The following is a 110,286-nucleotide window of genomic DNA, read 5'->3' as shown; positions in this document are numbered from 1 at the left end:
CGAAAACTGCTTGAAGGTATCAAGCAAGTCATCGATCCGGACAATATCATGAATCCGGGCTGCCAGCTTTCTCTTGACTCTTCAAAAGGCTGACGACACACCGCTTGAACGGGCAATCAGGGAGACTTCATCAATTTGTTTGGCGAAATCAGGCGTAACGAGCAGCTTCCGGGACGTATTGCTTCGGAAATTACGCGGCAGATCAGTGAAGGTAGTCTTCTGCCGGGACAAAAGTTGCCGACAGAACATAATCTTGCACAAAGCTTCGGTGTCAGCCGGTCGGTCGTACGTGAAGCGATTGCCCAGTTGCGTAACGAGGGCCTGGTTGAAACCCGACAGGGTGTAGGTGCATTTGTAACGGAACCCGACAGGCGGCATGCTCTCCGCATAGAACCTGAAACACTTGCCAATCGTGACAGTTTCCGCAGCCTGTTCCAGTTGCGAATGGCGTTGGAGATAGAAGCGGCGGGGCTAGCTGCGGTGCATCATGATGAACAAGACATGATGCAACTGAATGAAGCACTCGCAGAGATGAGCGGTTCGAAAAAATGGACGGATACCGGTATTGCTGCTGATCTGACATTTCACCGTGCGCTCGCTTCCGCAACACATAACGAATATTTTCCGCTGGTTCTGGGTTTCATTGCCGAACGCATCAATCAGGCAATCAATGCGGCGCGTGCGCGGGCGGTACTAGAGCAGATTGTCGAGATTACAATCAATGAACACACCGCAATCAGGGATGCGATTCGTTCACGTGATCCGTTGCGAGCGCGCGAAGTGATGCGCCAACACATTATGCAGGCGGCAAGCCGCGTCGGTCTCAAACTGGAAACTTTCTGATGGCTCCTTCTTTCGAACTATTCAGTCTGGAAGGGCGCATAGGTCTGATTACCGGCTCAAGCCAGGGTATCGGCTTTGCATTGGCTCAGGGGCTTGCAGAACATGGAGCAACGGTAATCATCAATGGCCGTGATCAAAACAAGGTGGATAAGGCCGTTACGCTACTGGAAAACGAGGGCCATACGGTCTTTGCGTCGGTGTTCGATGTGACGGTTGCTGAAGAAGTTCGTGCAGCTATTGATGCGATTGAAGAGGAAATCGGTGCGCTCGATATTCTGGTCAATAATGCCGGGATGCAATATCGCGCGCCGCTTGAAGATTTTCCGATCGAGAAGTGGCAGCAGCTTCTGGAAACCAACATTTCCAGCGCATTTTATGCTGGGCAGGCAGCTGCGCGCCATATGATCCCACGAGGACACGGCAAGATAATCAACATTGCTTCGGTTCAAAGTGAACTGGCACGACCTTCCATTGCACCTTATACGGCAACAAAGGGAGCTATCCGTAACCTGACGCGCGGCATGGCCACCGATTGGGCCCGACATGGTTTGCAGATCAATGCGGTCGCTCCCGGCTATTTCAAGACTCCGCTGAATCAGGCATTGGTTGATAACCACGAATTTACGGCATGGCTGGAGAAAAGGACGCCGGCGGGGCGTTGGGGTGACGTGGAAGAGTTGGTCGGCGCTGCAGTATTCCTGAGCAGCGATGCCTCCTCTTTCGTCAATGGACAGGTTTTGCACGTCGATGGCGGCATGACCGCGAGTGTATGAGGAATTGATGCTGCGTATTATCGTTATGGGTGTTTCGGGTTCCGGAAAATCAACCGTAGGCGAGAAGATTGCCGATGAACTGGCGCTCCCGTTTCTTGAGGGCGACTCTCTTCATCCGAAGTCCAATGTCGATAAGATGTCAGCGGGCATCCCCTTGCAGGATGAGGATCGTTGGCCCTGGCTCGACAAAATCGGTGAACGTCTTGCGGCTTCGACCGACGGAATCGTTGTTTCCTGTTCCGCACTGAAGAAGAGCTATCGTGAACGTCTCCGCTCTGCTGCTGGTACACCGGTGCTGTTTGTTTTTCTGGATGGCAGTTTTGAAGTGTTGCACGAGCACATGGGGCATCGCACTGGGCATTTCATGCCGGTCACTATGCTGGAAAGCCAGATCGCCACGCTCGAAAGCCCTGTTGGAGAGCCGCTGGTCTTCCGTGCAGATATCGCCGAGACCGTGGAAAAAATTGTTTCCGACAGTCTCGAATGGATACGCTCAGTTCAGTTCTAGGACTATTTCAGGGGCCAGAAGAACATCAGTGTTGGGACTGTTACAATCGCTATAATGATTGATAGCGGTAATCCCAGACGTGGATAATCGCTGAATTTATAACCACCTGGCCCCATGACCAGCGTATTGCATTGATGGCCGATTGGCGTGAGGAAGTCACACCCTGCGCCGATCGCAACCGCCATCAAAAAGGCCTCCGGCTTGAAACCAAGTCCGGAAGCAAAACTTGTGGCGATGGGAGCCATGACGAGCACTGTCGCAGCATTGTTAAGAAATGGCGTCACCATCATCGCTGCTACAAGAATGAGCGCCAACGCACCTGCTGGCGGCAACTGATGGCCGATTGTGGCGAGCCCTTCTGCGATGAGGTCCGTGCCACCGGTTGTTCGGAGCGCATCCGAAACCGGGATGAGTGCCGCAAGCATCACTAGAATTGGACCGTCGATTTCGTCATAGACCTCGTTGAGAGGTATCACCTTGAACAGCAGCATAGCGACAGCGGCGGCAAAGAAAGCCACCGCCACTGGTACAAGGCTTAACGCGGTTGCCCCGATGGCAGCGATCAGAATGGCGAGCGGGATCAACCCGCGCCGAACGCTGCCAAGCATAAGCTTGCGACGGGCAAGCGGCAGCAATTCGAACTCCGGCAGGAAGGTGGACAGATTTGCTTGTCTGCCTTGCAGTACGACCACGTCACCGAAACGGAGGATGACTTCACTGAGACGCTCAGTAATACGTTCGCCTGGCCGGCTGACCGCCAGAAGGTTCAGATCGTACCGCGCAAAAAGGGCAAGTCTCTGGGCCGTTAGGCCGATTAGGCGCGAGTTCTTGCCGATAACAGCTTCCACAACCTCGATGTCGGTGGAACCGCTTGTCTCGGACGGATTGCGGTTCTCGGACAGGGTAAGCTTTCCGGCACTTATGACAGCATCGAGCGCTTTTGGATCGCCTTCAAGAAGAACGACATCGCCTTCGTTCAGGATCGTATCTGGAAGTGGCGTCAATCGCTGGTCGTTGCGTATGATGGAAGTCACCATCGCTTCACCTTCTGCTGCCTTGATGAGATCGGTCACGCGCTTGCCGGTCATCGTCGAAGTCTTGGTGATACGCGCTTCGGAAGCATAATTCTTGATCTTGATTGCCTCATCCAGCGATACGTTTTCGCGAGTGCGCTGGGGAACGAGCCAGTAGAAGAGTACCAGATAGACGAGTCCTACGACTGACAGTACAGCGCCGACGGGCGTAAAATCGAACATTGTGAAGGGCTCACCAACCATTTCGCCGCGAATGCGAGAAACAACGATGTTGGGCGAAGTGCCCACTTGGGTCATCAAACCACCGAGCAACGCACCGAAGGCCATAGGCATGAGAAAGGTCGATGGAGAAACATTGGAACGACGCGCGAATTGAAAAGCAACCGGTATCATGATTGCCAGTGCGCCGACATTCTTGACAAAAGCGGAGAGAACGGTGACGACTGCCACCAGCACGGCAAGTTGGAGCCGAACGCTATTCATTTCTGGCAGAAAACGCTGCACCGCCGCCTGCATAAGGCCGGAACGTGCGACACCCGCACTGACCACCAACGCACTGCCAACGATGATAACGATGTCGTCGCTGAAACCCGAAAATGCGTGATCGAAGGGCACAACCCCAACTGCTATTGCCAGGAGAAGTGCACAAAGTGCGACCACATCATAACGGAACTTGCCCCAGATAAACGCTCCCATCATGAGTATGATTACCGCGAAGGAGAGTATCTGCTGATGCGTCATCTATCGGGATTTCCTCACAGGCGGAAAAATATTCCACTTCTCTGTAACCGATAAATTCTAAAACAGAAATCGATTATTATAGCGGGTTGCGCTCCGTCGAAGGGCGCAACCCGTTTCATGTCAATCATTTACACGCTGGCCATCATTGCTGAAAACATGCACGTTTCCAGAGGAAGCGCCAACTCTGACAGTCTCATCAATGTTATGTGCCGACCGTCCGGCAACGCGGAAGATAAGCGGCTTGCCATCTGACAACGCAGCGTGGATGTAGCTTTCTGCACCGACGAGTTCGACAGCTTCAATACGAATGGTTGCATTAAATCCGTCAGCGTCCGGCTCGCCATCTTCCAGAATACGGATATCCTCTGGGCGAACACCGATGGTGAAACTCCCGTCAGGTTTTTGTACCGCGCTGCCTGTCGCCCAACCGGTGCTTTCTGTGCTTTGCAGCAGGTTCATTGATGGGGAACCGATAAATGTCGCGACGAAGGTGGAGGCAGGTTTTTCGTAAAGCTCGATCGGCGTGCCAACCTGTTCGATATGGCCGGCATTCAGCACGACAAGACGATCAGCCATGGTCATGGCCTCCATCTGGTCGTGTGTCACGTAAACGCTGGTGGTGCCAAGCGAGCGCTGTAGGCGCTTGATCTCGACACGCATCTGCACGCGCAGTTTTGCGTCCAGATTGGACAACGGTTCATCAAAGAGGAAAGCTGCCGGTTCGCGCACAATGGCACGCCCCATGGCGACACGCTGGCGTTGACCACCAGAAAGCTGACGGGGCTTGCGCTCAAGGAACGGCTCGATTTCAAGCGCCTTCGCAGCCTTGGCGATGCGGCGCTCGATCTCGTCCTTTGGTGTTTTGCGGTTCTTCAGGCCATAGGCGAGGTTCTCGCGCACCGACATATGCGGATAGAGCGCATAGTTCTGAAACACCATGGCTATATCGCGCTCTGCGGGTTCCACTTCGTTGACCACGCGATCGCCAATGGAGATTGTGCCGGATGTAATACCTTCAAGACCCGCTATCATGCGCAGGAGAGTGGATTTACCGCAGCCTGAAGGGCCTACCAGCACCACAAATTCACCGTCGTGAATCTCCAGCGATACGCCTTTGATGACTTCAACATTGCCGCCATAGCTCTTGCGGACGTTATCAAGAACGATTTTGCTCATTACTTTTCCGTTTCAACGAGACCTTTAACGAACCAGCGCTGCATCAACACCACAACGAGGATCGGCGGGATGATGGCCAGAATGGCTGTTACCATGACGTAATTCCACGGCGTGGACGCGTCAGCCCAATCGACCATGCGGCGCAGGCCGATGATGATCGTGTTCATCTTGGCATCATTGGTAACCAGCAGTGGCCAGAGATACTGGGTCCATCCGTAAATGAAGAGAATGACGAAAAGCGCTGCAATATTCGTCTTCGAAAGGGGGAGCAGGATATCCCGCATGAAACGGAATGGCCCGGCATTGTCGATACGCGCTGCTTCAACCAATTCCCCCGGAATGGTGAGGAAGAACTGACGGAAGAGGAATGTCGCTGTCGCGGATGCCATCAATGGCAGCGTAAGCCCGGCATAGGTATCGATCATGCCGAGATCCACGATCACTTTGTAGGTTGGCAGGATACGAACCTCCACAGGCAGCATCAACGTTATGAAGATCATCCAGAAGAAGAACATGCGCATTGGAAAGCGGAAAAACACAATCGCGAAAGCCGACATGAACGAAATGATGATCTTGCCGACGGCGATTGCCATTGCGACCACGAACGAGTTCCAGAGAAGTCGTTCAAGACTTACACCAACAACACGCTCCACACCGCCAAAGATGGCTTCGCCGTAGTTTTCGACGAAATGGTCGCCGGGCAACAGCGAGATTGGCGGGCGAATGATCTGCGTTGACGTCATCGTTGAAGCGACGAAGGTGTAGTAGATCGGAAAGGCAACAATAATGATGCCAAGGATCAGGATCAGATGGCCGATCAGGCTGGAGATTGGGCGTTTTTCTATCATTGTCGCCTCACTCACGAATAATGCACGCGCTTCTCAACGAAGCGGAACTGGAATGCGGTCAAGGCAATTACGATTGCCATCAAAATAACAGACTGTGCCGAGGAAGAGCCCAGATTCAGATTGACGAAGCCATCGTTGTAAACTTTGTAGACTAGCGTTTCGGTGGCTTTGGCAGGGCCGCCGCCGGTCACGGCATGGATGATGCCGAACGTGTCAAAGAAGGCGTAAACCGTATTCACGACCAGCAAGAAGAAGGAGGTCGGTGCAAGAAGTGGAAATACGATAGACCAGAATCGCCGCGCTCCGCGTGCGCCATCGATGGCTGCTGCTTCGATCAACGATTTAGGAATTGCTTGTAAGCCTGCGACAAAGAACAGGAAATTATAGGAAATCTGCTTCCAGGCCGCGGCAACGACGACGAGGCCCATAGCCTGATTGCCGTCAAGCAGCGGATCCCATGCAATGCCATTACGGCGCAGAATATACGCAAAAGTACCCATCGCTGGGTTGAACATGAAGAGCCACAACATGCCGGCTACAGCAGGAGCTACGGCATAGGGCCAGATCAGGAGCGTACGATAAAATGTCTTGCCACGGATGACGCGATCTGCCGCCGTTGCAAGCAACAACGCTGCGCCCATGGCAAGCAGCGCGGTCAGAACGTTAAAGACAATCGTTACTCTGAATGAATGTAGATAGTTCGGGTCGGCCAGAACGGTTGTGAAGTTCGCAAGGCCTACAAAAGCAGACTTCAGCCCGAATGCGTCTTCACGCATGAAAGACTGATAAATTGCCTGACTGGCTGGCCAGAAGAAAAACACCACAGTCAGAACGATCTGCGGGGCCAGCAGGAAGTAGGGCAAGATTTTATTTGGAAAGGTAACTTTCTGCACGGGGAGCTTCCTCGTGGGTGACAAGGCCGCCCACCACAAGGGCAGGCGGCGTTGTGTTTATGTGATCAATTATTGAGCTGCGGCAATCGCGTCGTTGGCGCGCTTGACAGCGTTTTCAAGTGCAGTTTTCGCATCCTGCTTGCCGCCGAGCATTGCTTCGAACTCTTCGTTCAGAATATCGCGCACCTGCGGCAAGTTGACGAGACGCACGCCCTTCGAATTTTCGGTCGGTGCCTTGCCCATCATCTGCAGGATAGGTGTTTCGCGGCCCGGATTCTTTTCATAGAAATCCGACTTCTTGGTTTCCTCGTATGCCGCCAGTGTTACAGGCAGATAGCCGGATTTTTCGTGCAGCTTGACCTGAATTTTGGTTTGCGAGAGGAAGTTGAAGAATTCTGCGACGCCCTTGTATTGTTCGTCGCTAAGGCCTGCGAAGACCCACAGAGATGCACCGCCAGGGATCGTATTCTGCGGGCCGTGACCTTCGTAGTAAGGCAGCTGGCCGATGCCGTAATTGATACCCGACTTAACAACATCGCCGAGACCGCCGGAGGATTCGGTCAGCATTGCGCATTCACCAGAGGTGAAAAGCTGCTTGGCTTCCGATGTGCGGCCGCCGTAGCGGAACGTACCGTCTTTCGCGAGATCGGCAATCGACTGGAAGTGCTGAATGTAAAGCGGCGAGTTGATTTCGAGCTTCACATCGGTGCCGCCGAGACCGTTTTCATTCGTGCCATAAGGAACGTTGTTCCAAGCCGCGAAGTTTTCGGTCTGAATCCAGGTCAGCCATGTGGAAGTGAAACCGCACGGTGCCGCACCGCTGGATTTGATCTTCTTGGCAGCTTCGAAAACTTCAGGCCAGGTTTTCGGCGGATTGTTTTCGTCGAGACCAGCCTTCTTGAAGACATCCTTATTGTAATAGAGGATTGGTGACGAGGAGTTGTACGGAAAGGACAACATGGTGCCGTCTGGCTTCGAATAGTAAGCGACGATGCCAGGCAGATACTGCGACTTGTCGAATTTGAAGCCACCCTTTTCCAGAACTTCTGCAGCTGGAACCATTGCACCTTCGGCAGCCATCATAACACCGCTACCGGCGTCGAAGACCTGAAGGATTGCGGGGGGCTGCTTAGAGCGGAACGCAGCGATGCCGGCATTCAGCGTTTCGGGATAAGTTCCCTTGTAGACAGGAACAATCTTATATTCGCTCTGGCTTTCGTTGAACTCCTTCGAGAGTTCATTGACCATTTCGTTGTTGGCACCGGTCATGCCGTGCCACCATGCCAGCTCCGTCTGGGCAAATGCCTGAGAACTGATGGTGAGGGCGAGGGCGCTTGTCAGCGCCGAAGTCGTGATCAGACGGATAAGCATGTTTCCTCCTCGAGTGTGAGATTGCGTGAACATTTGAGTTCCTTGGTGATGGTCTCAAAGCCCCGACATCTGCGATATTTTCATTGCACCTATATGAATGCAATTTTTGCCAAAGGATCAACCTTCGATTCTTCCAATGGCAGAATAAATCCGAAAACGATAGCGTTCGAAACGAAAAAAACCGAAAGGAAAGTGATATTCGTGGGGAGAACATGCGTATAATTAATGGGTTGGGAACGCCACGTAATGCCATTTCCGCATGATGACTGCTGGTTCGCCGTTCAACGGATTGACCAATGTGCAAGACTGAACTGATATATGCCTTTCGAATCTGACCGGCGGTTTTACTGAGTTTTGTCTTCAACCGGATCGGACATTGCCCAACTTGCTGACAGGTGAAGTTATGCCGAGTGACGATCGCAGGAAAAGTCGCGTTACGCTGCTGGATGTGGCACGCCATGCCAACGTATCGCGCGCGACGGCTTCCCTTGTCATCCGCAAAAGCCCGTTGGTGGGAACAGTAACGCGCGAAAAAGTAGAAAAAGCCCTTCAGGAGTTGGGCTATGTCTACAATATGGGGGCTGCTAGCCTCCGGGTAGAGAGGTCTAATACGGTTGGCGTCATCGTGCCCACCCTTGGCAACCCGTTTTACGGCGAATTGCTTTCAGGAATAGACAGTGTTGTGGGTGAAGCAGGGCTGGTCGTTCTTCTCGCCAATAGTCACGAGAACTTCACCAATCAGAGTACCCTTATGCAGCGTATGCGTGAGCATGGTGTTGATGGCGTGATCGTTTCGCCAACAGCGGAAACAGCACCGGAGTTCGTCGAGCAGCTTGCTGACTGGGGCTTGCCTATTGTGCAGGTGTTGCGTCATGTGACCGATCGTGTCGATTATGCAGGCGTTGATTACGCGGGTGGTATGCGGCAGGCGGTCAATCATCTGGCCACACTTGGGCACAGGACAATCGCATTCGCTGTGCACGGGCCGATTCATTCCGCTTACCGCGAACGTGTCGAAGGTTTTCGCGAGGCAATGCAACAACAAGGGCTCGATCCTGAGATGATTGTCCGCTTTCCGCAGACGATGCCGGACATCGCCAAAGCGGCTCCGCTTCTCTTTCAGGACGGCCGGAAGCCGACAGCTGCCGTCTGCTTCAATGACGTGATTGCGCTAGGCCTTTCGGCAGGGCTTTATGATTGCGGGAGAATGGTTGGTGAGGATGTTTCGTTGATCGGCTTCGACGATGTAAGCGATGCTGAAGCAACCCGCCCCCGGTTGAGTTCCGTGTCAACCCGACCTGTTACGGTTGGTGAGAATGCCGCTGGATTGCTTCTTTCCCGTTTGGCAAACCCGGAAAAACAGGCGCAGCGGATCATCAGCGAAACATATTTGCGAGTTCGACAGTCCTGTGGACCGGTAAGAGCCTCTGTTATCTAATCCCAATTAATGATTGACGTATGAGGCTAAACGCATTTAGATCGATCTAAATTATTGCTGCCGGGAGGAAAAATCGGCACAGTTGCGTACCGGGAGGTTCAGCATTGTATAATTTCAACTTCGCGCCTGTTTTCGCGTCGCTGGATAAGTTGCTTGTCGGCGCATGGCAGACAATTGAATTGTCTTGCGCGGCGATGGTGCTCGGCCTGATTGTTTCGATAGTCTGCGCGCTTGGGAAGACGTCTGGACCAAAGCCAGTACGCTTAATCATTGATGCCTATATCGAAATTATCCGCAACACGCCATTCCTGGTGCAGATCTTCTTCATCTTCTTTGGATTGCCTTCTGCTGGTTTGCGATTGTCGCCCAACAGTGCAGCGCTTCTGGCGCTGGTGGTGAACTTCGGTGCTTACGGTACCGAGATTATTCGTGCTGGCATTGAATCCATTCACAAAGGTCAGGTGGAAGCAGGAACCGCACTCGGTCTCTCAAAGCTGCAAGTGTTCCGCTATGTGATCATGAAACCAGCTTTGCGGACGGTTTATCCGTCACTCACCAGCCAGTTTATCTATCTGATGCTGACTTCGAGTGTGGTTTCCGTAATTTCCGCAAACGAACTTGCAGCGGCGGGTAACGATCTACAGTCGGCGACCTTCGCGAGTTTTGAGGTCTATATTGTTATCACGCTCATGTATCTCGTCATGTCCATCGGTTTCTCGGCCATTTTCTCAGTGATCGAGAAGGTGGCTTTTAAATACCCGTTGAGCTGATAGGAGCGGGCCATGATCAGACCTTTCGGCTGGAACGAATTTCTCATTATCGTCTATGCAGCGCAGTGGACCATTGCTCTTTCGGCTATTGCCTTTGTCGGCGGTGGCATCGGAGGGCTGCTTGTCGCGCTGATGCGTGTTTCGGACGCTCGCACCCCACGTTACATCGCACTCGGCTTTATCAGGCTGTTTCAGGGTACACCGCTTCTGATGCAGCTCTTCCTGGTGTTCTTCGGCCTTAATATTTTCGGTCTGGGTATCAACCCCTGGATTGCTGCGACGATTGCGCTGACATTGCATGCAAGCGCTTTTCTCGGGGAGATTTGGCGCGGCTGCATTGATGCAGTGCCGCCCGGCCAACGTGAAGCGGCGACGGCATTAGGGCTGCGCTACTACAATCGTATGCGCTATGTGGTCCTGCCACAAGCCGCACGCATTTCCGTTGCGCCGACAGTGGGCTTTCTCGTGCAGCTCATCAAAGGCACTTCGCTTGCCGCGATCATCGGATTTACAGAACTGACGCGACAGGGACAGATCATCAACAACGCGACGTTCAGCCCGTTCATGGTGTTTGGCACGGTAGCGGCTGTCTATTTTGTCCTATGCTGGCCGTTATCGATTTTGGCACGCCGAATGGAAACGAGGTTTTCTCGCGCTACAGCTCGGTAATTGGGGACTTTGGTAAGACGATCAGTATTTCCGACCGAATGTAAACCAACACGGCGTCAGGAAATGCGTTGAAAATAACGAAACGGTGCCGGTGAGGAGACTGGTACTTAATGGGAAGGGATAAACATGACTATTACCAGACGTTTGGCAATGGCCCTGATTGGTGCGGGTGCCCTTGCAACGGCGTTGGCACCGGCTGCATTCGCTCAGACCGTTGACGACATCAAGTCCGCTGGAAAAATCAAGATCGGTATGCTGGTCGACTTTCCGCCATTTGGCATCATGAACACCAGCAATGAACCGGATGGGTATGACGCCGATGTCGCGAAGTTGCTGGCGAAGGAGCTGGGCGTCGACGCACAGATCGTGCCGGTCACCGGTCCAAACCGTATTCCTTATCTGCAGAGCGGACAGGTGGACGTTCTGGTTGCCTCGCTGGGCATCACCGAGGAACGGGCAAAGAGCGTTGATTTCTCGCAGCCTTATGCCGGTATTTCGATTGGCGTATTCGGACCGAAGGACACCGTTGTTACAAAGCCGGAGGATCTTTCTGGCAAATCGATCGGTGTCGCTCGTGCTTCGACACAGGACACGGCAGTAACCAAGGTAGCGCCGCAGGATGCCAACATTCGTCGTTTCGATGATGATGCGAGCGCAGTGCAAGCCCTGCTTTCGGGACAGGTTGAGTTGATCGGGCTCTCCAATGTAGTGGCTGCCGAAATCGAAAAAGCTGCTCCGGGCCGCTACGATCAGAAAATCCAGCTCAGCCAGCAAGTACAGGGTATCGCTGTTCGCAAGGGGGCGACGGAAATGCTCGAATTCGTCAACAAGTTCATCGAAAAGGCGAAGAGCGACGGCGAACTGAACAAGATTCATGAAAAGTGGCTCGGTGCGCCACTGCCGGATTTTGTCTCTCAGGCAAAGTAAGCTCTCGAATTCCGTCTTGCCCGTCCATCCGACGGGCATGACGATCCAGTCCACGAAAGTGAGTTTCTCGACATGAACCAGATGGCTCAGGGAAAAGCGAACCGGTTGCCGCAGGATGCTTCAGATCCTGCAGTGCTCATGCAGGGAGTAAACAAGTGGTACGGCACTTATCATGCTCTCAGAGATATTGATCTGAATGTCGCTCGCGGTGAACGCATTGTTATTTGCGGCCCGTCTGGCTCGGGGAAGTCGACCCTCATCCGTTGTATCAATCAGCTGGAGACCATTCAGAAAGGCCGCATCATTGTAGACGGCCACGATCTGACGGCAGGTGGAAAGAATGTAGATATCGTGCGGCAGGAAACCGGCATGGTTTTTCAGCAGTTCAACCTCTTTCCGCACATGACGGTTCTTGAGAATTGTACTCTGGCTCCAATGAAAGTGCGCGGTGTTTCGAAAACTGAAGCTGAGAAGACAGCGCGCAAATATCTCGAGCGTGTCCGCATTCCTGAACAGGCGGATAAGTATCCGGCCCAGCTATCGGGTGGCCAGCAACAGCGTGTGGCGATTGCCCGTGCCCTCTGCATGAATCCCAAGATCATGCTTTTTGATGAACCGACTTCCGCACTCGATCCAGAAATGGTCAAGGAAGTTCTGGACACCATGATCGATCTCGCCAAGGAAGGCATGACCATGCTCTGCGTTACCCATGAAATGGGTTTCGCGCGGCAGGTGGCAGATCGTGTCATCTTCATGGATCAAGGACAAATTCTTGAAATGGCGGAGCCGGAGGAATTTTTCGGCAATCCGAAGCATGAGCGCACGAAAGCATTTATCGGTCAGATTTCCTGAGCGTCTCTAGTAGTTTAGTAATGGAGTTTGAAGTGACGAACGAAGTTCTGCTTATCGAGCCGATGATGCCGTTGATCGAAGAGCGATTGGACGCAGCTTACAAGGTTCTTCGCCTATACAAGCCGGAAGACACGACGTCGATTGACGCGGCACTTGGCACCATTCGTGCTGTTGTTACTGGTGGCGGAACGGGGCTTTCCAATGGTTGGATGGAGCGTATGCCATCGCTCGGCCTCATTGCCATCAACGGCGTTGGGACGGACAAGGTCGATCTTGCTTTTGCGCGGGATCGCAATGTGCATGTCAGCACCACACCTGGCGTTTTGACCGATGATGTTGCCGACACAGGCATTGCTCTCATGCTGGCGGTTATGCGCCATGTTGTTCAGGGCGATCAATTCGTGCGGGAAGGCAAATGGGAGCGTCGTGAAGCATTTCCTCTTGGCGTTAGTCCCAAGGGGAAGCGGGTTGGCGTCCTGGGCCTTGGCCAGATCGGAAAGTCGTTTGCACGACGTGCAGAAGCATTCGGCATGGAAGTACACTATTGGAACCGCTCTCCTGTCGCGGGCACAAACTGGATTGCACATGCGACGCCCGTGGAACTAGCGCAGCAGAGCGACGTACTCGCAGTGTGCGTCGCGGCTAATCCGTCGACGGCGAATATTGTGAACGCGGATGTGCTAGCAGCGCTTGGAAGCAAGGGTTATCTAATCAATGTGGCCCGGGGCAGTGTGGTTGACGAAGATGCGCTCCTGGCCGCTTTGAATAACGGAACTATCGCCGGTGCTGGCCTTGATGTTTTCGTTAATGAACCCACGATCAGGGAGGATTTTCTGACAGCGTCAAATACCGTGCTGATGCCGCATCAAGGCAGCGCAACGGTTGAAACACGTGTCGGAATGGGTGAGCTCGTACTCGCCAATCTTGCCGCATATTTTTCCGGCGATGTCCCGCCCACCAAAGTAAACTGAGTTATTCCCATGATTGTTAGACAGGCCTTCTTTGAAGGCGCTATTCATGTTGGGCGCGAGGATGCGTTCAAGGCTTATGTAGCCGATACCCTTATGCCGATGTGGCTTGAATTTCCGGGTATCAGGGAAGTCCGCGTTCTTTATGCTGTCGAACGCGATGGAGGTGCACCAGCCTACCCGATGGTGCTTTGGACCATGTATGACAGTGAGGAGGCGTTGACGGAAGCGCTCGCGTCACCTGTGCGATATGAAAGCCGGGAGGCAACGAAAGTGCTTCTGGAAATGTTCGACGGTCATATCCACCATCATGTTTTCGATCTCACCCTACGAGGGTGAGATCGTTTCTATTTGTCCCTCAAGCACCCCATGTCCGCTCAAGCACATTGATCCAGTTTCCGTGAGCCAGTTTGACGATGGAAGCATCGTCATATCCGTGTTTACGGAAGGCGTCTATGACGAGCTGGAGATCACCGACATCGCGAAGCGTGGAAGAAATCGTGGTGCCGTCAAAATCGGAACCCAGCGCCAGATGGTCGATCCCGATGCGGTTGACAATGTAATCAGCATGGCGAACGAGTTCGCTCAGATCCGTATTCGGATCGCGTTTTCCATCTTCGCGTAGGAATGAAACGCCAAAGTTAAGCCCGACGAGACCGCTAGTATCGCGGATGGCATCCAGCTGCTTGTCGGTCAGGTTGCGGCTTTGCTGGCAAAGCGCGTGCGCATTTGAATGCGAAGCCACGAGCGGCGCATCGGAAATTGCCGCTATGTCCCAGAAGCCTTTCTCGTTCATGTGTGAAAGGTCGACCATGACTCTGAGTTCATTGCAGGCGCGAATGAGCGCTTTGCCATGATCGGTGAGGCCCGGGCCGATGTCAGGCGACGCCGGAAACCGGAACGGGATGCCATGGGCAAAAATATTCGGACGGCTCCAGACAGGCCCAAGCGTTCTGAGGCCTGCCTCATGCAATACATAAAGGGCATCAAGGTCTTCGCTGAAAGCTTCCACACCTTCGATATGATAGACAGAAGCAAAAATGCCGTTGGCAAAGGCATCACGAATATCGGCTGCAGTTTTGCAAATACGAACTTTGCCTTCTGACGCCCGTTCGATTTTCAGAAGGATTGCCGACATGGCGAGGGTTGCCTTCATCGCATCTGTCTGGCTCGGCGTCGCCAGATTGCCATTAGTGTCGAGCTCTCGTGAAGGCGAGGGCACATATACTGCGCACAAGCCGCCGCCGAGCCCACCCTTCTGCGCGCGTGGAAGGTCGATATGGCCGACATTTTCTCCTTCAAGAAAACGCTTTTCAGGCGAGGAAGCATGCGATGACCACAGGCGCAACAACACGTCGTTGTGACCATCGAAAACGGGTATCTTCTGTTCTGTCGCCATGGGGAAGCCTTTTCAAAATCAAGTCTGGTATTTGAGAGGGGTGATGGACCCAAGCGAGAAGAATTGCAAATGCGATTTCGGTCACTTGATATGACGGCCCTGCATGAAGGGCGATTCTTTCTTGCAGAAGCTCCCTTTAATTTGCCCTCATGCAAACTCTGCATAGGGAATGCAAAATTCTGCATTGGCCCCTGCCTCCGCTGACGTGATAGCGGGAAGCTGGAAAAATATATCCAGAGATAGAACGCTGTCGATAAGCGCCCGATGTCAGGGAGCCATTCAGAAAGCGTTGCAAGAGGAGCTCTCAATGATTTCAAGACGCGGTTTTCTGGCAGGTGCGGCTGCCGTTCCTTTCCTGTCCTATGCGAGCATTTTGCCTGCCATTGGAGCCGGGCGTCAGGATATTCTGGTTGTGGCCCAGCAGCTCGACAATATGACCAGTCTTGATCCGCATGAGAGCTTCGAAGCTGTCGGCAGCGAAGTCTGCAACAACATGTACCAGCGTCTGGTACATCCAAGCCTTTCCAATCCGGATCAGGTGGAAGGCGGCGTTGCTGTTTCCTGGGAAGCCGACGCTGATGGGAAGGTCTTCATCTTCAAGATCGATCCGAATGCAAAATTTGCAAGCGGCGCGCAGATCACGGCTGAAGATGCTGCTTTCTCGCTACAGCGTGCGATCAAGATGAACAAGGGCCCGGCTTTTATCATTGGCCAGTTCGGTTTCACGCCAGAGAATGCAGAAAAGAACATCGTAGCGACCGATCCGTCGACATTGTCTCTGACGGTCGAGCAGTCGACATCGCTGCCGTTCCTGCTGTATTGCCTGTCGGCAAGCGTTGCCAGCATTGTGGAAAAGAAGACCGTTCTGGAAAATGCCTCTGGCGACGATCTCGGCAATGGCTGGCTTCAGAAGAATAGTGCTGGTTCGGGTGAATGGGTTCTCGTGTCTTGGAAGCCGAGCGAAAACATCATCCTGAACGTTAATCCACATGGGGCCTATAAGGGTAATGTGAAGCGCATCCTGCTACGTCACGTTGCGGACCCGTCCTCGCAGCTTCTCATGCTCCAGAAGGGGGACGTCGATATTGCTCGCAATTTGACGTCCGAGCAGTTGCGTGTTCTCCACGGCAACGGTGATTTCGAGCTCGTCACCAAGGCAATCGCGGGCATTGGCCTGATGTCTCTCAATCAGAAGATTGAAAAGCTCACTAATCCGAAGCTCTGGCAAGCGATCAAGTGGGCCGTCGACTATCAGGGCATCCAGAAGAACATCGTTCCGTTGACGCACAAGGTGCACCAGACCATCATCCCGGAAGGTTTCCCCGGTGCAGTTAACGAAACACCTTTCCAGAAGGATTTGGAAAAGGCGAAGGGCCTGATGCAGGAAGCTGGTCTTGCCGATGGTTTTACCATCAAAATGGATCATTATTCTGCTCAGCCTTGGCCGGATATCGCGCAGGCCATTCAGGCGAACCTTGCCGAAATTGGCATCAAGGTAGAACTTCTGGCCGCCGAGAACCGTCAGGTTCTCACCAAAATGCGTGCTCGCGAGCACGAAATTGCGCTGACCGCTTGGGGCTCAGACTACTTCGATCCGAACACCAATGCCGACGTCTTCTGTAATAATCCGGATAATTCGGATAATGCGGCTACCAAGCCTTTCGCCTGGCGTTCGTCCTATCAGAACGAGGAGTTCGCGAAGAAGTCGATTGCAGCCCGCGATGAACGCGATTCAGCAAAGCGCATCGAACTCTATGAGAATCTGCAGCGCGAATTCATGAACGATAGTCCGTTTATCGTGATGCTTCAGACTGTTACCACAGCCGCCTGCCGCAAGGATATTACCGGAATGCGTCTCGGCGTCTTGTCCGATTCTCATTCCTATGCAGGGATCGCCAAGGCGTGAAGAAAAGCCTCAAGAACCTGACCGGTATCCTGAGCAGCGTGTTAATCACGCTGTTCGGGCTTATGGTCATTACCTTCATGATCGGCCGCGTCATGCCGGTCGATCCTGTTATTGCTGCGGTGGGCGACAATGCGCCAGAGGCTGTTATCCAGCGTGTCCGCGCGGAGATGGGCCTCGATCAGCCGCTTGTAATCCAGTTCGTGCATTATGTCGGGCAGGTCCTGCACGGCGATTTCGGCACCTCTATTCTGACCCGTAATCCGGTGACACAGGATATCGCCCGTTATTTTCCAGCGACATTGGAATTGGCAACGGCTGCGCTTCTTGTTGCTGCTCTTATCGGTATTCCGCTGGGGGTGTGGGCTGCTGTCCGGCAGGGTTCCATCGTCGACCAGACGATCCGCGTGATCTGTCTTGCAGGGCACTCTGTTCCCGTTTTCATGCTGGCCCTGATATCGCTTCTCGTCTTCTATGCGACGCTCGATATAGCGCCCGGTCCGGGACGACAGGACATCATTTATGAGGGCATGATCCCGCACGTTACCGGCCTGCTCACGATCGATACTCTTATTGAGGGCGACTGGGACGCGTTCCGGGATGCCGTCTATCACATGATTCAGCCGGTTCTGATCCTCGCCTACTTCAGCATGGCGTATATCACGCGTATGACCCGCGCTTTCATGCTTGACGCGCTCAAGGGTGAGTTCGTGATTACGGCACGTGCGAAAGGCTTGTCGCTGACCTCGGTCATCTGGAAACATGCTTTCCCGACTGTTGCCGTGCAGCTCGTGACAGTTCTAGCGCTCACCTATGCAGGTCTGCTGGAAGGTGCTGTCGTGACCGAGACGGTCTTCAGCTGGCCGGGCTTGGGGCAGTATCTGACCGTGTCGCTGATGAATGCCGATATGAATCCGGTGGTGGGCGCTACGCTGCTCATCGGTATCATCTATGTCGGACTCAACCTGCTCGCCGATATTCTCTATAAAGTTCTGGATCCGCGTGTCCGATGATTTTTGCCAATTTTCATAACTGGGCGCTGGATGACTCGCCTGCTTCTCGTTCTCAGGCTAACTGGGGCAGGCGTTATCGCATTTGGGTGAACCTTCGGGCCAATCCGCTCGCGATGATTGGTCTCTTTATCATTGTCGCTTTCGTCGTTCTGTCGTTGGCCGCACCATTGCTGGCGCCCTATGATCCGAGTGTTCAACATCTAGGCAACCGTCTGTCTGCTCCCACTACCGCGCATTGGTTCGGGACTGATGAGCTAGGCCGCGATATCCTATCGCGCATTCTTTACGGTGGCCGCGTAACCCTTGGAATGGTTATCGCTGTTGTCGTTCTCGTTGCGCCGATCGGGCTCTTTATCGGTTGTATCGCCGGCTATTTCGGCGGGATTGTTGACACTGCGTTGATGCGCGTCACTGATGTCTTTCTTGCGTTTCCTCGGTTGATCCTGGCGCTGGCCTTCGTGGCTGCGCTGAAGCCAGGTGTTGAAAGTGCCGTGCTTGCAATCGCATTGACTGCGTGGCCACCCTATGCGCGCCTGGCGCGCGCGGAAACCATGACTTTGCGCAAGAGCGATTTCATTGCAGCCGCCAAGCTGACCGGTGCATCGCCATTCCGCATCATTTTGCGTCACATCATGCCGCTTTGTGTGCCGAGCGTCATTGTGCGCATTACGCTCGACATGAGCTCGATCATCATCACCGCAGCAAGCCTTGGCTTCCTCGGAATGGGTGCACAGCCGCCATCGCCCGAATGGGGTGCGATGATCGCCACTGCCAAGCGCTTCATTTTCGAACAATGGTGGGTTGCCACCATCCCCGGCATCGCGATCTTCCTTGTATCGCTCGCCTTCAATTTCCTTGGCGATGGTCTGCGTGACGTGCTCGATCCGAAGCAGAATTGAGAGAACAGATGCTGGTTGATATCAAAAATCTGCAGATCAGCTTTCAAACGCGTACCAGCCGTTTTGACGCTGTTCGCGGGATTTCGCTTCAGCTCGGTCGTGAAAAACTGGGTATTGTCGGCGAAAGCGGCTCGGGCAAGTCCTTGACCGCGCGGGCCCTCATGAAATTGCTGCCGCCAATCGCTGAAGTGAAGGCCGACAAGCTTTCATTCGATGGCATCGACATTCTGTCAGCCACCGAACGTGGCATGCGTCAGATACGTGGCAAGCGGGCGGGCTTTATTCTTCAGGACCCCAAATATTCGCTTAACCCGGTCAAGACAATTGGCGTGCAGGTAGCTGAAGCGTGGCGTACCCACAAAGGCGGTAGCAAACGTCAGGCAATGGATGCTGCGGTTGATCTTCTCGATCAGGTTATGATCCGCAATCCGCGTGACGTGGCAAAGCTCTACCCGCATGAAGTTTCGGGCGGTATGGGCCAGCGTGTCATGATCGCCATGATGCTGGCGCCCGATCCCGAACTGCTCATTGCTGACGAGCCGACATCCGCGCTCGACGCTACTGTTCAGGCGGAAATTCTTCGCCTGATCGACGATCTGGTTTCCAAGCGCGGAATGGGACTTCTCCTCATCAGCCACGATCTTCCACTCGTGTCGCATTTCTGCGACCGTGTCATGGTCATGTATATGGGCCGTGTCATGGAAGAATTGAAAGCTGCCGAACTTGTGCGTGCTGAGCATCCTTATACGAAAGGGCTTCTCAATTGCATTCCATCGCTCATGCATCCTCGTGATCGATTGCCGGTTCTTAATCGCGAAGAAAGCTGGCTGAACTCATGATAGTCATTGATCAACTTCGTATCAGCTTCAACGAGCGTGAAGTCGTCAAGGGTGTGTCCTTCAATGTCGAGAAGGGCGGGAGCTTTGGAATTGTTGGTGAAAGCGGCTCGGGTAAATCCACCATTCTACGCGCAATGGCGGGTCTCAACGAACAATGGAGTGGCCGCATCGCTTTCGACGGGAAGGACGTTGCCCCAAAGCGTGCACCCGCCTTCTTCCGTCAGGTGCAGATGGTGTTTCAGGATCCCTTTGGCTCACTGCATCCACGCCAGACCATCGACCGTATCCTGAGCGAGCTTCTGCTGGTTCATGGTATCGGCGATATCGACAAGCGTATTGAAAAGGTTCTTGACGAAGTCGCGTTGCCCAAAGCTGCGCGGTTCCGTTTTCCGCACCAGCTTTCGGGCGGACAGCGCCAGCGCGTGGCGATCGCGCGAGCCCTGATCGCCGAACCGGAAGTTCTGCTACTGGACGAACCGACATCGGCGCTTGATGTCTCGGTACAGGCTGAAATTCTCAATCTTCTCGCGGACTTGCGCGCTGAAAAGAATCTCACTTATGTGCTGGTGAGCCACAATCTCGCTGTGATCGCGCATCTCTGCCCGCAGGTGGGGGTGATGCAACACGGCGAGATGGTGGAACAGCTTAACGCCGATGATTTGCGCGCTGGGCGAACGACACATCCGCATACCACAGAATTGCGCGCGCTAAGCGTCAATCTGGAAGAACCTGCCTGACGGAGTTTTCATGTCAACGCATGCTGACTGGAATGCGGCTTCGCTTGCCGCGAAAGTCTTGTCGAGAACCTGGGCTAAGGATGAGCCGGGTGGCGTCATCATCGGTTTCGGCCCAGATGGAGTGAAGTTTGCCTATGCGAGCGGGCTTGAAAACCTGTCTACGGGGGTGCCGTTCACGGCGAATACAGTCGTTCGCTACGCATCAGTCACGAAACACGCGTTTTGTGCGATGGTTCTAAAGCACTGCGATATCATTGGCCTCGAGGATCGGCTCGGCGACCATCTGCCGGAACTGCAAAGTCCACTGGCCGATGTCACCGTGGGGCGTGCACTCGACATGACTGGTGGTCTGCCCGATACGCGGGAATGCCTCACACTTCTGGGGCTGTCTGTTTATACAGAAACGGAAGCGGGTCAGCTTCTGGACTACCTTGCTTCTCTCAATCGGCTCAATTTCGAAGCGGGTTCGGAAATTTCGTATTCCAACACCGGTTATCGTCTGGTGGAAGCTGCACTGGAGCGAAAAGGGTTTCGCTTCAATGATTTCGTTAGATCGGATATTGCGCAGCCTCTCGATATTTTCATGGAGGCGCCGGACGTCTGGAGTGATCCGGTCGCGGGTCTTGTTCCCGGTTACTGGAAGTCTGACGAAAATTGGCAGCTCAGCTCTGCTGGCCTGCACATTTCGGCTTCTGGTAGCCTGACTGGCAGTGGCATGGCGCTGACCAAATGGGCGCAGGCGCTCGTCAACGGCGATGGCGTGTTAAAAGGCTTGCTTGATAAACTGTCGGCTGATCGTCGTCTCTCCGACGGGCGCGTAACCGGTTACGGCCTCGGATTGCGGTGGAACGAAGTGCATGGCAAGCGGTTCGTCGGACACGGTGGTTCGCATCCCGGCTACAAGAGCTATTTTCTGCTCGATCCAGCCGCGAAAACCGGCATGATTGTTGTTTCAAATCGTGAAGACGCCAACACCTATAAGATGGCGCGAGATTGTATGGCCGCTCTCAACGGATTGTCGTTGCCAGAGACCAATTGCACGATCCCCGACGGGCTTTATGTGACGGAGAGTGGACCGTTCTGGCTGGAAATGCGCAACGGTATAGCCAACTGGCTTGATTCCGAAGACACGCTTTACGATATCGGCGATGGCTGGTTCTCATCCCTGTCGCCGTCTTCGCCGGTTGAACTCCGCTGGACGGGTACGGAACTGGAAGGAGAGATTGGTTACGTATCTCGCCGGTTGAAGCCGGTGACACCGAAACCTGTGTGCCGGGAACTCGACGGCCACTGGCAGGCATCGCCCTATGGCGCCAGTTTCGATATCAAGGATGGTCACCTCATCATGGGTATAGGTCCGACCCGCCGAGCCATGCCGTTGGAAGACCTCGGTCAGGGGCGCGCGCTGTTTACGTTGCATGACGGCCCTTGGACCAAGCGCGTCTGTCTGCATAAGCTTGATGACAATCGGGTCGGGCTCGTTCTCAGCCGAGCCAGAATGATCGAATACATCCGGTAGTCTGGACATTCGTACGTTATGGACGCGGCGGAAGGGTGACCTTACCGCCGCGTCTTGCATTGTGGTAACTTTCGACAATTGATTCCGAATGTGAGGTGACGTGATGCTGGAACGGATGATCGATCAGGGCGCAGGTCGGGAACCTGCCGACATCGTGCTGAAGGGCGGCCGTTTCTTCGATCTCGTAACCGGTGAACTTGTTGAAAGTGACATCGCAATCTGCGGTGATCGGGTTGTTGGAACATTCGGCAACTATCAGGGCAAGCATGAAATCGACATTTCCGGACGGATCGTCGTGCCGGGATTTATCGATACGCATCTTCACATAGAATCCTCCCACGTAACGCCGCATGAGTTCGACCGGTGTGTATTGCCACAGGGCGTTACCACGGTCATTTGCGACCCGCACGAGATTGCGAATGTGCTGGGTGCTGAAGGCATAAAGTTTTTCCTCGATAGCGCGTTGGAAACCGTCATGGATATCCGCGTGCAGCTTTCGAGCTGTGTGCCCGCGACCCATATGGAAACGTCTGGCGCCGAGCTTCTGATCGATGATCTGTTGCCTTTTGCTAACCACCCCAAGGTGATTGGTCTTGCGGAGTTCATGAACTTTCCAGGTGTTCTGGCGAAAGACCCCGAATGCATGGCGAAGCTTAAGGCGTTTCAGGGACGCCATATTGATGGTCATGCGCCGCTTCTGCGCGGGCTCGACCTGAACGGCTATATTTCCGCAGGTATTCGCACCGAACACGAGGCGACAAGTGCGGAAGAAGCGCTGGAAAAGATGCGTAAGGGCATGCATATATTGGTGCGCGAAGGGTCAGTTTCCAAGGATCTGAAAGCGCTTATGCCGATCATTACCGAGCGCCACGCGCAGTTTTTGGCACTGTGCACAGATGACCGGAATCCGCTCGATATTGCCGATCAGGGCCACCTCGATTATCTTATCCGCACGGCGATTGCAGGCGGCGTGGAGCCGATTGCCATCTACCGGGCCGCTAGCGTTTCTGCCGCCCGCGCTTTCGGTCTTTTTGATCGCGGTCTGGTTGCGCCGGGCCAGCGTGCCGACCTCGTTGTGGTGGATAGCCTCGAAGGCTGTCACGCTGAAATCGTGTTGTCTGCGGGCAGGGTGATTTCAGAGGATTTGTTTGCCGCTCGTAAGATCGTTGCTCCTGTTGGGCGCAATAGCGTCAAGGCATCGAAAGTCAGCGCTTCCAGTTTCCGTTCGCATTCCAACAGCGGCAAGACACGTGCAATCGGTATAATTCCGGGCAAGATCATAACGGAAAGCCTCGAATTCGATCTGAAGGTTGGCCCGAACGGCGTTGAGCCCGATTTCGAAAAAGATGTAGTCAAGATCGCCGTTGTCGAACGTCACGGCAAAAATGGAAATATTGCGACCGGCTTTGTGCACGGCTTCGGCTTGAAATCAGGTGCAATCGCGTCAACCGTCAGTCATGACAGCCATAATATCTGTGTGGTTGGAACGTCAGACGAAGATATTGCTGCAGCTGCCAACCGATTGGGCGAAATTGAAGGTGGTTTCGTTGTCGTGCGAGATGGCAAGGTGTTGGCTGAAATGCCTTTGCCCATTGCCGGATTGATGAGCACCGAACCATATGAAACTGTCCGTGACCAGCTTCGCGTGCTGCGTCATGCAGCGGAAGAACTGGGTTCCGTTCTGGAGGAGCCATTCTTGCAACTGGCCTTCATCGCCTTGCCTGTGATCCCGCATCTCAAGATCACTGACCGCGGCCTTGTGGATGTCGACAAGTTTGCATTTGTCGGGAACTGATCAATGTAAGCCGCCGACACCCAGCAGTTCTTCGACGGTCTGCTGGTTTTCGGTGAGTTCTGCTGAAGTGCCAGACCACGCGATGCGCCCACGTTCCAGTATGATGACGTGATCGGCGAAATCGAGTGCACTCTGGATGCGTTGTTCGACAAGCAGAATCGTCATGTCTCCCTTTTGCGCAAGTGTCGAGAAAGCAGCCATCAGTTCTTCGCAGATGACAGGAGCAAGCCCTTCCAGCGGTTCATCGAGCAGCAGCACTGTCGGTCGCCCGAGAATGCTGCGCGCGGTGGAAAGCATCTGTTGTTCTCCCCCGGAAAGCTGCGACCCAAGATTGCTGCGTCGTTCCTTAAGACGCGGAAACATCGCATAGGCTTCTTCGAGCGCATTCTTTGGTCGGTTTTTGAGGCCAACGAAGAGATTTTCTTCGACGGTGAGGGTCGGAAAAACATCACGAGTTTGCGGCACATAACCGAGACCGGCAATTGCGCGCGCGGCTGATGGAAGCGTGGCGATATTCTTCCCATTCAGCAGAATTTCACCGCCATAACGGCGCGTTTGCCCTGCGATAGTGGCAAAGAGGCTGGTCTTGCCGACACCATTGCGGCCCAGAATGGCAAGTCGCGATCCCGGTTCTGCTTTGAACGATACATTCTCGATGACGCGCGTGGGGCCGTAACCGGAGGAGAGATTGCGAATTTCAAGCGAGGCGGCACTCATTGCGCATAGCTCCCGAGATAGGCTTCGCGGACGCGGGCATCCTGCACGACGTCTTCCGGCAATCCGTCAAAGATCACAGTTCCGGCAGCTAGAACGACCACACGCTTTGCGAAGCGAAAAACGAGGTCCATATCGTGCTCGATCATGAGTACGGCCAGATCGGCCGGTAGTCGGTCGAGCGCTTCCTCAATGCGGCCCGTGTCGCTCTGTGGAACACCCGCAGCTGGTTCATCAAGCAGCAGAACTTTGGGTCGAAGCGCCAATGCAAGTGCAATCTCCAGAAGCCGCTGTTGGCCATATGCGATCTCACTCACCCGCAACTGTCCGAGGTGCAGAAGCCCGAGCGCATCGAGAATATCGCGCACTTCATCCATGACTTCAGGCATTTTGCGATAGTTTCCGAGAATACGTCCTGTCTTGCCTTCGCGTTGCAAAACAGCAAGAGCCACGTGTTCTTCAGGCGTCATGTCGAAGAAGAGACGGGTAACCTGAAATGAGCGCACCAGTCCGCGCCTGACACGTTGCATTGCGTTGAGCAGGGAGATGTTCTCGCCACCCAATGTCACAGTACCAGAAGTCGCCGTGAGGTTGCCTGTAACCAGATTGACGAAAGTGGTCTTGCCCGCTCCATTGGGACCAATGAGGGCGACGCGGTCGCCTTTCGCCATACTGAGCGAAACATCGTTTGTAACCGCCAGACCGCCGAAACTCTTGTGCAGTTTCGTTACTTCAAACACGGTGCTCATTTGCGGCGCGCCTTCTTTTCAAAGTAATAGACGACGGTTCCATAGAGGCCACGCGGCGCGAATAGCACGACGGCGATCAGCAGAGCCCCAACCATTGTAAGCCAGTGGAAGGGGCTCGCAGCAGAGACGAGGTCTTCGAACCACATGAAGACAACTGTGCCGATCAGTCCTCCGAACAGCGATCCTGTGCCACCGAGAACCAGCATTACCAAAGCTTCCGCCGACATGGTGAAGCTAAGACTGTCTAGTCCGACAACCTGCGTTGAAATGGCGTTCAGCGCGCCACCGATGCCAGCAACAGCACCCGAAACGACATACATACGAAGCTGTGCTGACTGGACCGAAGCACCCATGGCATGAATGCGGATCGGGTCTTCTTTCACACCTCGGCAAAGCATACCGAAGGGTGAACGAACAACATAACGTAGGAAGATGAACGAAACGAGCAGCAGGATTACGGCGTAGATATAGACTGTGTGTCCGTAGAGATCGAACTCGAATATGCCGAAGATCGGATCGGGCGAAATGCCGCTTAGCCCATCACTGCCGCCGGTCCAGCTTGATGCTTTGTTTGCAGCTTCGTGGAACAGATGGACAACGGCAATCGACAGAACGAGCTGTGCGAGGCCGTGCGCGCGCAGAATAACGGCGCCAGAAACAAGTCCGGTGATAGCTCCTGCAACGAGACCGATAAGTGTCATCAGGATCGGGTCGGTAAGACCGAAATGGGCGGCGGCGATGCCGGCACCATAGGCACCAGCGCCAAACAAAGCAGCATGGCCGAGCGTTGCTATACCGCAATAGCCCGTCACCAGATCGAGTGACAATACGAGCAAGGCAATGGCAATGATGCGTGTCAGCAGCGCCAGATTATCGGGGAACAAAAACCAGCCGCAAATACTGGCAGCGATAATTGCTGCTACGCCAACAAGACCCGCATAGGAGTGACAGTGTTGGGAGAGAGCTTGTGTCATGTCGGTCATTTTTTGGCCAGCCTTCCTGCAAGACCGCGCGGGAACAGCGTCACAATGACGATCACTGCCAGATAGAAGAAGAACTCGCCATATTCCGGTGCCAGGTAACGACCGGTTGTATCGATTGCTCCGAGCAGGAGGCAAGCAATCAGCGCTCCAGGTATGGAGCCTGCGCCGCCGACAGAGACAACAACCAGAAATGTCACCATGTAGCGGAGTGCATAGTAGGGTTCGACAGGTAGAAGTTCGGCGCCGACAACACCGCCGAACGCTGCGAGCCCAATGGCAAGCGCAAAGCTGACGGCATAAACGATTTCCGTTCGTACACCCAGGGCTGCCGCCATGTTGGCATTATCTACGGCAGCGCGCAGTTTCACGCCGAAGGCAGTACGTTCAATGATATACCAGAGGCCAAAAGCTACCGCGAAGCCGCACCCGATTGCAAAGATGCGATGCTTGGCAATTGCCCGAAAGCCGAGATCGACAGATCCACGCAACATTTCAGGCAAAGGAATAGTCTTCAGTGTTGGTCCGAATATATAGTTGGTGAGACCGATAATGCAGAAAGTGATGCCGATGGTCATCAGCACCTGTGTCAGTTCAGGCGCTCCATAAATGCGCCGATAGAGCAATCTCTCCACGGGAACGGCGATTAACATCGTGCCTACGACGGCGATGATGATCGCAAAGCCGTAATTGAGGCCAAGCTGCTGGACAGCATAGGATGCAAAATAGCCGCCAATCATTGCAAATGCGCCGTGAGCGAGATTGACGACGCGCATCAAGCCCATGGTGACCGAAAGGCCGATGGAAATGACGAAAAGCACCATGCCATAGGCGAGGGCATCAACGGCAATGCTGAGCACAGTCTGCATTGAGTGGTCCTGTTGAGCGCATCCCGAAAAGCACGAAAAAGTTTTCGGGTGCGCGTTAAAATAAGCAGTTATGAGCTATGAGCGCGCTTTACGCCTGGTCAGGCGTCAAGGCGTTAACTCTTGAATGCCGGAGTTACTGAGCTTTTAGGCCGGGGTCGCCCTGCTTCTCGAAGGTTTGAATTTCCTTGTTATAGTAAGTGCCGTCATCAGCCTTGGCTACTTCGCGCAGATAGATGTTCTGCGTCATATGGCGGCTTTCGGGATCGATGGATACAGGGCCGCGAGGGCTGATCCATTCCATGCCTTTCACGGCCTCTACCGCCTTTTCAGCATCTTTTTCACCGCCTGTCACTTCGATCATCTTGTAGATGACATGCATGCCATCATAAGCGCCGACCGAAGGGAAGGACAACTCCACAGGATTGCCGATAGCCTTTCGGGCTTCTTCGACAAACTTCTTGTTCTCTGGCGAGTCATGCGAGACTGCGTAGTGGAAAGTCGTCAGAACACCAAGAGCATTTTCTCCAAGCGCCGGAAGATCGGATTCCTGTGTCAGGTCACCTGGAGCAAAAAGCTGAATGCCCGAGCCTTTCAATCCGTTGTCGACATAGGATTTCATAAAGCCGAGCGTGGTTGGTCCAGACGGCAGAAAAGCAAACACTCCTTGCGCGCCAGAGTCTTTGATACGCTGCATGATAGGGCTGAAATCGTTCGTAGCGAGCGGCATCCGAATAGCTTCGACCACTTCGCCACCGGCTTCTGTGAACGCTGCCTTGAAAGCGTTTTCCGCATCCACTCCCGGCCCGTAATCGCTGACAACCGAGATGACTTTCTTCACGCCCTTGTCGAGTGCAACCTTAGCGATCGGGGTTGACGTTTGCCATGTGGTGAACGAGGTGCGCACCACATAAGGGCTCTTCGTTACAATGGAAGAGGTGGCGGCATTCATGACGACCATCGGCACATTGCCTTGTTTGAGAATGGGGGTAACTGCCATGGCGTCAGGGGTGAAATAGAAGCCAGCAAGATACTGCACGCCTTCCTTGACCACGAGTTCCTGTGCAAGCGCCTTCGATTGCGCTGGATCGGCCTGCGGCACATCACGATAAACGATCTCGACAGTGTCACCGCCGATCGTATTGCCGTGCTCTGTCATATAGGCGTCGATGCCGGCCTTGAAGTTCTTGCCCTGAAGAGCAAACGGGCCTGAAAATGGACCAATGACGCCGACTTTCACCACATCGGCATAAGCTGCTGATGTTGTGAGTGAAAAGACCGCGAGCGCGGTTAATGCGATTTTCTTCATGTTCTCCTCCCTATCGCCCACCATTCCCGCGCGTGACCGTCTCGTCGCAACAGGGAATGTCCTGATTTCAGCATGCCTATCTAATTGGTCATGTAAAATGAAAAATTCCTTATAAACGATACCCGGATGGTTATGTGTCCGAGAATTGTTCGTTTCCGATTCGAACCACCTTATCGATCAGGATTGATGCAATCTTGAGTGCACTGCCAGTCGACGCAACAATTTGCGGCAGGATCATCCATTCGATCATCCAAGCCGCGCCTGAGCGCTCCTGCTCGTGCACCATAGCCTGATGCAACCCACCCATTTGGGCCGCGTTGAAACGGGCAAGGCTGACCAGTATCTCTGCCGACACCGGATTTTGCTTGTGCGGCATGGCGGATGAACCGCCGCCGCCTGTCAAGGAGAGTTCGGTGCCCAGTTCAGCCATAAGCGCAATATCTTGCCCGAATTTTCCAAGAGTACCCGTGATGAGCGAAAGCAGATTGCCGAACTCGACAATGAAGGTCCGCTGGCTATGCCATTGCGGGCTATCGTGCAATCCGAGCCTATCAGCCAGCAAAGCACGCAGAACCGGTGCCTGATCACCGAATTTTTCAAGCGTTCCGGCTGCACCTCCGAACTGTACGGGAAAGACGATGGTGTTCAGTTTGGTCTCATAAGCGCTGAGCGGGTTTTTCCAGCTTGAGATGCGGTCCGATACGGTGATCGGAATAGCGGATTGCATACGTGTATAACCGGTCAGGATATTCCTTCCAAACGTCGCATCAACCCAATCGAAACGCTGCGTGAGTTGCTGAATTCGCCCATAAAGAATTGTACTTGCGTGTTTCAGCCGCAAAATCAGGCTCGTATCGATGACATCCTGGCTCGTCGCGCCGAAATGAACGTATTCGCCGTAATCCGTTCCGACCGCCAGACGCAGTTCCTTCACGAATGAAGGAATGACAACCCCGTCACGTGTAGTCGCTGTTGCCAGATTGGATAGGTTGGGTTCGAACGTTTCTGAGGCTTGTTTGATCGCTTGTCCTGCCTCGACCGGTATCAAGCCGAGCCCCGCTTGAGCTTCGGCCAGAGCCGCTTCAAAGCGCAACATCTCGGCAATATCAGCCGCCGCAGTAAACAGGCTCAATATCTCTTCGTCGTCGCCGAAAAGCTGTGCCAGAAACGGATGTTCGAAGACCGAGATGCTCATGCGTCAAATATCGAAAAAGACAGTTTCTTTCTCGCCCTGTAAGTGGATGTCAAAATGATAGACGCTACCATCACGCTGACCGATCAATGTTTGCACCCGGTTGCGATGTTCGATGCGTGCAAGGACCGGGTCCTCTGCATTCGCATCGGCTTCATCGGAAAAATACATCCGCGTCTGCAGTCCGAGATTAATGCCGCGGGCCACGATCCACAAGGTAACGTGTGGTGCCATGAGGCGGCCATCTTTGAAAGAAACGCGGCCAGGTTTGATCGTCTCGAAAGTGAACTCGCCCGTGTCCATATGGCTCGGACAACGGCCCCATCCACGAAAGCCAGGCTCGGCCTTGCCGCCGGTTTCGGAGGGGCTGTTATAGAGGCCCTTCGCATCAGCCTGCCATATTTCTATCAGCGCATCGCGGAGTGGTGCGCCCATGCCATCGATGACATGGCCCTTGATAGTGATCCGTTCGCCTGTCGTCTTCTCTTCATAGAGAGGACCGGAGCCGAGATCCTGCTCGAAAATGCCGTTGATGCCGACAAAATTGGGTGTCAATCCGATATGGACGTAAGGGCCCGCAGTCTGTGATACGGTTTCTTTGAGGTAGCCGAGAGGTTGCACCATATCAGTTACCCTCCGGGCGATTTTCAAACAAAGTTGCGCGGCGCCCGCGCAACACAATGTCGAACTTGTAGGCAAGCATATCCATCGGCAAATTAGCGTTCATGTCCAGAGGTGCGACCAGCCGTTCGACAGCTGATTTGTCGGGAATAGTTTTTACGATCGGGCAAATCCAGATCAGCGGATCGCCCTCGAAATACATCTGTGTGATGAGGCGCTGTGCAAAGCCATGACCGAATACAGAAAAATGGATGTGAGCCGGACGCCAGTCATTCACACCATTTGGCCAAGGGTACGGGCCGGGCTTTATGGTCTTGAACCAGTAGTAGCCGTTTTCGTCCGTGACCGTGCGACCGACGCCGCCGAAGTTGGGGTCGATGGCCGCAAGATAGGTTTCTTTCTTGTGACGATAACGCCCGCCAGCGTTGGCCTGCCAGAATTCCAGCAGTGCGCCTGGAACAGGACGGCTACTCTCGTCCAGAACACGACCATGAACAAGGATGCGCGGACCTATCGGCATTTCGCCGGGGCGCGCATAATTGAGGATGAGGTCATTATCCAGCTCGTGCAGCATACTGTGACCGAATACAGGGCCCGTAATTTCACTTTTGGTGCCTTCGAGCGAAAGCAAAGCACGAGTAGGCGAGCGAAGGACGGAGGTCTTATACCACGGCGTATAAGCCGGTGGATGCATGGACAGATCGCGAGCAAAGAACGGAGTTGCCTCCGGCAGACTGTTCTTCATTTTTCAGCTTCCTCCGCTTCCATCTGCGCATAGGTCTGCTTTGCGATCTTGAAAGCGTGGTTCGATGCCGGAACCCCCGCATAGATTGCGACATGCATCAATGCTTCGCAGATGTCCTCTTTCGTTGCGCCCGTATTTTTCGTAGCGCGTATATGCATGGCAACTTCATCGTCTTGCCCGAGTGCTGCAAGTAGTGCAATCGTAACGATCGACCGTTCTCGTTTGGTCCAGCCGGGTCGCGCCCAGACCGTGCCCCATGCGGCTTCTGTTATAAGCTCCTGAAACGGAGCATCAAGGTCGGTTGCACCGTTTGAAGCGCGATCTACATGCGTATCGCCCAGAACTGAACGGCGCACGTTCATGCCGATCTTGTAGCGTTCCGACCGCACTGCCTTGTCAGCCATGGCTACTCTCCATGTTAGAATCTGTTTGAAATAAAGTTGCGCAACAGCGAGGCATAGGCATCGGGCTGTTCAACGCAGGGAATGTGACCGCTGGCGGCAATCTCTGCGAAATCTGCTTCAGGAATAAGACTTGCCAGTTCGCGCACAAGGGTAGGCGGCGTGGAGCCGTCCTGATCACCGACCAGACAAAGTGTTGGCACCGAAATAGTTCTGGCTACTTCGGTTAAATCCGCTTCACGCAGCGCGGCACAGGTGGCCGCATAGCCGTCGAGCGGTTGCCGAACGAACATATTGCAATAGGCACGATAGGCAGGATTATCGGAGCGTCGATAGTCCGACGTGAACCAGCGGGGCATCGTCGCGTCGAGGATGCTTGAAAGGCCATCCTGCTGAATAGCAGCTATGCGCGCGTCCCACATCGCTGCTGTACCGATCTTGTGAGCGGTGTTGGACAAAACGAGTCCGGTCACCAGATCGGGGCGCGCTGCATAAACACCTTGCGCAATCAGTCCACCGACGGAAAGACCGCAAATGATCGCCCGTTTTATCGAGAGCTTGCCGAGCAGGTTGATGAGGTCGGTCGCAAGGAGTTCGATTGTGTAGGGGGTGGCTCCGACATCTGAAAGGCCGTGGCCGCGCTTATCATAAACGAGCGTCGATACGTCGTTGCGCAGGCGTGCGCGAACTTCATCCCATATCCGGAAATCTGTTCCGAGCGAATTGATGAAAACCAGAACAGGCTTCTCTGCGGCTACTGGCTGGAAATCATAATGGATGACGACGTCGTTTACGGATGCGAACTGCACAGCTTTCTCCTCTTACATCGCACTGTCGTGCTTTGAACTGGTTAAGTAAAATGATATTATTGACAAAAATCATAACTACAGGGTTATAGATAAGTGATTGGGAACAGGATCAAATTTCGCCATCTGCATACGTTTGTTGAGGTTGCGCGACAGAAGAGTGTAGTCAAGGCCTCCGAACTCCTGAGTATCAGCCAACCAGCAGTGACCAAGACGATGCGTGAGCTGGAGGAGATTCTGGGCGTTCCAGTAGTGGAACGCGATGGTCGTGGCATAAGGATAACGCGGTTCGGTGAAGTATTCCTGCGTCATGCTGGGACGGCTTTGACCGCCTTGCGGCAGGGGCTGGATTCCGTGTCGCAAGAATTGGATGGATCAGGACCGCCTATTCGTATTGGCGCCTTGCCGACAGTCTCAACACGCATCATGCCGAAAGCGATGAGCCTGTTTCTCGCGGAAAGAACGTCTAGCCGTGTAAAAATCGTTACGGGTGAAAATGCTGTTCTTCTCGAGCAGCTACGGGTTGGTGATCTCGATCTGGTTGTAGGTCGGCTTGCCGCGCCAGAAAAGATGACCGGTTTTTCATTCGAGCATCTTTATTCGGAGCAGGTTCGATTTCTTGTCAGGACAGGGCATCCCCTGACGGACGGACGCGCGGTTTTCGAGCATCTGGCCGACTACCCGGTTCTGATGCCGACACGCAATTCAATCATTCGCCCGTTTGTGGATCGTTTGCTGATTACAAACGGTATAGGTGCCCTGCCAGTTCAGATTGAGACCGTTTCCGATGCGTTCGGACGTGCTTTCGTCCGCGACAGTGATGCGGTGTGGATCATTTCAGAAGGTGTTGCTGCCAGAGATGTATCTGAAGGCAAGCTTGTCGCTCTTTCCATCGATACAAGCGAAACGACAGGTCCGGTAGGGTTGACCATGCGAACTGACACGACACAGACGGCCGCTATGCAAATTCTGATCCAGACGTTGCGCGAAGCTGCTGGTATGAAGCTCTAGGGGCAGGACCTACTAACTGGGTGAAAATGGTGTGAGGCCATCCGTTTGGATACGAGGAGAAAAGGCGAAGGAAATGTGGTCATTTTCGAGCCTTTTCGACACTGTAGCCAAGTGGATGGACCACATCCTCCGGACACCGAAATGCCAAGGCTGGTCTCGGCGATCTGCGGCGTCGAACCGCTCGACCGGGGAACCACCCCGTTCTTCGCGTCTCTCCTGGCAGCTCTTGTCATTTCAGGCGCCATTTCCATCAAATTAGTAGGTCCTGACCCTAGAGATTAACGCGGTCAGCGACCCAAATAAGGTAGCTGACCGCGCTAGTTGCAAGAAGTTCTGGCCGGAACTTCTTGCTGGGGGGTCGATTGGCAATAAAACTCTACATCAATTCTAAAATAAATCATCAGTTTTATATGTTTTATTAAATAGTATTAGTTACGTCTAATTTATAGTATTCACCGTTCAGAACGGCAATCCGACGTAGTTTTCAGCAAGTGCGGTTGAGGCAGCTTCGGAAGTGCAGAAGTAGTCAAGTTCTGCTTCCTGCACTTTCTGATCAAACGGAACCATATCAGGAAATCGGTGTAGCATTTTGGTCATGGACCATGAAAAGCGTTCGGCCTTCCAGATGCGCGCAAGCGCATTAGCAGAATAAGCATCGATGCCAGATTTTGATTTGTCCAGATAAAACTCTCTCAATCCTTCGTAAAGATAGTGCACGTCGCTGGCGGCGAGGTTTAGCCCTTTCGCACCTGTCGGAGGAACGATATGAGCGGCATCTCCAACAAGGAAAAGCTGTCCAAAGCGCATTGGTTCAGCCACGAAAGAGCGTAGAGGCGCAATGGATTTCTCGAAAGACGGTCCGGTTATCATTGCTTCGGCATGATGTGCCGGAAGGCGACAGCGCAGTTCATCGTAAAAGCGCTCGTCGCTCCAGTCTTCGATCTTTTCATCAAGTGAACATTGGATGTAGTAACGGCTGCGTGTGAGCGAGCGCATGGAGCAAAGCGCAAAACCTCGTTCGTGGTTGGCATAGATCAACTCATGAGCGACCGGCGGAATGTCGGCCAGTATGCCGAGCCAGCCAAAGGGATAGACCTTTTCAAAGATATCGATTGCCTTGTCTGGTACGGATTTGCGGCTTATGCCGTGATACCCGTCACATCCAGCGATGAAATCGCAGTCGATGCGATGGGTTTTGCCGTCCCTTTCGAAGGTAATATATGGCGATGTCGTATCGAAATCATGCGGTGTTACGTCGGCGGCTTCATAAATGCTAGTGGTGTTCGACTTCCGCCGTTCATCCATAAGATCGTGCGTCATCTCAGTCTGGCCATAAACCGTAACGCGCTTGCCGGTCAGCTTATGCAGGTCGATACGGTGATCCCGACCGTTGAAGGCGAGTGAGAAACCGTCATGTGGCAATCCCTCTGCGTGAAGGCGTGTTGAAGCTTCGGCTTCATCCATCAGATTGACCGTGCCTTCTTCCAAGACACCAGCACGTACACGGCCCAGAATATAATCCGCGCTGACGCGATCCAGCACGACATTGTCTATCCCGGCTTTAGTCAGAAGTTGGCCGAGGAGCAAGCCGGCCGGGCCCGATCCGATGATTGCCACCTGAGTGCGCATAAGTTCCTCCCAATGCAAGTCCGCCTTTATTCTTGAAGGAACGTTCCTGCTGGCAATGGATAATCTCGACTATTTATTGTACAAATCGAACATGATTGGAGGGCAAGTGTCGGATAATTTTGTTCCAACATACGAGCTTTATGGAGAAGAAAGCGAGCAAAAGCCGGATTTTTGGCTACACTGCGAGACGCTTTTCTCGCGATCAAGTTTGCATAATTTCGAAATTTCGTTGCATCGTCACGAGAGCTTCTTTCAGCTTTTATATATTGAAGGGGGTACGGGGCAGGTGAGCTTCGATGGCGTCATCTACCCCTTTCAAACGCCATGTGCCATTATGGTGCCACCCGGTTTCAATCACGGGTTTGCATTCTCTCGAGATATAGTGGGGCACATTGTAACGATTTTGAGCCCTCATATGCCGCTTATTGGAGACGGTTCTGAGGGCGCTATGGCGAAGTGGTTGATGCAGCCTCAACTCATATCGATGAAAGGAGCGGGCAACGAGAATCTGGCGTTACTTTCCTCTCTTCTGCGGCAATTACAAGATGAGTTTCACACGAGAAAACCATATAAAAACAGTTTGCTGGAATCTCTTATTCAGGCGGTTTTCGTTTATATTCTGCGGCACGCTTATTCTTCGAAGCTCGTGAAGCAGGAAGACCGCCAGATATATGGGCATGCTCGTATTGAGCGCTTGCAGGAACTGATTGACCGTCATTACCGAGAACACAAGCCCGTTTCATTTTATGCGAAACTGTTGGGTGTTTCATCAACGCATCTCAACCGGACTGTCAAACAACTGACAGGAAGGACGACACAAGACATGATTGCAAGCAGGCTGATTGAGGCGGCCAGGCGCGATTTGATAGCTATGCCATCATCGGTACAGCATATCGCCTACAGCCTTGGCTTTTCAGATCCCGCATATTTTTCACGCTTCTTCCTTAAGATAACGAGCGAAACACCCCGTACATTCCGTTTGAGGGAGCGTGAGCGTCTGGCCGCTCTGGATTCATCATCATAGAATAAATTGGATTTTTCATTCTCTGCGGTCATCTCAGCAAATTGCGTAGATCCCACTGGACTTGAAGCATTGCAGGCAGGAAGCGTTCCACAAGGTCAATTGTTTCGACATGTGCCACGGGTGCCCCGATGTTGAGCGCCGCAACTACTAAACCTCGATGATTGAAAACAGGAACAGCGATGGAGCGTAGTCCGAGCTCCAGTTCCTGATCGTTGATTGCATAACCTTGACTACGAATAATGGAGAGTTCTGTCATCAACGGGGCAATTTCCACCTTTGTAAATGGTGTCAAAGCTTTCCGTTCAGTGCGCTCGAGAAGCACCTGAGCCTCGCGTCCATGAAGCCAGGCCAGAAGCACACGCCCCATCGAAGCACAGTAGGCTGGAAGCCTGCTGCCCGCCATCAAGTTGATGGAAATCACGCGCATTTGTGAGGCGCGCGCGATGTAGACAATTTCCGTTCCATCCAGAACGGATGCGGATGCGCTCTCTCCGACGGCATCAGAGAGCCGGTCCAGATGCGGCTGGATAATTGTCGGCAATGGCGTCGAAGATAGATAGGCATGCCCGAGCCGAAGAATTTTGGGCAGAAGCATGAAGAACTTGCCGTCATACTCGGCATATTCGAGCTCGGTCAGTGTCAGCAGGCATCGTCGTGCGGTTGCACGATCGAGACCAGTTATTTTTGAAACGTCCGCTATTGAAAGACGTGGTTGGTCTTCACCGAACGCTTCGATGACCTTCAATCCCTTTGCAAAACCGCCGATGAAATCTGTTTCGCGCATGAAATCCCTCTCAATTTGCGTAGATATTTTGTGCGATATATGAACAAATGTCAAATAACGCACAAAATGTTTGACCCTTTGCCGATGAGGTGGCTAACTCCAGTGCGATTGCGACCGGACGCTCAAGCACGAAGCTCGAACGCTCTGGCATGGAGGTAAAATGGACAAGACAATCGGAAGTCTGGCCGAGGCTGTTGCCGGAATAGGCGATGGCGCTACGGTCATGATCGGGGGGTTCGGTGGCTCAGGCGCGCCAATAGAATTGATCCATGCCCTGATCGATAAGGGGCCGAAGAACTTGACGGTGATCAACAATAATGCGGGCAATGGGCGCATCGGCATCGCGGCAATGATTGACGCCGGGATGGTGCGCAAGATGATCTGTTCATTCCCGCGGTCTTCCGATCCGCGCGCTTTCACGGACAAATATATTGCCGGTGAAATCGATCTGGAACTTGTACCGCAAGGAACGCTTGCTGAGCGTATCCGGGCAGGTGGCGCTGGTATCCCGGCGTTCTACACGCCGACAGCCTATGGCACGGAACTCGCCGAAGGCAAGGTAATAGCTGAATTTGATGAACGACCTTACGTGCAGGAGCGTTGGCTGAAAGCTGATTTTGCGCTCATTAAAGCGCATCTTGGCGATACGCACGGCAATCTGACCTACCGCATGGCTGCGCGTAATTTCAATCCACTCATGTGTATGGCTGCTGCAAGGACGATCGTACAGGTATCGGAAATCGTTCCGCTCGGTAGCATAGAGCCGGAAAATGTCATCACGCCGGGTATCTTCGTCGACAGTGTCGTTGAAGTTGCAAATCCGCAGCAAGAAGAAGAGCTCATTCGTGCTGGAGTGACCTACGTATGATGATTGATATTCATGATGACATCAAACTGTCCAACGCCCAGATCGCATGGCGCGCCGCGCAGGATATTCAGGATGGTGCCTATGTAAATCTTGGAATTGGCTTTCCCGAAATGGTCGCCCGCTATCAACCGGAAGGACGCGAAGCGATTTTTCACACGGAAAATGGCGTTCTGGATTTCGGTGAAGCGCCGCCAGCAGGTGAGGAAGACTGGGACCTGATCAATGCTGGCAAGAAGGCTGTTACGCTAAAGCCCGGCGCGGCATTTTTCCATCATGCCGATAGTTTCGCGATGGTGCGCGGCGGACATCTCGATGTCGCGATTCTCGGCGCCTATCAGGTTGCCCAGAATGGTGATCTCGCCAATTGGCGTGTTGGCGCCAAAGGCGTGCCCGCAGTGGGCGGTGCGATGGATCTGGTACATGGTGCGAAGCAAGTTGTCGTCATCACCGAGCATGTAACGAAGAAGGGTGAACCGAAGCTGGTTGAAAAGTGCACTTTTCCGCTAACCGGCGTCGCATGTATCACCCGCATCTATACCAGTCATGCTGTGATCGATATCGACAAGGGGCGTTTCGTGTTGCGTGAAAAGCTAGCCGCCATGACGCTGGAAGACCTTCAAGCCATAACCGGGGCAAAGCTGCATATCGACGGCCCGGTCGCCGATCTCGTTGTTCCCGAATTGTGAGACCATGTAATGAGTGAAGCCTATATCTGCGATTACATTCGCACTCCCATTGGTCGTTATGGCGGCGCGCTTTCATCTATGCGTGCCGACGATCTCGGCGCCATTCCGCTGAAAGCGCTGATGGAACGTAATGGTTCCGTCGATTGGGAAGCCGTGGATGATGTGATTTTCGGCTCGGCCAATCAGGCGGGCGAAGACAACCGCAATGTTGCGCGCATGTCGCTGCTTCTGGCCGGGCTGCCGGCAGGAGTGTCTGGAACGACGATCAACCGTCTCTGCGGTTCTGGAATGGATGCAGTTATAACGGCTGCACGCGCCATCAGGGCTGGTGAGGCGGAACTGCTCATTGCTGGCGGTGTGGAGAGCATGAGCCGCGCCCCCTTTGTCATGCCTAAAGCCGACAGTGCATTTTCCCGCAAGGCGGAAATCTTCGATACGACAATCGGCTGGCGGTTCATCAACCCTTTGATGAAGAAACAATACGGTGTCGATTCTATGCCTGAAACGGGTGAAAATGTTGCCGAAGATTTCAACGTCTCGCGGCAGGATCAGGACACTTTTGCACTTCGCAGTCAGGAAAAGGCGGCAGCCGCGCAAGCCAATGGACGCCTTGCAAAGGAAATTGTGCCGGTCACGATCTCGCAACGCAAGGGCGATCTGGTCGTTGTCGACAAGGATGAACACCCTCGCGCCACGAGCCTGGAAGCACTCGCAAAGCTGGGTACGCCCTTTCGTGAGGGTGGCACTGTGACGGCGGGCAACGCTTCCGGTGTCAATGATGGAGCTGCCGCGCTTATCATCGCATCTGAAGCAGCCATCAGGAAATACGGCCTCACACCGATTGCCCGTATTATAGGCGGCGCCACGGCGGGTGTTCCTCCGCGCATTATGGGTATTGGTCCCGCTCCGGCGACAAAGAAGCTATCTGTGCGTATCGGTATCGTACCTGACGCATTTGATGTGATTGAACTGAATGAAGCATTTGCGTCGCAGGGACTGGCAGTGTTGCGCGATCTTGGAATTGCTGATGACGACAAACGCGTCAATCCCAATGGTGGCGCTATTGCGCTCGGGCATCCGCTAGGCATGTCCGGGGCGCGTATCGCGGGCACGGCGGCGCTCGAACTTGCGCTCAATGGCGGCAAACACGCTCTTGCAACGATGTGCATCGGCGTCGGGCAGGGGATCGCCATTGCGCTGGAACGCGTCTGACACTAACTAGATCACATATCCGGGTGCTTTCCCGCCCGGATTTGTCACATCGAGCTGGGAAGATACTACTTTTACATTGTTGGGCGACTACAATATTGCCCACGACTACCGATCAAGTTAGCATGGCCTCATTACACAACGGCGGGAACAACCCGCCGAACCAAAATGGGGAACATGTCGATGAAAATTGCTCGCCTTGCCCTGATGGGCGGACTCCTCGCAACCGCACTTTATACTGGCTCCGCTGCTGCTCGCGACCTGACGGTCGTGTCTTGGGGTGGCAACTATCAGGATGCCCAGCGTGAAATTTACTTCAAACCTTTTTCCGAGAAGACCGCCAAGCCTTTGCTAGATGAATCCTGGGACGGTGGTTACGGCGTGGTTCAGGCGAAGGTGAAAGCAGGAAAACCCAACTGGGATGTCGTGCAGGTAGAAGCCGAAGAACTCGCTCTCGGCTGTGCTGACGGTCTTTACGAGAAGATCGATTGGGACAAGGTTGGCGGCAAGGACAAGTTCCTCGACAGTGCGGTCAATGATTGCGGTGTAGGGGCAATCGTGTGGTCGACAGCAATCGCCTATAATGCGGACAAGCTGAAAGATGGCCCACAATCCTGGGCTGATTTCTGGGATGTGAAGAAGTTTCCAGGCAAGCGCTCCTTGCGTAAGGGCGCCAAGTATACGCTTGAATTCGCTCTCCTCGCCGATGGGGTCAACAAGGATGAGGTCTATGATGTGCTCTCAACCCCGGAGGGCGTGGATCGCGCGTTCAAAAAACTCGATGAATTGAAGCCGAATATCGTCTGGTGGGAAGCAGGGGCACAACCGCTGCAATTGCTGGCCTCGGATGAAGTTGTGATGGCATCAGCTTATAATGGGCGCATCACGGGCATAAACAGGAGCGAAGGCAAGAACTTCAAGGTGGTCTGGCCGGGCAGCATTTATGCTGTCGATAGCTGGGTGATCCTGAAAGATGCCGAGAACAAGGATGCGGGGCTGGATTTCATTGCTTTTGCCAGCCAGCCCGACAATCAGGTGAAGCTGCCGAAATATGTCGCTTACGGTCTGCCGAACAAGGAAGCTGCAAGCAAGGTGCCTGCGGAATTCGCATCGGACCTTCCAACGGCGGAAGCCAATCTGAAAGACGCCCTTCCTCTTAACGTCGATTTCTGGATCGATAATTCCGAAGAGTTGACGAAGCGCTTCAACGCCTGGTTGGCGCAATAATTCACAGTCATGGCCCCGTCGGTGCAATATCGGCGGGTTTTCCCTGTTTTCCGGAAGATGGAGTGATTCATTGACGGACTGCCGCATCCGCTTCGAGAATATCAGCAAATCCTACGGTGATTTCAAAGTTATAGATGGTTTGAACCTCGATATTGATCGAGGTGAATTTGTGAGCCTTCTTGGTCCTTCCGGTTCAGGCAAGACGACGCTTTTGATGATGCTTGCCGGTTTTGAAAGTCCAAGCAGTGGAGCAATCCATGTCGATGGCAAGGCAATCAATACGGTTCCTTCATACAAGCGCAACATGGGAGTGGTTTTTCAGAACTACGCGCTTTTCCCCCATATGACAGTTGGTGAAAATGTCGCCTTTCCGCTTCAGATGCGAGGTATTGGGAAAGCAGAGATCGGCGAGCTGGTGGATAAGGTGCTCGATATGGTTCAGCTTTCCACGATGCGTGAACGCAAGCCAGCGCAACTCTCTGGCGGCCAACAACAGCGCGTGGCGCTTGCCCGTGCACTGGTTTTCGAGCCGGGCGTGGTCTTGATGGACGAGCCGCTTGGCGCTCTCGACAAGCAGTTACGTGAACAGATGCAACTTGACATTCGCGCGTTGCATGGCCGGTTAGGACTGACGATTGTCTTTGTCACCCATGATCAAAGCGAAGCGCTGACCATGTCGGACCGGATCGCTGTCTTCAACAAAGGAAAAATCGAACAGATTGGCACGCCGCGTGCAATTTATGATGAGCCGCAGACCCGTTTTGTCGCCGAATTTATAGGCGAAACCAATCTTGCTGAAGGAACGGTCGAGCGGGTGGAAGGTACGAGCGCTTTCATTCGTCTGAAGGATGGCGGCACACTAACCGCATCATCGAAGGGAGCGTTAGGGGCGGGACAGAAAGTTCTTCTGTCCATCCGGCCCGAGCGCATCGAACTGGGCGGGGAGGGTGGTTCAGACAATCTTCTTAAAACACGTGTGATCGACAGTGTCTATCAAGGGGATCATCTGCGTATCCAGCTGGATGCCAGCGCTCATGACTTTATTGTGCGTCTTGACAGAAAAGCGCGTGAATGGGCGCCTGGAACAGATGTCGTAGCGGGGTTCAATGCTGCTGATTGCTGGACTATTGCAGCATGACGGTTCCATCCGGCAAAACTGTCCGAGCGATATTTCTGATCGCGCCCCTGCTTGTTTTCATTGTCTTGTTTTTTCTGTGGCCGCTTGGGGTGATGATGAAACAGGCCGTGTCCGATACGGCGGTTTTGCGTGTTCTCCCCCAGACCGCCGAGACAGTAACTCTCTGGGACGGACAATCGGCTCCATCACCTGAAATGAAGCAGGCGCTCGTGGCAGACCTGAAGGCTTCGACCGACCAGCAGGCTGTAGGCGACATGGTCCGCCGCTTGAACAGCGCCCAATCGGGCTTTCGTACCTTGATGAGCAAAACACTTTCAGCCATCGAGAAGGGCGATCCTATTCCTGACCTAGAAATGATCGACAAACGATGGAGCCGACCGGAGTTTTGGCATGCTATTGGGAATGCGCTTTCACCAACAACTGATCGCAACCTGCTCGCGGCGGTCGATATGGAGCGCGATACATCCGGAGAAATTGTTTCAATGGCGCCCGGTACATCGGCCAACCGGGCGATTATGCTGCGCACGTTCTGGATTGCCGCGCTGGTGACACTTGCCTGTGCAATAATTGGCTATCCCTACGCCGTCTTGCTCACATCATCCTCAGGCTGGATCAGGAGTGTGCTTTTTGCGGCAGTTCTGTTGCCGTTGTGGACATCATTGCTGGTGCGTACTGCGGCCTGGTTCATTCTTCTACAGGACAAGGGACTTATCAATGATACGTTGATCTGGCTTGGCGTCACCGATGGACCGCTACCGTTGATCTTCAACAGAGCAGGGGTAGTGATAGCCATGACCCATGTACTTTTGCCGTTCATGGTGCTGCCGATTTATAGCGTTCTTGTATCGATCCCGAGCAATCTCATGCCGGCTGCTGCATCACTCGGCGCACCGCCTTGGAGGGCTTTCGTGCGGGTACTACTGCCTTTAAGTATGCGTGGCATCCTGTCCGGCATGCTGCTCGTGTTCATGAGCGCTATTGGCTACTACATAACTCCGGCGCTGATCGGTGGACCGGGCGACCAGATGATAAGCTCGATCATCGCCTATTACGCAACCGGTTCGGCCAATTGGGGTATGGCTGGTGCATTGGGGCTCGTGTTGCTCGTCGCCTGTCTCGTACTCTATGCCGTTTACGGACGGCTCACCGCTGATGAGCGGGGGAGAGCATGAACATGGGGCGTTTCGCGAAAATCCTGTTCGGTGTGGCCGCAGTGGTCTTTTTGATTGCTCCGCTGTTTGCAATTCTTCCACTTGCTTTCACATCCAGCGTGTTTCTGACCTATCCAGTGCCCGGCTGGTCAGTGCGCTGGTTTGAAGAACTCGCCACGGCGGATGTTTGGCGGCGCGCAATCGTCAACAGCCTTATTATCGGCTCAGGAACGACGATTTTGGCGACTGTGCTGGGAACGATGGCCGCACTTGGCCTGCGCAGCAGGATATTGTTTCTTTCCGGCCCCATTAAAACTTTGTTCCTTTTGCCCATGGTCGTTCCCGCCGTGGTTATGGGCGTCGGTATGCAGCTATTGTTTGTCCGGCTCGGAATAGCGAATTCCTATCTCGGTGTGATTATCGCGCATACAGTGATTTCGATCCCCTTTGTTCTGGTGAGCGTTACGGGTGCTCTGGCAGGTATCGACCGCCGTGTTGAACTGGCAGCCGAAAGTCTTGGCGCATCGCCTCTAACAGTTTTTCGTAAAGTCACACTTCCGCTCGCCATACCGGGCATCGCGTCTGGCGCAGTATTGGCGTTCGCGACTTCATTGGACGAGGTTGTGCTGACGCTGTTCGTCGCTGGTCCAAATCAGCGCACCCTGGCACGCCAGATGTTTTCGACAATTCGAGAAAATATCAGTCCGGCTATCGCTGCCGCAGCATTTTTGTTCATCGCAGGCACCGTGCTCTTAGGCCTTGCGGCGATGCTCTTTCGCCGAAAGCGCACCAATGGAGCAATCTCCATCTGATAGGTGCGAGGGATCTCGTTTGCTGCCGTACTAATCTTTGTGCCTCAGCGATCGATCCGCGTCGAAAGGATGATGGATGACATCGTGCGCTCAACGCCTTCCAGCGCGCCTATACGATCCAGAACGGCGTCGAGTTCCTGTATAGAAGGAGCTTCCACAACGACGATCATATCGAAATGCCCGCTGACGGAATGGAGCGAACGAACGGCCATCATGCCGCGCAGAACTGTTTCGACTTTCGGCGCGAGCTTGGGTAGTGCGGTCACCAGCACATGAGCGCGAACCAGATCACGCTCGAATTCCGGTGCGATTCGTACCGTGTAGCCCTCGATAACTCCGCGTTTCTCAAGCTTTTCGATGCGGCTTTGGACAGTAGTTCGGGACACTCCGAGGCGCCGTGCGAGGTCAGCTGTCGAGGCGCGGGCATTTTCACGGAGGAGGGCGATGAGGGTAAGATCGGCTTCTGTCGTCATAATGCATATTAAATACGTCAATATGTGCAAACAAACAACGTCATATCGTCAGTTTGTATGCTTCTTTTTGCATGGAACTATGCGATTCTTGCATATCCGAATTGCATTCCAAGGGGAAAGTTATATGAAAGAGATCGTAGTTGTCGGCGCAGGCAAAATCGGTGCCACCATTGCCGATCTTCTCGCTTCCACAGGCGAGTATGCCGTTACCGTTGTCGACCGCTCTCAGGCGCAGCTCGATGCACTGGAATCGGGCGCAGAAGTCAAGACGCAGGCACTTGATATTGAAGATGCCAAGGCTCTTGAAACTGCTCTGACCGGAAAGTTCGCTGTACTCAGCGCCGCTCCATTCCATCTGACGACCCGTATCGCCGAAGCTGCTGCTAAGGCAGGTGTTCATTATCTCGACCTGACCGAAGATGTTGCCAGCACACGCCGCGTCAAGGAGCTGGCAAAGGAAGCCAAGACCGCTTTCATTCCGCAATGTGGCCTTGCTCCTGGCTTCATCTCCATCGTTGCCTATGATCTGGCGAAGCGTTTCGACAAGCTCGACAGCGTTCGTATGCGCGTTGGCGCTCTGCCGCAATACCCTTCGAATGCTCTGAACTACAATCTGACCTGGAGCACCGACGGCGTCATCAACGAATATATCGAGCCGTGCGAAGCCATCGTGAATGGCGAGCTGAGCGAAGTCCCTGCTCTCGAAGAACGCGAAGAATTCTCGCTCGACGGCGTTACCTACGAAGCCTTCAACACCTCCGGTGGTCTCGGCACGCTTTGCGAAACGCTCGAAGGCAAGGTGCGCACGCTCAACTATCGCACCATCCGCTACCCGGGTCACGTTGCGCTGATGAAGGCGCTCCTCAACGATCTCGGTTTGCGCCATCGCCGTGAAGTGCTCAAGGACATCTTCGAAAATGCCCTGCCGACGACTCTTCAGGACGTCGTGGTGATTTTTGTGACCGTTTCCGGCACCAAGAACGGCCGTCTGGTTCAGGAAACCTACGCAAACAAGGTTTATGCCGCTCCGGTTGGCAAGATCATTCGCTCGGGCATCCAGATCACCACGGCTTCGGCGATCTGCGCTGTGCTCGACATGCTGGCCAAGGGTGATCTTCCACAGCAGGGCTTTATCCGCCAGGAAGACATTACGCTCGAAGCATTCCTCTCGAACCGCTTTGGCAAGGCATATGCACAAGAAGATCATTGCGCACGTATGGTTGCCTGATAGCTTCTGCCGCATGAATGCGGGGTCTGTTGCGCTGGTACGCAGCAGACCCTTTTTGCGTTTTGGTATTCAGTCAATCTGTCCTATCAAAGTCGCAATTGAATCGGATCGGGTTTAAGCGCATTGCCCAATCCAGACTGGCGGATGGATGTGCTACTCCGCCTTATGTGTGTCTGCCGGCGCATCTTGACTGAGAACCGTTTTAAAGTTTTCGGGTGCGCTTCTAAAGAAGTAGGAAAGTCATGTTGAAATCAGTTTTGCTGGCCGGTCTGGCCTCCGTCTTCCTCGCTTTGCCTGTTCAGGCAAAGGAATGGAAAGAAATCCGCATCGCCAGCGAAGGTGCATATCCGCCGTTCAACTACATGTCTCCAGATGGCAAGCTTGAAGGTTTCGATCTTGATATCGCAAATGCGCTTTGCAAAGCGATGGAAGCCAAGTGCACGATTGTCGCCAATGATTGGGACGGCATGATCCCGGGCCTGCAGGCCAACAAGTTCGACGCTGTCATCGCTTCGATGGCCATCACCGAGGAGCGCGAAAAGCAGGTTGCCTTCACCGAGCGCTATTACACGACGCCGCTTGCGGTTGTCGTGCCGAAGGATACAGATATGACTTCGCTCGATCCGTCGGCATTCGATGGAAAGACGGTTGGCGCACAGGCTGGCACCACGCAGGGCAACTATGCTGATGATGTCTACGGCAAGGCAGGCGCGGATGTGAAGCTTTACCCGACGGCTGACGAAGCCAATGCTGATCTCGAAAGCGGTCGTCTGGACGCGATCGCTGCCGACAAGTTCCTCGCTGCAGATTGGCTGAAAAAGCAGGGCGCAAACTGCTGCAAGTTCCTCGGTGACATTCCGGGTTCTGAAACGAAGATCGCCGTTGCCCTGCGCAAGGGTGACGATGACCTGCGTGAACAGTTCAACGCCGCAATCAAGAAAATCCGTGACGACGGCACCTACGAAACGATCCGCAAGAAGTATTTCGATTTCGACATCTATTGATGTGACAAATTAGACTCCGGGCGTCTTCAAAACCTGCTTGCAGTGGAAAGCGTCCGGTGCTTCAGTCATGGCAAGCGCATGAAATGAGGCGCTACCATTCGCGGGGGGTGCCCTGCCAATTACAACGATAACAAAGCAGTAAGGGGAATAGTTATGTTGAAAGCCATCCTATTTGCGGGCGTAGCATCTGTAATCGCTGCCTTGCCGGCGCAGGCCAAAGAATGGAAAGAAATCCGCATCGCCACCGAAGGTGCGTATCCACCTTTCAATTTCGTGGCGGCGGACGGTTCGCTTCAGGGACTTGATGTCGAAATAGCCAATGCCCTGTGCAAGGCGATGGATGCCAAGTGCACGATTGTTGCTAACGACTGGGACGGGATGATTCCTGGCCTGAAGTCGAACAAGTTCGATGCGGTCATTGCATCGATGAGCATCACGGAAGAGCGCAAGAAGGAAGTTGCGTTCACGGACAAATATTACTCCACACCACTTTCCGTTGCCGTGTCGAAGGATAGCCCGATCACATCGCTGGATGCCGAAGCATTCAAGGGAAAGTCGGTTGGCGCTCAGGGATCGACGACGCAGGGCAATTATGCGGAGGATGTCTACGGCAAGGCTGGCGCTGATGTTAAGCTTTACCCGACTGCCGACGAAGCCAATGCTGACCTGAAGAATGGACGGCTTGATGCGGTTGTTTCCGACAAATTCCCGATCTCTGACTGGATCAAGGGCGACGGTGCGGATTGTTGCAAGCTTATCGGCGATATTCCTGGCACGCAGACCGATACCGGAATTGCACTCCGTCAGGGCGATGACGCTCTACGCGAACAGTTCAATGCGGCAATCAAGAAAATTCGCGACGATGGAACCTATGCCACGATCGTGAAGAAATATTTCGACTTCGACATCTACTGATTGCTTGTAAAAGATACAGCTCTTTGCTGTAAGCAACAACGCGCCGGCTGCAATCGGCGCGTTTATTTGTTTGGTTTGGTGGATGCCGGAAATGCCGATTCAGCAACAAGATGTCATCGTTCTGGGCGCCGGTATTGTTGGCGTGTCCACGGCACTACATCTGCAGGCGCGGGGCCGTTCTGTCTGCCTGGTTGACAAAGGTGAGCCCGGAAATGGCACCAGTTTCGGCAATGCCGGTCTGATCGAGCGGTCAAGCGTTATTCCCTATTCCTTTCCGCAAGGCTTCTGGACGCTTGTGCGTTACGGGATGAACCGTCGCTCAGACGTTCGCTACAACCCGTTTTACATACCGAAGATGGCTCGCTGGCTGTTTCAATATTGGCGGGAATCGTCGCCAGAGCGGTTGAAGATTGCCACGAATGCTATGTTGCCCTTGATTGAAGCGAGTGTTCGCGAGCATGATACTTTGGTGGCCCAATCGGGCAGTGAACGGTTGATCCGGTCGCAAGGATGGATCGAGGTGTTCCGGTCATCTTCTGCATTCGACGCAGCAGTGCGCCGTTTGCCCGATTTGCAACGCTTCAAACTGTCTTATGATATTCTGGATGCGGCAGCCTTGCGCCAGCGTGAACCGTCGCTTGGCGATGTGGTTGGTGGCATTCACTGGCTTGACCCCAAGACTGTTGTGAACCCGGGTGGGCTGGTTAAAGCCTATGCTGATCTGTTCCGCAGGAATGGTGGCGTCTCCGTTCACGGAGATGCTGCAAGCCTGGCACAGAATGAGAGTGGCTGGCAGGTGACGACGGAGGTGGGTATCGTCCGTGCGCGCGATGTTGTGGCCGCACTTGGTCCGCAATCCGGCCTCATCTTCCGAAAGTTCGGCTATCCGGTCCCGCTTGGCATCAAGCGTGGTCATCATCTTCATTTCACCATGAAGGATGGCTCGCGGCTTGGTCATACAGTGGTGGATGAAGAAGCGGGCTATGTTCTTGCCCCAATGGTACAAGGTGTGCGGCTGTCGACAGGCATAGAGTTTGCTTCACCGGATGCGCCTGCCAACCATATACAACTCAGGAAGGACGAGAAAATCGCGCGCAAGCTTGTGCCTCAGTTGGGAGACCCCATCGAAACGACGCCATGGCTTGGATTGCGCCCCTGCCTGCCGGATATGCGCCCGGTGATTGGGGCAGCGCCAAAACATAAGGGACTATGGTTCAATTTCGGCCATGCCCATCACGGTTTGACGCTTGGGCCTGCGACAGGACGCTTGCTCGCTGAGATGCTCGTGGGAGAAGAGCCGTTTGTCGATCCGAAACCCTATTCGGCTGAACGGTTTCTATAGTTTCATCTAAAACTTTCGTGACAGGCTTGTCAGTTACGGTAGAGCGGGGTTATCAATTGGTCCCATTCTCATATCGCGCAGGCGCGAACAATCGATCCGGAAAATTCTCGTGAAAATGAAGCCTTTGGGCCGTACCGGCCTCACTGTCACTGAAATTTGCCTCGGCACCATGACCTGGGGCGTACAGAATACAGAGTCAGATGCTCATGAGCAGCTCGACATTGCTCTCGATGCCGGTATCAACTTTATTGATACTGCCGAGGGATATGCCATACCGATGAGTTCGGAAAGCTATGGCAAGACAGAGTCTTACATCGGAAGCTGGCTCAAGAAATCTAGAAAACGTGACAAGATCGTACTGGCGAGCAAGATCGCCGGTGGTGGTAGGCAGAAGTGGATTCGAGACGGCGCTAGGCCAAGCCGAACCAGTGTTCGCGAGGCGGTGGAGAACAGTCTGAAACGGCTTCAGACGGACTATATTGACCTCTATCAGGTCCATTGGCCGATGCGTGCACACTACCATTTCGGCCAGAGCTGGAGCTTCGATCCGTCCAACACGGATTGTGCGGCAGAAACTCAACAGATGCGTGATGTTCTGCTCGGGCTCGGAGACATGGTTCGCGACGGAAAGATCAGGCATATCGGTCTTTCCAATGAGACAGCCTGGGGAACGATGCAGTGGCTTCGGTTGGCGGAGCAGCACAGTCTGCCACGCATCGCCTCAATCCAGAACGAATACAGTCTTCTGCAGCGCCAGTTCGATTTTGACATGGCAGAGCTGGCGCTCTGCGAAGACGTTGGACTGCTTGCTTATTCGACGCTTGCAGCTGGCGTTCTGACCGGGAAATATCTGGGCGGCAGGTTGCCCGCCGGTTCGCGCGCGGTCATTTCCGAAGGCGGCATCTGGCGGAACAATGTTCACTCAGAGCCCGCAATTCGCGCCTATATCGATGTTGCGAAGAAGCACGGTCTCGACATCGCCCAGATGGCAATTGCCTTTACACTGACACGCCCGTTTATGACCTCGGCCATCATAGGCGCAACGACTGTAGATCAGTTGAAGACCGATATCGCGGCCCATCAAGTCAAACTGTCGGAAGATGTCCTGACTGATATCGAAAAAGTTTACAGGCAGTATCCGCGTCCGCTTTAGAGCCGAGAGGACGTATAGAGAGCCTGCCGACTGGCAGGCTTTTTCTATCCGGCAAGATAAATTTCGTGTTTGACGATCCATTGATCGATTGGTGTCTCGCTTGAAGAACTGACGATCACCATTCGGTCGAAGCGTAGATTGCGACCAGCAAGTGATCTTGCTAGGCGAGTCATCTCTGTTTCGCGCGAAGCTCGATCAGCAACGCCATAGGCAAGCGAAACATGTGGAAGGAAAGTCGAGATGTCGTTCTCTCCAGATATACCCAGTGAATCCTGTTTCAGTGCCATGAGTGCAGGTGTTTTCTGCAGCGTGGCGTAGAAAGAGCGGAAATAAGCCTCGGTTCCGGTCACGTTCTCAATGAGAACATCCAGAGGTTTGCGACCGACCGCAAGGCTGAGCACCAGCGGCAGCAGTTCATCTGCCGAGCGTTTCATATCGGCTATAAGTGTCGCGTGTGGTTCAAATACGGGCGAAACAAAGTGATTTGCCAGTTCTGCAATGATGGATTCAAGAAATTTGAGGTTGTCGCGTGCAGGGCGCAACCAGATGGAGTGGAAAGTCATTGATTTGGCATCCCTCGAACGCCGCGTTCGTTTTTAAGTGGCCTGACGCTGTTCCGCAATATGAGCGGTAGTTCGAGCACAACTGTCTGAGGCAGCGCATTTGGTGCGGCCTGTCTCTCGTTAAGCAGACGGATGATTTCGGCAGAGAGGCGTTCGGCATTCTGATCGAATGTTGTCAGCCGGTAGGCCCCCCAGCGTGCTTCCGTGACATTATCGAAGCCGATAACCGAAATATCGTCAGGAATAGAGAGATTGAAGACATCGCGCGCGCAGTCCATCAGGCCGAAAGCCATAAGGTCGTTGACGCAAAACACGCCTTCGACGCGCTCTCGCTCGCCGAGGAGTAAGGAGGCTGCGCCGTAACCGCCGTCATAGTCGGTCAGGTCACCGCGCTGTATACTGACGCTCAATCCGAGGCTTTTGCCTTTGGCGATGAAAGCTTCCTCACGTTCAATCAGATTGAGACTACCGACATTCGACGTTATGAGGCCAAGCTTTTTCATGCCTCGTGCCGCGAAAATTTCGACAGCCGTTTCGGCGGCTAGTCGATTGTTGATGTGAATATGATCGGCTCCCTCTTCGGTTCGCCCGACGAGGATCAGGGTCTGGCCGTTTCGTTGGGCAAGATCGACAAATGACGACGAGGGCATGCCGGAAAGAACTACCGTCGCTTCGGCACGATAGCGCAACAGCGTTTCGTGGGCCGCAGAGAGGTTTTCTCCATGCTGGCCGGTCGGGATCAACACCGGCACACTGCCACGTGCTGCAAGTCGACGGGAAAGCGCTGCAATCTGGCGGGAGCGAAAAGGACTATCCGGGTCTGCCGCAATCATTCCGACGATACGACTGCGATTGGCAAGAAGACCGCGCGCAAGGTCATTGACCTGATATCCAAGTTTTTCGGCAGCTTTGAGCACTTTCTCGCGTGTTGAGGGCGAAACACTGGCGCCAGGCGTAAAGGTTCGGGACACAGCGGAGCGTGACACGCCTGCCTCGAGCGCGACTTCATGCGCGCTGATGAACCGTGGCTGGTTATCCGCGCCGTCTTGTTCTCGCTGCATTTCTTTATCTGGCATTTTATCGCCCTACTTTTGAAAGGACATCGGCCCTGAGGAAGCGCTCGACCACGAACATGAAGGCAATTGATGGCACCAGCAATATCAATGCGCTGATCGACGCGATTTGATAATTGCCGCCGGAACTCGCTGTATAAAGCAGCAAGGGCAGGGTGGAAATATCAGGGGCGCCAACGAAATAAGTGCCGGTGAACTCATCGAGCGATTCAAGAAAGACAAAGATCGCGCTTGCAAGCAAACCCGGTGCGGCTATTGGCAGGGTGATGTCGAAGAATGTCTTGAAGGCGGAAGCGCCCATTGAGCGCGCCGCTTCTTCAAGCTCCCGATCAATTGCCGAAAACGCTGCCGTGGCGATCCATACGGCATAGACCAGACCATGAGTGACATGCACCAGAACGACACCTGTGATCGTGCCATTCAAGCCGAACGAGTAGAACATCTGCGCGATGTTTACGTAAACGGGCAGGTTCGGAAAAGCCTGCGGGATCAGCAGCGTCAGCAGGATCAGCCCACGAAACGGCAGTTTCAGGCGTGCCAGAGCATAACCGGCGGGAATGGCGAGGCCAAGTGAAACGATCACTGTCAGGCCTGCAATAAGAACGCTTGTGCCAAGTGACGAGAGTGCATTGCCGCGAGGCGAAAACACATTCGCCCAGAAAGAGAAACCATACTGAAGCGGCAGTGTGTGTGGGAAATACCAACGCTCAGCTACAGCCCACAGAAGCAGGTTGGCGAGTGGCCCGAAAATCGCGAAGGCGAGCAGACCAAGCAATATGCCACGCGGTATCCAGCGCCAGTCGATGATGTTGCTCATTGACCGTGTTCCTTCATGGTCTGGCGCAGGTAAACCCAGGCGACGAGGCTGGTCATGAGGAGCGAGATTGTACCCAATGCATTTGCGACGCCGTAATCCCCATAAGCATTGATACGGAATGCCATGTTTGCCGTGATCATCGTTGGTGATTGGGCGTTGATCATCAAAGGCACGGACAAGACGGACATCATGGTGACAAAGCTCAGTATCAACCCAACGAGCAGCGTTTGGCGGACTTGCGGCAGAACAATCTCGATGAGAATGCGCAGCCGCCCGGCACCAAGATTGCGAGCGGATTCAATCGTGCTGCGATCGATGGATGCCATTGCACCTGCCAGCAACAACGTGACAAATGGCGTCTGTTTCCAGACGAATGCAATGACGATGCCACGCCAGTCGAGAAAGCTCATTGCCTGCAAGGGGGTAAGAATCCCTGTTTCGATGAGCAGGCTGTTCATCAACCCGTTCTTGGCAAGGAAGGTGCGGAGTATCTGGCCAACGACAATGAAGGGGATGAAAAGCGGCCAGCGATAGAGCCAGCGCAGGACAGTGACAGCGCGCGGGTTCGAGCCAAGCGTCAGGTAACCGCCGATGGCGATAGAGAATAACGCAATCAGCAGGGACGACAGTGTAACGATGACAAAGGTGAAGATGATGTCGCTGGAATAAAGTTCGAATGCTTTGGTGAAATTGCCGGTTCCCCATTCCCCGGAAACATTGAAAGCTCCGGTGATCGCTCCAAAAAGCGGTACGATGAACAGCAATAGGACGATCGCCAGTGCCGGCGCGACAAGAAGAATCCCCGTCAGTCGATGCGACATTCGAAACCTCATGAAGTAGGATGCGCGCCGGAAACACTCGTAGTGCTTTGATTGCGTAATCCGGCGTCAATTTCGGAGCGCTCCGAATGGAACCAAGTTTGCCAAAGCGCTCCGATAGAAGGCAGGATTGTTGGACTTAATTGCCGACCTGACGCTCATAAGCTTCCAGAATCGCGCTGTTATAAGGTGCGATTGGGAAGGGTTTGCCGTATTTAGCAAGCTCGTCCGGCGAAATGTCGGTGAAGAGCTTGTTCCAGGTGTCACCGTCCAGCTCTGCCTTGACATGGTCGGCATCGATGCCCGGATACCAGTTGAAGCGCTTCACGATACCTTCGGCCTGTACTTTCGGGCTCGTCGCCAATGCCACGAATTTTTCGGCCAGTTCCTTATGCGCGCTTTTTTCCGGGATCACATAATGCATCGGCTGACCGGGCATGCCGGGAGCCGGTAGGACAAGTTTCATTTCCGGGGGAAGCTGTCCATTCGCCTTCCACGAATAGAACATGTCGACCCAGACTGGTCCCATCGCGATTTCGCCACGGCTCAACATGTCGAGAGTGCCTGCATTGCCTGGGGTGAGGGTGGCGTTCTTAGTAAAGTCCTTTAGCGAGGCAAACGCCTTGTCCCAGTTCTTCGCTTCGCCCTCTTCGAATGGACCCTTCATCAGCTTGTCTGCGTCGCCACCATAAGCATAGATCCAGCCCATAACAAAGCTCACGCCCGATGCGCCACCCTTGATACCGTTATAGCCGAATTGCTTTGGGTTTTCCTTGGCCCATGCGACGAGCTCGTCATAACTCTTTGGTGGATTGGCAACGAGTGCAGGATTGTAGGCAAGTGCGGTCTGGCTGTTGAACATCGGCATGACGTAGCCGTCGACATCCGTACCGAGCGCCATTTTCGCATTATCGCGCGTCACCATCTTACCGCTGTCGATTTTGCCGCGATAATTTTCGAGGAACTTCGCCGTTACCATCGGTCCGACGAATTTCTCGTGGACGACGGCGACGTCGGTGTCCCATTTTTCCACACCAGCCTTGAACTGGGCTTCGAAACGTTCAAGAACCTTCTGCGAACCCGCATCGCCGGGACCTGTTCCCACAACGCGAACGGTCGTTCCGGGATTTTCCTTCTCGAACAACGGTCCGAGATACTGATTGATATAGTCAACCATGTTCTGGTCACCTGCCGTGATGACGGTAAGCTCATCGGCGGTGGCGGGTGCAACGGTGAGGCCAATTGCCATTGCCGCGTTCAGGATAGTTCTCATGAAAAGGACTCCTGTATGAAACCGGGATTTCCGGTCTTTTGATTGAAAGCAGATGCAGTGCATCCAGTGGCGTCTATCGGGAATGGTGGCATTCACGGGCACGAAAATGCCCGTGAAAACGATCTTGAAACGGGGTGCCCCGTTTTGGTGCGGGAAAGGCGTCGAGGTCAACGTGCACAGCTGTGCACGATCAAGTCCAACGTGAATTGCGTATTTCGTTGATCTCTAGTCTCCCATTAACTCAATGACGCATCATCAGCACACTGACGAAAAGACGGCGAGCGCCTGACTATTTGTCGAACAGAAACAGGGCGTGTTCAGGTATGTGGATTTCAACATTGGCGCCGGGCTGATGGCTTTCCTGAGCGTCGACCATGATGTGCCGATCCCCGACGCGGATCATGTGTCTCCAGAGGCCACCGGGATAGCTGGTCTGCTCCACCGTGCCGTTGAGGGCTAATTCGGACGTCGGGGAGTTCCGATCAACTCCCAGCTTGGTGAGACAGGCTGCTTCGCTGCGGAAACGAGCCGATGCCATGCCATCGGACAGATTTCGGCGTCCTGCCGAAATCGTGCTCGCCTTGTTGTTGGCGCCTGCTGCGATCTCGATACGGTCGGCTTTGATCTGGATTGGTACTTCGATCAGATTCTCAGCGCCCATAAATGCCGCGACGAAATCCGAGGCGGGGTGGTTGTAAACCTCTTCTGGAGCACCTGCCTGAGCAATTTCGCCATTATTGAGAATGACGATACGGTCGGCCATGACCATGGCTTCTTCCCGATCATGCGTTACGTGAACAGCTGTAATGCCGAGACGGCGCTGCAAAGCGCTGATCTCATGGCGAACCGATAGTCTGATGCGTGCATCGAGATTGGAGAGCGGCTCATCGAGGAGCAGGATGTCAGGCTGAATGGCCAGAGCGCGCCCGAGGGCGACGCGCTGGCGTTGTCCGCCGGAAAGGGCGGCAGGTTTGCGCTCCAGCAAAGCATCCAGCCCCAGCAGGCGAGCAACTTCATCAACCTTCTGCTTGATGGTCTCCTTCGTCGTGCCACGAATACGCAGACCATAACCCATGTTCTGCGCGACAGTCATATGCGGCCAGAGCGCGTACGACTGGAAGACAAGGGCCATTCCGCGCTTATCCGGGGGCAATTTGGTGACGTCTCTGCCGTCTACGCGGATCGCACCGTTGGACGGCATGTTGAAGCCCGCAATCGCACGCAGCAGGGTTGTCTTGCCGCACCCAGACGAGCCGAGAAGCGCGACGAACTCACCCTTCTTGACGGATAGATTTACGCCTTTGAGAACTTCATTGTTGCCATAACGAACGCGCGCGTCCGCCACCTCCAAAAACGCTGGCATAAGCGTCTCCTCCCCAGGATCGCCGGCTGATTTTATTTTTTCTGCACAGCCGTGCAAATTGGATTGAAGCATCTTTAAGCCACCTCGACAAGCCGCAAAAGTGAAGTTGCGCTGAAAAAACTATCTTCAGTTCCATTTTGGAACGTCGTCTAGGCGCTGTTTAGCGAGAATTTATAACAGCTGTATGACGTAAAGACGAAGACGTGGACAGCTTTGCAAAGCTGTCCACGTCGCACGCAAGCAGGTCCGACGGAGAGTGTACAGGACCCAGCTTGTTATGAGCGTTCAGTCAAACTTCTTCTGCACGTTCTTCGAACTTGGCATTTCTCCGGGAAGAGTAGATGAACGCGGCGAGAAACATTGCGGTCATCAGCAGAACGATTGTTGGAGCGGGCGCGCTGTCGATGAAAAAAGCCAGATAGACACCGAAGAAGGATGCGGTGACCGCAATTGTTACGGCGAGCAACATCATGGTGCTGAATTTGCGTGTGAGCAGAAACGCAATTGCACCGGGCGCAATCAACATGGCGATAGCCAGAATGATGCCTACGGCCTTCAAAACGCCGACAATTGTAAGTGAAATCAGGCAAAGCAAACCGTAATGCAGCAGGCGGACCGGTAGGCCGACGGCTCTGGCTTGTGCCGGATCGAAAGCGTGCAGTAGGAAGTCGCGCCATTTGACCACAAGAATGCCGGCGGTCAGTGCGGCGATAATGGCCGTTTCGATGAGGTCGGACAATGTTATTCCGAGCATGTCGCCGAACAGGATATGATCGAGATGCACTGTCGAGCGGATCGCAACATAAAGAACCAGGCCAAGACCGAACATGCCGGAGAATACGATGCCCATCACCGTATCCTGCTTGATGCGGCTGTTTTCGGTGAGGTAGCCGGTTGCAAGGGCGCAGGCCACGCCCGCTACGAAGGCTCCGATACCGAAGGGTATTCCGATAATATAGGCGACAACCACACCCGGAAGAACAGCGTGGCTGATCGCGTCCCCCATCAATGACCAGCCCTTGAGGACCAGAAAGCACGACAGCAATGCTGTTGGTATCGCGATGAGCACGGAAATAGCCAGCGCATAGCGCATGAACTCGAACTGAAACGGTGAGGCCAGCATATCCAGAATGGTCATTGCTGGAACTCCCTTAGAGCGATTGCCGCTTTGCGGCGTGCGGCCAGCAGCCCATGCTTTGGAGCAAGCAGAAATACACTGAGGAAGACAAGCGTCTGGAGAACGACGATGATGCCTCCCGTCGCACCGTCCAGAAAATAGCTTACATAGGCTCCTGTGAAGCTTGTGACGGAGCCGATAGCAACAGCAATCCAAAGCAGTCGCGAAAACCGGTCTGTCAGTAGATATGCGGTTGCACCGGGCGTTACCACCATACAGATGACGAGAAAGGCACCAACCGTCTGCATCGCGGCGACAGTCGATGCCGACAGCAATGTGAAGAACATGATCTTCAACAGATTGGGCTTGAGACCGATCGAACGCGCATGGTTTTCATCGAAGAACACTACCATCAGATCTTTCCACTTCAAAAGAAGCAGCGACAGGGAAACGAAGCCGATGATTGCCAGTTGTAGAGTATCCTCCGGTGTGATGGCGAGGATATTGCCGAGAACGATGGTCTGAATGCTGACGGCCGTCGGCTTCAACGAGATCATGAAGAGGCCAAGTCCGAAGAATGACGAGAAGATCAGACCGATGATAGCATCTTCCTTCAGCTTTGTACGTTGGTTGAGAAAGAGCATCGCTGCTGCGGCGAGACCGCCAGAGAAAAATGCGCCGATGGAGAAGGGAAGGCCAAGCATATAAGCACCCGCAACGCCAGGGACGATGGAATGGGATAGAGCGTCGCCAATCAGCGACCAACCTTTCAGCATGAGATAAGCCGAAAGAAAGGCACATACCCCGCCCACCAGCGCCGAAACCCACATCGCATTCAGCATGTAGCTATAACTGAACGGCTCAAGTAATACGGTCATTGTTCCTGGCTCCGTTTGCGGGTCGCGGAGTCTTCGTTCTCATAAACAACAAACGGGCGCTCATCGTCAGTTATGACGCTGACGGCGCCTCGTCCTGCACCGCTAGTCTCGCCGAGTACAAGATGGCGCAGCACGCCGCCGAAAGTCTTTTCGAGGTTCTGTTGTGTGAAAACCTCCGCAGTCGGCCCGTAACCGAGAACTGTTCGTTTCAGTAATACGGTTCGGTCGCAGAATTCGGGAACACTGCCAAGATTGTGGGTCGAGACCAGCATGACGCGCCCCTCATCTCGCAAACTGCGAAGAAGTGTGACGATTGCTTCTTCGGTCTTCACATCTACGCCAGTGAAGGGTTCATCCAGAAGAATGACGCGCCCGTCTTGTGCGAGCGCTCGCGCAAGAAATACCCGTTTCTTTTGCCCGCCTGAAAGCTCACCGATCTGTCGATGACGAAATTCAAGCATATTCACGCGATCAAGCGCTTTTTCTACGGCTTCTTTGTCGGCGCGGCGCGGGATGCGCATCATGCCCATATGGCCGTAGCGCCCCATCATGACGACATCTTCGACGAGAACCGGAAAGTTCCAGTCGACGTCCTCACTTTGCGGGACGTAGGCCACTAGGTTCTTCTTGAGAGCAGCCCCAACCGGCATTCCGAGAATAGATATTTCGCCCTTGGCTAGTTTGACAAACCCCATAATCGCTTTGAACAGGGTCGACTTGCCGGATCCGTTGACGCCGACAAGCGCTGTAATCGTTCCGGTTGGGGTCGTAAAACTTGCATTGTGTAAAGCCGTATGGCCGTTTCGATACGTGACAGTTGCATTTTTCACGTTGATACCGTCGACCGCGCTTTTATCCAGCATGGCGAAGGTATCTCCATGAAGGTCTATGGGTGCATTCATTGTTTGAGCCCTTGGGCAATCGTGCTGGAGGTGACTTTCAGGAGATCAATATATGTCGGCACGGGACCATCGGGGTCCGAAAGTGAATCAACATAGAGAATACCGGCATATTTTGCGCCGGTCTCACGAGCGACCTGCTTGGCTGGGGCAGGAGAAACCGTGCTTTCGGAAAAGACAGCCGTAATGCCATTTTCACGCACTGCATCAATCACTTTTCGCACCTGCTGTGGAGTGCCCTGTTGGTCTGCATTGATTGGCCAGAGATAAAGCTCTTTCAAACCGAAGTCCCGAGCCAGATAGGAGAATGCGCCTTCACTTGAAACGAGCCAACGCTTGTCTTCAGGAATAGCTGCCAGCTCAGCCCGGATAGGATCGATCGTCGCTTTAATCTTCGCTTTGTAAATCTCTGCATTTGCCTTGTAGATGTTAGCGTTCGCCGGATCATTTTTGACAAACGCATCCCGAATATTGTCGACATAGATCAATGCGGCATTCGGTGACATCCAGGCATGCGGATTTGGCTTGCCGCTATAAGGTCCCTCGCTGATATCGATTGGCTCAACGCCATCGGAAACAACTGCGCTTGGAACATCCTTGAGACGCGAAAAGAATTTTTCGAACCATAGTTCCAGACCAAGGCCATTCCAGAGGACCAGCTTGGCGTCCTGAGCTTTAATCAGGTCTCCCGGTGTTGGCTGATAATTGTGGATCTCGGCACCTGGCTTCGTGATTGACTCAACCGTCGCGGCATCACCCGCAACATTCTGCGCAATATCGGCGATAACAGTGAATGTCGTCACGGCCTTGAATTTCTCCGCAAAAGCAACGCTTGCGCTTGTCCAGAGAAGAGCCCCGCTCACGAGACTGAGTGTCGTTGTTCGTAAAATATGACGCAGCATATCCAAATCCTTGTTGCCAATCAGTTGCAATTGCATAGCCGATCGCTGTTTTACGATCAAGTGCTATTGCGAACCATTTGCAAAAGAATAATCGGCGTTCGGCGTTCGAGATTCCGATTGCACGTTTAAATTGCGTTATTGTAATGGTTTAAGCTTAGTGGCTGTATTCTTGGCAGGTGCACGACAGGGAGGTCGTGCGCGACTACCCAAAACGGGCTGGCTAGTTACCACGGAGATGGCACGATCATCATTATCCTACGAGAACACGCCAGCAATTTAAAATGGTATTCTTCTGTGGAGACGGATGAGAAATCTAGTTTCCCAGCCGGAACTGTTTTCATTGTTCCGGCTTTTACAACTTTATCAATTAACTGGTCTGATCCCGTCGAAATCATAATCATGCAGCCTGATCAGCAACTTTTTCAGGATAGTTTTTCTCAGAGTTCTCTATTCAAGGAAAACAACAGCACCAAGAACGTTACGAGTTTCTCATGCAAAGATTGCAAGCCGCTATCTCATTTGATCTGGGATGAAATTTGCCAGCGAGGCGGGCAGGATGAAGCTTACCTGAATGTTCTAGGGTTGGTTCTAATGCGCACGATCGCACGCGTCTTGTTGAATGAGCGCGCTTCGACTGACATTAAGATCGGACTTAGCAATCAGCGTGTCATCAGATATAAGCGTATCTCAACCAAAACTTTCACAAGCCTCTTTCGGTTCCGGATATGGCTGCGTTGTTGGGAATTTCCGCAGGCCATTTTTCGACGTGCTTTCGAAAGAGTTTTGGACAGACGCCTCACCAATACCTGATGGAACTGAGACTTGACGAAGCTGAACGGTACCTCAGAAAAACATCGATGCCAGTAAACGAGATCGCGCGCAATTTGAATTTTTCCAGTCAGAGCCATCTCACGACGGCTTTGCGAAAACATCGACAGCTCACTCCGGGCGAATTACGAAAGTAGAACTAGGGGGGGCTTGGTACAATTTCCTGGCACACGGCCCGTCTTCACGGAGCAATTGATCCGAGTGGTGGCAACATCGGGTACAAGACAGTTGATCAATTTGAGACGCTGGTCGGCTTTCGTTTCAACCATTTGCGCCAGATGTGGATTTCACTTCTGCGGCGCAAGCGACGGACTCGATGAGAATCGTGAGAAAGCACGATAAGTCCAAGTGGAAGCATCCAGAAACCGAGAATCGGGAGAAAACCAAGCGAGCCGCCGACGACGAGCGTGCCACCAAGCATGCGCCGCATCATGACTGATTGTGGCATTGGGATTCGCCGACCAAGAATCACGATGGCTTTTTTCCGGGGCGTTTCGGCGTATTCGTCACTCACAGGCGCATCTCTTAGGCTGATATGTTACAATTCACAGGATGAAAACGTCCCAGAGAATATAGGGTTTTTGTCCCATAATGCAAAAAGATGAAAAAAAATGGATTTAGCCCTTTGCAAACGCGAAATCCTTTTGCTATACGCCACCTCGCTGACACGACGAGCACCTGTTCCCCGGTAGCTCAGCGGTAGAGCAACCGGCTGTTAACCGGTTGGTCGCTGGTTCGAATCCGGCCCGGGGAGCCACTTTGATTTTTGGGTTACAAAAATCAAAAATTTAGCTCAGCAAAATCAATCACTTATATTAAGTCGCTTTAACTTGTATACGATCCTTGGTCCGTTTGGGTTATATTCTCGGCTACAAAACGGGTTACAGAGCGGGTGTTTGCGATTGTCAGCCGATATCACAAAATACGCCCAACGTCAGCCGAGCGGTATATATCGCTATTACCGTCGCGTGCCGGTGGAAGTGGCTCAGCACGATAAGCGCACCTTCATAAAAGTTAGCCTTAAAACGAAGAACCACAAAGAGGCGCTTGAGAAAGCTCAAGGCGTGCACGATGCGACCGAACGACTTTGCTCGGCCATGGCTTCAGGCAACGATAATAAGCCGGAGTGGGAGCGATACGACGCAGCGATACGCACAACTCAATCGCTGGGATTCGCATATCGGCCCGTTGCCGAGATTGCGGCCGGAAACTTCGATGATCTGTACGTTCGATCCAAACAAGCCGCTGAACTGTCAGATACCGATGCCGCAAAGCTCGCCGTAAAGTTCCGTCTTGCAATCAGCGTCTTCTGCGCCCTCAAGCTCATTATTGAGGAAAGCCGAACCGCTCTCACAAACGACGTCGTTTTCCGCGGTATCGGATCGCGCTCCTCGACTTTTGCCAGGAAACCTTCCTTGAATAGCGCCTTGGTAATGAGGCCGGCCTGCTTCTTCTGCACCTCGTCGTCTGTGTCTAGGACAGCGCAATGTCAAGCATGGGGTCGGTTGCGACGGCAGCAACTTGCGATGTGTTAACCATGTCTGTAATCATAGAATTCAATCGATTCGAACCTTGAAAGGACTGGGATGAGCAGATCAACATTGAAGGGTGGGCGGTACATCGGCGGACGATACAAAGCGTCAAACGGAATTAACGACACCTGGTCAGTGGTTGATCAGAAAGTTCAAAAGCCAGTCGAGATGGGCGAACGGCAGGCGGTAGGAATGAACTACCGCGATGCCAAGGAACTGAGCGATTTGCTTAACTCGCTAGAAGAGCGACGCCAGGCCTGCTGACGGTCTGGAACACTTCGCTATGATATTGTAGTGCTTAGCCCTGGCTTTCAACGCGGGGGTAAGCATGACTTGGGGCTTTGTCGTAGGCGGACATTATAACAGGCGGAAAGACATTCACGGTCAGTTTGCTGGCCAGCAACAGGGTGGCATCGTTACTCCATCCAACCATACGTTGTAATTATCATCACCGGCAAGGCTGGCAGTCATTACGGCTATGAAGACCAACACCTGCCCGATGGACGTTTTGACTATTATGGTGAAGGTCAAGTCGGCGACATGGAAATGGTCCGCGGCAATAAAGCAATTCGCGACCATGCTATGTTGGGCAAGGATCTACTCCTTTTTGAAAGCCTCGGGAAAGGCAAAGATCTGATCTTCCTGGGCAGCTTTATCTGCGAGAGTTGGCGATGGGGACAGTCGCCCGATCGCAACAATGATATGCGCAAGGCCATAATCTTCGAACTTAGAAATCTCGAGAATATTGTAGAAACCGTCGATGATGATCAACCCGACCCCACCCTTGACTTGGCTGCCATGCGGCGCCTTGCAAAAGAGGCCGCCGGCAGCCGAGAGGGTGAGACATCAAGCCGAACCATCTATGAAAGAAGCCGACACGTTCGGGATTACGTGCTAGCTCGTGCCTACGGTCATTGTGAGGGCTGCGGGTGCCCAGCGCCCTTTCTGCGCGTCAACGGGCAACCTTACCTGGAACCTCATCATATCCGTCGAGTGAGCGACGGCGGCCCTGATGACCCCAGCTATGTGATTGCGCTTTGCCCAACCTGCCATCGCAAAGTTCATCATGGACAGGGTGGCGTCACATACAACGATACGTTACTCAAGAAGATGCCATCTATCGAGCCGCCGGCGACTGGCTAAAGCTGGGTTTCAAAACGGCGCCTCCTTCAAAGCTTCCCGCATTCCCCGCCCGCAACCTTCCCATGCGGCTTTCGCCAGTTGCCTGGCCTCGAGCTCGTCCATTTCCTTAAGGTCGGTCTTTCCCAACTCTTGCAGATATGAACCAACCGCCTCAACGCCGGTATCAAGGGCCCGCAGTTCGTAAGGGTCGAGCCTCTTGCGGTGCCGGATATGCTCGGCGATGTCGGCGCATTCCTTGCACAGCCAGCGGATAGGTTCAGGTCTGCCCCGGTGGGAGCCTGCCAGTGCAGCGCAGCAGCTTGGATAAAAGCATCAAGAGGCTGTCTTGTACGGCCAAGCTGAGCGCGATGCTGCCGAACGGGGTCAACGTGACGGTGGAATGCAGCGATGTCGATGGTCTGGCGGCAATCATAGGAGCGTTGAGTCATGTTCAGACTGGACGCTGATCTGAAGGTCTAACTCCATCAGGAGCCGATCGACTTCCGCGCGGGCATCAACAGCCTTGCGGTCCCGGTGCAAGAGGTGATGGAGCTAGACCCGTTTGCTCCATCGGTGTTTGCCTTCTGCAATCGTCGGCGTGACCGGTGAAGCTTTTGTTCTTTGATCGGTCCGGGTTTGTGATGGTCCTGACGAAATTGACGGAAGACAGGTTCCGATGGCCCCGCCGGGAGACTGCGGTGGTGACGCTGACGACAGAGCAGCTGCATTGGATCCTCGATGGCATCGATATCGATGCGATGAACCAATGGGATTACCTGACGCGTTACACCAGCGACGGCAGGATGCCGATCGATAACAATATTCTGGAACGTGACATCAGAGTTTTTGCGACCGGAAGAAAATCGTGGCTGTTCAGCGGCACTGCTGACGGAGCCAGGGCCAGCGCAGTGATCTATAGTTTGATGCTGACATGCCGCGCCTGTGGCGTCGACCCTCTGATCTGGCTGCGGCACGTGCTCACTGAATTGCCGCAGCGGGGCGAAGCGACCGACATCGGCGACCTTTTGTCATTCAACTTCTCCAAGACAATTACCCAATAAAGCTAGGTACCGCTAGCATCCGAGCGCGATTACCTCTGAAGAAGCCGTCTAGGTGCATCGAAAATAGCGCTTACGTTCGTCATCATCTGCCAGTTCCGGGTATGCCGCAACCAAGTCGGCAAATTCCCGTTCCAGTACCGTGACGTCATAGGCCAGATAGTTCTGTGCTTTCGTGTTGTCAGCTTTATTCTGCATGGTATCTCCTCGTGTTTTGGTGGTTGGTTTTGGTAAGTTAACACGCCGCACGGCGCATCCCGTTAATGGATTGGTTTATTTTGATAAACTTAATCCTACTGTTTTAGTGTAATTAATACTTGGTTTTAACTGTTGCATACGGCAAATGTTTATGTATATTCGCCCAACTCTTGGGAGGGAGTTAGACCGCCCAGGCGCGCACCGTCCGCTGCCGGGCGGTTTTATTTTCCCTGCATATCAGCTATGCAATTTCTACCCTTGCAACGCACGGGTGGTGCACCTATTTACGCCTCGTTCAGTTTCATCCTCCTCCTAGAAACTGGACCTTGAGCGCGGCAACTCCTCCTCCCAGTCGCGCTTTTCAGATCGGCCCGCTTCGCTCCTCCTCCCAATCGCGAAGCGGGCTTTTCTATTTCTTGCGGTTGCAATGACAAATGTTGGCAACCGTCACATTCCGTTATTTCGTCAATCGCTAATGTAACCCTATCTTGGCGGTGCACTCCTCCTAGGAATGCACTCGCATCGCGCGTCCCTAAGCCCCGCCCAAGCGCGCGATGCGGAACTTCCTAAAACGGAATATCGTCGTCCAATAATTCAGCCAGCCCGGCAGATACGCGACCATAGTTTGATGCCGGCACATTGTCGTTGCTCGCCTCCGGCGTGTTGACATTTGCTGCGCCCGCAATAGCGTCGACCACTTCCCAGTATTTGCCGTTCGGCTTCACAACGATTTCACCCGTGGGCAGCAACTCATTCTGTCGCTCCATGAATTCCAGCACGGTTTTGGGGAACGGTGCCTGGGCGAAGATCGTGAATGTTTCGATACAGTGGGCGCAAATACAGAATGCCGTGATCAATAATGCGGTTTTTGGCACCACAAACATCGACTTTGGCGCGGTGACTGAAGCTTCGTCGGCTCCGTTCAATCAGCAGGTCAACACCTCCGCCGGACCTGTCGCGGCACTCGTTGTTGCAAATCCGGTCGGCAACAAGATTATTGCCGGTGCCAACCTGTCCTTGACGTTCGGCACAGGCGCTGGGGGCGGCACGGTCACACTCAAGCTGTCCATCGTCAACAATACGACCGGCAAGGAAATCATTTCCAATACCGCAACGGCGACAAACGGATCAGTGACATTTGCGCTTTCGGGCAGCAATGTTGATTTCAGCTCAGTTGCTGGAAACAACGTCTATGCCGTGAAGTTGGAAGTTCTGAACAGCAGCGGAATAACCTCCGTTCACAATGTCATTGGCACCGTTCAGGCGCTCGTCTGGAAACGCTGATCTTCATCCAAATCTAAACGGAAAGAACCGCGTTTACAGCGCGGGGAGGTAAACTCATGGCTGTTTTGCCCGACTACGTGACCGGGACGATTACGCTTGCCAATGGTTCCACGACCGTAACTGGTACGGGAACCATGTTCACGACGGCGGCTTTTCGACCGGGTGACACGCTCTATATCCAGAACCTGACGGCAATAATCGCAAGCGTGAACAGCAATACGTCGTTGACGCTGACGGTGCCGTGGACTGGCACGAGCCTGACCAATGAGCCTTATCGGGCACGCTATCTGCCTGACGGTGAACGGGTGACCGCGCAGACAACGACGCTTATTGAACTCTTGGGGAGTGGTAATGTACTGTCTTTTGCTCAGCTGAAGGGAGATGCCGACCAAGTCCCTGTTTTTACTGGCCCCGGGCAAATGGGGCTAATGTCATTCTCCGAAAGTGCGCAGAATGTCATCTCCCGGATTGAAGATCGCTCCATATTCATCCTCGTTACTGGGCAGTCTAACGCCACCTTGGAACGGTCCCATTCGTGGACTGTTCCGAATAATCTCATGATCTGGAATTACAACAAAACGCCAGGAAATGTTGGTACAGCATTCGTCAATGCCTAATGGCACGATCATGAGTTTGGCTATGGGTAGGCGCCCGCGCTATCGTCAACGGCAGCGACAAGGCAAGCCTCATCGCCGGCTATTATCGCAACTTCCTCGACAGCCTCGTAGCTGCCCGTGAGATGAAGCCCGCCAAGTCAGAAGACGCCGAGCCTGATGATGTGCCTCTGCTTCATGACAAGACGGTGCAGACAATCGTGGCCGGCACAGGCGGCACGCTCGTTACCGGGCTGATTGGCGCAGTTTCAAATCAATGGGCATTTGCAACTGTCGCGCTTCTGCTGGTCGCAGCAGGCGCGGGCTTCTGGCTCAGGAAGAGCGGCAGGCTGGAACTGAAGAGGGCAGCGGCGTGAGCCTCACAAGAATTGCCATTGAATATGACAGCGACGCGGGAACGGCCACGGTGCGGATCGATAACGACTCGCAGCAGTGGGACCATGCAAAGCTCATGGTATGCGATGCCGTCGAGACCCGCGACGGCTATCTGCTGCCGCTCACAGGGCAGCAGCGCGTGCTGATTTTGACAGGAGTGCCGACATGACCTGGCTCTTATTCCTGCGCTCCAGGATCACAGGCTGGGCCGTGGCTGTCGCTGCGGCCCTTGCAATTCTGGCGGGTGCTTACCTCAAAGGCAGGGCGGACAACGCCACAAGCGCAACCGCCGATCGACTGAAAGCCGCCAACAAAGCAAGGAAAATCGAAGATGAAACCAGCAAGCTTGGCGGCGATGATGTTGACGCTGCTCTGTCTCGGTAGCTACTGCGACGTAGCCCGGCCCATCCGCCCGAGCGTCGAGGACAGCCTGACCGACGGTACGAAGCGTCAGATCCTCGCGGAAAACACGAAACTTGAAAAGCTTTGCGGGGTGCGACCGTGAGGGCTAGTTCTCGGTCGGTTCAGTCGCGCCGGCTACTCCAGCTGTTTGAACGACGTTCCGATCATCGTCGAACGATATGATCAAAGTCAGGGCCGTTAGTGCCACGACGATGGGCAGCGCGATGCATAGAATTCGAAGTGCCATGCATGCAGAGTGTCGGATGCCAATCATCGGCAGGTCTCTGAATTGGTGTTGCAGCCTAATTTCAAGCAGTAGGAGCGATATTTATGTCTAATCTAAGGAAACCACCTGATGACCGACGCTGAAATCATGGCCGTTGTCGGCTTTATCGTAATGCTGATGGGCTTTCTGTTCGGCCTCTGGAAATACGTCGAAAGCCAGATCGCGAAAGCCGAAACGCGCAACGCTGCGAAAGCGGACGCTGCAACGGCTCTTGCCAGCCTGACGCTGCAGGAGCTTTCCGACTACAAGCTGCGCGCGGCTGAGACGTTCGCCACGAAGGCAGGCATGCAGGAGCAGACGTCCCAGATCATGCGGGCCATCGAAAGTGTGGCGCACCGCATCGACGGGCTCACAGAACGGATTGATAACATCATGGCGACGAGGACGGCGCGCACGAGAACATAGGCGGCCATCGGGCCGCTACAGACTGCCCGCTTAGAAGGGGGGGCCTTTATGAAAGCGTGTAGAACCAGATGACCGGCGCCACGATCAGGAATGCCAGAACACTCCAGGCTACTCTCCACCCGGTGCTATTCGTTCCCATGAAAGCAGTCATGACTATGGCCGCCGCTATCATCACGGTAATCGGCCAATAGATTGACATATAGACGAGGGCGGCAACCCACAAAGGAAATGAAATCATGCGCGCTTTTAGCTGGTGGGCAGTGCGGCGGCAATATCTCGTGGCGACGAGGACGACGACGCGGGAAAGGACATACGAAAGTGGAGCCGACCTAGTTTTGGACAATTGTAGTTCCGATTGGGCTCGCGGCAAGCCAGCGAATTATGCTTTCGTCGTTGGCTTGCCGAGCGTGCTCAATAAGGGTGGCGTAGACAGTTTTTATGGCGGCAATCGCCATGACTTCGTTCATTTGAAGAACATCGACGTCTTCCCATCCGGACTGTTCGATCGCAGTCGCAACTTCTTCGATGAGTTCTTGGGCAGCCACGGCAGGTTCCTTCGCGATTGTGAAGGTTATTCCTACTTCATGATGACCGACGTGGCCTTGATTTAGATTAAGTGTGAAGGTGTTCTGTTAAAGCCGCGGGCGAGAACATAAAAGAAAGGCGCCTCGAAGGGCGCCTGCTTTTATCTGCACTCAGGCAGAGCCAAAAGATTGTCGTTATAGTACCCGTTTGCATGGGTCCTTAAGTGGTTACCGTTGCGACCATCCACCACGCCAACGTTTGACCTGTTCCCGCCAGATGATGTGTAAAATGTATGCGCTCCCGCCTCGATCCAAGCAATAACCTGCTGCCGCGTCCATTTTCAGGACGAATTTCCTAAATGAGTAATACCCTCACGAGGGTTGTTACGCGGCGTTTTATTTATGCATGTTATTTGAATATCTGCCATCTTAGCCTCCCGTATTGATAGCAGTTCAATGAAACACAACCCCGCGTAATTCGTCTCTAAGACGAAAGTATTGTGCGCATCTCGGCCCCTCCATTAACACCACATTTATCGAGGCATTCCATCCTTCCTTTTGCGCCGCTCACCACGGCTACCAACCAAACACGAGGAGACTGTATGTCCCATGACAGACAGGGCGCGGGTGCGCGCCTTTCACACGAAGAACTCCAGCGGCGTGCCGAGGCCTACCGCGAGCACGGCGCGCTGGTTAAGGCTGCTGCGGCTCTAGGCATAAAGAAGTCGGCATTCCACGACAGTATTAAGCGGGCGGCTGAGGTTGGGCTGTTGGGTACGAGCCCTGTTTTGCCGGGATTTCGGCTTACAAAGACCACCGCTATTACAAATGAAGACGGCGACGTCGTTCGTGAATTCATCCAGCAGCGTCCCGACCTTGGCGAGCAGTTTAATGTTCCGGACGGGCATTCGGTTAAGGGCGTCTCCGCACTTGTCGATGCTCAAGGTCGGATTATGCAACAGTGGGTTAAAACCCGCGAGGAACCGTCGGCAGTGGATATCGCCGAAACCCTCAAGGCCGCATTCGAAGACTGGCAGCCAGCAGCGAAGCCGCAGCCCGCGCCGACCGTTGCAAACACTGACCTCCTGACGCTGACACCGTTAGCTGATTTGCATCTCGGCCTTTTCTCTTGGGGCAAAGAGACCGGCATCAACTGGGATCTGGAAATCGGCGAAAAAGTCATTGGCCACGCGATCGAGGATCTTGTAGCCAGAACTCCGCCGAGTGGAGAGGCTATCGTGCTTGGAGGAGGCGATCTGCTTCAAAGCGATAATAATGAGAACAAGACGGCCCGATCTGGCAACGTGCTACAGGTCGATGGACGCTATCAGAAAGTTCTGATGGCCGCGTGCACGTCTCCGTCGTGATAAGCGAGAACTTCCTCGATTTCGGCGTCATAGCTTTGGACAAGAGCGTTCATAAGTTTCTCCTGTTCTCCACAGATGTTCCTATTTTGTTCTCATTTTTGATTGCAGTCAAGAGGCATTGATTCGGGCGGCGGAATGGGTGACATTTGGTGTTCTGTTTGATTAAAAAAAGTCTATAAATAATTGATCAATAATACCTTTATCAAAGGTTCGATTAATAAAAATAATCCGGCCAGGGAGCCGCTTCATCTCATGAAGTTGCTCATCTTTTACTGCATTAAGAACGAAGTTTCTGGCGCTATGTACTGTGGTGTGTGACGGGACCTTGGCTCTTTATTGATTGCGGTGTAAGGGCGGGCTAACGATTTAACGAATTTGTCGAAATGACGGACGTAACCAAGCGCTTGAGAGTGCAGGCATTGTGCTGTTGGTCAATACATTCGCTGAACAATCACAATCTCTCCATGCGAGCTCGTTTGTATCATCTCAATTCAAAACGGATAGATAGCCCTGAATCTAAGATGTGCCCTTGAACTGGCGACGATATTCATTCTTGCTGAAGCATTTTGAACCAAATCGTTCTTCGTGCGTTGGTTAGCTATCTGTTAACCATGATTGGAGAGTGGCAATGCCTTGGTATTTTCGTCTCGAATCCGGCTTCGCCGCAGTCTTTGTAATCGCGGTCTGCGCCCACATGTTTGTTCAGCTGATTCGATAACAATTCGGTATGTTACAAATATTGGGCAGTATCGATGGTCAATAATGGCCAGTCGCTCGTGTGGGGGAGCGTCGGTTCACGATCCCTTCGAGAGGTCACCGAAGGTTGGGTGACCTGTCGAGAAGACCAACTTGATATGATCAAGTTTGGTGAGCACGCCGTATGAAATCATCGTAACTCTTAGTTTCAGCCGTCGTTTGATTCTGGGAAAAGTTCTTGTAACGTCTCACTATTGTGGGACCCGCCGTAAAGGTGCGAGACGGATAACTTCTCCCATTCAATTGAGCTCTTCCGCACTAAAACGAACGAAATTTACACTACACTGGACTTACCATACGAGATAAAAGTCGAATTTTGAGGGGTAATCTAAGCGCCTGCTGGTAACCCCGTACTTGTGACCTATCTTTGGTTCCATATCGCCCGCTTTTGCTGAAGCTAGGAGAGATGCTCTGGCGTTAGTGTCAACGATGGCTTCCGCAGTGGCATTCATGCTGAACTGATAGACGTTGGTCCGCACACCAAGGTGGTCAAGTCGATGCCGTGGCGGATAAGATTGTTGCCGTTGACTTGAACAGGATATCTCGTTTGCCGAACTGCAGTTCTGTGTACCCAGACGCAAGACGGTCGGACGCTGATTAATATGGCCTCGGTCAAGCAAAGCAAACTGTGGCCACGATTATCCCGCAGAGCCAATCTTTGTACCGACAGTTCCGACCGGACGCTTCTTTGGTCGCTTCGTACGAGTTGATCCGGGTTTCGATGCCGACGGAAGCAACGGGTTGAAGTCGCTTTGAGCCTTATTGTGCCGGCGTATCGTTTTCTTGCGGTTGAGAAGCTTCGGCAGGCGCGGGAGCAGGTTGTTGAGGTACTGGTGCAGGTTCTTCTGCAAGGACTTCATTTGTCTTGGTTTTTATGTCTTCTGCTGTCTGTTGGCTGATCAGTCCTTGCGACGCGGCAAAGCCGACAACAACTGCGATGATTGCACCCATAAGGGCAGCTTTAAGCTTCGGCGACATGGCTGGCTCTCCTGCCCAGTATAATGTATGTCCCGCCCGATTCATCAAATCAATCATACTATAAATACGTCAATTTTTTCAATGGTTGCTTGATTTTTTCCCGCGGTATTTGGTGCTCTTACACATCGATAATTAGCTGATCTCGTGACCTGAGACCCGAAACTTCCTCCAAATTTTGGTAGAGTCCGTCACGACGATGCACTGAGCCCCAAGATTGGACCGCCGGGAATTAGAATTTTCCGGCTCGTATGCCAATGGCGGGCTGATGACGCCGCCGGGGTTTGGGGTGATTGGACGGAAATCGGCGGAACAGGGCAAGTGTTTTTTACCTTGCCCGGTGGATCGATTGTTCAATGGGGCCGCACTCAGGCCGCAACGTCATCATCGACGCTTCTCACGATACCGCTCAACACAACGTTCCCGGTAGGTATCCAGACGGCCATTGGCATTAACGGTGATTGGACGAACTCCAACGTTCGCACAAACACGTGGGTTTTCTATGCGCCCGGCTCGAGCAACTCACAAGTCTCCTTTGCCACAAGCGCAATAAACCAGACGGTCATCACTTGCTGGGTTGCATTCGGAAGGTAACGACATGAAGCAGTATGCAAAGTTTAACGAAGACGGTTTCCCTGTAGCCTTCTACAGCGAGGGCCTTCTGGGTTTGCGCGAGGTGCCCGTATTTGGAGAAGCGCCGGAACCGACAGAGGAAAATCCGTTCCCTGCCGCCCCCGTCATCGGTTACCAACGAAATCCGAACTGCATTATCCCGGACGACGCCATTGCGATAACAGATGAGCAGCACGCGGAGTTTGTTGAGTTTTCCGGTTTGCGTCGTTGGGAAAACGGAGATGTGGTTGAATATATGCCACCGGTCGCCGATCCAGTCACAATCCTTCCTGCTGTCACACTTTGGGAACGCTTGACCGAAGCAGAGGCGGAACAGGTTGACGCCGCAATGGCAACCCAGCCGTTCCGAACCCGTCAAATCTTCCTGACGGCGAACACCTTCCGTTCAGATCATGAGCTGTGGCCGCTGTTGGTGCAAATGGCGACTGATTTATTTGGAGAAGAGAGGGGGGGGGGACAACTTCTCGCCACCGCATAAACGATATCGTTTACTCGACACAAAGCGCCGCCTTCAGGGCGGTTTTTTATGCCGAAAGGAAGTGTGGGTATGGCTGATTGCGCTGGGGAACGAGCCATATCGAAACTGAAAAAGTAAACCCCAGCCAGTGGAACGACTGAACCGGGGCTGCTCACCAAAGGACACAGGGTTTTTAAGCCCTTCCGTGAGCGTTGAATGGTTACCGTAGCTTATGGCAAAAGAAAACCCCGGCAACGTGCGGCTACCGGGGCTCTACGCAACTTCGCACATGGCTAGTAAGAACGTTGCGCAATGCCAGTATAAAGATGTCGACGATTAAGAAAACCCCGGAACGAGCCGGGGTTTAAAACTATTGCCGCCGTCTGGTGTCCCAGAAAAGCACAGTTATGACACAGAGCAAAGCAACGAGGATCGTGCCCTCAATTAGAAAATACCAGTGCATGGTGCTGCCTCATACCTGAACGCGTCCGCCACCCGGGGGGGGGAGACGTCATCCACGGCATAGCAGCTCCAGGTTTTTCGAGAATGTTGCGTTTTCGAGCGAAGCCTTCGAAGGCGTTTTGCGCCACGATTAGCGGTTTCTGCCCGCTGTGAGCGTCACAACAGGCGCTCCATGCCACTTCATAGATGATGTCACGATCATCCTTTGGCCATTCATAAAGAAAATCGATTGCGTCAATCGGGCCTGCAATCTCCCTTATCAGAAATTTTCCGTCCTTCACAAAAATTGGACTGTCAAACAAACGGTCGCTCATCGAAACCTCCATTTGATCGAACGAAGTGTGTTGGAATGACGGCTTCGATTTAGTGATCGCGTCGGCGGTTTCAAGAACCTCTTATCGTTAAATTTCAGGACATCCCCATGAACAAAACAACGTTCTTCGCGTATGCGAGGCGCGCGCCTTTTGGCGGGCGCTTGAGCCAGGCGCAGGTCGACGGCACGTCGGCAATTCTGGCTGAAGCTGAGCGCCGAGGCCTGCCTGACGGGCAGACCGCTTATGTGCTCGCAACGGCATTCCACGAAACCGGCGGCAAAATGCAGCCGATCGAGGAAAACCTGAATTACACGACAGCGTGGAAAGGATCCGGCGGGGAGTTCGTTCCGCTCGATGCCAGTGCTGTTGTCGCGATCAGCGATGCGGTGCTTGCTCATGTATCGAGTTGCTTCGCCACTGAAGCGCAGGTTCTGGACTGCATAGAGGCCGGAGCCATTACGACCGTCGAACAGGTTGATGCTACTTTCGCTGCGTGACCGCGTCACCTGCTTTTCTCTCTCCAGATCATCCAGATGATGATGACCAGAAGCGCCAAAGCTAACGCGCCTTCGACCCAGTAATACCAGTGCATGGCGTCCCCTCCCGCTGACGATAATAGCCAGCGGACATAATAGTTCAAAATTCAAAATATCGAGGTTCGTATGAAACTCGTCTCCGACTGGAGGTGGGTGATTCGCTATGCGTGGAGCATCCGTCTGCTGATCGCGGCTGGTATTCTGACCGGCCTCGAAGCCGTGTTGCCCTACTTGGCTGACACATCCCTCATCCCCGACCGATGGTTTCGCCTTTTGATGTTCGTCGTGACGATCGCGGCGTTCATGGCGCGCATCATTTCCCAAAAGGATTCCTCAAAATGAGTAAACGTGCAAAGGGCGTGCTCGCGTCCGGACTTGGTCTTGTTGCAATGACTGCCGCCTATCTCACTGTTCCGTGGGAGGGCGTCGAGAACAAAGCCTATTATGACAGGCTGGGCCGTGTCTGGACGGTCTGCGCTGGCGAAACCAAGGGCGTGAAACCCGGCGACAGGTACACCGACGCGCAATGTCTCAAAATGCTGGAAACGCGGCTGGAGAATGATTTCCGCAAGCCCTTGCAGAAATGCATTGTGACCTTCGATCTCGCTCCGATCAGTGTCCAGGCATCCATGCTCGACCTTTCCTACAATGTCGGGATAGGCGCTGCCTGCAAGTCAACTGCGGCACGGCGCATGACCGAACGCAAATGGCGAGACGCCTGCCATGCGATGACGCTTTACAATCGCGCCGGCGGCAAGGTGATCGAGGGCCTGAAAAAGCGCCGTGAATACGGTGATGCTCAGCGCATCGGCGAACTGGAGCTTTGCCTTGCGGGGCTGGGTTGATGTTCGGGCTTCTCGACTACATCAAGATCGGGCTGGGCGTTGTCGCTGGCATTGCGATTGGCTCGATCTACTTCAATGGCGTGCCGGTTCTCAAGGATTTGCCGGCAGTGGGCTTCCTGTTCGAGGGGCAAGCGAAGAAAGGGCTCGTACCGCAATTCGAGCTTGCTGCAGCTCGCGCCGAGCGGGATGAGCTGCAGCGCCAGCTAAAAGTCAGCGAGTTCGTGACTGCTGCCTATCAGAAACAGGTCCGCAATGTCTGGGCTGCCGAAGCTGCCCGGACTGTGAAAACCGAACAGGAGATCGCCGACTATGAACGCAAGCTTGCTGAGGCGGGCCGCGCTTGCCTGCTTGATAACGACGATATTGAGTTCCTGCGCCGCTGACCGGAAGCTGATCGCCGCCGCCGAAACTCAGGGTATAGCGGCTGCAGGAACAAACCTGCCAGACTATCCCGACGACTGCCGCCGCAAAGAATCGCATGCGCCGCTTGTCGAGGGGCAGGAAAAACTGTCGATCCTGAAACGTGAGCGTGAAGCGCTCGATCGGCAAAACGACCGGACGGACAGATGCGCGGGCTTTTATGATGAATTGAAGAGGGGGCTTCAATGAATGCCGACTTGCAATGGTTGATTGGTACAGCGCTCGGTCTGGCGACCTTTTTCGGTGGCGCGCTCCTCACGGCATTCAGATCCTTGTCCGCGTCCATTAAGAACGGCGATGACCGGTTGGCCGAGGCGATAAAAGCTGGGGACGATCAATTACACGAGCGGGTTAATCGCGTTCGCGACGAATATGTACGTCGTGTGGATCTGGATGATCACGTCAAGCAGTTGCGGGATGGCATGAAGGAAATGCGGGATGAGACCCGCGAGGGCCTGAAGGAAACGAACAAGAGGCTTGATCAGGTGCTAGCCGTGTTGGCGCAAGATAAGAAGGTATGACAAAAAAAGCCCCGCAGCGTGATCGCGCGGGGCTAGATGGAAGGTGTCATATGCCTGCGGTCAAAATTTTATTCAGACGAGACAAAAAGTAAAGCCCCGACGCTTTCGGCAGGCGTCGGGGCCGCGCTTGGCAAATGAGGTGCATGTCCTTGCCAGCGCTATCGTTCGAGTGTCTCCTCCCGAACGATCTCAATTCCATTGGTTAGGCCGTATAGTCAGTCCAGCTGCTTCGGCGGCCTTGACGAACGACTCTCTGGCGGTATTTGGTAAGCCTTCCATATCGGCCAGGCAAGCCTGCAAGGCTTCTTCGTATTCCGGGCCATGGGCGTCTTTGGGCCAATCGTTTACCAAGCACTTCGTTGCTGTTTGCGTATCAGGCACGACACGGTATTTCCCAACACCGTACAGCTCAACGTCCACTGGTTGCTCCCAAGGCATGCAGGCCTCCCAAAAAAGAATGCCCTGCCTTAGGGACAAGCTAGGCAGGGCTGCGTCCGCGACGATTCTAGTGGTGACAGAATTGCGCTGACGCGAGGTGGTATCGATGCATTGCGAGAAACGCCGTCGACGCAGATTTGTTCCCGCCGTAATCTAGTCTTTGTTGGCTGCTTCCATATTCGAATTGGCAGCCGGGAAACTGTCGTGCGGATGGCGGAATTGATATTTTTGATGAGCCAACCGAGCAGCCAGTTCGGTGATGTAGCCAAGGTCGCGAAGGCCGCTTTCGTAGAGCATAATAATTGTGCTCGAGAGATCAATTTCCGCGTATTCACGGTCGCTTGTTCTGAGCAGTTTAGCGGCGTCACTATGGACCCGTCTTAAGAAGTTTACTTCTTCGAGCGTATAAATACGGCTCGCTTCGCTAAAAAGCGGCATAGCCAGCCTCCCTCCAGTGCTGAACCAAAGTAAAAGCCGTTACGGCGTTAAGTCGATTGATATTGGTTAATGCACGAGCAGGAAGAAAGTTTCTCAGAACATACGGAGACGATATTGGACCAGTCGACTATTCATTCCGATCTTTTCCGGAATTTCCGACAAATATACCGCGAGACACATCATTGATCGCCCTGAGCTGGATGCGGACAAAAAAGAGCCGCCCATCTTTCGAGGGGCGGCCTAGTTTGGAGGCTCAGGAGCAACCGAAGCCTCCTCTCAGCTCAAAAACCTTACGTGCCAGTACCGGTACCGGTGATCGCCTTCGAAATCTTGTCGAAGGTATCGGAGATGTCGCTACCAAGCGTGGTAACTGCGGTGATGATCGCAACGGCGATCAAAGCGGCAATCAAGCCGTACTCAATAGCGGTTGCACCAGATTCATCATTGCGGAAACGCGAGAAAATTTTCATCATGTGTTTGCCCCTTCAAATTGGCCCCGTTCGTTGCTGAACTGTGCACAACCTATCCTCGCATTCGTTGCAGCCGCATTAAAACCGATGGTAAACAACCAATGACTGAATTCTATGCTTAATCAATAGAGTATAAGTAGTTGCAAAATAATTAAAATCGGCCCTTTCAATCCATCCTTCCTAGAACAAACTTGCCTGCTCTTCCTTATTGTCAATGCTTGGCGTGAGGTCGATAAGATCCGCATCGGGCAGGGGCTGCTGCATCTCCTTGGCTTCATCCCATGGAGCACGTAGCCACGTGTCGGTTTTCTCCGTAGTGCGGAGGATAACCGGCATTGCCTTCGGGTGAACTGGCTTTACCACGGCATTCGGCTCTGTTGTCAGAAACCCGAAGATATCGACCTCTACCGGCCCTTCCTTCTTCTTCCTCACGCCTTTCCAGCTTGTCTAGATGCCAGCGAATGCGAAAAGCGGCTTCTCCTCATTGAGAGCGAACCAGTGAAGCGGCTTTCGTTTGGTCTTCGGGCCTGGTTCTTGCCCGTATTCCGAGAATGAGGTGGCTGGAACAACGCAGCGGCTTTCAGCGCCCTGCCAGCGCCTCCAGTGAGGCGAGGTGAGATTGCGGATATTCGTAACCCCGCTGTCAGCTTCGCCCTTCACATACATCGGAGGTGTCGGCATCCCCCAGCGGAGCATTGCGAGCTCTGGCTCGTCGCCTTTGATGTTTCGCAATACCGGGGCCGGATAGTCGGGGAAGATATCCATCTGCGGATCGACGCGGTTGGTCAGGTCCGAGAATTTCTTGAACAGGCGGCGCATGGCCTCATGTGTCGTGGTGATATTGTACAGATTGCACATGCGCACCTCCTCGTTGGGGAGAGAATAGCGCGCTTATTTCCGCCGTCCAGTCATGCCGAAATACGGCATTTGCCGTATAGCGCTTCACCTGATTCTGCCGCCGTGTGTTTGCAGATCGTGCACTTCGCCTGCACGGTCCCATCTGTGTTTCAGGCGAATTGCTGGTGTAGCCAGCAGAGGAGGGCATATGAAGATCTTAGCAATAGCGGCCGTAGGCGTATTCATGGTGTCGGGGACAGCATTCGCGTCCGCGCCTGCTCTATCGACCGTCAAGCAGACCATCAAGCAAGACCAAGCATCCGGCCCAGTTGTGGCAGGTGGCTCGGGCAAACAGAATCGCGTTGGTTTGCCAGGGACGGGCAAGAGCTTTCGTTTTTAAGGTGGATGGTTTGCCCCGTTAAGGCGGGGCAGACGCTTGTTTGTGCCGTCCAGCCGTACCGATCTACGACAGATGCCGTATTTCATCTTCGCCCCTTTTGATTGAATTTCTCCCTGCCTTCCAAAAGGGAAGGCTTGATTGGAGGGCAAAATGAAATACGCAATTATCGCCATGGCCATTTTACTGGCTGGCGCCTCGACTGCTTCCGCGATGGCTAGTTGGAAGCCAACTGAAAGTCACTGCCGTACCGGCAAGGGATGCAAGTCGGGCAGGTAATTCCAACGGGCGCCCTTTACGGGCGCCTATTTCTTTTTGCCAGTCATCGCGTCCTCGCCTTCCTGTTTATGGGCGCGACAGAACCATAGCTGGCCGTACGACGTCTTGTATCCGAACGAGCCCCATTCCTTGCAGCCGTTTGAATCGCAGAGATGCACGAACAGACTTCCAGCTTTTGCTACGTGGGCGTTGTCGTTTTTGTAAGCGGCCATTCTCACCTCGGCATCTTCGTAATTCCAAACTGCGCATATCCGGGTCGATACCGCCATTTCGGTCAGGTATGGTGAACGCGGTTTAATCAGTCAAAGTACGTCTCCCACGGCTTGGATTTCTTGTCCGTTGGATCATAGGGAACGCCGCCATATAGCTGGATGAACTCTTGCTGGCCTTCTTCGGTATTGAACCTAGCTATTTCAAACAGCGTAATGTTGTGCCGAACGCCGCCCCACAGTCGATATCCGCCTAGCCGTTCACGGTCATGCAGCATTTGAATAAGGTTCGTTCGGTGCCATTCAGTCATGAACAGCACCACCTGGAACGGGTATTCCTTATTGATGAGCGTCTTTGGCGGCTCACCGCGCGATCTCCCACTCATTTCACGAACATCGTCGGCTTCCAGCCACGTGCAAAGCCCATCGACATAGCCAAACTGGCGTACTCGATCTCTTTGACGAGAAAATCCTGATCCTTGAGGAGTGATTCTATCGCAGCCCGCACATCGCCCTTGTGATAGGCGAGAACCAGTTCAATTTCGTCTTCGTATTCATTTTCCTGCGCAACCGCGTTCATTGTTCTGCTCCAGTGAAGCAGACACACACGCCACCTAGCGTGTCTGTGAGGTTATCGGTCCGCCTTCCGATGTTCCTAAAATGTTCTCACCCGAAGTTAGAGTCAACAGAGAATCTTTGGGGAGTGAAATCATGTGGAAAGGGAGTGAAATAAGGAACGAACTGCCACACCCGCAAAGGTGTGGCGGAACACCGGGTGAACATGTTGCCACACCTTAAAAATAAGATGTGTCAATTCAATGCGTTGCTGATGATTCTGGGAAACATTGGAGGCCTCGCCCGGAATCGAACCGGGGTGCAAGGATTTGCAGTCCTCTGCGTAACCACTCCGCCACGAGGCCTTCCGTAAGGCGGTTGCCAAATCAGTTGGTCGCGCCTTGGTCCGTTCCAATATTGATACAGATAGGTCTCGTCAAGCCGTTAGAGCCAAATGTAGAAAATTTCTACATAGGTTTCTTCGCGCCTTGTAGGTTCACGGTTGGTCGTCTCGGTCTGGCGGCATTTGCGGACGTGCCAGATTGCCCTTGGAGAAGGTATAGCCGGTTTCAACAACACTTAATCCAAATTTGTTTCGCAACTTGTCGATGGCATTTTCGGCGACGGCGCGTTTGGTGGCCTGAGTGTCTACTAGATCGGGCGGATCGGCGCGATCACTTGAAGAAAGCTCGCTAACCCCAATCCCTAGCAATCTAAATCGTGTTCCATCCAGTTCTTTTTCAAGAAGCTGCAATCCGTGGCGGAAGATTCTATCCGCGAGCTGGGTGGGATCAGAAAGCTGCCGATTGCGCGTACGCGATTTGAAGTCGTGTGTTTTCAGCTTCAAAACGACAGTACGCCCGGCTATTTCACTTGCTTTCAGTCGCCGCGAGACCTTTTCGGCGAGCGCCCGAAGAACAGGAACGAGATCGTTGGCATCCGACAAGTCATTGTTGAAGGTTGTTTCTGCCGAAACGCTTTTCATATCATGGTCTGGCTCGACCTTGCGGCTGTCCTGTCCTCGTGACAAACGGTAAAGACGCTGCCCCATAGTGCCATACGCCTTCATAAGTGCACCTTCTTCCATCGTCTGGAGTTGGCCGATCGACCTGATTCCGTCACTTTCCAGTTTGGCTGCGAAAGCTTTGCCTACTCCCCAGATCGTGCTGACGGATCGATCTCGCAGAAACGTCAGGGCTTCTGCTTCACCGATAACGGAAAAACCGCGCGGCTTTTCGATATCTGATGCAACCTTGGCCAGAAACTTGCAATAGGACAGTCCGATCGAGGCGGAAATGCCTATCTCATCCTCTAAGCGCTTGGCGAAACTTGCGAGAACGATTGCGGGTGGAGCCTTATGCAAGCGTTCTGTGCCGCTCAGATCCAGAAAAGCCTCATCGATGGAAAGAGGTTCGACGAGGGGCGTCAGGTCACGCATCATTTGCCGCACTTCACGACCGACGCGAACATACTTTTCCATGTTGGGCTTAACGACGACGGCGTCAGGACATGCTTCCAGTGCCTTGAACATGGGCATGGCAGACCGCACGCCATGAATGCGGGCGAGATAGCAGGCCGTCGATACCACGCCGCGTTTTCCGCCGCCGATAATGAGCGGTTTGTCCCGAAGTTCCGGATTGTCGCGTTTTTCGACCGAGGCGTAAAACGCATCACAATCAACATGCGCCAGAGAGAGCTTATAAAGCTCGCTGTGACGGAGAAGGCGAGGGCTGCCGCATGCATGGCATCGTCTGCCAGTGTGCGATTTTTGCGGCGCAAGGCAGTCGCGGCATACACCTTTTTCCGAACCGTTAGGTGCAATGGTTTCAGCCATGAGGACGAACCGTCTGATGAACATAAAAGGAACATCCTTTTATAGCATCGAAAGGCTGAAGTGCCATGGGGATATATCATCCCGGTTGGTCTTACACTTGACATTGCCGGGAATATCACCAAGTTTAGCAATATGAACAACCGTTTTGCATCCATATTTCATCGGGTTTATCCGATCACGGGATAGCTACCCTCGAGTTCTGCCTAGCGCAGGGGAACTCCGGGGGACGGTACGCCGCTTGTCCAAAAGCGGATTTCAAATAAGCGCTTTCATTAAAATCAATCTGAACGGCTTCGTGCAGAAACAGCACGGAGACTTATTACCTTTCAACAGCAGTGAGCACTCGCCATGAGCGGAAAGAATCGCAAGAAGCCCAATATCGTTGTTAGCGAAATCGACTATGAGCGTCTGATGGGGCTGGCCACAAACGTTTCGGAACGTCTCGAGGAGATCGCCGAGGAGTTGATGGTTGAACTTGACCGCGCGAAAGTCGTTCCTGCGAAGCGTTTGCCGCAGAATGTGATTCACATGGGCTCTACTGTGGAGTTTCGCTCCAATGACGGGCAGGAGCGTCGGGTGACACTGGTATATCCGGGCGAAGCGGATATCGCGCAGGGCAAAATTTCGATTCTCACGCCTATCGGCACTGCGCTGATTGGTCTTGCGCCCGGCCAGTCGATTTCCTGGACGGCACGCGATGGCAAGCAGCACGAGTTGAACGTATTGTCGGTTTCGAACGAAGCCGAGGTTTCTGCGGCAAATCCCGCTGCTGAATAATTACCAAGAAGCCCGGCAATGCCGGGCTTTTAATTTGCGGATCGAAGTCTTTGCTAAAGGTGCTGGTTCAGCCCGCCGGGCAGATATGACAAGGCTTTCTCAATTGTTGCCGGATCACGGCCAGCCTCTTCGCAGTAGCGCAGCAGCGTCGGCTCATGTGTCAGAAAAAATTGTAATACACCCGCCAGAAAGCCAGGTTCACGTGCTGCCTGCCGGATCGACGCAGCTTCAATGCCTGTCAGGGCGAGGAAGCGAGGCAGCAGGTCCTTGTCCTGAGCCAACCACGCCAACGCTTCAATGGCGATCGCTTCCGCATCCGCCTGGCTCATCAGCGTTTTCATGTGGTTTCTCCGCTTTTTCTGTTGCTTTGCCGAATGTGTAACGGTCGCTCAGTCGAGGAACAATGGAATTATTTGCCTTTCATCAATGAAATGAGGTTAAACTACCCGCAGTCTAAGAAGTGGGGACTCTCTGGCGGATAAGAAAATCGAGCAAATGCCGGGTTGCTGCAGGGAATAAGACCAAGGAATTTTCGATGCCGAAAAGCGTGATGATCGTCGAAGACAACGAACTCAATATGAAGTTGTTTCGCGATCTTATCGAAGCCAGCGGATATGAGACCATCCGGACGAGAAACGGGCTTGAGGCGCTTGATCTTGCGCGTGAACATCGACCTGATCTGATTCTCATGGACATACAGCTTCCCGAGGTGTCGGGACTGGAAGTCACAAAATGGCTGAAAGACGATGACGAGTTGCGACACATTCCGGTTATTGCCGTGACGGCTTTTGCAATGAAGGGCGATGAGGAGCGTATTCGGCAGGGCGGCTGTGAAGCCTATATATCCAAGCCGATATCGGTGCCGCGCTTCATAGAAACAATCAAATCCTATTTGGGCGACGCTTAGCGAAAATCAGGGCGAGGGGCATCATGACTGCACGAATTCTCGTCGTTGACGATGTGGATTCCAATGTAAAGCTCCTCGAGGCCAGGCTCCTCTCCGAATATTATGAGGTTATTACGGCTTATAGCGGTCCTGAAGCCATTGAGCTTTGTCTGGGCGGCCAGATTGACGTCGTTCTTCTAGATATATTGATGCCGGAGATGGACGGTTTTGAAGTGTGTCATCGATTGAAAGATGATCCACGTACGTCCAATATTCCTGTTGTCATGGTGACGTCGCTCGATGGTGTCGATGACAAGATTCGCGGCCTTGAAGCTGGCGCCGACGACTTTCTGTCAAAGCCCGTCAGCGATCTTCAGTTATTGTCGCGTGTGAAGAGCCTGGCGCGGCTGAAACTGGTCTCTGATGAGCTTTTCCACCGAACGGGCACGGTTGCGGACGCGGAAGTGGAAACGCTGCTGGCAAGCAAGATGGGCGGGAATTATGCCGACAAGGATGAGGTCGCCCGCATTCTCATAGTTGATGAGGACGAACTGGCGGCTGCACGCCTTCGTCTCATTCTTGGAGAGACCTATCGTATCGATGTGGCCAGCGATGCCAGCACGGCTTTGATCCGGGCGATAGATACGGATTACGACAGTATCGTCGTTTCAGCCAACTTCACTTATTACGATCCGCTGCGCCTTTGTTCGCAGTTGCGAACCATTGAACGCACAAGGCTGGTGCCGATCATTCTCGTTGTTCGGGAAGATGAGGGCGCGCTCGTGGTGCGTGCGCTGGAGCTTGGCGTAAATGACTATCTGATGCGTCCGCTTGAGAAGCTGGAGCTGTTTGCGCGCTTGCGAACCCAGATCAAACGGAAGTGCTATAACGATTTACTGCGGCAGAGCCTGAACCGTACGATCACCATGGCGGTGACGGATAGTCTCACAGGGCTGCACAACCGCCGCTATCTCGATACACATATGCCTGTCCTGCTGACCCGCGCCATGGGGCGCGAGCGGCCATTGTCAGTCATCATGCTCGACTTCGATCACTTCAAACGGATCAACGACCAATACGGACATGATGCTGGTGACGATGTTCTTCGAGAATTTGCGACGCGTCTGCGCAAGAATATCCGTGGGATGGATCTGATGTGTCGCTATGGCGGAGAGGAGTTTGTCGTCGTTCTGCCGGATAGCGACGTGGAGGCTGCGAAGGCTGTTGCCGAGCGAATCCGGGTTGCTGTGTCAGACACGCCCTTTGCCGTCGCCAACGGCAAGCACAAGGTCAACTTGACCATAAGCATGGGCGTTGCAGGGCTGAGGCTGATGGGGGATAGCGCTGACGCTCTTTTCTCGAGGGCAGATGCTGCGCTCTATCAGGCAAAGAAAGGTGGTCGCAATCGCATTGTCTCTTCGGCTGCCTGAAGGGCCCACGAAGCTGGAAGCAAAAAAGCCGTCTCCTAAGAGACGGCTTTTTATCTCAATCATCTTGTCGATGACGACCGAAAACGAATTACTTGATCTTCGTTTCCTTGAACTCGACGTGCTTGCGCGCAATCGGGTCGTACTTGGTCTTTGTCATCTTTTCCGTCATCGTGCGGCTGTTCTTCTTCGTTACGTAGAAGAAGCCGGTGTCAGCGGTCGACAAAAGCTTGATCTTGATCGTCGTAGCCTTGGCCATATCGAATTACCTGCTCTGTATCTTTGCCGGAGCATGATCTTGCCGAAAATCGGTTCCCAATTCTCGGGATCATGCTCAATGGATGGAAACCTCCAGCGATTCCGGTAATCTCATCCGGCAGCGGAAATTTGGCGCGACACTACGTATTGGCGGCGAAAAGTCAAGCCCGCTTCTTCCTCAAAAGCAGCCTTCCTGCTGCAAAGAGTGCATATGCGGCAAAAAACACACCGAGAGTCATGGGGAATCCTTTTGGTCCCAGCATGTCCATACCGACACCAACGGCTTGCGGTCCTGCAAGCATGCCGATGGCATAACAGAACACGAAAGCGGCATTGGCGGATGCCAGCTCACGTCCCGTCAACTCGGAGCCGAGATGCGCGAGGCCGATCGTATAGAGGCCAGCCACTACACCGCCCCATAGGAACAGAATGGCTGCCATGAGATACCAGTGCTGCATGAGATAGGGCAGGGCGATCATACCGATCAGGCCCGTCGTGGCGCAGAAGAGCAGAAGTTTGCGGCGATCCGAAATGCGATCGCTGACAAGGCCTAATGGAATCTGCATCAACACATTGCCGAGGCCGATCATCGTAAGCAGAAGTGCTGCGTCTGCTTCCGGATAACCGATACGCGCTCCGAAGACTGGAAAGAGGGCAAAGCCGCCGGTTTCCACAGCACCGAAAACAAAGACAGCCATGGTTGCAGTCGGAACGGCAAAGATGAAGGGCAGGAACGGGACGTGTTCGCCTTCTTCGAAATCGGGACTGTCGCGCCATGCGAATGCAACCGGTATGAGGGCGATCAGGATGATGACGAAGCCGACATAGAAAGGCAGTCCGCCCGTGCTCCCGATCTTCGAGAACAGCCACGGTCCGAGCGCAAAGCCCAGCGAAAGTGATGTTGAATAGATTCCAAGCACGAGCCCGCGCTTTTCAGGTGGTGCGGAGGCGTTGATCCAGTACTCTGACAAAACGAAAAGCACGGTCAGCGCGAAATGCAGGACGATGCGCAGCGCAAACCACGCCCAGAGTGGTTGAAAGAAGTGGAAGCCGAGAAAGGCTCCGCTTCCGATGATGAGCATAAGGAAGATCGCCTTGACCACACCCAGTCGTGCAGCGATGGGGGCGGCAAGGGGAGCCGCAACGATGGATGCCAGTCCTGCCACGGCAGTGTTAGCACCGATCAGGCTCGCTGAATGACCGCGGCTTTCCAGAAGAACGCTCAACAGCGGAATGCCCAGCCCGATTGCTGCACCAACTGCACTGATGGTGGCAATGGCTGCTGCAAGCGAACGCCAGTGCATCTGGCCCTCTGCCGGCCCGCCGCCAGGTTCTTGCGGGACAAGATCGGCGGGTTGGATTTCTTTATTCATTGGGTTCAGATCACTTCGCGAATGAAGCGGCCATGCCGCTTCCAATATTGTACCACCGGCAAGGTGGCTGGCAGTTCAAATTCGGTATCCGTCAGAAGCACGCGCGCTTCTTTCAAGATCGCCTGAGTAATATGAGCGACGTCGAGTGTATCGATTTGGTCAATGGAAACCCAGTCGAGGTCTTCCAGTTCCCCACTGGGAACGAGTGGCTGCTGATCGAGTTCCGGTATTTGATCGCGAAATGCGATAAAAAAACGGGTGTCGAAACGGCGAACATAGTCCGGGGGCGTTACCGCGCGAGCAAAATAGCGCAGGCTGTCCAAAGCCGGCATCATGCCTTTATCGAGGAAGGCTGACCAGTCGTGATGTGTGGGCAAAGCAACCGGTGCTGAGATCGCTTGCCCGATGCGAAGGCCAGTCTCTTCAAAGGTTTCGCGAATGGCACATAGGCCGAGTGCACGGGCGCGACGCAGCGATGCACGAGCCCCCATGCCTGCGAGCAGCTTGGCAACATCATTGCTATTCAGTTCAGCCGCGGCAGCGATAGCGCCGTCTACAGGATCGGCACGACCACCCGGAAAAACAAACTTTCCGGGCATAAAGGCGAGGCTGGCGTGGCGTCTGCCCATGAGAATTCGCGGCTTGCTGCCCGACCGGTCGACAAGCAAAAGGGATGCGGCGTCACGCGGTCGCAAAGCTTTCACGGCTTTAGTTGAGGATGGGGGGTGAACCATGGCAGTCATGGTGACCTTCAGGTCACGTCGCCATATTCACCTTCGCCCTTACCTCCGAAACCATGCATGTAGAGGGCCCATTGCAGGCCGATGGTCGCGCCCTTCATAGGTTGAAGCAGCAGCAGCGACATGATCACAGTCAGCGGTCCCCAGATCGCCATATGAGCCCAGAGTGGCAGATTGGTGGTTGCTTCCACACCCATGAAAGCGCCTACAACCACGTGTCCCACGATCAGGATGGTGAGGTATGCAGGAAGGTCGTCGGCACGTTGTTCCGTGTAGTCTTCGCCACACACGGAACACTGCGCCACTGGCTTCACAAACGACCGGAAAAGCTTTCCTTCACCACAATGCGGGCAACGTCCGCGAAAGCCGCGCCACATAGCTTCACCCAAAGGGCGTTTTGGGTGAACGGCCTTGGGGCTTTCGCCACCGAAAACCTGAACATTTTGCGCGGAATTGGCCTCTAGCGTGCTCATCAGCGACCTCTTCTCTTCTGACGCGGAATACCCGCGGGTTTACCCCTTCGCCCACGCATCGTCCGGCTTGCCTTATGATGCGAGCGGGTCGCCATCGGCAGGGGATGCGGTTCCGAAACCATCTCAAAGCGAAGCGCGCCCGCAACGGGGAGCGCCTCTACAAGCCGAACCGTCACTGTATCACCAAGCCGGAAGCCTTTACCGCTCCGTTCACCGGCAATCGCATGGTTCGCTTCGTCATATAAATAGTATTCATGACCTAAAGTTGAAATGGGTACCAGCCCATCCGCGCCATATGTCGCAAGGTTCACGAAAAGGCCTGCCCGTGTAACGCCTGTAACGCGCCCTTCATATTCGTCGCCGAGATGTGCGGCGAGAAAATGCGCGATGAGGCGGTCTACGGTTTCACGCTCAGCCAGCATGGCGCGACGCTCGGTCGAGGAAATCAGCGCGGAGATTTCTTCGAGCTGTGTTTCTTCTTCTGTCGTTAGTCCGTCACTTCCCAGTTTCAGGGCCTTGATCAAAGCGCGGTGAACGATGAGGTCGGCATAGCGGCGGATCGGCGAGGTGAAATGCGCATAACGGCGCAGATGCAGGCCGAAATGCCCGATATTATCAGGGTTATATTCCGCTTGGCTTTGCGTGCGCAGTACGACTTGATTGACCAGTTCTTGATGATCCGAGCCTTCAACGGCCTCAAGAATCCGGTTGAACTGCGCGGGTTGCAGCTCCGCGCCTTTGGCAAGACTCAGATCAAGTGTACGCAGGAATTCACGTAGGGTTTCCTGTTTGGCAAGAGCCGGAGCATCGTGAATGCGGAAAATCAACGGCTGACGGTGTGCTTCCAATGTTTCTGCAGCAGCGACATTCGCCTGAATCATGAACTCTTCGATAAGCTTGTGTGCATCGAGCCGTTCAGGAACGATAACCTTGTCTACCTTGCCATCGGGCGTGAGCAGGATTTTCTTTTCTGGTAAATCGAGTTCCAGCGGTTCGCGGGCATCGCGCCCACGCTTCAGCACAGCATAGGCGTCCCACAGCGGTTTTAGTATGCCATCGAGAATGGGCGCGGTCTTATCATCCGGCGCGCCGTCAATGGCAGCCTGGGCTTGCGAATAGGCAAGCTTAGCCGCTGATTTCATCATGATGCGATGGAATTTGTGCGACTTCTTGCGCCCGTCAGAAGCAAAAATCATACGGACGGCAAGAGCGGGGCGATCTTCAAGCTCACGAAGCGAACAGAGGTTGTTTGAAATCCGTTCGGGAAGCATCGGTACGACCCTGTCCGGGAAATAGACCGAGTTACCGCGCTTCTGTGCTTCACGATCAAGCGTGGAATCTGGACGGATATAGGCGGCGACGTCAGCAATCGCTACGATGACAATCTGGCCACCCGGATTTTCCGGGTCTTTATCCGGCTCGGCGTAAACGGCGTCGTCATGATCCTTGGCGTCAGCCGGATCAATGGTGAGAAGCGGAATGTCGCGCCAGTCTTCCCGGCCGTCCATCGTCGCAGGCTGGGCGGCTTCTGCTTCGCTCAGCACTTCAGCCGGGAAAACATGCGGAATTTCATGCTCATGGATGGCAATCATCGACAGGGCTTTTTCGCTGTCGATAGACCCAACCACCTGTCGAACTTTGCCGCGCGGCAATCCCTGACGACGCGAGGAAATCAGGTCCACTTCAACAAGATCGCCAGCTTCAGCGTTTTCTAGCTGTGCCGGATCGAGCTGCACCTCAGGCTGTTTTCGGTTTACAGGGTCCAGCCGCCATTCACCGTTGCCGAGTTTGCGAACAATACCCAGCACAGCGTTCGTGCGGTGCTCGAGACGCTTCATGACGCGGGCTGTATAATCCGGTCCGTCGCGATCTTCACTGCGGAATATTTTCGCCAGAACGCGGTCGCCGACGCCGACTGCCGGGCCGCCTTCGGAGGCTTTGTTAAGCCGGGTGCGGCGGATCAGGACAATAGGTGGTTTGCCGTAACCCGCCTCGTCCCATTCCGACGGACGTGCGAGCAAACCGCCATCTTCGTCGCGCCCGGTAATATCCAGCACGGTGACAGCAGGCAGTGCGCCGGGGCGAGACAGTTTGCGGGCGCGTTTTTCAACCAGACCCTCGTCGGAAAGTTCGCGTAGAAGATCTTTCAGATAAACCCGCGCATCGCCCTTGATGTTGAATGCTTTTGCCAGTTCACGCTTGCCTGCCCGGTCAGGATTCTCTTCAATATATTTGAGAACCTCTTCGCGGGTTGGCAGAAACGCATTGGGATCGCTCTTCCCATCGGCAGATTTTGCTTTGCCTGCACGCCGTTCGGTCCGTGCGGATCGACCGGTATCGGATTTGGAAAAACGGCGTGCCAATTGCTACTCCTCTACCGTCTCGGCCTTGGATCTGGCTTTCGGCTTGGCTGTCGACTTGGCTTTTGCTGGTGCCTTCTTGGCCGCGGGCTTTTTTGCAGCAGCTTTCTTTTCAGTGCTGGCTGAAGCCTTGCGGGCAGGGGCTTTCTTACTTTTGGAAGACCCGGCCTTTTCCGTAATCAGAGCCAACGCTTCTTCCAGCGTGACACTTGCCGGGTCCTTGCCCTTCGGCAAAGTGGCGTTGACTTTGCCCCAGTTGACATAAGGCCCATAGCGACCGTCGCGAACGGTAATCGAGCCACCGTCTGGATGGTCGCCAAGCGTCGCCAATGCAGCCGGCGTGGAGCGGCCACGACCGCCACCCTTCGACTGTTTGTCGGCCAGAACCGACACGGCGCGATTGAGGCCGACGGAGAAGACCTCTTCGGCATTCTCCAGATTGGCGAACGTGCCGTCATGGTTAACATAAGGCCCGTAGCGACCGATGCCAGCGGAGATCATCTTGCCGGTTTCTGGATGCTGCCCGATGTCGCGCGGCAGGGACAGAAGCGCAACGGCTTTTTCATGGTCGAGCGTGTCGACGGCCCAGCCTTTCGGAAGGCTGGCGCGCTTTGCTTCCTTGCCCTCGCCACGTTGGACATAGGGGCCGAAACGACCGGTCCGTGCAGTGATTTCCTCACCGGTGAATGGGTCCTTGCCGAGCGATTTCGGTTCGTCCGCAGCAGCAGATTCGCCGTTGGCGTCTCCGCCGAGCTGGCGGGTATACTTGCATTCGGGATAGTTGGAGCAGCCGACGAATGCACCGTATTTTCCAAGCTTCAACGACAGCATTCCTGTGCCGCAGGTCGGGCACGAGCGCGGATCGCTACCGTCTTCTCGTGCCGGGAACACCAGTGGTGCCAGCTCTTCGTTCAGTGCGTCAAGCACATTGGTGACGCGCAATTCCTTGATGTCATCGACATTACCCGAGAAGTCGCGCCAGAAATCGCGCAAAACGTCTTTCCAGGAAAGCTTGCCGTCCGAAATAAGATCGAGCTTTTCCTCAAGGTCTGCTGTGAAATCATATTCCACATAGCGCTCGAAGAAACTTTCGAGGAAGGCGGTGACGAGACGACCCTTGGGTTCCGGAATGAGCTTGCGCTTGTCGATGGTGATGTATTCGCGATCGCGCAGCGTGGCCAGAGTCGCGGCATAGGTCGAAGGACGACCGATACCGAGTTCTTCCATCTTCTTGATGAGCGAAGCTTCCGAATAGCGCGGCGGCGGTTCGGTCGAATGCTGGGTCGCATCGATCTTCTCGCGCGCCAGAGCTTCACCGGAACGAATTTCCGGCAGCTTTGCACTATCCTCGTCGTCGTCCTCTTCTTCGCGATGATCCATATAGGCTGCGAGGAAGCCATCGAACTTCGTGACAGACCCATTGGCGCGCAGCATGGCCGAGCGCGAGCTGTTGACCGCCTCAATGTCGACGGTTGTACGCTCAATGTCGGCAGCCTGCATCTGGCTGGCGATGGCGCGCTTCCAGATGAGCTCATAGAGCCGCGCCTGATCGTCATCGAGATAGCGACGCACATCCTTCGGGTGACGCGAGAAATCTGTTGGCCGGATGGCTTCGTGCGCTTCCTGTGCGTTCTTTGCCTTGCTGGAATAATAGCGCGGCTTTTCCGGCACATATTTTGCGCCGAAGCTTTTGCCGATGGCGTCGCGGGCCGCATTGATGGCTTCTGGAGCTATCTGCACGCCATCGGTACGCATATAGGTGATCAGGCCGGCAGTCTCGCCGCCAATATCGACACCTTCGTAAAGTCGCTGCGCCACTTGCATGGTGCGCGAGGCAGAAAATCCGAGCTGGCCGGATGCGGCCTGCTGCAAGGTTGACGTGGTGAATGGCGGCCCCGGATTGCGCTTGGTTGGCTTTGCCTCGACCGAAAGAGCTTTGAAGCTTGCGCCTTCCAGCATGGTACGAATGGCCGTTGCCTGTTCACCATTCTTGATGTCGAGTTTGCCGAGCTTCTTGCCGTCAACGGCAGTGAGACGGGCGGTGAAACTGTCATTGCGCGGCGTTTTCAACAACGCCGCGATATTCCAGTATTCCTCACGGATGAAGCGTTCGATCTCGGATTCACGATCTGCAACGAGACGCAGCGCGACAGACTGAACGCGGCCAGCCGAGCGCGCGCCCGGCAGTTTGCGCCACAGAACGGGCGAAAGCGTGAAGCCAACAAGATAATCCAGTGCACGGCGTGCAAGATATGCATCGACCAGAGGTTCATCGATGTCGCGCGGATTGGCGATGGCATCCAGAACAGCCTTCTTGGTGATGGCATTGAAAGCCACACGTTTGACTGTCTTGCCCTTGAGCGCCTTTTTCTGGTTGAGCACTTCAAGCACATGCCAGGAAATGGCTTCACCTTCGCGATCCGGATCGGTTGCGAGAATGATGCCATCGCTGTCTTTCAGCGCTTTGACAATATCGGCAAGGCGTTTGGCGGAATTGCTATCCACCTCCCACGACATTGCAAAGTCTTCGTCGGGACGAACCGAGCCATCCTTGGCTGGCAAGTCCCGCACATGACCGAACGAGGCCAGAACCTTATAGTTCGAGCCCAGATATTTATTGATGGTTTTAGCCTTGGCAGGCGATTCGACAACGACGACGTTCATTTAAAGCAGCCCAGATTCGCGCCCCATGGAGATAAAATACCTCCTCTCCGCGTGAAATTCGTTGCCTTCACATGAACAGCGGGCAGCGTTTGGTCAAGAGCAGGACAACAAAAATCACGAAATACAACTTAAGATTGCTGTTAAGTTGAATAAAACCAATAGTAGCATAAGGTGTGAAGAAATCGAGTTTATCTCTCGAGGAGATAGGTATGGATGATACGGCGAGTTTTCCAGAGATGGAAGACGGTGAGGATATGGAAACCGCGACTCGCTCCGAGACGGTAGCATATATAGAGCAGATGCTTGAACAGCTCAGTTTGATGGCGAAAAGTACGAATTATGTGTTGCTGGCCTATATGATCGAAATAGCTCTCATTGAGGCTCGGGAAGCGCTTCACAATGAGGCCGAGTCGTAACAGTCGTCACTCCATCGGAACCAATGCCACCTGATTGCCGGCATATCGATGGAGCCGCCCTGCCAAGTCCAGTTCCAGCAGAATGAGCTGAACAGCTCCAGTATCCATACCTGTGTGACGAACGCGGGTGTCAATGTCGGTCGGTACAGGACCGAGCGCATCGATAACGATGTCTCTTTGCTCTTCCGTTGCGAACGGTTGGAGCGACTCCGGTTCTTCCAACGCTGGAGATAAAAGATCGGGCTGTGCTGGTATATTCGCCTGATAGGCTTTTTGGACCGGCCAGCGGCCGGAGTGCTTCAATGACATCGTTTGCTTCGGTAACCAGTGTCGCACCTTGTTTCAGAAGCAGGTTTGTGCCGCGCGCAAGAGGATCAAGCGGAGAGCCAGGAACAGCGAACACGGTGCATCCCATGTCCCCGGCCATACGCGCGCTGATAAGCGAGCCGGAACGCTTGGCTGCTTCGACGACAATCAAACCCAGCGACAAGCCTGCAATAATCCGATTGCGGCGCGGAAAATCACGCGAGCCTGGCTCTGCGCCCATTGGCATTTCGCTTATGAGCGCGCCGCCTTGTTCTGGTATGGCTTGATAGAGTGGAAGGTTTTGCGGCGGATAGGGGCGGTCAAGTCCACCTGCAAGTACTGCTACGGTACCGGTTTTCATGCTTGCGCGGTGCGCAGCGGCATCAATGCCGCGGGCAAGCCCGGAAATCACAGCAAATCCTGCCTCGCCAAGATAATGTGCCAGACGCTCGGTAAAACGTGCGCCAATCACCGAAGCATTACGTGAACCGACAATAGCGATGGGTGGCTTGCTGGAAATGGCTGCATTCCCCTTGATCGTAACCAAAGGGGGGAGCCTCACAATTCTTGAGTTGCTGTGGATAATCCGGCTCGCCCATGCCGACAAGACGGGCACCGGAGCGTTCAATAGCTTCAAGCTCGCGCTCAGCGTCGTCCATGGACGCAACGCGGATCGGACGGGCACTGCCTCCTCTGATATTGAGATCAGGTAGCATTTCTATCGCGCTTGAAGCTGAGCCACAAAACAGAATCAGATCGCGAACGGTGACAGGGCCGATATTGTCGGTTCGGATGAGGCGTAGCCAGTTAAGCCGCTGGCGATCGGAGAGGCGAATTCCAGTTTTTGAATTCGCGCTTTCCTTCATCCCTTGGTTCCGATCTTGCTCTCGGTGCCGTTTAAGAGGCGCGTAATATTGGCCTTATGCTTGAAGATAACGATGACCGTCATGATCGCAAAGAGCACTGCGATTGCTGGATACCCCCGCGAATAGAGCGCAATGGGAACAACGATGCTGGCGATAAGTGCCGCAAGGGAGGAATAGCGCGTCAAAAGTGCTGTCACGATCCAGACGGCAGCGAAGACCAATGCTCCGGGCCATGCAAGCCCGATGAGGACGCCCAGATAGGTGGCGACGCCTTTGCCACCCTTGAAGCCGATCCATACTGGAAAGAGATGCCCGATAAAGGCACCGAAGCCTGCGCCAATAGCGGCGTCCGGGCCGTAGCGTGAAGCGACGAGAACGGCGACCGTACCTTTCAGCATGTCAAAAATCAGCGTCGCAGCGGCAAGCTTCTTGTTACCGGTGCGTAGCACGTTCGTCGCGCCGATATTGCCCGAGCCGATGGACCGGACGTCGCCCAATCCTGCAAGCCGGGTCAGGATCAAACCAAATGGAATGGAGCCAAGAAAATAGCCGAAGATGAGCGCCCCTATGAGCGTCAAGCTAAGGAATCCCGGTTCGGCCATGAATGTCCCCTTGTTTCTTGATTCCGCCTACCCGGAATTTTCGAATGATTGTTCCGGGTTATGCGGCGTTTTTCAAGCTGAGTAAACGGTCTTGCCAGCCACTAAGGTGTGGACGACGCGACCTTGAAAGCGAGCACTTTCAAAGCAGCTGTTCTTGGATAGCGAGTGCAGATCTTCTTCACGTACGATCCAAGGCTCATCCAGATCGACAATGGCGAAATCTGCCTTGGCGCCTGGCTTTAGCGTACCAGCATCAAGGCCGAAAATACGCGCTGGAGCTGTTGATAGCACTTCAATCAGCCGCAGCAGCGGAATGCTGTCATTGTGATAGAGACGAAGTGCGGCCCCCAGCAATGTTTCAAGGCCGATGGCACCGGCTTCGGCATCAGCAAAGGGTAGACGTTTGGTATCGACATCCTGAGGATCATGAGCCGAAACGACAATATCGATGGTGCCGTTCTTCACAGCTTCGACCATAGCAAGGCGATCCTGCTCGCCGCGCAAAGGTGGCGAAAGGCGGAAAAACGTGCGGAATTCACCAATGTCGTTTTCATTGAGCGACAAATGGTTGATCGATACGCCTGCCGTTACTTTCGCGCTGAGATCCTTGGCGCGGCGCACGGCTTCCGCCGACATTGCGCAGGAAAGCTGTGCGGCATGATAGTTGCTGTTGGTTAGCGCTGCTAGACGCAGATCGCGTTCCAGCGGAATCACCTCCGCTTCACGCGGACTCCCGGAAAGACCGAGCCAGCTTGCAAACAGACCCTCGTTCATCACGCCATTCGCACCAAGGAACGGATCGCGCGTTTCGCAGGCAATCACGGCATTGAAATCGCGGGCGTAGGTCAGAGCGCGCCGCATGAGCTGAGTATTGGCGATTGTCTGCCTGCCTTCCGTGAAGGCAACGGCACCGGCATCGCGCAGCAGGCCGATTTCGGTCATTTCCTCGCCGCGCAGACCTTTGGTGATCGCCGCAGCCGGGTGCACATTGACAACAGCCGTGTCACGCGCCGTGCGTTTGACGAATTCCACCAGAGCCACGTCGTCGATCACAGGATCGGTGTCGGGCATCATGATGATGGAAGTCACACCACCAGCAGCTGCCGCGCGGCTTGCCGACGCAATGGTTTCGCGATGTTCGGCGCCGGGCTCACCGACGAAGACGCGCGCATCCACGAGGCCAGGCAATACTGCTTTGCCGTTCAGGTCGATGATTTCCGCACCTTCCGGTGCACCCTGATTGCGGGCATCCGCTCCGGCGGCAACAATCTTGCCATCGCGGATCAGAACGCTGCCGGTTTCATCGAGACCGCGCGACGGATCGACGATGCGCGCGTTTTCAAACAGGATCGCGCTCATGCTGCTTCTCCGTTGCTGGGATTACGGCGCGGATCGAGCAGGGCTTCCATCACGGCCATACGCACGGCGACGCCCATTTCTACCTGTTGCTGGATCACGCTCTGCGGCCCGTCGGCAACATCGGATGCGATCTCGACGCCACGATTCATCGGACCGGGATGCATGACGAGTGCGTCAGGTTTGGCGACTTTGAGCTTTTCTTTATCGAGGCCGTAGAAGCGGAAATATTCGCGCACCGAAGGCACGAAGGAACCGGCCATACGCTCACGCTGAAGGCGCAGCATCATGACGACGTCGGCATCTTTCAAGCCTTCTTCCATAGAATTGAAGACTTCGACGCTCATATCGGCCATGCCGGAAGGCAGAAGCGTGGACGGCGCGACGACGCGTACCCGTGCGCCAAGCGCGTTGAGGAGGAGAATGTTGGAGCGTGCGACGCGGGAATGCAGCACATCGCCGCAAATGGCGACAATCAGGTTTTCGATTCCGCCCTTGGCGCGACGAATGGTTAGCGCATCGAGAAGTGCTTGGGTGGGGTGTTCGTGCGCGCCGTCACCGGCGTTGACCACCGAACAGCCGACTTTCTGCGCGAGCAGGGCAGCCGCGCCCGCCGAAGCGTGACGGATAACCAATATATCCGGCTGCATGGCGTTCAGCGTCATCGCTGTATCGATGAGCGTTTCGCCTTTCTTGACCGACGAGTTGCCGACAGACATATTCATGACGTCGGCACCGAGCCGTTTTCCGGCCAGCTCGAACGACGATTGCGTTCGTGTCGATGCTTCGAAGAAGAGATTGATTTGCGTGCGACCGCGAAGCACGGACTTTTTCTTCTCTGGCTGTCTGGAGACAGCGATTTCCTGATCGGCGAGATCAAGAAGGCAGAGAATGTCCAGGGGCGAAAGCCCCTTGATGCCCAGCAGGTGGCGGTGAGGGAAAAGCGGAGGGACCGTTTGATTTGTCATGGCAAGTCACCCGTATAGGACCATGAGGCAGGTCCCGCAACCGTCCTTATAATGGCTTCAGGCGATTCACCAAGAAAAACCTGTGCTGTTCTGACGACAAATTGTGTTCGGGATGGCAAAATTTTAGCAAATGCAATGCAAGAAACCTAAACTAAATTGAATCGCACAATACGGAATGAGCTTTTGAAAACGCACGACGTTACCAACCAGACGCCACCCATGACGGGCAACAATGCCTATCTGGGCGATCCGCTCTTGATGCAGATTGCGGCAGGATTCCCGAAGGAACTGCATGCCGATCTGGAACAGACGGGCCGTTTTGTGTCGTCGGCTGAAGCGCAGGACCTTGCGCGTCTCGCCAATACCGAACTGCCAAAATTGCGCACGCATGACAGGCAGGGCAACCGTATCGACCTTGTCGAGTATCATCCTGCCTATCATGCGCTGATGCGCCGTTCCATCGCGGCAGGCCTGCATTGCTCGATCTGGGAAGGCAATCCGCTCGAAAGCGGCCGCCGTCATCAGGCGCGTGCATCGCGCTTTTTCCTGACCGCACAGCTCGAGGCGGGACATCTCTGCCCGCTTACCATGACCAGCGCGTCGCTCGCAGCACTTATGGCATCGCCGGAAATCTATAAGGAATGGTCGCCGGTCATCCTGTCGCGCAAATACGATTTTTCGCAGAAACCCGCTTTTGCCAAGCAGGGCATTACGCTTGGCATGGGCATGACTGAAAAGCAGGGCGGAACCGATGTGCGCGCCAATACGACCCGCGCGACACACAATGACGATGGCACCTATGCCATAACCGGCCACAAGTGGTTCATGTCCGCACCAATGTCGGATGCTTTTCTGGCGCTCGCGCAGGCAGAAGAAGGCCTTTCCTGTTTTCTGCTCCCGCGCCTCACTTCAGAGGGAAGCGGAAATGGGTTCTTTTTCCAGCGCCTGAAAGACAAGCTCGGCAATAAGTCCAACGCTTCGTCGGAGGTTGAATTCGATGGTGCCATCGGTCATCTGATCGGTAATCCCGGTGAAGGCGTCAAAACCATCATGGATATGGTCACGCTGACACGGCTCGATTGTGCTGTCGCATCGGCCGGACTGATGCGTTCGGGCCTTGCCGAATCCGTGCACCATAGCCGTCATCGTCAGGTATTCGGCAAGGCTCTTGTCGAGCAGCCATTGATGCAGCGCGTTCTTGCCGACATGGCGCTCGATGTTGCCGGTGCGACTGCACTTTCCATGCGGCTGGCACGCGCTTTCGATATGGCTGCCAGTGATCGTGCCGAGGCGGCTTTTGCCCGTTGCATGACGCCGGTGGTGAAATACTGGGTTTGCAAGATCGCACCTGCATTGCTCTATGAAGCAATGGAGTGCCTCGGCGGCAACGGTTACATCGAAGAAGGCAATCTCGCACGCGCCTATCGCGAAGCGCCGGTCAATGCGATCTGGGAGGGTTCCGGCAATGTCATGGCACTGGACGTGGCACGTGTGCTGTCGCGCGCACCGGGGCTTTTCGATGAAGTGCTGGAGTGGATCGGTGGGCAGCTTGGTCCGCGTGGGCAGGGGACACTTGATGTGCTGCGTGCTGCATTGCAGCTGACCGAAACCGATCCGGGTGTCGCACGCCTTCTAACCGAGCAACTGGCCTATGCTGCTGCAGCAGCAGAATTGCGTCAGATTGGGGCCGACGATGTGGCTGATGCGTTCATCGAGACCCGTCTTGGCGGCCAGTGGCGTTCGACCTATGGCATGCTGGATGCACGCCACAATGCTGAACGAATTCTGGATCAGCTTTATCCGGCGTCGTAATCGTCGGATGCCGACCGCCTGATACTGTGCAGGCGGTCGAGTGCACCTTGGAGAATGAAGGATGCAGCAGCCGAATCGATACGTTCGGCCCTCTTGCCGCGTGAGACGTCCATGCCAATCAGCGCCCGTTCGGCAGCGACGGTCGATAGGCGTTCATCCCAGAAAACGAAGGGCAGGTTGGTCAACGGCTGCATGGTGCGCACAAATGCCCGTGTGGCCTGAACGCGGGGACCGGATGTTCCGTCCATATTCATAGGCAAACCGATGACGATAACGCCGACCTTGTCGGTGTCGAGTGCCTTCAAAAGCACCTGTGCGTCGATGGAAAACTTCACCCGTTTGATAACGGGGCGCGGATGCGCGAAGGAAAGACCGAGATCAGACACCGCAAGGCCGATGGTCTTGGTTCCCAGATCCAGTCCGGCAATGGTCTGCCCGGACTGAAGCAGCGCCGGAATTTCCTCGATTTCAACGACAGCCATTGGTCCTCATCGGATTTTGAAGTGGTTTCATATTGCCTTCAACTTTATCGGCGTCATATCTGTTCGCAAACCGGAAATCGAGCCGGAAACAGAGATTGAGGAGAGACTTTATGAAACTAACATGGCTTGGCCACGCCGCTTTCCGCGTTGAAACGGCAAAGGCTGTTATTCTCATCGATCCGTTTCTGAACGGAAATCCCGGTGCAAAGGGCATCGATTTCAAGGATGTGACTAAGGGCGTAACTCATATTGCGCTGACCCACGGACATGGCGACCATGTGGGCGATACGGTAGCTATCGCCAAGGAACACGGCGCGATTGTGATTGCCAATGCCGATCTTGCAAGCTGGCTTGGCAGTCAGGGCGTGGAAAAGCTCGATCCTGGCAATACGGGTGGCACGGTGGCGCATGACGGGTTCACCATTACCTTCGTCAATGCGCTCCACTCCTCGGCAATGCTGGCGGAAAATGGTGTCTCACAGGCACTGGGCAATCCTAATGGTCTGGTATTCCATTTCGAAGATGCACCGACGCTCTATCATATGGGCGACACGGACATCTTCTCGGATATGGGTCTTATCAACGAGCTCCATCAGCCAGAAATCGGCATCGTTCCCATTGGTGACCGCTTCACGATGGGTGGCGCGGTCGCGGCTCTCGCCTGCCAGCGCTATTTCAACTTCAAAACCGTGCTGCCATGCCATTACGCCTCATTTCCGATCATCAACCAGACGGCGGACAAGTTCTTGGCCGGAATGGCAGATCATCGGGAAACGAAGGTTATTGCTGATCCAGCTGGCACCGTTCATTCGTTCTGACTTTGGATTTGAAGCGCAAGAAATGTTGCGCTTCAACAATCGCGCCGTTATAGCCGGTAGGAAAACTTTTCAGGGTGGCGGTTCGCCGCCCAATCTAGCATTTGCGGAGAACAGGATGTCCGTCGATATTTCTACCGTCAAGCGCGTCGCGCATCTGGCGCGCATTGCCGTCAATGACGACGATGCCGAACGCATGACTGGCGAACTCAATGCTATTCTGGGCTTTGTCGAGCAACTGAACGAAGTCAATGTCGATGGTATCGAGCCTATGACTTCTGTTACGCCGATGGACATGCGCATGCGCCAGGACAAGGTAACGGATGGCGGTATTGCTGCTGCGGTGGTGGCCAACGCACCGGTTACGGAAGACAATTTCTTCGTCGTACCAAAGGTCGTGGAGTAGGTTATGGCCATACGGGTTTCAGTCGAGACCCCCTTGCAGGATGATGTGCGCGCACTGGTCGAGGGCCTGAATGCGCATCTTCTGCCGCTGTCACCACTGGAATTCCAGTTCAAGATGACAGTTGAGCAGATGGCGGGGCCAGATACGACGGTTTTTGTGGCGCGCGATGAAGACGGCAAGGCAGTCGGCTGCGGTGCCTTGAAGATGCACGAAGATGGCGTCGGTGAGGTGAAGCGTATGTTCACCCTTCCGGAAGTGCGCGGAAAGCGCGTTGGTTCGGTTCTGGTGGATGCGATTGTCGATCAGGCAAGGGCCAAGGACATTTCCCGCCTAGTACTCGAAACGGGCACAGGGCCCGGTTTTGCTGGTGCATGGCGGCTTTATGAGAATTCGGGTTTTACGCGCTGTGGTGTAGTTCTGGACTATCCGGATTCCGAATACAGCGCCTTTTTTGAAAAGCGTCTCGTTGAGGCGCACTGACAGGATTTGACGATGAGCGAACTGACCGCACTGACCATTGCTGAGGCGCGCGACAAGCTGAAGGCCAAAGCCATCACCGCGACCGAACTCACCGACGCCTATCTTTCCGCTATCGATTCCGCGAATGAAACCATCAACGCTTACGTGAAAGTGACTCACGATCAGGCGCGTTCGATGGCCAAAGCATCGGATGAGCGTATTGCCAAGGGGGAAGCGGGCGCACTGGAAGGCATTCCGCTCGGCGTGAAGGATCTGTTTGCCACCAAGGGCGTGCATACGCAGGCCTGCTCTCACATTCTCGACGGTTTCAAGCCGGAATATGAATCAACCGTCACAGCCAATCTGTGGGCTGATGGTGCGGTTATGCTCGGCAAACTCAACATGGATGAGTTCGCGATGGGCTCGTCCAACGAAACCTCCTATTACGGTTCGGTCAAAAATCCGTGGCGCGCTAATGGCTCCAACGCCGATCTGGTGCCGGGCGGTTCGTCGGGCGGTTCGGCTGCCGCTGTCGCCGCACAGCTTTGCGCTGGCGCCACCGCAACCGATACAGGCGGCTCGATCCGCCAGCCCGCAGCCTTCACCGGCACAGTTGGCATCAAGCCGACCTATGGCCGCGTTTCACGCTGGGGCACGGTTGCCTTCGCTTCGTCGCTCGATCAGGCTGGTCCGATCGCTCGCGACGTGCGCGATGCCGCTATTCTGTTGAAATCCATGGCTTCGCTTGATCTCAAGGATACGACGTCGGTCGATCTGCCTATTCCGGATTACGAGGCTGCTATTGGCAAGTCGCTCAAGGGCATGAAGATCGGCATTCCGAAGGAATACCGCGTTGACGGCATGCCGGACGAGATTGAGGAGCTTTGGCAAAAGGGTATCCAGTATCTGAAGGATGCCGGTGCTGAGATCATCGATATTTCGCTGCCACACACGAAATATGCGCTGCCCGCTTATTACATCGTGGCACCGGCGGAAGCCTCTTCGAACCTCGCCCGTTATGACGGCGTGCGTTACGGTCTGCGTGTGCCCGGCAAGGACATCGCCGATATGTACGAACAGTCCCGCGCGGCTGGCTTCGGCAAGGAAGTAAAGCGCCGTATCATGATCGGGACCTATGTTCTGTCGGCTGGCTACTACGACGCCTATTATCTGCGTGCGCAGAAGGTGCGTACGTTGATCAAGAAGGATTTTGAAAATGTATTCGCCAAGGGCGTAAATGCGATCCTGACGCCAGCGACGCCATCGGCTGCCTTTGGTCTTGCCGATGAGGATCTCGCCAATGATCCGGTCAAGATGTATCTCAATGACATCTTCACGGTAACAGTCAACATGGCCGGTCTGCCGGGCATTGCCGTGCCGGCCGGTATTAATGATAAAGGCTTGCCGCTTGGCCTTCAGCTGATTGGGCGTCCGTTCGAGGAAGAGACTTTGTTCCAGGCAGCGCATGCCATTGAGCAGGCTGCCGGACGGTTTACTCCGGCAAAGTGGTGGTAAAAACCGAACTTCTTCGCCGGGGTTTCTCCGGCGAATTTGTTTCTATGGCTGCATTAGCGGTCAGGGCCTGGCGGATAGCAGCGCGCGATATTGAACTGACCACTGAGCGGCAGGAAGTGCTGGAAGCCAGGTTCCAGCGCGATCTCCAAGAAATTGCGGACGGTGTTCTGGCTGCCGAAAAGGCAGGAATACTAGCAGGCTGGGGTGCTAGGGTGCCCCAAAGCAATTACATTTCCGATTTATGGGTCGATCCACCGCATCACGGGCAGGGGATTGGCAGACAGATTCTTGATGCCCTGATGGCGCAAATTCTGCTTGATGGTTTTGACGAAGCACTGATCGGCACCCATGCGGATAATCTTCCCGCGATCAATCTTTACAAAAAGGCTGGTTTCCGGATCGACTGGCAAGGAGATGAGTGGTCGGAAAGTTTCGAAAGAACCGTCGAGAAAGTCAGGATGCGCGCTGATCTTTGAAGGCCAGCTTACCGCAACCGTTGCCGAATAGTCTATCGCGCCTATTCTTCCTTGGAGTGGATAACCTCAAGAGGAGGGCAAGCGATGTGGATCATGTTGACGGAAGTGAACGGCGAAAAGCTCGCCGTGAATTTTAATCACGTTCTCTCTTATAACGCTTATGGAACCGGCGCACGTATTGTTACGCTGAGTACGGATCAGACGTTCTTCGTCAAAGAGTCGATTGAGGAGATTGAAGCCAAGCTAGGCATTGATGTGAAAGCCTGAAGCTTCTATTTCTCAACGGCTTAAATAGTTTATTGAAAAAGAAAATGAACGGCACCGTACTTGCGCATTGCCGTTCATCCTGTCTGCATTCTCGGGCACGTTTCGTGGTCCGCTGAAATGCTCTATTTTTTTACGCGCATCTCGTTCCGAAAACCAGTTCCCACTTTTCGGGATGCGCTCTAGATATCCAACTCTTCCACAAAAGCCGCACGGTCCTGAATGAAACGGAAACGGGCCTCTGGCTTGGTGCCCATCAGTTCATCGACGGTGTTGCGGGTTTCTTCGACATAATCTTCGTCCACCTGAACACGCAGAAGCGTGCGCTTCTTTGGGTCCATGGTGGTTTCCTTGAGCTGTTCGGCGCGCATTTCGCCAAGGCCTTTGAAGCGACCGATTTCCACTTTACCACGCCCGGTAAACATGGTGCGTAGAAGTTCATCCTTATGTGCTTCATCACGCGCATAAGCGACCTTTCCACCCTGGCTTAGGCGGAAAAGCGGAGGCACAGCCAGATAGAGATGACCATTGCGGATCAGGTCCGGCATTTCCTGATAAAAGAAGGTGATGAGCAGCGATGCGATATGTGCACCATCGACGTCAGCGTCGGTCATGACGATGACGCGATCATAGCGCAAGTCGTCTTCCCGATAATTCTTGCGCGTACCACTGCCGAGTGCCTGCACAAGATCACTTATCTGCTGGTTTGCCGTTAGTTTTTCGCGCCCGGCGCTGGCAACATTCAAAATTTTGCCGCGCAATGGCAGGATGGCCTGATTGGCACGATTGCGCGCCTGCTTGGCTGAACCACCTGCCGAGTCACCCTCGACAATGAACAGTTCTGCACCGGCTGCGGCATTTTGCGTGCAATCGGCAAGTTTGCCGGGCAGGCGTAGTTTGCGCGTTGCGCTCTTGCGAACGGTTTCTTTTTCTTGACGGCGACGCAAGCGCTCGTCGGCGCGGTCGATCACCCATTCCAGCAGGCGAGATGCTTCCTGCGGAGAGGCTGTGAGCCAATGATCGAATGGATCACGGATCGCATTCTCTACGATGCGCTGTGCCTCGACCGTGGCAAGCTTGTCCTTGGTCTGGCCGACAAATTCCGGCTCGCGAATGAAAACCGACAGCATCCCTGCAGCCGACACCATCACGTCATCGGTGGTTATGATCGAAGCGCGCTTGTTGTTGGTCAGTTCCGCATAGGCTTTCAGCCCTCGCGTCAAGGCAATACGCAAACCTGCTTCATGGGTGCCACCATCGCCGGTCGGGATAGTGTTACAATAGGAGTGAACGAAACCATCCCCACCAAACCACGAAACGGCCCATTCGACAGCACCGTGGCCACCTTGTTTCTCGGTCTTGCCCGCGAAAATCTCACGCGTGACCTGATGTTCCTTACCAAGCGATGCCTCAAGATAGTCCTTCAGGCCACCAGGGAAGTGGAATACGGCCTTTTCAGGTGTTTCCTTCTTTGGGTCGAGCAGGGAAGGATCGCAGTTCCAGCGGATTTCAACCCCGCCAAACAGATAAGCTTTCGACCGCGCCATGCGATAAAGACGATGCGGATCGAACTGCGCTGTCTTGCCGAAAATATCAGGGTCTGGATGGAAACGGACACGGGTGCCGCGACGATTATGCACTTCGCCGAGTTCTTCCAGCCCGCCTTGCGGAATACCCCGCGAGAAACGCTGGCGATAAAGACGGCGATTGCGCGCGACTTCCACTTCCAGCACGTCGGAAAGGGCATTCACCACAGAAACACCGACGCCGTGCAGACCGCCTGACGTCTCATAGGCCTTGCCGTCGAACTTGCCGCCCGCGTGCAGTTTGGTCATGATGACTTCGAGCGTGGACTTCCCGGGAACCTGGGGATGTTCATCCACAGGAATGCCGCGTCCGTTGTCCGAAACCGTTACAAACCCATCGGCATCGAAGCTCACTTCGATGAAATTGGCATGTCCCGCGACAGCTTCGTCCATCGAGTTGTCGATGACTTCAGCAAAGAGATGATGCAGCGCCTTCTCGTCTGTGCCGCCAATATACATCCCGGGACGCAGGCGAACCGGCTCCAGACCTTCCAGAACGCGGATGGATGATGCGTTATAGTCGTCGCCTGCCGATGAAGCAGGCGGCGCCTTGGCCGTTACCGGCTTTGGAACAGAGAGCGAGGGCGCTGCCACTGGCTGCGCCACAGGTTTTTCGCTGGGTTTTTCCCCCTGGCGCCCCTGTTCTTGTTCTCGGGCCCGGGCATTGTTGACCACTCTCGAGAAGAGATCGTTGCTATCGTCCATCTGTTCCGAAAAGCTCTCTATCTGAATTTCAGGAGGTCTTTGCCGAGCCTGCTCGCCATCGACCGGAAAATACTGTTCGCGAATCAACTGAATGATGCCATGCGCGCTCACGAAAGGCGACTAAAGTTCGCCTTACGTTCCGTTTTCGCACGACTTTTTCAAAGGGTTTTGTTCACAACCGAACTGATTTGCACCAGAAAGAAGGCGAAAGTCAAACAAGCAGGACATTTCCGATCAAATTGGATGGAAACGCTGCAGTAGTTGGCATAGAGCGATAGCGGGGAATATTCAGAATACCGAGAGTTTGAAATGCAAAACAGCGCGACAAGCGGCATGGAAGCGCACGTAAAGGGCATGGCGATCATGGTGCTCTCGGTGCTTTTGCTGCCGCTGATGGATGCCATAGGCAAATGGCTCGCCATGGTGGATAATATGCCTCCTGCCACTGTCACCTTCATGCGTTTTTTCATTCAATGCTGGCTGATGTTCTTTATCCTGCTCATCGTTGGTGGTTTCGCCGCGCTGCGAACACGATATCTGGCAGGCAACCTCATTCGCGGCGTGTTGATGGGGTTTGGTGGGCTCTGCTTCTTCACGGCGGTCAAATATATGCCGCTGGCTGATGCTATGGCCGTGTTCTTCGCCGAGCCGCTTATTCTGACGCTCTTTTCGGCAATTTTCCTGAAAGAAAAAGTGGGTTGGAGAAGGTTCAGCGCGGTCGGCATCGGTCTCATCGGCACGATGATCGTGATCCAGCCGAGTTTCGAGATATTCGGTGCTGTCTCGCTTCTGCCGTTGGCGACAGCCGTAACCTTTGCCATCTACCTGATCCTGAACCGAAAATATGGTGTGAAGGAAAGCCCGCTCGTCATGCAGTTTTATGCGGGTGTGGGCGGGTGGATGCTCGCTGGCGTTGCCATGATTTTCGGAACTGCGGCTGGGCTTGGTGATCTGAGTTTCGGTCTGCCGCAAGGCATTCAGCCTTGGCTGCTTTTGCTGCTTTTGGGGACGATCGGAACCGTCAGCCATTTGATGGTCGTGCAGGCGTTCAAGCTGGCACCGGCATCCATGCTGGCACCGTTCCAATATCTGGAAATCGTCAATGCGGTTCTGGTCGGCCTGATCGTGTTCGGCGATTTCCCGACACCGTCGAAATGGTGCGGCATCGCGATCATCGTCGGATCTGGCTTCTATGTTTTCATGCGCGAGCGCCGTGTGAAAGTCGACGCCGTGGCCTGAGGCAGAGCTAGAACGGTTCCAGTTAAAACGGAATCGTGGGAGCGCTCTATCTCTTTATTTTATGCATTATCCAACGCAAAACCGCTTCGCACTTTTGCTGGAAATGCTCTATTTCAGCTGACGGGCTCCGAAGACCGTCTCAAACGCTCTTCCCAAAGCGACGTCCATGTCGCCCATTGTTACCGGCAATCCAAGGTCTACAAGGCTGGTAACGCCATGTTCCGAGATTCCGCAAGGAACGATGCCGGAATAATGGCTGAGATCGGGTTCGACATTGATGGCTATGCCGTGAAAGCTCACCCAGCGACGGAGGCGGATGCCGATAGCAGCAATCTTGTCTTCACACATGCCGCCATTGGCAAGGCGCGGCTTTTCAGGCCGTGTAACCCATACGCCGACACGATCCTCACGACGCTCGCCTTTGACGTTGAACTCGGCAAGGCTCTCGATGATCCACTGCTCAAGAGCTGTCACGAAGGCGCGCACGTCCTCGCGGCGGCGTTTCAGGTCGAGCATCACATAGGCAACGCGCTGGCCAGGTCCGTGATAGGTATATTCTCCGCCGCGTCCCGTGTTGAAGACAGGGAGACTGTTCGGGGTCAGGAGATCGTCTGCATTGGCGCTCGTCCCCGCCGTGTAAAGCGAGGGATGCTCGACCAGCCACACGAGTTCATTGGCAGTGCCGTCCCGGATGGCCTGAACACGTGCTTCCATGAAAGCGAGTGCTTCTTCATAATCCGTCAGCCCTACGGCAACGACCCAATCGACCGGAGCCGCATCAGCGGCGACAGGCTGGAAATGTGCCTCCAGCGCATCGCGTTCACGCGGCTTTTGTGAATCTGTCTCGAAAATGGGAAAGGCGGAATTATTCGTCATGATGGCAGCATATGGCGGTTTTGCAGTGCAACCGCCAGATGGCAAAATGCCTCCCCGATCAATGAATCGCGAGCGGCACTTCCTTTTCACAGCGATTGCGTCCTGCCTGCTTGGCCCGATAAAGCGCGCGGTCAGCGGCATTGACGAGATGGCTATAATCGGGATGACCGTTAAATGCTGCAACCCCGATAGACAGCGTTACAGACTGGCGTGCGCCATCGGGAAGGTTCAACGGTTGTTGTGCTATCTGTTTGCGAAGCTCTTCGGCGATTGTAAAAGCTTTGTTCTCGTCGGCTTCTACGAGAGCGACGAGAAACTCTTCGCCACCATAGCGGAACGCGAAGTCGCTCGGGCGGCAAAGCGACAGGATCGCTTCGGCCACCTGCTGAAGGACGGCATCGCCACTGCTGTGTCCGTATGTGTCGTTAATGTTCTTGAAGTGATCGATATCGATCATCAAAACGCTCAGATCCATGGCCTTTTGCGAGGCCATGCGCACTTCACGAGTGAGGATTGAAGGCATGAAACGCCGGTTTAGAGCACGTGTCAGTGGGTCACGACCTGTTTCCATCGCGGCGGCCGCCTGAAACAGTTCGGACAGCAAGAATTTCACTTCACCGATCTTGGTTTGAAACAGTGCCAACGAAGCCGCAAGGCAGGCGGGGTTGTCCTTGCGTGCGCTGTTGATGGCAGGCAGGAGAACATTGTCGATATGTTCTACATTCCGGCGGATGTTTTCCAACGTGCCGGAGTTGGAGAACATCAGATCAGCCTTGTGTTGCAACCACAATCCGAAATCCGAGCTTGCGAGCGAGTGAAGCGGACTATCGGCATTGCCGTAGAGGTTGAAGAGAAGCGACTGGCTCCATTCCATAAGCGCGGCACGTTGCGATTCGCGTTCAAGCGGAAAATCGTGACTTAGCGTGAAAGCCCGGTAGGCTTCGTCGGTCTGGGCACTTTCGCGCGCGTCCTTGACGAAGGCTTGGCTCATGATTTCGATAGCGATGTCGATGGCATTGCTGACATGCACGATCAGGCGCGCCAGAACCTCTCTTGAGGCAACTTCCAGTTTCAGTTGACGGACGATTTCGTTTTTCAGCAGGCGCGCGCCTTGCATGACGACGTGGATCGGCACATCGATGCGGGCGTGAACCTCGCCAACCTTGCGCTGTTCACGAATGAATGCCTCAACATCGTCGGCTGTTCTCTGGAACATTTTCAACAGCCAGTCGCTCAGTGAATTGTGCAAACGTTCCTGCACCATTTTCTGGGACAGGAATGTCGCTGCATCACGATTGTTCATAAGGCGATTATAGAAAACACCGACAAACTGCTCGCGGTGACGGCCAATCAGATCACGGAGAAAGAGAGCATGTTCTTCGGGCAGGCCGCTGACCAGCTCGACCCATTCGGTCTGGGTTGCGCCCAATCCAGTTTTCGATCCCCATGTCGTGTCGATTTCAGAGGTCGAATAGTCCATGTTCCTGCTCCTTGCGATGGCCGCAAAGCTCCGCCCGCTACCGGTTTTAGACCGGTGCCGGATCGGCCTCGCGGATTGGAGATTCTGCGGCTTTCCCTTTGCTTGGAAAGGGCTGTGCGCGAACTCAACAGGCACCTAATATCCCGACTTTCTTAAAAAATCTCTCCGCAAAATGGCGGGTTATTAATTGGGTTTAATTCGCAGTGCTTTTTGTAGAGTGCGGTCGAGATTGATAGAGCGTCGTAAGATTAAGTGACTTTACCAAATGATTGTTTGGCCTACCTATCTGCGGGCAAGATTCCAATTCTGGCCATCTCTGGAAAGGAACCCGGAATGAGATTTACGTTACTTTCTGCGGCTCTCGCGCTCTTTGCGGTTACCGCTGTCGCTGAAGCAGGCACACCGGTTGCTCCGGCTCCGATTTCGGCTATAGCCGCCAATAGCACTGGTTCGGCCATTCAGGTCGACTATCGCTGCCGTCGCGGCATGGTTCGCACGCCGAGCGGTCGCTGTGTTACCGATCGCCGCTGGCGGGATGATCGTCGCGGATGGGATCGTCACTCACCACGTTATTATCGCGAACGGGATCGTGACCGACGCTGGCGCCATGATCGTGATCGTCATCGCGACAGAATCTATATTGAGCCACGTCGTCGCGGCCCGCACAACTAACAAAGAAAAAGAGCAGCGATTTCGCTGCTCTTTTTATACCGGCTCGGCTTGTGTGTCGGAAAGACTGTCAAGTTGCGGAAATACATCCGCTGTCATAGGGGCCAGGACGTCAATCACCAGTCCATCTGGCGCGAAGTTGATGTCGCATTTGGCCCTGAGTTCGCCCGTAAGAACGGAATAGAGCAGCCGCTGGCCGAAGCCACGTCGGGTAGGGCGTTCGACTGCGGGTCCTCCGTCTTCAACCCAGCGCATATGAAATTTTCGCTCGCCCTGCCTTTCGAGCACATCCCAGCTGAATTGGACCGTGCCGTTTTCATTGGAGAGCGCGCCGTATTTCACGGCATTGGTCGCGAGTTCGTACAAACCAAGCGAAAGCGAAACCGTTACACGGTCGCTTACCAGGAGTTCTGGACCATTGGTTCGGATTCGATGACCGAATGTGCTGTTGAATGGGGCGAGGGCAGTTTCGCAGATCTGGCTGAGCGTTGTGCCCGTCCAGTCCTCCTGAAGCAGCATGTCATGGGCCTGACTAAGCGCTCGCAGCCGCTCACTGAATAGTTCGTTCGCGGTTTGCGGATCGGTGGCATTGCGCAAGGTCTGGTTGGCGATCGATTGCACCATTGCCATTGAGTTCTTGAAACGGTGCGAAATTTCGCGGGTCACAAGTGCCTTGTCAGCTTCGGCTTTTTTGCGTTCGGTGACGTCGATGACGATACCCAGAAGCGCAGGTGATTTGCCGAGGAGAGCTTTGGCTCGTGTTTCCACCCAGCGCACCTGTCCCAGCCTGTTGGTAATGCGATATTCAACCCGGAAAGATTTGCCTGTGGCAAAAGATTCCTGCGAACGCTGGATAAGTGTTATCCGGTCTTCAAGCATCACCATGTCGATGATCTTGTCGTAGTTGACTGGTTCGTCTGGCGTCAGTCCGAAAATGCGACGGTATTCGGCCGAGCAGCTAATCTCCCCGGTCGTGTAATCTCGCGTCCAGAAACCGACATTCG

The 110,286-nt window shown here is 54.1% G+C and carries 122 protein-coding genes, 2 tRNA genes and 8 pseudogenes (2 of these 132 only partly in view); 70 read left to right on the top strand and 62 right to left on the bottom strand.

The window, feature by feature from the left end; all coding sequences use genetic code 11:
- The 4 genes in view from AAE521_RS01415 to AAE521_RS01400 are tightly spaced (at most 42 nt apart) and all read left to right on the top strand, a layout consistent with a single transcriptional unit that may run on beyond the window.
- On the top strand, window positions 1-93 hold the 3' portion of the coding sequence (locus AAE521_RS01415) for an FAD-binding oxidoreductase (RefSeq protein ID WP_342060310.1). 1,350 nt of this gene lie to the left of the window's left edge; 93 of the gene's 1,443 nt are visible here — the last part of the coding sequence; its start codon lies beyond the left edge, outside the window; the stop codon is at window positions 91-93.
- Window positions 94-135: 42 nt separating this feature from the next.
- Window positions 136-843 carry a FadR/GntR family transcriptional regulator gene (locus AAE521_RS01410; RefSeq protein ID WP_071632194.1) on the top strand — a complete coding sequence of 236 codons (708 nt, stop codon included), beginning with the start codon at window positions 136-138 and terminating at the stop codon, window positions 841-843.
- Entirely contained in the window at window positions 843-1,616 is a 774-nt protein-coding gene (locus AAE521_RS01405) for an SDR family oxidoreductase (RefSeq protein ID WP_342060309.1), read from the top strand. Before AAE521_RS01410 ends, AAE521_RS01405 begins: the two co-directional genes overlap by 1 nt.
- Window positions 1,617-1,623: 7 nt before the next feature.
- The gene (locus AAE521_RS01400) at window positions 1,624-2,124 is read left to right on the top strand and encodes a gluconokinase (protein WP_071632196.1); all 501 of its coding nucleotides are present in this window, start codon (window positions 1,624-1,626) and stop codon (window positions 2,122-2,124) included.
- Between the two features lie 2 nt (window positions 2,125-2,126).
- Here AAE521_RS01400 and AAE521_RS01395 read toward each other — a convergent pair whose 3' ends face one another.
- The 5 genes from AAE521_RS01395 to ugpB all read right to left on the bottom strand — a co-directional run bounded on the left by AAE521_RS01395 (window position 2,127) and on the right by ugpB (window position 8,187).
- A complete protein-coding gene (locus AAE521_RS01395) occupies window positions 2,127-3,899 on the bottom strand; it encodes an SLC13 family permease (RefSeq protein ID WP_071632197.1) in 1,773 nt (590 codons plus the stop codon).
- 120 nt (window positions 3,900-4,019) lie between these two features.
- On the bottom strand, window positions 4,020-5,075 hold the full coding sequence (locus tag AAE521_RS01390) for a sn-glycerol-3-phosphate import ATP-binding protein UgpC (RefSeq protein ID WP_342060308.1): 1,056 nt from the start codon (window positions 5,073-5,075) through the stop codon (window positions 4,020-4,022).
- Window positions 5,075-5,923 (bottom strand): sn-glycerol-3-phosphate ABC transporter permease UgpE, encoded by an 849-nt coding sequence (gene ugpE, locus AAE521_RS01385; protein WP_010658939.1) that lies wholly within the window; start codon window positions 5,921-5,923, stop codon window positions 5,075-5,077. Before ugpE ends, AAE521_RS01390 begins: the two co-directional genes overlap by 1 nt.
- A gap of 11 nt (window positions 5,924-5,934) precedes the next feature.
- Window positions 5,935-6,816 carry a sn-glycerol-3-phosphate ABC transporter permease UgpA gene (ugpA, locus tag AAE521_RS01380; protein WP_342060307.1) on the bottom strand — a complete coding sequence of 294 codons (882 nt, stop codon included), beginning with the start codon at window positions 6,814-6,816 and terminating at the stop codon, window positions 5,935-5,937.
- 69 nt (window positions 6,817-6,885) lie between these two features.
- Window positions 6,886-8,187, bottom strand: coding sequence for a sn-glycerol-3-phosphate ABC transporter substrate-binding protein UgpB (gene ugpB, locus AAE521_RS01375; RefSeq protein WP_071632200.1), 1,302 nt, complete (start codon window positions 8,185-8,187; stop codon window positions 6,886-6,888).
- A gap of 403 nt (window positions 8,188-8,590) precedes the next feature.
- Between ugpB and AAE521_RS01370 the strand changes: the two genes are divergently transcribed.
- From AAE521_RS01370 to AAE521_RS01340, 7 genes are all read left to right on the top strand, one after another.
- Complete coding sequence (locus tag AAE521_RS01370; RefSeq protein ID WP_071632201.1) at window positions 8,591-9,625, top strand: LacI family DNA-binding transcriptional regulator; 1,035 nt, start codon at window positions 8,591-8,593, stop codon at window positions 9,623-9,625.
- A gap of 104 nt (window positions 9,626-9,729) precedes the next feature.
- Complete coding sequence (locus tag AAE521_RS01365; protein WP_342060306.1) at window positions 9,730-10,395, top strand: amino acid ABC transporter permease; 666 nt, start codon at window positions 9,730-9,732, stop codon at window positions 10,393-10,395.
- Between the two features lie 12 nt (window positions 10,396-10,407).
- The gene (locus AAE521_RS01360) at window positions 10,408-11,064 is read left to right on the top strand and encodes an amino acid ABC transporter permease (RefSeq protein ID WP_071632203.1); all 657 of its coding nucleotides are present in this window, start codon (window positions 10,408-10,410) and stop codon (window positions 11,062-11,064) included.
- Window positions 11,065-11,190: 126 nt separating this feature from the next.
- The gene (locus tag AAE521_RS01355) at window positions 11,191-11,991 is read left to right on the top strand and encodes a transporter substrate-binding domain-containing protein (protein ID WP_010658933.1); all 801 of its coding nucleotides are present in this window, start codon (window positions 11,191-11,193) and stop codon (window positions 11,989-11,991) included.
- A gap of 72 nt (window positions 11,992-12,063) precedes the next feature.
- Complete coding sequence (locus tag AAE521_RS01350; RefSeq protein ID WP_029375977.1) at window positions 12,064-12,843, top strand: amino acid ABC transporter ATP-binding protein; 780 nt, start codon at window positions 12,064-12,066, stop codon at window positions 12,841-12,843.
- A gap of 20 nt (window positions 12,844-12,863) precedes the next feature.
- Window positions 12,864-13,814 carry a 2-hydroxyacid dehydrogenase gene (locus AAE521_RS01345; protein WP_342060305.1) on the top strand — a complete coding sequence of 317 codons (951 nt, stop codon included), beginning with the start codon at window positions 12,864-12,866 and terminating at the stop codon, window positions 13,812-13,814.
- 9 nt (window positions 13,815-13,823) lie between these two features.
- Window positions 13,824-14,150, top strand: a complete 327-nt coding sequence (locus AAE521_RS01340; protein WP_342060304.1) for an EthD domain-containing protein — start codon at window positions 13,824-13,826, stop codon at window positions 14,148-14,150.
- 19 nt (window positions 14,151-14,169) lie between these two features.
- Here the strand turns inward: AAE521_RS01340 and AAE521_RS01335 are convergent, their stop codons facing one another.
- Complete coding sequence (locus tag AAE521_RS01335) at window positions 14,170-15,210, bottom strand: dipeptidase (RefSeq protein ID WP_342060303.1); 1,041 nt, start codon at window positions 15,208-15,210, stop codon at window positions 14,170-14,172.
- A 307-nt stretch (window positions 15,211-15,517) separates the two neighbouring features.
- Here AAE521_RS01335 and AAE521_RS01330 point away from each other — a divergent pair, with 307 nt between their 5' ends.
- The 7 genes and pseudogenes from AAE521_RS01330 to ade all read left to right on the top strand — a co-directional run bounded on the left by AAE521_RS01330 (window position 15,518) and on the right by ade (window position 23,915).
- Window positions 15,518-17,116, top strand: coding sequence for an ABC transporter substrate-binding protein (locus AAE521_RS01330; protein WP_342060302.1), 1,599 nt, complete (start codon window positions 15,518-15,520; stop codon window positions 17,114-17,116).
- Window positions 17,113-18,126, top strand: coding sequence for an ABC transporter permease (locus AAE521_RS01325; RefSeq protein ID WP_071632209.1), 1,014 nt, complete (start codon window positions 17,113-17,115; stop codon window positions 18,124-18,126). Before AAE521_RS01330 ends, AAE521_RS01325 begins: the two co-directional genes overlap by 4 nt.
- Window positions 18,123-19,025, top strand: a complete 903-nt coding sequence (gene nikC / locus AAE521_RS01320) for a nickel transporter permease (protein WP_342060301.1) — start codon at window positions 18,123-18,125, stop codon at window positions 19,023-19,025. The genes AAE521_RS01325 and nikC overlap by 4 nt, the downstream gene beginning before the upstream one ends.
- Before the next feature lie 8 nt (window positions 19,026-19,033).
- The gene (locus AAE521_RS01315; RefSeq protein WP_071632211.1) at window positions 19,034-19,864 is read left to right on the top strand and encodes an ABC transporter ATP-binding protein; all 831 of its coding nucleotides are present in this window, start codon (window positions 19,034-19,036) and stop codon (window positions 19,862-19,864) included.
- A complete protein-coding gene (locus AAE521_RS01310; protein WP_342060300.1) occupies window positions 19,861-20,601 on the top strand; it encodes an ABC transporter ATP-binding protein in 741 nt (246 codons plus the stop codon). The genes AAE521_RS01315 and AAE521_RS01310 overlap by 4 nt, the downstream gene beginning before the upstream one ends.
- A gap of 10 nt (window positions 20,602-20,611) precedes the next feature.
- On the top strand, window positions 20,612-22,120 hold the full coding sequence (locus tag AAE521_RS01305; RefSeq protein ID WP_071632213.1) for a serine hydrolase domain-containing protein: 1,509 nt from the start codon (window positions 20,612-20,614) through the stop codon (window positions 22,118-22,120).
- A gap of 54 nt (window positions 22,121-22,174) precedes the next feature.
- Window positions 22,175-23,915, top strand: a pseudogene (ade, locus tag AAE521_RS01300) (adenine deaminase).
- Here the strand turns inward: ade and AAE521_RS01295 are convergent.
- The 10 genes from AAE521_RS01295 to pcaD form a co-directional block, all read right to left on the bottom strand.
- Window positions 23,916-24,632, bottom strand: coding sequence for an ABC transporter ATP-binding protein (locus tag AAE521_RS01295; RefSeq protein WP_012093107.1), 717 nt, complete (start codon window positions 24,630-24,632; stop codon window positions 23,916-23,918).
- The gene (locus AAE521_RS01290) at window positions 24,629-25,378 is read right to left on the bottom strand and encodes an ABC transporter ATP-binding protein (RefSeq protein ID WP_071632215.1); all 750 of its coding nucleotides are present in this window, start codon (window positions 25,376-25,378) and stop codon (window positions 24,629-24,631) included. The genes AAE521_RS01295 and AAE521_RS01290 overlap by 4 nt, the downstream gene beginning before the upstream one ends.
- A complete protein-coding gene (locus AAE521_RS01285) occupies window positions 25,375-26,361 on the bottom strand; it encodes a branched-chain amino acid ABC transporter permease (RefSeq protein ID WP_342060299.1) in 987 nt (328 codons plus the stop codon). Before AAE521_RS01285 ends, AAE521_RS01290 begins: the two co-directional genes overlap by 4 nt.
- Window positions 26,358-27,227 carry a branched-chain amino acid ABC transporter permease gene (locus AAE521_RS01280; protein ID WP_071632217.1) on the bottom strand — a complete coding sequence of 290 codons (870 nt, stop codon included), beginning with the start codon at window positions 27,225-27,227 and terminating at the stop codon, window positions 26,358-26,360. The genes AAE521_RS01285 and AAE521_RS01280 overlap by 4 nt, the downstream gene beginning before the upstream one ends.
- Before the next feature lie 133 nt (window positions 27,228-27,360).
- Window positions 27,361-28,533, bottom strand: a complete 1,173-nt coding sequence (locus AAE521_RS01275; RefSeq protein ID WP_342060298.1) for an ABC transporter substrate-binding protein — start codon at window positions 28,531-28,533, stop codon at window positions 27,361-27,363.
- Window positions 28,534-28,663: 130 nt separating this feature from the next.
- Window positions 28,664-29,728: a 3-carboxy-cis,cis-muconate cycloisomerase gene (locus tag AAE521_RS01270; RefSeq protein ID WP_071632219.1), complete on the bottom strand. Its 1,065-nt coding sequence runs from the start codon at window positions 29,726-29,728 to the stop codon at window positions 28,664-28,666.
- 3 nt (window positions 29,729-29,731) lie between these two features.
- Window positions 29,732-30,349, bottom strand: a complete 618-nt coding sequence (gene pcaG / locus AAE521_RS01265) for a protocatechuate 3,4-dioxygenase subunit alpha (protein WP_071632220.1) — start codon at window positions 30,347-30,349, stop codon at window positions 29,732-29,734.
- Between the two features lies 1 nt (window position 30,350).
- Window positions 30,351-31,091, bottom strand: coding sequence for a protocatechuate 3,4-dioxygenase subunit beta (gene pcaH, locus AAE521_RS01260; protein ID WP_010658914.1), 741 nt, complete (start codon window positions 31,089-31,091; stop codon window positions 30,351-30,353).
- Window positions 31,088-31,495 carry a 4-carboxymuconolactone decarboxylase gene (pcaC, locus tag AAE521_RS01255; protein ID WP_071632222.1) on the bottom strand — a complete coding sequence of 136 codons (408 nt, stop codon included), beginning with the start codon at window positions 31,493-31,495 and terminating at the stop codon, window positions 31,088-31,090. The genes pcaH and pcaC overlap by 4 nt, the downstream gene beginning before the upstream one ends.
- A 14-nt stretch (window positions 31,496-31,509) precedes the next feature.
- On the bottom strand, window positions 31,510-32,301 hold the full coding sequence (gene pcaD, locus AAE521_RS01250) for a 3-oxoadipate enol-lactonase (protein WP_071632223.1): 792 nt from the start codon (window positions 32,299-32,301) through the stop codon (window positions 31,510-31,512).
- A gap of 93 nt (window positions 32,302-32,394) precedes the next feature.
- Here pcaD and pcaQ point away from each other — a divergent pair, with 93 nt between their 5' ends.
- A complete protein-coding gene (gene pcaQ, locus AAE521_RS01245; protein ID WP_342060297.1) occupies window positions 32,395-33,309 on the top strand; it encodes a pca operon transcription factor PcaQ in 915 nt (304 codons plus the stop codon).
- 459 nt (window positions 33,310-33,768) lie between these two features.
- Here the strand turns inward: pcaQ and pobA are convergent, their stop codons facing one another.
- The gene (gene pobA, locus AAE521_RS01240; RefSeq protein ID WP_071632225.1) at window positions 33,769-34,938 is read right to left on the bottom strand and encodes a 4-hydroxybenzoate 3-monooxygenase; all 1,170 of its coding nucleotides are present in this window, start codon (window positions 34,936-34,938) and stop codon (window positions 33,769-33,771) included.
- Window positions 34,939-35,029: 91 nt separating this feature from the next.
- Here pobA and AAE521_RS01235 point away from each other — a divergent pair, with 91 nt between their 5' ends.
- Window positions 35,030-35,962 carry a helix-turn-helix domain-containing protein gene (locus AAE521_RS01235; RefSeq protein WP_342060392.1) on the top strand — a complete coding sequence of 311 codons (933 nt, stop codon included), beginning with the start codon at window positions 35,030-35,032 and terminating at the stop codon, window positions 35,960-35,962.
- A gap of 28 nt (window positions 35,963-35,990) precedes the next feature.
- Here AAE521_RS01235 and AAE521_RS01230 read toward each other — a convergent pair whose 3' ends face one another.
- Window positions 35,991-36,746: an IclR family transcriptional regulator gene (locus tag AAE521_RS01230; protein WP_342060296.1), complete on the bottom strand. Its 756-nt coding sequence runs from the start codon at window positions 36,744-36,746 to the stop codon at window positions 35,991-35,993.
- 160 nt (window positions 36,747-36,906) lie between these two features.
- Here AAE521_RS01230 and AAE521_RS01225 point away from each other — a divergent pair, with 160 nt between their 5' ends.
- The 7 genes from AAE521_RS01225 (at window position 36,907) to AAE521_RS01195 (ending at window position 43,837) form a co-directional block, all read left to right on the top strand.
- The gene (locus AAE521_RS01225) at window positions 36,907-37,614 is read left to right on the top strand and encodes a 3-oxoacid CoA-transferase subunit A (RefSeq protein ID WP_342060295.1); all 708 of its coding nucleotides are present in this window, start codon (window positions 36,907-36,909) and stop codon (window positions 37,612-37,614) included.
- A complete protein-coding gene (locus tag AAE521_RS01220; protein ID WP_071632228.1) occupies window positions 37,611-38,300 on the top strand; it encodes a CoA transferase subunit B in 690 nt (229 codons plus the stop codon). The genes AAE521_RS01225 and AAE521_RS01220 overlap by 4 nt, the downstream gene beginning before the upstream one ends.
- A gap of 9 nt (window positions 38,301-38,309) precedes the next feature.
- Window positions 38,310-39,512: a 3-oxoadipyl-CoA thiolase gene (pcaF, locus tag AAE521_RS01215; RefSeq protein WP_071632229.1), complete on the top strand. Its 1,203-nt coding sequence runs from the start codon at window positions 38,310-38,312 to the stop codon at window positions 39,510-39,512.
- Between the two features lie 180 nt (window positions 39,513-39,692).
- Complete coding sequence (locus AAE521_RS01210; protein WP_342060294.1) at window positions 39,693-40,736, top strand: ABC transporter substrate-binding protein; 1,044 nt, start codon at window positions 39,693-39,695, stop codon at window positions 40,734-40,736.
- Between the two features lie 70 nt (window positions 40,737-40,806).
- A complete protein-coding gene (locus tag AAE521_RS01205) occupies window positions 40,807-41,874 on the top strand; it encodes an ABC transporter ATP-binding protein (RefSeq protein ID WP_342060293.1) in 1,068 nt (355 codons plus the stop codon).
- Window positions 41,871-43,046: an ABC transporter permease gene (locus tag AAE521_RS01200; protein WP_342060292.1), complete on the top strand. Its 1,176-nt coding sequence runs from the start codon at window positions 41,871-41,873 to the stop codon at window positions 43,044-43,046. Before AAE521_RS01205 ends, AAE521_RS01200 begins: the two co-directional genes overlap by 4 nt.
- A gap of 2 nt (window positions 43,047-43,048) precedes the next feature.
- Window positions 43,049-43,837, top strand: a complete 789-nt coding sequence (locus AAE521_RS01195; RefSeq protein WP_342060291.1) for an ABC transporter permease — start codon at window positions 43,049-43,051, stop codon at window positions 43,835-43,837.
- 44 nt (window positions 43,838-43,881) lie between these two features.
- Here the strand turns inward: AAE521_RS01195 and AAE521_RS01190 are convergent, their stop codons facing one another.
- Window positions 43,882-44,310, bottom strand: coding sequence for an Lrp/AsnC family transcriptional regulator (locus AAE521_RS01190; RefSeq protein ID WP_029375973.1), 429 nt, complete (start codon window positions 44,308-44,310; stop codon window positions 43,882-43,884).
- Window positions 44,311-44,434: 124 nt separating this feature from the next.
- Here AAE521_RS01190 and AAE521_RS01185 point away from each other — a divergent pair, with 124 nt between their 5' ends.
- From AAE521_RS01185 to AAE521_RS01165, 5 genes are all read left to right on the top strand, one after another.
- Window positions 44,435-45,538, top strand: a complete 1,104-nt coding sequence (locus tag AAE521_RS01185; protein ID WP_010658899.1) for a saccharopine dehydrogenase family protein — start codon at window positions 44,435-44,437, stop codon at window positions 45,536-45,538.
- A gap of 242 nt (window positions 45,539-45,780) precedes the next feature.
- Entirely contained in the window at window positions 45,781-46,542 is a 762-nt protein-coding gene (locus AAE521_RS01180; protein ID WP_010658898.1) for an ABC transporter substrate-binding protein, read from the top strand.
- Between the two features lie 153 nt (window positions 46,543-46,695).
- Window positions 46,696-47,457, top strand: a complete 762-nt coding sequence (locus AAE521_RS01175; RefSeq protein ID WP_342060290.1) for an ABC transporter substrate-binding protein — start codon at window positions 46,696-46,698, stop codon at window positions 47,455-47,457.
- A gap of 91 nt (window positions 47,458-47,548) precedes the next feature.
- Complete coding sequence (locus AAE521_RS01170) at window positions 47,549-48,799, top strand: NAD(P)/FAD-dependent oxidoreductase (RefSeq protein ID WP_342060289.1); 1,251 nt, start codon at window positions 47,549-47,551, stop codon at window positions 48,797-48,799.
- Between the two features lie 115 nt (window positions 48,800-48,914).
- Entirely contained in the window at window positions 48,915-49,952 is a 1,038-nt protein-coding gene (locus tag AAE521_RS01165; protein ID WP_071632234.1) for an aldo/keto reductase, read from the top strand.
- 44 nt (window positions 49,953-49,996) lie between these two features.
- On the opposite strand, the gene AAE521_RS01160 is transcribed toward AAE521_RS01165, so the two are convergent.
- The 10 genes from AAE521_RS01160 to AAE521_RS01115 all read right to left on the bottom strand — a co-directional run bounded on the left by AAE521_RS01160 (window position 49,997) and on the right by AAE521_RS01115 (window position 59,655).
- The gene (locus tag AAE521_RS01160) at window positions 49,997-50,515 is read right to left on the bottom strand and encodes a haloacid dehalogenase (RefSeq protein ID WP_071632235.1); all 519 of its coding nucleotides are present in this window, start codon (window positions 50,513-50,515) and stop codon (window positions 49,997-49,999) included.
- Complete coding sequence (locus tag AAE521_RS01155; protein WP_342060288.1) at window positions 50,512-51,591, bottom strand: LacI family DNA-binding transcriptional regulator; 1,080 nt, start codon at window positions 51,589-51,591, stop codon at window positions 50,512-50,514. Before AAE521_RS01155 ends, AAE521_RS01160 begins: the two co-directional genes overlap by 4 nt.
- Before the next feature lies 1 nt (window position 51,592).
- Complete coding sequence (locus AAE521_RS01150; RefSeq protein ID WP_342060287.1) at window positions 51,593-52,405, bottom strand: ABC transporter permease; 813 nt, start codon at window positions 52,403-52,405, stop codon at window positions 51,593-51,595.
- Window positions 52,402-53,226, bottom strand: coding sequence for an ABC transporter permease (locus AAE521_RS01145; protein ID WP_071632238.1), 825 nt, complete (start codon window positions 53,224-53,226; stop codon window positions 52,402-52,404). Before AAE521_RS01145 ends, AAE521_RS01150 begins: the two co-directional genes overlap by 4 nt.
- 136 nt (window positions 53,227-53,362) lie before the next feature.
- Window positions 53,363-54,496 (bottom strand): ABC transporter substrate-binding protein, encoded by a 1,134-nt coding sequence (locus AAE521_RS01140; RefSeq protein ID WP_342060286.1) that lies wholly within the window; start codon window positions 54,494-54,496, stop codon window positions 53,363-53,365.
- Window positions 54,497-54,785: 289 nt separating this feature from the next.
- Entirely contained in the window at window positions 54,786-55,859 is a 1,074-nt protein-coding gene (locus AAE521_RS01135) for an ABC transporter ATP-binding protein (RefSeq protein ID WP_071632240.1), read from the bottom strand.
- Window positions 55,860-56,148: 289 nt separating this feature from the next.
- A complete protein-coding gene (locus AAE521_RS01130; RefSeq protein WP_342060285.1) occupies window positions 56,149-56,997 on the bottom strand; it encodes a metal ABC transporter permease in 849 nt (282 codons plus the stop codon).
- Entirely contained in the window at window positions 56,994-57,854 is an 861-nt protein-coding gene (locus tag AAE521_RS01125) for a metal ABC transporter permease (RefSeq protein WP_010658887.1), read from the bottom strand. Before AAE521_RS01125 ends, AAE521_RS01130 begins: the two co-directional genes overlap by 4 nt.
- Window positions 57,851-58,717: a manganese/iron ABC transporter ATP-binding protein gene (locus AAE521_RS01120; RefSeq protein ID WP_071632256.1), complete on the bottom strand. Its 867-nt coding sequence runs from the start codon at window positions 58,715-58,717 to the stop codon at window positions 57,851-57,853. Before AAE521_RS01120 ends, AAE521_RS01125 begins: the two co-directional genes overlap by 4 nt.
- 35 nt (window positions 58,718-58,752) lie before the next feature.
- Window positions 58,753-59,655, bottom strand: a complete 903-nt coding sequence (locus AAE521_RS01115) for a metal ABC transporter substrate-binding protein (RefSeq protein WP_342060284.1) — start codon at window positions 59,653-59,655, stop codon at window positions 58,753-58,755.
- A gap of 165 nt (window positions 59,656-59,820) precedes the next feature.
- Here AAE521_RS01115 and AAE521_RS26710 point away from each other — a divergent pair.
- A pseudogene (locus AAE521_RS26710) lies at window positions 59,821-60,620 on the top strand (helix-turn-helix transcriptional regulator).
- A gap of 95 nt (window positions 60,621-60,715) precedes the next feature.
- Here AAE521_RS26710 and AAE521_RS01105 read toward each other — a convergent pair.
- Entirely contained in the window at window positions 60,716-60,931 is a 216-nt protein-coding gene (locus AAE521_RS01105) for a hypothetical protein (RefSeq protein WP_371264639.1), read from the bottom strand.
- 234 nt (window positions 60,932-61,165) lie between these two features.
- Here AAE521_RS01105 and AAE521_RS01100 point away from each other — a divergent pair.
- The 4 genes from AAE521_RS01100 to AAE521_RS01085 all read left to right on the top strand — a co-directional run bounded on the left by AAE521_RS01100 (window position 61,166) and on the right by AAE521_RS01085 (window position 63,158).
- Window positions 61,166-61,240 (top strand) — tRNA-Asn (locus tag AAE521_RS01100).
- 145 nt (window positions 61,241-61,385) lie between these two features.
- Window positions 61,386-62,018, top strand: a complete 633-nt coding sequence (locus AAE521_RS01095; protein WP_342060283.1) for a DUF6538 domain-containing protein — start codon at window positions 61,386-61,388, stop codon at window positions 62,016-62,018.
- 51 nt (window positions 62,019-62,069) lie between these two features.
- Window positions 62,070-62,279, top strand: coding sequence for a hypothetical protein (locus tag AAE521_RS01090; protein WP_342060282.1), 210 nt, complete (start codon window positions 62,070-62,072; stop codon window positions 62,277-62,279).
- Between the two features lie 159 nt (window positions 62,280-62,438).
- Window positions 62,439-63,158, top strand: a complete 720-nt coding sequence (locus AAE521_RS01085; protein ID WP_483073552.1) for an HNH endonuclease — start codon at window positions 62,439-62,441, stop codon at window positions 63,156-63,158.
- 9 nt (window positions 63,159-63,167) lie between these two features.
- Here the strand turns inward: AAE521_RS01085 and AAE521_RS01080 are convergent, their stop codons facing one another.
- Window positions 63,168-63,368, bottom strand: coding sequence for a DUF6511 domain-containing protein (locus tag AAE521_RS01080; protein ID WP_342060391.1), 201 nt, complete (start codon window positions 63,366-63,368; stop codon window positions 63,168-63,170).
- A 65-nt stretch (window positions 63,369-63,433) separates the two neighbouring features.
- Here AAE521_RS01080 and AAE521_RS01075 point away from each other — a divergent pair.
- From AAE521_RS01075 to AAE521_RS01065, 3 pseudogenes are all read left to right on the top strand, one after another.
- Window positions 63,434-63,604, top strand: a pseudogene (locus tag AAE521_RS01075) (IS66-like element accessory protein TnpA); the annotation flags it as partial.
- 67 nt (window positions 63,605-63,671) lie between these two features.
- A pseudogene (gene tnpB, locus AAE521_RS01070) lies at window positions 63,672-63,841 on the top strand (IS66 family insertion sequence element accessory protein TnpB); the annotation flags it as partial.
- 57 nt (window positions 63,842-63,898) lie between these two features.
- Window positions 63,899-64,198: pseudogene (locus AAE521_RS01065) on the top strand (IS66 family transposase); the annotation flags it as partial.
- A 48-nt stretch (window positions 64,199-64,246) separates the two neighbouring features.
- On the opposite strand, the gene AAE521_RS01060 reads toward AAE521_RS01065, so the two are convergent.
- Together AAE521_RS01060 and AAE521_RS01055 are read right to left on the bottom strand one after the other, a co-directional pair.
- Window positions 64,247-64,393 carry a hypothetical protein gene (locus tag AAE521_RS01060; protein ID WP_342060280.1) on the bottom strand — a complete coding sequence of 49 codons (147 nt, stop codon included), beginning with the start codon at window positions 64,391-64,393 and terminating at the stop codon, window positions 64,247-64,249.
- Between the two features lie 566 nt (window positions 64,394-64,959).
- Window positions 64,960-65,160, bottom strand: coding sequence for a hypothetical protein (locus tag AAE521_RS01055; RefSeq protein WP_342060279.1), 201 nt, complete (start codon window positions 65,158-65,160; stop codon window positions 64,960-64,962).
- A 43-nt stretch (window positions 65,161-65,203) separates the two neighbouring features.
- Between AAE521_RS01055 and AAE521_RS01050 the strand changes: the two genes are divergently transcribed.
- The 6 genes from AAE521_RS01050 to AAE521_RS01025 all read left to right on the top strand — a co-directional run bounded on the left by AAE521_RS01050 (window position 65,204) and on the right by AAE521_RS01025 (window position 67,759).
- Entirely contained in the window at window positions 65,204-65,677 is a 474-nt protein-coding gene (locus AAE521_RS01050; protein WP_342060278.1) for a hypothetical protein, read from the top strand.
- Window positions 65,678-65,733: 56 nt separating this feature from the next.
- Complete coding sequence (locus AAE521_RS01045) at window positions 65,734-66,294, top strand: hypothetical protein (protein ID WP_342060277.1); 561 nt, start codon at window positions 65,734-65,736, stop codon at window positions 66,292-66,294.
- Window positions 66,295-66,416: 122 nt separating this feature from the next.
- Window positions 66,417-66,647 carry a hypothetical protein gene (locus AAE521_RS01040; RefSeq protein WP_342060276.1) on the top strand — a complete coding sequence of 77 codons (231 nt, stop codon included), beginning with the start codon at window positions 66,417-66,419 and terminating at the stop codon, window positions 66,645-66,647.
- Window positions 66,644-66,835 carry a hypothetical protein gene (locus AAE521_RS01035; protein WP_342060275.1) on the top strand — a complete coding sequence of 64 codons (192 nt, stop codon included), beginning with the start codon at window positions 66,644-66,646 and terminating at the stop codon, window positions 66,833-66,835. Before AAE521_RS01040 ends, AAE521_RS01035 begins: the two co-directional genes overlap by 4 nt.
- Window positions 66,832-67,050, top strand: coding sequence for a hypothetical protein (locus tag AAE521_RS01030; RefSeq protein ID WP_342060274.1), 219 nt, complete (start codon window positions 66,832-66,834; stop codon window positions 67,048-67,050). Before AAE521_RS01035 ends, AAE521_RS01030 begins: the two co-directional genes overlap by 4 nt.
- 373 nt (window positions 67,051-67,423) lie before the next feature.
- Window positions 67,424-67,759, top strand: coding sequence for a hypothetical protein (locus AAE521_RS01025; RefSeq protein ID WP_342060273.1), 336 nt, complete (start codon window positions 67,424-67,426; stop codon window positions 67,757-67,759).
- 46 nt (window positions 67,760-67,805) lie between these two features.
- Here the strand turns inward: AAE521_RS01025 and AAE521_RS01020 are convergent, their stop codons facing one another.
- Entirely contained in the window at window positions 67,806-67,997 is a 192-nt protein-coding gene (locus AAE521_RS01020) for a hypothetical protein (RefSeq protein ID WP_342060272.1), read from the bottom strand.
- Between AAE521_RS01020 and AAE521_RS01015 the strand changes: the two genes are divergently transcribed.
- Window positions 67,996-68,370, top strand: a complete 375-nt coding sequence (locus tag AAE521_RS01015) for a hypothetical protein (RefSeq protein WP_342060271.1) — start codon at window positions 67,996-67,998, stop codon at window positions 68,368-68,370. The two genes, AAE521_RS01020 and AAE521_RS01015, sit on opposite strands and share 2 nt — an antisense overlap.
- A 74-nt stretch (window positions 68,371-68,444) precedes the next feature.
- Here AAE521_RS01015 and AAE521_RS01010 read toward each other — a convergent pair.
- Window positions 68,445-68,612: pseudogene (locus AAE521_RS01010) on the bottom strand (DUF3892 domain-containing protein); the annotation flags it as partial.
- A gap of 273 nt (window positions 68,613-68,885) precedes the next feature.
- On the opposite strand from AAE521_RS01010, the gene AAE521_RS01005 reads away from it, so the two are divergent.
- Window positions 68,886-69,650 carry a hypothetical protein gene (locus AAE521_RS01005; protein WP_342060270.1) on the top strand — a complete coding sequence of 255 codons (765 nt, stop codon included), beginning with the start codon at window positions 68,886-68,888 and terminating at the stop codon, window positions 69,648-69,650.
- Between the two features lie 1,515 nt (window positions 69,651-71,165).
- Here the strand turns inward: AAE521_RS01005 and AAE521_RS01000 are convergent.
- Window positions 71,166-71,384 (bottom strand): hypothetical protein, encoded by a 219-nt coding sequence (locus tag AAE521_RS01000; RefSeq protein WP_071634641.1) that lies wholly within the window; start codon window positions 71,382-71,384, stop codon window positions 71,166-71,168.
- A gap of 318 nt (window positions 71,385-71,702) precedes the next feature.
- Between AAE521_RS01000 and AAE521_RS26705 the strand changes: the two genes are divergently transcribed.
- Together AAE521_RS26705 and AAE521_RS00995 are read left to right on the top strand one after the other, a co-directional pair.
- Window positions 71,703-71,975 carry a gp53-like domain-containing protein gene (locus AAE521_RS26705; protein ID WP_425286369.1) on the top strand — a complete coding sequence of 91 codons (273 nt, stop codon included), beginning with the start codon at window positions 71,703-71,705 and terminating at the stop codon, window positions 71,973-71,975.
- 4 nt (window positions 71,976-71,979) lie between these two features.
- Complete coding sequence (locus tag AAE521_RS00995; RefSeq protein ID WP_342060269.1) at window positions 71,980-72,492, top strand: hypothetical protein; 513 nt, start codon at window positions 71,980-71,982, stop codon at window positions 72,490-72,492.
- A 419-nt stretch (window positions 72,493-72,911) separates the two neighbouring features.
- On the opposite strand, the gene AAE521_RS00990 is transcribed toward AAE521_RS00995, so the two are convergent.
- Window positions 72,912-73,247 carry a DUF982 domain-containing protein gene (locus tag AAE521_RS00990; protein WP_342060268.1) on the bottom strand — a complete coding sequence of 112 codons (336 nt, stop codon included), beginning with the start codon at window positions 73,245-73,247 and terminating at the stop codon, window positions 72,912-72,914.
- Between the two features lie 107 nt (window positions 73,248-73,354).
- Here AAE521_RS00990 and AAE521_RS00985 point away from each other — a divergent pair, with 107 nt between their 5' ends.
- From AAE521_RS00985 to AAE521_RS00960, 6 genes are all read left to right on the top strand, one after another.
- Entirely contained in the window at window positions 73,355-73,744 is a 390-nt protein-coding gene (locus AAE521_RS00985; RefSeq protein WP_342060267.1) for a DUF4376 domain-containing protein, read from the top strand.
- Window positions 73,745-73,909: 165 nt separating this feature from the next.
- Window positions 73,910-74,125, top strand: a complete 216-nt coding sequence (locus AAE521_RS00980) for a DUF7940 domain-containing protein (protein ID WP_071634601.1) — start codon at window positions 73,910-73,912, stop codon at window positions 74,123-74,125.
- A complete protein-coding gene (locus tag AAE521_RS00975; protein ID WP_342060266.1) occupies window positions 74,122-74,628 on the top strand; it encodes a lysozyme in 507 nt (168 codons plus the stop codon). Before AAE521_RS00980 ends, AAE521_RS00975 begins: the two co-directional genes overlap by 4 nt.
- The gene (locus AAE521_RS00970; RefSeq protein WP_071634605.1) at window positions 74,628-75,011 is read left to right on the top strand and encodes a hypothetical protein; all 384 of its coding nucleotides are present in this window, start codon (window positions 74,628-74,630) and stop codon (window positions 75,009-75,011) included. Before AAE521_RS00975 ends, AAE521_RS00970 begins: the two co-directional genes overlap by 1 nt.
- Window positions 74,992-75,237, top strand: a complete 246-nt coding sequence (locus tag AAE521_RS00965) for a hypothetical protein (RefSeq protein WP_235817761.1) — start codon at window positions 74,992-74,994, stop codon at window positions 75,235-75,237. Before AAE521_RS00970 ends, AAE521_RS00965 begins: the two co-directional genes overlap by 20 nt.
- Window positions 75,234-75,569, top strand: a complete 336-nt coding sequence (locus AAE521_RS00960) for a hypothetical protein (protein ID WP_071634607.1) — start codon at window positions 75,234-75,236, stop codon at window positions 75,567-75,569. Before AAE521_RS00965 ends, AAE521_RS00960 begins: the two co-directional genes overlap by 4 nt.
- Before the next feature lie 189 nt (window positions 75,570-75,758).
- Here the strand turns inward: AAE521_RS00960 and AAE521_RS00955 are convergent, their stop codons facing one another.
- The 4 genes and pseudogenes from AAE521_RS00955 to AAE521_RS00940 form a co-directional block, all read right to left on the bottom strand.
- On the bottom strand, window positions 75,759-75,989 hold the full coding sequence (locus AAE521_RS00955) for a DUF982 domain-containing protein (RefSeq protein ID WP_235817762.1): 231 nt from the start codon (window positions 75,987-75,989) through the stop codon (window positions 75,759-75,761).
- 171 nt (window positions 75,990-76,160) lie between these two features.
- Window positions 76,161-76,445, bottom strand: coding sequence for a hypothetical protein (locus tag AAE521_RS00950; RefSeq protein ID WP_342060265.1), 285 nt, complete (start codon window positions 76,443-76,445; stop codon window positions 76,161-76,163).
- A gap of 290 nt (window positions 76,446-76,735) precedes the next feature.
- Window positions 76,736-76,918 (bottom strand): Flp family type IVb pilin, encoded by a 183-nt coding sequence (locus AAE521_RS00945; protein ID WP_342060264.1) that lies wholly within the window; start codon window positions 76,916-76,918, stop codon window positions 76,736-76,738.
- Window positions 76,919-77,095: 177 nt separating this feature from the next.
- A pseudogene (locus tag AAE521_RS00940) lies at window positions 77,096-77,773 on the bottom strand (SOS response-associated peptidase).
- 187 nt (window positions 77,774-77,960) lie between these two features.
- Here AAE521_RS00940 and AAE521_RS00935 point away from each other — a divergent pair.
- The gene (locus AAE521_RS00935) at window positions 77,961-78,152 is read left to right on the top strand and encodes a hypothetical protein (RefSeq protein ID WP_043062906.1); all 192 of its coding nucleotides are present in this window, start codon (window positions 77,961-77,963) and stop codon (window positions 78,150-78,152) included.
- A 302-nt stretch (window positions 78,153-78,454) separates the two neighbouring features.
- Here AAE521_RS00935 and AAE521_RS00930 read toward each other — a convergent pair whose 3' ends face one another.
- The 5 genes from AAE521_RS00930 to AAE521_RS00910 form a co-directional block, all read right to left on the bottom strand.
- A complete protein-coding gene (locus AAE521_RS00930; protein WP_342060263.1) occupies window positions 78,455-78,640 on the bottom strand; it encodes a hypothetical protein in 186 nt (61 codons plus the stop codon).
- A gap of 86 nt (window positions 78,641-78,726) precedes the next feature.
- Window positions 78,727-79,023 (bottom strand): hypothetical protein, encoded by a 297-nt coding sequence (locus AAE521_RS00925; RefSeq protein WP_071634052.1) that lies wholly within the window; start codon window positions 79,021-79,023, stop codon window positions 78,727-78,729.
- A complete protein-coding gene (locus AAE521_RS00920; protein ID WP_071634053.1) occupies window positions 79,020-79,217 on the bottom strand; it encodes a CUE domain-containing protein in 198 nt (65 codons plus the stop codon). The genes AAE521_RS00925 and AAE521_RS00920 overlap by 4 nt, the downstream gene beginning before the upstream one ends.
- Window positions 79,218-79,483: 266 nt before the next feature.
- Window positions 79,484-79,557, bottom strand: a tRNA-Cys gene (locus AAE521_RS00915).
- 131 nt (window positions 79,558-79,688) lie between these two features.
- Window positions 79,689-81,026 (bottom strand): DNA polymerase IV, encoded by a 1,338-nt coding sequence (locus AAE521_RS00910; protein WP_342060390.1) that lies wholly within the window; start codon window positions 81,024-81,026, stop codon window positions 79,689-79,691.
- A gap of 348 nt (window positions 81,027-81,374) precedes the next feature.
- Between AAE521_RS00910 and rnk the strand changes: the two genes are divergently transcribed.
- Window positions 81,375-81,803, top strand: a complete 429-nt coding sequence (rnk, locus tag AAE521_RS00905; protein ID WP_010658878.1) for a nucleoside diphosphate kinase regulator — start codon at window positions 81,375-81,377, stop codon at window positions 81,801-81,803.
- 53 nt (window positions 81,804-81,856) lie between these two features.
- Here the strand turns inward: rnk and AAE521_RS00900 are convergent, their stop codons facing one another.
- Entirely contained in the window at window positions 81,857-82,144 is a 288-nt protein-coding gene (locus AAE521_RS00900; protein WP_071634054.1) for a DUF3572 domain-containing protein, read from the bottom strand.
- A 194-nt stretch (window positions 82,145-82,338) separates the two neighbouring features.
- Between AAE521_RS00900 and AAE521_RS00895 the strand changes: the two genes are divergently transcribed.
- Window positions 82,339-82,710, top strand: a complete 372-nt coding sequence (locus tag AAE521_RS00895) for a response regulator (RefSeq protein ID WP_010658876.1) — start codon at window positions 82,339-82,341, stop codon at window positions 82,708-82,710.
- A gap of 23 nt (window positions 82,711-82,733) precedes the next feature.
- The gene (locus tag AAE521_RS00890) at window positions 82,734-84,119 is read left to right on the top strand and encodes a PleD family two-component system response regulator (protein ID WP_342060262.1); all 1,386 of its coding nucleotides are present in this window, start codon (window positions 82,734-82,736) and stop codon (window positions 84,117-84,119) included.
- Window positions 84,120-84,207: 88 nt separating this feature from the next.
- Here AAE521_RS00890 and rpmG read toward each other — a convergent pair whose 3' ends face one another.
- The 6 genes from rpmG to topA form a co-directional block, all read right to left on the bottom strand.
- Window positions 84,208-84,375 carry a 50S ribosomal protein L33 gene (gene rpmG / locus AAE521_RS00885; RefSeq protein ID WP_002966024.1) on the bottom strand — a complete coding sequence of 56 codons (168 nt, stop codon included), beginning with the start codon at window positions 84,373-84,375 and terminating at the stop codon, window positions 84,208-84,210.
- A gap of 160 nt (window positions 84,376-84,535) precedes the next feature.
- The gene (locus AAE521_RS00880; RefSeq protein ID WP_010658874.1) at window positions 84,536-85,678 is read right to left on the bottom strand and encodes an MFS transporter; all 1,143 of its coding nucleotides are present in this window, start codon (window positions 85,676-85,678) and stop codon (window positions 84,536-84,538) included.
- Between the two features lie 74 nt (window positions 85,679-85,752).
- Window positions 85,753-86,490, bottom strand: a complete 738-nt coding sequence (locus tag AAE521_RS00875) for an NUDIX hydrolase (protein WP_071634056.1) — start codon at window positions 86,488-86,490, stop codon at window positions 85,753-85,755.
- Window positions 86,491-86,498: 8 nt separating this feature from the next.
- Complete coding sequence (locus AAE521_RS00870) at window positions 86,499-86,960, bottom strand: DUF983 domain-containing protein (RefSeq protein ID WP_071634057.1); 462 nt, start codon at window positions 86,958-86,960, stop codon at window positions 86,499-86,501.
- Window positions 86,960-89,323, bottom strand: a complete 2,364-nt coding sequence (rnr, locus tag AAE521_RS00865) for a ribonuclease R (RefSeq protein WP_071634058.1) — start codon at window positions 89,321-89,323, stop codon at window positions 86,960-86,962. Before rnr ends, AAE521_RS00870 begins: the two co-directional genes overlap by 1 nt.
- A 3-nt stretch (window positions 89,324-89,326) precedes the next feature.
- Window positions 89,327-91,984 (bottom strand): type I DNA topoisomerase, encoded by a 2,658-nt coding sequence (gene topA, locus AAE521_RS00860; protein ID WP_342060261.1) that lies wholly within the window; start codon window positions 91,982-91,984, stop codon window positions 89,327-89,329.
- A 209-nt stretch (window positions 91,985-92,193) separates the two neighbouring features.
- On the opposite strand from topA, the gene AAE521_RS00855 reads away from it, so the two are divergent.
- On the top strand, window positions 92,194-92,400 hold the full coding sequence (locus AAE521_RS00855; protein ID WP_010658869.1) for a hypothetical protein: 207 nt from the start codon (window positions 92,194-92,196) through the stop codon (window positions 92,398-92,400).
- Window positions 92,401-92,406: 6 nt separating this feature from the next.
- Here the strand turns inward: AAE521_RS00855 and dprA are convergent.
- The 4 genes and pseudogenes from dprA to AAE521_RS00835 form a co-directional block, all read right to left on the bottom strand.
- A pseudogene (dprA, locus tag AAE521_RS00850) lies at window positions 92,407-93,572 on the bottom strand (DNA-processing protein DprA).
- Window positions 93,569-94,174, bottom strand: coding sequence for a glycerol-3-phosphate 1-O-acyltransferase PlsY (gene plsY / locus AAE521_RS00845; protein ID WP_071634061.1), 606 nt, complete (start codon window positions 94,172-94,174; stop codon window positions 93,569-93,571). The pseudogene dprA and the gene plsY overlap by 4 nt, the downstream one beginning before the upstream one ends.
- Window positions 94,175-94,246: 72 nt before the next feature.
- Window positions 94,247-95,533, bottom strand: coding sequence for a dihydroorotase (locus tag AAE521_RS00840; protein ID WP_071634062.1), 1,287 nt, complete (start codon window positions 95,531-95,533; stop codon window positions 94,247-94,249).
- Window positions 95,530-96,498, bottom strand: coding sequence for an aspartate carbamoyltransferase catalytic subunit (locus AAE521_RS00835; protein ID WP_012093049.1), 969 nt, complete (start codon window positions 96,496-96,498; stop codon window positions 95,530-95,532). Before AAE521_RS00835 ends, AAE521_RS00840 begins: the two co-directional genes overlap by 4 nt.
- A gap of 183 nt (window positions 96,499-96,681) precedes the next feature.
- On the opposite strand from AAE521_RS00835, the gene AAE521_RS00830 reads away from it, so the two are divergent.
- Window positions 96,682-98,310: an acyl-CoA dehydrogenase family protein gene (locus AAE521_RS00830; protein WP_071634063.1), complete on the top strand. Its 1,629-nt coding sequence runs from the start codon at window positions 96,682-96,684 to the stop codon at window positions 98,308-98,310.
- Here the strand turns inward: AAE521_RS00830 and ruvX are convergent.
- Complete coding sequence (ruvX, locus tag AAE521_RS00825; protein ID WP_342060260.1) at window positions 98,295-98,792, bottom strand: Holliday junction resolvase RuvX; 498 nt, start codon at window positions 98,790-98,792, stop codon at window positions 98,295-98,297. The two genes, AAE521_RS00830 and ruvX, sit on opposite strands and share 16 nt — an antisense overlap.
- Before the next feature lie 110 nt (window positions 98,793-98,902).
- Between ruvX and AAE521_RS00820 the strand changes: the two genes are divergently transcribed.
- The 6 genes from AAE521_RS00820 (at window position 98,903) to AAE521_RS00795 (ending at window position 102,730) form a co-directional block, all read left to right on the top strand.
- Entirely contained in the window at window positions 98,903-99,610 is a 708-nt protein-coding gene (locus tag AAE521_RS00820; protein ID WP_342060259.1) for a metal-dependent hydrolase, read from the top strand.
- A 115-nt stretch (window positions 99,611-99,725) separates the two neighbouring features.
- The gene (gatC, locus tag AAE521_RS00815; RefSeq protein WP_010658861.1) at window positions 99,726-100,013 is read left to right on the top strand and encodes an Asp-tRNA(Asn)/Glu-tRNA(Gln) amidotransferase subunit GatC; all 288 of its coding nucleotides are present in this window, start codon (window positions 99,726-99,728) and stop codon (window positions 100,011-100,013) included.
- A gap of 3 nt (window positions 100,014-100,016) precedes the next feature.
- Window positions 100,017-100,493 (top strand): GNAT family N-acetyltransferase, encoded by a 477-nt coding sequence (locus AAE521_RS00810; RefSeq protein ID WP_071634066.1) that lies wholly within the window; start codon window positions 100,017-100,019, stop codon window positions 100,491-100,493.
- A gap of 12 nt (window positions 100,494-100,505) precedes the next feature.
- On the top strand, window positions 100,506-101,987 hold the full coding sequence (gatA, locus tag AAE521_RS00805; RefSeq protein WP_071634067.1) for an Asp-tRNA(Asn)/Glu-tRNA(Gln) amidotransferase subunit GatA: 1,482 nt from the start codon (window positions 100,506-100,508) through the stop codon (window positions 101,985-101,987).
- Window positions 101,988-102,031: 44 nt separating this feature from the next.
- Window positions 102,032-102,463 (top strand): GNAT family N-acetyltransferase, encoded by a 432-nt coding sequence (locus AAE521_RS00800; RefSeq protein ID WP_206044350.1) that lies wholly within the window; start codon window positions 102,032-102,034, stop codon window positions 102,461-102,463.
- 84 nt (window positions 102,464-102,547) lie between these two features.
- The gene (locus tag AAE521_RS00795) at window positions 102,548-102,730 is read left to right on the top strand and encodes a flagellar FlbD family protein (RefSeq protein ID WP_071634069.1); all 183 of its coding nucleotides are present in this window, start codon (window positions 102,548-102,550) and stop codon (window positions 102,728-102,730) included.
- A gap of 179 nt (window positions 102,731-102,909) precedes the next feature.
- Here AAE521_RS00795 and parE read toward each other — a convergent pair whose 3' ends face one another.
- Window positions 102,910-105,018 (bottom strand): DNA topoisomerase IV subunit B, encoded by a 2,109-nt coding sequence (gene parE / locus AAE521_RS00790; protein WP_071634089.1) that lies wholly within the window; start codon window positions 105,016-105,018, stop codon window positions 102,910-102,912.
- A 309-nt stretch (window positions 105,019-105,327) separates the two neighbouring features.
- Between parE and AAE521_RS00785 the strand changes: the two genes are divergently transcribed.
- Complete coding sequence (locus tag AAE521_RS00785; RefSeq protein ID WP_342060258.1) at window positions 105,328-106,257, top strand: DMT family transporter; 930 nt, start codon at window positions 105,328-105,330, stop codon at window positions 106,255-106,257.
- 108 nt (window positions 106,258-106,365) lie between these two features.
- Here the strand turns inward: AAE521_RS00785 and lipB are convergent, their stop codons facing one another.
- Window positions 106,366-107,133 (bottom strand): lipoyl(octanoyl) transferase LipB, encoded by a 768-nt coding sequence (gene lipB / locus AAE521_RS00780; RefSeq protein WP_206044351.1) that lies wholly within the window; start codon window positions 107,131-107,133, stop codon window positions 106,366-106,368.
- A gap of 58 nt (window positions 107,134-107,191) precedes the next feature.
- A complete protein-coding gene (locus AAE521_RS00775; RefSeq protein ID WP_071634072.1) occupies window positions 107,192-108,613 on the bottom strand; it encodes a GGDEF domain-containing protein in 1,422 nt (473 codons plus the stop codon).
- A 333-nt stretch (window positions 108,614-108,946) separates the two neighbouring features.
- Between AAE521_RS00775 and AAE521_RS00770 the strand changes: the two genes are divergently transcribed.
- The gene (locus AAE521_RS00770) at window positions 108,947-109,285 is read left to right on the top strand and encodes a hypothetical protein (protein WP_071634073.1); all 339 of its coding nucleotides are present in this window, start codon (window positions 108,947-108,949) and stop codon (window positions 109,283-109,285) included.
- Window positions 109,286-109,318: 33 nt separating this feature from the next.
- On the opposite strand, the gene AAE521_RS00765 is transcribed toward AAE521_RS00770, so the two are convergent.
- Window positions 109,319-110,286, bottom strand: the 3' portion of a protein-coding gene (locus AAE521_RS00765) for an HWE histidine kinase domain-containing protein (RefSeq protein WP_374864427.1). It continues 508 nt past the right edge of the window; 968 of the gene's 1,476 nt are visible here — the last part of the coding sequence; the start codon falls outside the window, past its right edge; its stop codon occupies window positions 109,319-109,321.

The organism is Brucella cytisi (genome assembly GCF_038433355.1).
In the GTDB taxonomy this organism is placed as follows: domain Bacteria; phylum Pseudomonadota; class Alphaproteobacteria; order Rhizobiales; family Rhizobiaceae; genus Brucella; species Brucella cytisi.
The sequence above is the reverse complement of the archived record's forward strand: the minus strand, read 5'-3'. Positions and strand labels throughout refer to the sequence as shown.

Excerpts from the sequence above, each read along its gene's own strand:
- ugpB (WP_071632200.1), bottom strand. The coding sequence starts at position 8,187 with ATGCTTATCCGTCTGATCACGACTTCGGCGCTGACAAGCGCCCTCGCC.
- AAE521_RS01270 (WP_071632219.1), bottom strand. The coding sequence starts at position 29,728 with ATGAGCATCTCGGTCTTCGAACATCCGTTTCTGGCACAGCTTTTCGGC.
- AAE521_RS01220 (WP_071632228.1), top strand. The coding sequence starts at position 37,611 with ATGATGATTGATATTCATGATGACATCAAACTGTCCAACGCCCAGATC.
- AAE521_RS00820 (WP_342060259.1), top strand. The coding sequence starts at position 98,903 with ATGAAACTAACATGGCTTGGCCACGCCGCTTTCCGCGTTGAAACGGCA.
- AAE521_RS01165 (WP_071632234.1), top strand. The coding sequence starts at position 48,915 with ATGAAGCCTTTGGGCCGTACCGGCCTCACTGTCACTGAAATTTGCCTC.
- AAE521_RS01370 (WP_071632201.1), top strand. The coding sequence starts at position 8,591 with ATGCCGAGTGACGATCGCAGGAAAAGTCGCGTTACGCTGCTGGATGTG.
- AAE521_RS01395 (WP_071632197.1), bottom strand. The coding sequence starts at position 3,899 with ATGACGCATCAGCAGATACTCTCCTTCGCGGTAATCATACTCATGATG.
- pcaG (WP_071632220.1), bottom strand. The coding sequence starts at position 30,349 with ATGGTGCAACCTCTCGGCTACCTCAAAGAAACCGTATCACAGACTGCG.
- AAE521_RS01360 (WP_071632203.1), top strand. The coding sequence starts at position 10,408 with ATGATCAGACCTTTCGGCTGGAACGAATTTCTCATTATCGTCTATGCA.
- AAE521_RS00970 (WP_071634605.1), top strand. The coding sequence starts at position 74,628 with ATGTTCGGGCTTCTCGACTACATCAAGATCGGGCTGGGCGTTGTCGCT.
- lipB (WP_206044351.1), bottom strand. The coding sequence starts at position 107,133 with ATGACGAATAATTCCGCCTTTCCCATTTTCGAGACAGATTCACAAAAG.
- AAE521_RS00925 (WP_071634052.1), bottom strand. The coding sequence starts at position 79,023 with ATGAGTGGGAGATCGCGCGGTGAGCCGCCAAAGACGCTCATCAATAAG.
- AAE521_RS00935 (WP_043062906.1), top strand. The coding sequence starts at position 77,961 with ATGAAGATCTTAGCAATAGCGGCCGTAGGCGTATTCATGGTGTCGGGG.
- AAE521_RS01175 (WP_342060290.1), top strand. The coding sequence starts at position 46,696 with ATGTTGAAAGCCATCCTATTTGCGGGCGTAGCATCTGTAATCGCTGCC.
- AAE521_RS01290 (WP_071632215.1), bottom strand. The coding sequence starts at position 25,378 with ATGAGCACCGTGTTTGAAGTAACGAAACTGCACAAGAGTTTCGGCGGT.
- gatA (WP_071634067.1), top strand. The coding sequence starts at position 100,506 with ATGAGCGAACTGACCGCACTGACCATTGCTGAGGCGCGCGACAAGCTG.
- AAE521_RS00995 (WP_342060269.1), top strand. The coding sequence starts at position 71,980 with ATGAAGCAGTATGCAAAGTTTAACGAAGACGGTTTCCCTGTAGCCTTC.
- AAE521_RS01405 (WP_342060309.1), top strand. The coding sequence starts at position 843 with ATGGCTCCTTCTTTCGAACTATTCAGTCTGGAAGGGCGCATAGGTCTG.
- AAE521_RS01040 (WP_342060276.1), top strand. The coding sequence starts at position 66,417 with ATGAAGCCCGCCAAGTCAGAAGACGCCGAGCCTGATGATGTGCCTCTG.
- AAE521_RS01210 (WP_342060294.1), top strand. The coding sequence starts at position 39,693 with ATGAAAATTGCTCGCCTTGCCCTGATGGGCGGACTCCTCGCAACCGCA.
- AAE521_RS01105 (WP_371264639.1), bottom strand. The coding sequence starts at position 60,931 with ATGCCACAATCAGTCATGATGCGGCGCATGCTTGGTGGCACGCTCGTC.
- AAE521_RS01145 (WP_071632238.1), bottom strand. The coding sequence starts at position 53,226 with ATGTCGCATCGACTGACGGGGATTCTTCTTGTCGCGCCGGCACTGGCG.
- AAE521_RS00880 (WP_010658874.1), bottom strand. The coding sequence starts at position 85,678 with ATGCACTGGCGTTCGCTTGCAGCAGCCATTGCCACCATCAGTGCAGTT.
- AAE521_RS01150 (WP_342060287.1), bottom strand. The coding sequence starts at position 52,405 with ATGAGCAACATCATCGACTGGCGCTGGATACCGCGTGGCATATTGCTT.
- AAE521_RS01045 (WP_342060277.1), top strand. The coding sequence starts at position 65,734 with ATGGCTGTTTTGCCCGACTACGTGACCGGGACGATTACGCTTGCCAAT.
- AAE521_RS01280 (WP_071632217.1), bottom strand. The coding sequence starts at position 27,227 with ATGCAGACTGTGCTCAGCATTGCCGTTGATGCCCTCGCCTATGGCATG.
- AAE521_RS00775 (WP_071634072.1), bottom strand. The coding sequence starts at position 108,613 with ATGGACTATTCGACCTCTGAAATCGACACGACATGGGGATCGAAAACT.
- AAE521_RS01170 (WP_342060289.1), top strand. The coding sequence starts at position 47,549 with ATGCCGATTCAGCAACAAGATGTCATCGTTCTGGGCGCCGGTATTGTT.
- gatC (WP_010658861.1), top strand. The coding sequence starts at position 99,726 with ATGTCCGTCGATATTTCTACCGTCAAGCGCGTCGCGCATCTGGCGCGC.
- AAE521_RS00840 (WP_071634062.1), bottom strand. The coding sequence starts at position 95,533 with ATGAGCGCGATCCTGTTTGAAAACGCGCGCATCGTCGATCCGTCGCGC.
- AAE521_RS00980 (WP_071634601.1), top strand. The coding sequence starts at position 73,910 with ATGAAACTCGTCTCCGACTGGAGGTGGGTGATTCGCTATGCGTGGAGC.
- pcaH (WP_010658914.1), bottom strand. The coding sequence starts at position 31,091 with ATGAAGAACAGTCTGCCGGAGGCAACTCCGTTCTTTGCTCGCGATCTG.
- AAE521_RS01120 (WP_071632256.1), bottom strand. The coding sequence starts at position 58,717 with ATGCTGGATAAAAGCGCGGTCGACGGTATCAACGTGAAAAATGCAACT.
- AAE521_RS01140 (WP_342060286.1), bottom strand. The coding sequence starts at position 54,496 with ATGAGAACTATCCTGAACGCGGCAATGGCAATTGGCCTCACCGTTGCA.
- pobA (WP_071632225.1), bottom strand. The coding sequence starts at position 34,938 with ATGCGCACTCAGGTGGCAATCATCGGATCGGGCCCGGCCGGCTTGCTC.
- AAE521_RS01305 (WP_071632213.1), top strand. The coding sequence starts at position 20,612 with ATGTCAACGCATGCTGACTGGAATGCGGCTTCGCTTGCCGCGAAAGTC.
- AAE521_RS00875 (WP_071634056.1), bottom strand. The coding sequence starts at position 86,490 with ATGACTGCCATGGTTCACCCCCCATCCTCAACTAAAGCCGTGAAAGCT.
- AAE521_RS00960 (WP_071634607.1), top strand. The coding sequence starts at position 75,234 with ATGAATGCCGACTTGCAATGGTTGATTGGTACAGCGCTCGGTCTGGCG.
- AAE521_RS00910 (WP_342060390.1), bottom strand. The coding sequence starts at position 81,026 with ATGGCTGAAACCATTGCACCTAACGGTTCGGAAAAAGGTGTATGCCGC.
- AAE521_RS00855 (WP_010658869.1), top strand. The coding sequence starts at position 92,194 with ATGGATGATACGGCGAGTTTTCCAGAGATGGAAGACGGTGAGGATATG.
- AAE521_RS01030 (WP_342060274.1), top strand. The coding sequence starts at position 66,832 with ATGACCTGGCTCTTATTCCTGCGCTCCAGGATCACAGGCTGGGCCGTG.
- AAE521_RS01160 (WP_071632235.1), bottom strand. The coding sequence starts at position 50,515 with ATGACTTTCCACTCCATCTGGTTGCGCCCTGCACGCGACAACCTCAAA.
- AAE521_RS01285 (WP_342060299.1), bottom strand. The coding sequence starts at position 26,361 with ATGACCGACATGACACAAGCTCTCTCCCAACACTGTCACTCCTATGCG.
- AAE521_RS01200 (WP_342060292.1), top strand. The coding sequence starts at position 41,871 with ATGACGGTTCCATCCGGCAAAACTGTCCGAGCGATATTTCTGATCGCG.
- pcaC (WP_071632222.1), bottom strand. The coding sequence starts at position 31,495 with ATGGCTGACAAGGCAGTGCGGTCGGAACGCTACAAGATCGGCATGAAC.
- AAE521_RS01340 (WP_342060304.1), top strand. The coding sequence starts at position 13,824 with ATGATTGTTAGACAGGCCTTCTTTGAAGGCGCTATTCATGTTGGGCGC.
- rpmG (WP_002966024.1), bottom strand. The coding sequence starts at position 84,375 with ATGGCCAAGGCTACGACGATCAAGATCAAGCTTTTGTCGACCGCTGAC.
- AAE521_RS00900 (WP_071634054.1), bottom strand. The coding sequence starts at position 82,144 with ATGAAAACGCTGATGAGCCAGGCGGATGCGGAAGCGATCGCCATTGAA.
- AAE521_RS00835 (WP_012093049.1), bottom strand. The coding sequence starts at position 96,498 with ATGACAAATCAAACGGTCCCTCCGCTTTTCCCTCACCGCCACCTGCTG.
- AAE521_RS01130 (WP_342060285.1), bottom strand. The coding sequence starts at position 56,997 with ATGACCATTCTGGATATGCTGGCCTCACCGTTTCAGTTCGAGTTCATG.
- AAE521_RS01125 (WP_010658887.1), bottom strand. The coding sequence starts at position 57,854 with ATGACCGTATTACTTGAGCCGTTCAGTTATAGCTACATGCTGAATGCG.
- AAE521_RS01345 (WP_342060305.1), top strand. The coding sequence starts at position 12,864 with ATGGAGTTTGAAGTGACGAACGAAGTTCTGCTTATCGAGCCGATGATG.
- AAE521_RS01180 (WP_010658898.1), top strand. The coding sequence starts at position 45,781 with ATGTTGAAATCAGTTTTGCTGGCCGGTCTGGCCTCCGTCTTCCTCGCT.
- AAE521_RS00895 (WP_010658876.1), top strand. The coding sequence starts at position 82,339 with ATGCCGAAAAGCGTGATGATCGTCGAAGACAACGAACTCAATATGAAG.
- AAE521_RS00920 (WP_071634053.1), bottom strand. The coding sequence starts at position 79,217 with ATGAACGCGGTTGCGCAGGAAAATGAATACGAAGACGAAATTGAACTG.
- AAE521_RS01230 (WP_342060296.1), bottom strand. The coding sequence starts at position 36,746 with ATGCGCGAAACAGATTTCATCGGCGGTTTTGCAAAGGGATTGAAGGTC.
- AAE521_RS01000 (WP_071634641.1), bottom strand. The coding sequence starts at position 71,384 with ATGTCGCCGAAGCTTAAAGCTGCCCTTATGGGTGCAATCATCGCAGTT.
- AAE521_RS01225 (WP_342060295.1), top strand. The coding sequence starts at position 36,907 with ATGGACAAGACAATCGGAAGTCTGGCCGAGGCTGTTGCCGGAATAGGC.
- AAE521_RS01020 (WP_342060272.1), bottom strand. The coding sequence starts at position 67,997 with ATGATTTCATTTCCTTTGTGGGTTGCCGCCCTCGTCTATATGTCAATC.
- rnk (WP_010658878.1), top strand. The coding sequence starts at position 81,375 with ATGAGCGGAAAGAATCGCAAGAAGCCCAATATCGTTGTTAGCGAAATC.
- AAE521_RS01315 (WP_071632211.1), top strand. The coding sequence starts at position 19,034 with ATGCTGGTTGATATCAAAAATCTGCAGATCAGCTTTCAAACGCGTACC.
- AAE521_RS01185 (WP_010658899.1), top strand. The coding sequence starts at position 44,435 with ATGAAAGAGATCGTAGTTGTCGGCGCAGGCAAAATCGGTGCCACCATT.
- AAE521_RS00795 (WP_071634069.1), top strand. The coding sequence starts at position 102,548 with ATGTGGATCATGTTGACGGAAGTGAACGGCGAAAAGCTCGCCGTGAAT.
- nikC (WP_342060301.1), top strand. The coding sequence starts at position 18,123 with ATGATTTTTGCCAATTTTCATAACTGGGCGCTGGATGACTCGCCTGCT.
- AAE521_RS01025 (WP_342060273.1), top strand. The coding sequence starts at position 67,424 with ATGACCGACGCTGAAATCATGGCCGTTGTCGGCTTTATCGTAATGCTG.
- AAE521_RS00810 (WP_071634066.1), top strand. The coding sequence starts at position 100,017 with ATGGCCATACGGGTTTCAGTCGAGACCCCCTTGCAGGATGATGTGCGC.
- AAE521_RS00990 (WP_342060268.1), bottom strand. The coding sequence starts at position 73,247 with ATGAGCGACCGTTTGTTTGACAGTCCAATTTTTGTGAAGGACGGAAAA.
- AAE521_RS01400 (WP_071632196.1), top strand. The coding sequence starts at position 1,624 with ATGCTGCGTATTATCGTTATGGGTGTTTCGGGTTCCGGAAAATCAACC.
- pcaF (WP_071632229.1), top strand. The coding sequence starts at position 38,310 with ATGAGTGAAGCCTATATCTGCGATTACATTCGCACTCCCATTGGTCGT.
- AAE521_RS01310 (WP_342060300.1), top strand. The coding sequence starts at position 19,861 with ATGATAGTCATTGATCAACTTCGTATCAGCTTCAACGAGCGTGAAGTC.
- AAE521_RS01335 (WP_342060303.1), bottom strand. The coding sequence starts at position 15,210 with ATGGCGACAGAACAGAAGATACCCGTTTTCGATGGTCACAACGACGTG.
- plsY (WP_071634061.1), bottom strand. The coding sequence starts at position 94,174 with ATGGCCGAACCGGGATTCCTTAGCTTGACGCTCATAGGGGCGCTCATC.
- parE (WP_071634089.1), bottom strand. The coding sequence starts at position 105,018 with ATGGACGATAGCAACGATCTCTTCTCGAGAGTGGTCAACAATGCCCGG.
- AAE521_RS01390 (WP_342060308.1), bottom strand. The coding sequence starts at position 5,075 with ATGAGCAAAATCGTTCTTGATAACGTCCGCAAGAGCTATGGCGGCAAT.
- AAE521_RS01295 (WP_012093107.1), bottom strand. The coding sequence starts at position 24,632 with ATGAGTGCCGCCTCGCTTGAAATTCGCAATCTCTCCTCCGGTTACGGC.
- AAE521_RS00870 (WP_071634057.1), bottom strand. The coding sequence starts at position 86,960 with ATGAGCACGCTAGAGGCCAATTCCGCGCAAAATGTTCAGGTTTTCGGT.
- AAE521_RS00975 (WP_342060266.1), top strand. The coding sequence starts at position 74,122 with ATGAGTAAACGTGCAAAGGGCGTGCTCGCGTCCGGACTTGGTCTTGTT.
- AAE521_RS00985 (WP_342060267.1), top strand. The coding sequence starts at position 73,355 with ATGAACAAAACAACGTTCTTCGCGTATGCGAGGCGCGCGCCTTTTGGC.
- AAE521_RS01005 (WP_342060270.1), top strand. The coding sequence starts at position 68,886 with ATGTCCCATGACAGACAGGGCGCGGGTGCGCGCCTTTCACACGAAGAA.
- AAE521_RS01115 (WP_342060284.1), bottom strand. The coding sequence starts at position 59,655 with ATGCTGCGTCATATTTTACGAACAACGACACTCAGTCTCGTGAGCGGG.
- AAE521_RS00890 (WP_342060262.1), top strand. The coding sequence starts at position 82,734 with ATGACTGCACGAATTCTCGTCGTTGACGATGTGGATTCCAATGTAAAG.
- AAE521_RS01055 (WP_342060279.1), bottom strand. The coding sequence starts at position 65,160 with ATGGAGCGACAGAATGAGTTGCTGCCCACGGGTGAAATCGTTGTGAAG.
- AAE521_RS00945 (WP_342060264.1), bottom strand. The coding sequence starts at position 76,918 with ATGATGAAAATTTTCTCGCGTTTCCGCAATGATGAATCTGGTGCAACC.
- ugpE (WP_010658939.1), bottom strand. The coding sequence starts at position 5,923 with ATGATAGAAAAACGCCCAATCTCCAGCCTGATCGGCCATCTGATCCTG.
- AAE521_RS00785 (WP_342060258.1), top strand. The coding sequence starts at position 105,328 with ATGCAAAACAGCGCGACAAGCGGCATGGAAGCGCACGTAAAGGGCATG.
- AAE521_RS00800 (WP_206044350.1), top strand. The coding sequence starts at position 102,032 with ATGGCTGCATTAGCGGTCAGGGCCTGGCGGATAGCAGCGCGCGATATT.
- AAE521_RS01090 (WP_342060282.1), top strand. The coding sequence starts at position 62,070 with ATGAGCAGATCAACATTGAAGGGTGGGCGGTACATCGGCGGACGATAC.
- ruvX (WP_342060260.1), bottom strand. The coding sequence starts at position 98,792 with ATGGCTGTCGTTGAAATCGAGGAAATTCCGGCGCTGCTTCAGTCCGGG.
- AAE521_RS01190 (WP_029375973.1), bottom strand. The coding sequence starts at position 44,310 with ATGACGACAGAAGCCGATCTTACCCTCATCGCCCTCCTCCGTGAAAAT.
- AAE521_RS01355 (WP_010658933.1), top strand. The coding sequence starts at position 11,191 with ATGACTATTACCAGACGTTTGGCAATGGCCCTGATTGGTGCGGGTGCC.
- AAE521_RS01015 (WP_342060271.1), top strand. The coding sequence starts at position 67,996 with ATGCGCGCTTTTAGCTGGTGGGCAGTGCGGCGGCAATATCTCGTGGCG.
- AAE521_RS00950 (WP_342060265.1), bottom strand. The coding sequence starts at position 76,445 with ATGCCGCTTTTTAGCGAAGCGAGCCGTATTTATACGCTCGAAGAAGTA.
- AAE521_RS01350 (WP_029375977.1), top strand. The coding sequence starts at position 12,064 with ATGAACCAGATGGCTCAGGGAAAAGCGAACCGGTTGCCGCAGGATGCT.
- AAE521_RS01060 (WP_342060280.1), bottom strand. The coding sequence starts at position 64,393 with ATGCAGAATAAAGCTGACAACACGAAAGCACAGAACTATCTGGCCTAT.
- AAE521_RS01155 (WP_342060288.1), bottom strand. The coding sequence starts at position 51,591 with ATGCCAGATAAAGAAATGCAGCGAGAACAAGACGGCGCGGATAACCAG.
- AAE521_RS01275 (WP_342060298.1), bottom strand. The coding sequence starts at position 28,533 with ATGAAGAAAATCGCATTAACCGCGCTCGCGGTCTTTTCACTCACAACA.
- AAE521_RS01235 (WP_342060392.1), top strand. The coding sequence starts at position 35,030 with ATGATTGGAGGGCAAGTGTCGGATAATTTTGTTCCAACATACGAGCTT.
- AAE521_RS00930 (WP_342060263.1), bottom strand. The coding sequence starts at position 78,640 with ATGGCCGCTTACAAAAACGACAACGCCCACGTAGCAAAAGCTGGAAGT.
- topA (WP_342060261.1), bottom strand. The coding sequence starts at position 91,984 with ATGAACGTCGTCGTTGTCGAATCGCCTGCCAAGGCTAAAACCATCAAT.
- AAE521_RS00770 (WP_071634073.1), top strand. The coding sequence starts at position 108,947 with ATGAGATTTACGTTACTTTCTGCGGCTCTCGCGCTCTTTGCGGTTACC.
- AAE521_RS01330 (WP_342060302.1), top strand. The coding sequence starts at position 15,518 with ATGATTTCAAGACGCGGTTTTCTGGCAGGTGCGGCTGCCGTTCCTTTC.
- AAE521_RS01195 (WP_342060291.1), top strand. The coding sequence starts at position 43,049 with ATGGGGCGTTTCGCGAAAATCCTGTTCGGTGTGGCCGCAGTGGTCTTT.
- AAE521_RS01135 (WP_071632240.1), bottom strand. The coding sequence starts at position 55,859 with ATGCCAGCGTTTTTGGAGGTGGCGGACGCGCGCGTTCGTTATGGCAAC.